85 protein-coding genes, 2 tRNA genes and 2 pseudogenes are annotated in these 106,659 nt (G+C 44.4%); 20 read left to right on the forward strand and 69 right to left on the reverse strand.

All coding sequences use genetic code 11. The annotated features are described in order from the left end of the window. Positions 1–87: 87 nt before the first annotated feature. Both DWX28_RS06465 and DWX28_RS06470 read right to left on the reverse strand, forming a co-directional pair. Positions 88–1,254, reverse strand: coding sequence for a glycoside hydrolase family 5 protein (locus DWX28_RS06465; RefSeq protein WP_118252208.1), 1,167 nt, complete (start codon positions 1,252–1,254; stop codon positions 88–90). A 42-nt stretch (positions 1,255–1,296) separates the two neighbouring features. Next, entirely contained in the window at positions 1,297–2,661 is a 1,365-nt protein-coding gene (locus DWX28_RS06470; protein WP_118252209.1) for an MFS transporter, read from the reverse strand. A gap of 229 nt (positions 2,662–2,890) precedes the next feature. Between DWX28_RS06470 and DWX28_RS06475 the strand changes: the two genes are divergently transcribed. Further along, on the forward strand, positions 2,891–3,742 hold the full coding sequence (locus DWX28_RS06475; protein WP_118252210.1) for a helix-turn-helix domain-containing protein: 852 nt from the start codon (positions 2,891–2,893) through the stop codon (positions 3,740–3,742). A 43-nt stretch (positions 3,743–3,785) separates the two neighbouring features. After that, positions 3,786–4,271 (forward strand): hypothetical protein, encoded by a 486-nt coding sequence (locus tag DWX28_RS06480; RefSeq protein WP_118252211.1) that lies wholly within the window; start codon positions 3,786–3,788, stop codon positions 4,269–4,271. 201 nt (positions 4,272–4,472) lie between these two features. Here the strand turns inward: DWX28_RS06480 and DWX28_RS06485 are convergent, their stop codons facing one another. Continuing rightward, a complete protein-coding gene (locus tag DWX28_RS06485; protein ID WP_118252212.1) occupies positions 4,473–5,033 on the reverse strand; it encodes a hypothetical protein in 561 nt (186 codons plus the stop codon). A 146-nt stretch (positions 5,034–5,179) separates the two neighbouring features. Here DWX28_RS06485 and DWX28_RS06490 point away from each other — a divergent pair, with 146 nt between their 5' ends. Beyond that, positions 5,180–5,398, forward strand: coding sequence for a hypothetical protein (locus tag DWX28_RS06490; protein ID WP_118252213.1), 219 nt, complete (start codon positions 5,180–5,182; stop codon positions 5,396–5,398). 110 nt (positions 5,399–5,508) lie between these two features. Here the strand turns inward: DWX28_RS06490 and DWX28_RS06495 are convergent, their stop codons facing one another. Continuing rightward, positions 5,509–5,973, reverse strand: coding sequence for a hypothetical protein (locus DWX28_RS06495; RefSeq protein ID WP_158565288.1), 465 nt, complete (start codon positions 5,971–5,973; stop codon positions 5,509–5,511). Positions 5,974–6,210: 237 nt separating this feature from the next. Here DWX28_RS06495 and DWX28_RS20740 point away from each other — a divergent pair. Continuing rightward, positions 6,211–6,330, forward strand: a pseudogene (locus DWX28_RS20740) (hypothetical protein); the annotation flags it as partial. Between the two features lie 101 nt (positions 6,331–6,431). Next, positions 6,432–7,031, forward strand: coding sequence for an MATE family efflux transporter (locus DWX28_RS19840; protein ID WP_243002363.1), 600 nt, complete (start codon positions 6,432–6,434; stop codon positions 7,029–7,031). Positions 7,032–7,035: 4 nt separating this feature from the next. Here DWX28_RS19840 and DWX28_RS06505 read toward each other — a convergent pair. Next, positions 7,036–7,611: pseudogene (locus tag DWX28_RS06505) on the reverse strand (ABC transporter substrate-binding protein); the annotation flags it as partial. Beyond that, positions 7,586–9,535: a recombinase family protein gene (locus DWX28_RS06510; protein WP_118252215.1), complete on the reverse strand. Its 1,950-nt coding sequence runs from the start codon at positions 9,533–9,535 to the stop codon at positions 7,586–7,588. The gene DWX28_RS06510 and the pseudogene DWX28_RS06505, both read right to left, overlap by 26 nt. Before the next feature lie 190 nt (positions 9,536–9,725). On the opposite strand from DWX28_RS06510, the gene DWX28_RS06515 reads away from it, so the two are divergent. The 3 genes from DWX28_RS06515 to DWX28_RS06525 all read left to right on the forward strand — a co-directional run bounded on the left by DWX28_RS06515 (position 9,726) and on the right by DWX28_RS06525 (position 12,042). Then, entirely contained in the window at positions 9,726–10,046 is a 321-nt protein-coding gene (locus DWX28_RS06515; protein ID WP_118252216.1) for a TfoX/Sxy family protein, read from the forward strand. A 109-nt stretch (positions 10,047–10,155) separates the two neighbouring features. Further along, positions 10,156–10,635, forward strand: a complete 480-nt coding sequence (locus tag DWX28_RS06520) for an MGMT family protein (protein ID WP_117998174.1) — start codon at positions 10,156–10,158, stop codon at positions 10,633–10,635. A gap of 225 nt (positions 10,636–10,860) precedes the next feature. Beyond that, on the forward strand, positions 10,861–12,042 hold the full coding sequence (locus DWX28_RS06525; RefSeq protein WP_243002366.1) for an IS256 family transposase: 1,182 nt from the start codon (positions 10,861–10,863) through the stop codon (positions 12,040–12,042). 195 nt (positions 12,043–12,237) lie between these two features. Here the strand turns inward: DWX28_RS06525 and DWX28_RS06530 are convergent, their stop codons facing one another. The 4 genes from DWX28_RS06530 to DWX28_RS06545 form a co-directional block, all read right to left on the reverse strand. Further along, entirely contained in the window at positions 12,238–12,429 is a 192-nt protein-coding gene (locus DWX28_RS06530; protein WP_044924790.1) for a hypothetical protein, read from the reverse strand. A gap of 76 nt (positions 12,430–12,505) precedes the next feature. After that, positions 12,506–13,480, reverse strand: a complete 975-nt coding sequence (gene mobV / locus DWX28_RS06535) for a MobV family relaxase (RefSeq protein ID WP_118252218.1) — start codon at positions 13,478–13,480, stop codon at positions 12,506–12,508. A gap of 113 nt (positions 13,481–13,593) precedes the next feature. Further along, positions 13,594–14,967 carry a DNA primase family protein gene (locus DWX28_RS06540; protein WP_303321400.1) on the reverse strand — a complete coding sequence of 458 codons (1,374 nt, stop codon included), beginning with the start codon at positions 14,965–14,967 and terminating at the stop codon, positions 13,594–13,596. Continuing rightward, positions 14,942–15,562: a CHC2 zinc finger domain-containing protein gene (locus DWX28_RS06545; protein ID WP_005422095.1), complete on the reverse strand. Its 621-nt coding sequence runs from the start codon at positions 15,560–15,562 to the stop codon at positions 14,942–14,944. The genes DWX28_RS06540 and DWX28_RS06545 overlap by 26 nt, the downstream gene beginning before the upstream one ends. A 325-nt stretch (positions 15,563–15,887) precedes the next feature. Here DWX28_RS06545 and DWX28_RS06550 point away from each other — a divergent pair, with 325 nt between their 5' ends. The 3 genes from DWX28_RS06550 to DWX28_RS06560 all read left to right on the forward strand — a co-directional run bounded on the left by DWX28_RS06550 (position 15,888) and on the right by DWX28_RS06560 (position 18,935). Then, the gene (locus tag DWX28_RS06550) at positions 15,888–16,727 is read left to right on the forward strand and encodes a helix-turn-helix domain-containing protein (protein WP_005422097.1); all 840 of its coding nucleotides are present in this window, start codon (positions 15,888–15,890) and stop codon (positions 16,725–16,727) included. A gap of 328 nt (positions 16,728–17,055) precedes the next feature. After that, positions 17,056–17,805: a hypothetical protein gene (locus DWX28_RS06555; protein WP_005422101.1), complete on the forward strand. Its 750-nt coding sequence runs from the start codon at positions 17,056–17,058 to the stop codon at positions 17,803–17,805. A 191-nt stretch (positions 17,806–17,996) separates the two neighbouring features. Then, the gene (locus DWX28_RS06560; RefSeq protein ID WP_005422103.1) at positions 17,997–18,935 is read left to right on the forward strand and encodes an Abi family protein; all 939 of its coding nucleotides are present in this window, start codon (positions 17,997–17,999) and stop codon (positions 18,933–18,935) included. A gap of 33 nt (positions 18,936–18,968) precedes the next feature. Here DWX28_RS06560 and DWX28_RS20745 read toward each other — a convergent pair whose 3' ends face one another. The 8 genes from DWX28_RS20745 to DWX28_RS06595 form a co-directional block, all read right to left on the reverse strand. Next, the gene (locus tag DWX28_RS20745; RefSeq protein ID WP_442857730.1) at positions 18,969–19,607 is read right to left on the reverse strand and encodes a ParA family protein; all 639 of its coding nucleotides are present in this window, start codon (positions 19,605–19,607) and stop codon (positions 18,969–18,971) included. Positions 19,608–19,673: 66 nt separating this feature from the next. Next, complete coding sequence (locus DWX28_RS20750) at positions 19,674–19,982, reverse strand: ParA family protein (RefSeq protein WP_442857731.1); 309 nt, start codon at positions 19,980–19,982, stop codon at positions 19,674–19,676. Between the two features lie 136 nt (positions 19,983–20,118). Continuing rightward, the gene (locus tag DWX28_RS06570) at positions 20,119–20,589 is read right to left on the reverse strand and encodes an ABC transporter substrate-binding protein (protein WP_118252250.1); all 471 of its coding nucleotides are present in this window, start codon (positions 20,587–20,589) and stop codon (positions 20,119–20,121) included. A gap of 104 nt (positions 20,590–20,693) precedes the next feature. Next, a complete protein-coding gene (locus DWX28_RS06575) occupies positions 20,694–23,027 on the reverse strand; it encodes a transglutaminase-like domain-containing protein (protein ID WP_022213193.1) in 2,334 nt (777 codons plus the stop codon). A 15-nt stretch (positions 23,028–23,042) separates the two neighbouring features. Then, a complete protein-coding gene (locus DWX28_RS06580) occupies positions 23,043–24,212 on the reverse strand; it encodes a DUF58 domain-containing protein (protein ID WP_022213192.1) in 1,170 nt (389 codons plus the stop codon). Positions 24,213–24,218: 6 nt separating this feature from the next. Continuing rightward, entirely contained in the window at positions 24,219–25,160 is a 942-nt protein-coding gene (locus DWX28_RS06585) for an AAA family ATPase (RefSeq protein ID WP_022213191.1), read from the reverse strand. Beyond that, a complete protein-coding gene (locus tag DWX28_RS06590; protein ID WP_022213190.1) occupies positions 25,157–29,638 on the reverse strand; it encodes a leucine-rich repeat protein in 4,482 nt (1,493 codons plus the stop codon). Before DWX28_RS06590 ends, DWX28_RS06585 begins: the two co-directional genes overlap by 4 nt. Continuing rightward, complete coding sequence (locus DWX28_RS06595) at positions 29,635–31,350, reverse strand: ATP-binding protein (protein ID WP_158565289.1); 1,716 nt, start codon at positions 31,348–31,350, stop codon at positions 29,635–29,637. Before DWX28_RS06595 ends, DWX28_RS06590 begins: the two co-directional genes overlap by 4 nt. A 244-nt stretch (positions 31,351–31,594) precedes the next feature. On the opposite strand from DWX28_RS06595, the gene DWX28_RS06600 reads away from it, so the two are divergent. The 3 genes from DWX28_RS06600 (at position 31,595) to DWX28_RS06610 (ending at position 34,874) form a co-directional block, all read left to right on the forward strand. Then, positions 31,595–32,467, forward strand: coding sequence for a damage-control phosphatase ARMT1 family protein (locus DWX28_RS06600; RefSeq protein ID WP_022213188.1), 873 nt, complete (start codon positions 31,595–31,597; stop codon positions 32,465–32,467). A gap of 158 nt (positions 32,468–32,625) precedes the next feature. Then, complete coding sequence (locus DWX28_RS06605) at positions 32,626–33,717, forward strand: ABC transporter ATP-binding protein (protein ID WP_118252220.1); 1,092 nt, start codon at positions 32,626–32,628, stop codon at positions 33,715–33,717. A 68-nt stretch (positions 33,718–33,785) separates the two neighbouring features. Further along, the gene (locus tag DWX28_RS06610; protein WP_330417635.1) at positions 33,786–34,874 is read left to right on the forward strand and encodes a PucR family transcriptional regulator; all 1,089 of its coding nucleotides are present in this window, start codon (positions 33,786–33,788) and stop codon (positions 34,872–34,874) included. A 556-nt stretch (positions 34,875–35,430) separates the two neighbouring features. Here the strand turns inward: DWX28_RS06610 and DWX28_RS06615 are convergent. From DWX28_RS06615 to modA, 3 genes are all read right to left on the reverse strand, one after another. After that, entirely contained in the window at positions 35,431–36,483 is a 1,053-nt protein-coding gene (locus tag DWX28_RS06615; protein WP_022214269.1) for a sulfate/molybdate ABC transporter ATP-binding protein, read from the reverse strand. Beyond that, positions 36,483–37,178, reverse strand: coding sequence for a molybdate ABC transporter permease subunit (gene modB, locus DWX28_RS06620; RefSeq protein ID WP_022214270.1), 696 nt, complete (start codon positions 37,176–37,178; stop codon positions 36,483–36,485). Before modB ends, DWX28_RS06615 begins: the two co-directional genes overlap by 1 nt. 75 nt (positions 37,179–37,253) lie before the next feature. Beyond that, entirely contained in the window at positions 37,254–38,108 is an 855-nt protein-coding gene (gene modA, locus DWX28_RS06625) for a molybdate ABC transporter substrate-binding protein (protein ID WP_118252221.1), read from the reverse strand. A 159-nt stretch (positions 38,109–38,267) separates the two neighbouring features. On the opposite strand from modA, the gene DWX28_RS06630 reads away from it, so the two are divergent. After that, positions 38,268–38,480, forward strand: coding sequence for a TOBE domain-containing protein (locus tag DWX28_RS06630; RefSeq protein WP_022214272.1), 213 nt, complete (start codon positions 38,268–38,270; stop codon positions 38,478–38,480). Continuing rightward, positions 38,473–39,396, forward strand: coding sequence for a helix-turn-helix transcriptional regulator (locus tag DWX28_RS06635; protein ID WP_118252222.1), 924 nt, complete (start codon positions 38,473–38,475; stop codon positions 39,394–39,396). The genes DWX28_RS06630 and DWX28_RS06635 overlap by 8 nt, the downstream gene beginning before the upstream one ends. 67 nt (positions 39,397–39,463) lie before the next feature. Here DWX28_RS06635 and DWX28_RS06640 read toward each other — a convergent pair whose 3' ends face one another. The 4 genes from DWX28_RS06640 to DWX28_RS06655 form a co-directional block, all read right to left on the reverse strand. Continuing rightward, positions 39,464–40,372 (reverse strand): hypothetical protein, encoded by a 909-nt coding sequence (locus tag DWX28_RS06640; RefSeq protein ID WP_118252252.1) that lies wholly within the window; start codon positions 40,370–40,372, stop codon positions 39,464–39,466. Between the two features lie 102 nt (positions 40,373–40,474). After that, positions 40,475–41,377, reverse strand: coding sequence for an undecaprenyl-diphosphate phosphatase (locus tag DWX28_RS06645; RefSeq protein ID WP_118252223.1), 903 nt, complete (start codon positions 41,375–41,377; stop codon positions 40,475–40,477). A gap of 200 nt (positions 41,378–41,577) precedes the next feature. Next, complete coding sequence (gene carB / locus DWX28_RS06650; RefSeq protein ID WP_118252224.1) at positions 41,578–44,793, reverse strand: carbamoyl-phosphate synthase large subunit; 3,216 nt, start codon at positions 44,791–44,793, stop codon at positions 41,578–41,580. After that, positions 44,780–45,868 (reverse strand): carbamoyl phosphate synthase small subunit, encoded by a 1,089-nt coding sequence (locus DWX28_RS06655; protein ID WP_022214277.1) that lies wholly within the window; start codon positions 45,866–45,868, stop codon positions 44,780–44,782. The genes carB and DWX28_RS06655 overlap by 14 nt, the downstream gene beginning before the upstream one ends. Positions 45,869–46,110: 242 nt before the next feature. On the opposite strand from DWX28_RS06655, the gene DWX28_RS06660 reads away from it, so the two are divergent. Beyond that, positions 46,111–46,194 (forward strand) — tRNA-Leu (locus tag DWX28_RS06660). A gap of 33 nt (positions 46,195–46,227) precedes the next feature. Continuing rightward, positions 46,228–46,311: transfer RNA gene (locus DWX28_RS06665), tRNA-Leu, on the forward strand. A 108-nt stretch (positions 46,312–46,419) separates the two neighbouring features. On the opposite strand, the gene DWX28_RS06670 is transcribed toward DWX28_RS06665, so the two are convergent. The 10 genes from DWX28_RS06670 to DWX28_RS06715 form a co-directional block, all read right to left on the reverse strand. Further along, on the reverse strand, positions 46,420–48,084 hold the full coding sequence (locus DWX28_RS06670; RefSeq protein WP_022214278.1) for a hypothetical protein: 1,665 nt from the start codon (positions 48,082–48,084) through the stop codon (positions 46,420–46,422). A gap of 20 nt (positions 48,085–48,104) precedes the next feature. After that, positions 48,105–49,436: a serine hydrolase gene (locus DWX28_RS06675; protein WP_022214279.1), complete on the reverse strand. Its 1,332-nt coding sequence runs from the start codon at positions 49,434–49,436 to the stop codon at positions 48,105–48,107. 27 nt (positions 49,437–49,463) lie between these two features. Beyond that, complete coding sequence (locus tag DWX28_RS06680; protein WP_022214280.1) at positions 49,464–50,054, reverse strand: zinc ribbon domain-containing protein; 591 nt, start codon at positions 50,052–50,054, stop codon at positions 49,464–49,466. Positions 50,055–50,083: 29 nt separating this feature from the next. After that, a complete protein-coding gene (gene clpX / locus DWX28_RS06685) occupies positions 50,084–51,508 on the reverse strand; it encodes an ATP-dependent Clp protease ATP-binding subunit ClpX (protein ID WP_022214281.1) in 1,425 nt (474 codons plus the stop codon). Positions 51,509–51,658: 150 nt separating this feature from the next. After that, positions 51,659–53,125 (reverse strand): S1C family serine protease, encoded by a 1,467-nt coding sequence (locus tag DWX28_RS06690; protein ID WP_022214282.1) that lies wholly within the window; start codon positions 53,123–53,125, stop codon positions 51,659–51,661. A gap of 124 nt (positions 53,126–53,249) precedes the next feature. Further along, entirely contained in the window at positions 53,250–54,173 is a 924-nt protein-coding gene (locus DWX28_RS06695) for a glycosyltransferase family 2 protein (protein ID WP_022214283.1), read from the reverse strand. 82 nt (positions 54,174–54,255) lie between these two features. Beyond that, positions 54,256–55,791 (reverse strand): LCP family protein, encoded by a 1,536-nt coding sequence (locus DWX28_RS06700; protein WP_118252225.1) that lies wholly within the window; start codon positions 55,789–55,791, stop codon positions 54,256–54,258. 16 nt (positions 55,792–55,807) lie between these two features. Next, the gene (locus DWX28_RS06705; RefSeq protein WP_022214285.1) at positions 55,808–57,211 is read right to left on the reverse strand and encodes an undecaprenyl-phosphate glucose phosphotransferase; all 1,404 of its coding nucleotides are present in this window, start codon (positions 57,209–57,211) and stop codon (positions 55,808–55,810) included. Between the two features lie 118 nt (positions 57,212–57,329). Then, entirely contained in the window at positions 57,330–58,283 is a 954-nt protein-coding gene (locus DWX28_RS06710) for a glycosyltransferase family 2 protein (protein WP_022214286.1), read from the reverse strand. Between the two features lies 1 nt (position 58,284). Then, positions 58,285–60,150, reverse strand: coding sequence for a glycosyltransferase family 2 protein (locus tag DWX28_RS06715; RefSeq protein ID WP_118252226.1), 1,866 nt, complete (start codon positions 60,148–60,150; stop codon positions 58,285–58,287). A gap of 222 nt (positions 60,151–60,372) precedes the next feature. On the opposite strand from DWX28_RS06715, the gene DWX28_RS06720 reads away from it, so the two are divergent. Further along, positions 60,373–61,638 (forward strand): D-alanyl-D-alanine carboxypeptidase family protein, encoded by a 1,266-nt coding sequence (locus DWX28_RS06720; RefSeq protein WP_118252227.1) that lies wholly within the window; start codon positions 60,373–60,375, stop codon positions 61,636–61,638. A 43-nt stretch (positions 61,639–61,681) separates the two neighbouring features. Here the strand turns inward: DWX28_RS06720 and DWX28_RS06725 are convergent, their stop codons facing one another. From DWX28_RS06725 to DWX28_RS06885, 33 genes are all read right to left on the reverse strand, one after another. Continuing rightward, on the reverse strand, positions 61,682–64,219 hold the full coding sequence (locus tag DWX28_RS06725; RefSeq protein ID WP_118252228.1) for a YfhO family protein: 2,538 nt from the start codon (positions 64,217–64,219) through the stop codon (positions 61,682–61,684). Between the two features lie 4 nt (positions 64,220–64,223). Further along, positions 64,224–65,072 (reverse strand): dTDP-4-dehydrorhamnose reductase, encoded by an 849-nt coding sequence (gene rfbD / locus DWX28_RS06730; protein WP_118252229.1) that lies wholly within the window; start codon positions 65,070–65,072, stop codon positions 64,224–64,226. 12 nt (positions 65,073–65,084) lie between these two features. Continuing rightward, the gene (locus DWX28_RS06735) at positions 65,085–67,529 is read right to left on the reverse strand and encodes a glycosyltransferase family 2 protein (protein WP_118252230.1); all 2,445 of its coding nucleotides are present in this window, start codon (positions 67,527–67,529) and stop codon (positions 65,085–65,087) included. A gap of 22 nt (positions 67,530–67,551) precedes the next feature. Continuing rightward, positions 67,552–69,969 carry a glycosyltransferase family 2 protein gene (locus DWX28_RS06740; RefSeq protein ID WP_118252231.1) on the reverse strand — a complete coding sequence of 806 codons (2,418 nt, stop codon included), beginning with the start codon at positions 69,967–69,969 and terminating at the stop codon, positions 67,552–67,554. 161 nt (positions 69,970–70,130) lie between these two features. Next, positions 70,131–72,311 (reverse strand): methyltransferase, encoded by a 2,181-nt coding sequence (locus tag DWX28_RS06745; protein WP_118252232.1) that lies wholly within the window; start codon positions 72,309–72,311, stop codon positions 70,131–70,133. Continuing rightward, positions 72,308–73,564, reverse strand: a complete 1,257-nt coding sequence (locus DWX28_RS06750; RefSeq protein WP_022214294.1) for an ABC transporter ATP-binding protein — start codon at positions 73,562–73,564, stop codon at positions 72,308–72,310. Before DWX28_RS06750 ends, DWX28_RS06745 begins: the two co-directional genes overlap by 4 nt. A gap of 13 nt (positions 73,565–73,577) precedes the next feature. Beyond that, the gene (locus tag DWX28_RS06755; protein ID WP_118252233.1) at positions 73,578–74,384 is read right to left on the reverse strand and encodes an ABC transporter permease; all 807 of its coding nucleotides are present in this window, start codon (positions 74,382–74,384) and stop codon (positions 73,578–73,580) included. Beyond that, entirely contained in the window at positions 74,381–74,950 is a 570-nt protein-coding gene (gene rfbC / locus DWX28_RS06760) for a dTDP-4-dehydrorhamnose 3,5-epimerase (protein ID WP_118252234.1), read from the reverse strand. The genes DWX28_RS06755 and rfbC overlap by 4 nt, the downstream gene beginning before the upstream one ends. Position 74,951: 1 nt before the next feature. Beyond that, positions 74,952–75,830 (reverse strand): glucose-1-phosphate thymidylyltransferase RfbA, encoded by an 879-nt coding sequence (rfbA, locus tag DWX28_RS06765; RefSeq protein WP_118252235.1) that lies wholly within the window; start codon positions 75,828–75,830, stop codon positions 74,952–74,954. Between the two features lie 32 nt (positions 75,831–75,862). Then, a complete protein-coding gene (locus DWX28_RS06770; RefSeq protein WP_118252236.1) occupies positions 75,863–77,131 on the reverse strand; it encodes a D-alanyl-D-alanine carboxypeptidase family protein in 1,269 nt (422 codons plus the stop codon). A gap of 14 nt (positions 77,132–77,145) precedes the next feature. Then, on the reverse strand, positions 77,146–78,273 hold the full coding sequence (gene rffA, locus DWX28_RS06775; RefSeq protein ID WP_022214299.1) for a dTDP-4-amino-4,6-dideoxygalactose transaminase: 1,128 nt from the start codon (positions 78,271–78,273) through the stop codon (positions 77,146–77,148). Between the two features lie 3 nt (positions 78,274–78,276). Beyond that, on the reverse strand, positions 78,277–79,218 hold the full coding sequence (locus DWX28_RS06780; RefSeq protein ID WP_022214300.1) for a glycosyltransferase family 2 protein: 942 nt from the start codon (positions 79,216–79,218) through the stop codon (positions 78,277–78,279). A 20-nt stretch (positions 79,219–79,238) separates the two neighbouring features. Further along, positions 79,239–79,583: a DMT family transporter gene (locus DWX28_RS06785; protein WP_022214301.1), complete on the reverse strand. Its 345-nt coding sequence runs from the start codon at positions 79,581–79,583 to the stop codon at positions 79,239–79,241. Next, the gene (locus DWX28_RS06790; RefSeq protein ID WP_022214302.1) at positions 79,580–79,963 is read right to left on the reverse strand and encodes an EamA family transporter; all 384 of its coding nucleotides are present in this window, start codon (positions 79,961–79,963) and stop codon (positions 79,580–79,582) included. The genes DWX28_RS06785 and DWX28_RS06790 overlap by 4 nt, the downstream gene beginning before the upstream one ends. A 15-nt stretch (positions 79,964–79,978) precedes the next feature. After that, positions 79,979–81,166 (reverse strand): ATP-grasp domain-containing protein, encoded by a 1,188-nt coding sequence (locus DWX28_RS06795; RefSeq protein ID WP_118252237.1) that lies wholly within the window; start codon positions 81,164–81,166, stop codon positions 79,979–79,981. Positions 81,167–81,168: 2 nt separating this feature from the next. Then, positions 81,169–83,289: a pyridoxal-phosphate dependent enzyme gene (locus tag DWX28_RS06800; protein ID WP_118252238.1), complete on the reverse strand. Its 2,121-nt coding sequence runs from the start codon at positions 83,287–83,289 to the stop codon at positions 81,169–81,171. Between the two features lie 95 nt (positions 83,290–83,384). Continuing rightward, the gene (gene rfbB / locus DWX28_RS06805) at positions 83,385–84,467 is read right to left on the reverse strand and encodes a dTDP-glucose 4,6-dehydratase (protein ID WP_022214306.1); all 1,083 of its coding nucleotides are present in this window, start codon (positions 84,465–84,467) and stop codon (positions 83,385–83,387) included. A 60-nt stretch (positions 84,468–84,527) separates the two neighbouring features. Beyond that, entirely contained in the window at positions 84,528–87,152 is a 2,625-nt protein-coding gene (locus tag DWX28_RS06810; protein WP_118252239.1) for a L,D-transpeptidase family protein, read from the reverse strand. 29 nt (positions 87,153–87,181) lie between these two features. Beyond that, a complete protein-coding gene (locus DWX28_RS06815) occupies positions 87,182–87,445 on the reverse strand; it encodes an HPr family phosphocarrier protein (protein ID WP_022214308.1) in 264 nt (87 codons plus the stop codon). An 18-nt stretch (positions 87,446–87,463) separates the two neighbouring features. After that, entirely contained in the window at positions 87,464–88,744 is a 1,281-nt protein-coding gene (locus tag DWX28_RS06820; protein WP_022214309.1) for a CdaR family protein, read from the reverse strand. After that, entirely contained in the window at positions 88,722–89,609 is an 888-nt protein-coding gene (gene cdaA, locus DWX28_RS06825) for a diadenylate cyclase CdaA (protein ID WP_118252240.1), read from the reverse strand. Before cdaA ends, DWX28_RS06820 begins: the two co-directional genes overlap by 23 nt. Positions 89,610–89,676: 67 nt before the next feature. Beyond that, positions 89,677–90,789, reverse strand: coding sequence for a hypothetical protein (locus DWX28_RS06830; RefSeq protein WP_118252241.1), 1,113 nt, complete (start codon positions 90,787–90,789; stop codon positions 89,677–89,679). Continuing rightward, positions 90,786–91,220, reverse strand: a complete 435-nt coding sequence (locus tag DWX28_RS06835) for a hypothetical protein (RefSeq protein WP_022214312.1) — start codon at positions 91,218–91,220, stop codon at positions 90,786–90,788. Before DWX28_RS06835 ends, DWX28_RS06830 begins: the two co-directional genes overlap by 4 nt. 119 nt (positions 91,221–91,339) lie before the next feature. Beyond that, a complete protein-coding gene (locus DWX28_RS06840) occupies positions 91,340–92,035 on the reverse strand; it encodes a ComF family protein (protein ID WP_173905551.1) in 696 nt (231 codons plus the stop codon). A gap of 29 nt (positions 92,036–92,064) precedes the next feature. Further along, on the reverse strand, positions 92,065–94,299 hold the full coding sequence (recD2, locus tag DWX28_RS06845; protein WP_118252242.1) for an SF1B family DNA helicase RecD2: 2,235 nt from the start codon (positions 94,297–94,299) through the stop codon (positions 92,065–92,067). Between the two features lie 100 nt (positions 94,300–94,399). Continuing rightward, a complete protein-coding gene (locus DWX28_RS06850; protein WP_118252243.1) occupies positions 94,400–95,389 on the reverse strand; it encodes a rod shape-determining protein in 990 nt (329 codons plus the stop codon). Between the two features lie 23 nt (positions 95,390–95,412). After that, positions 95,413–98,256: an excinuclease ABC subunit UvrA gene (gene uvrA / locus DWX28_RS06855; protein WP_118252244.1), complete on the reverse strand. Its 2,844-nt coding sequence runs from the start codon at positions 98,254–98,256 to the stop codon at positions 95,413–95,415. 132 nt (positions 98,257–98,388) lie between these two features. Then, the gene (hemW, locus tag DWX28_RS06860) at positions 98,389–99,552 is read right to left on the reverse strand and encodes a radical SAM family heme chaperone HemW (protein ID WP_118252245.1); all 1,164 of its coding nucleotides are present in this window, start codon (positions 99,550–99,552) and stop codon (positions 98,389–98,391) included. After that, a complete protein-coding gene (locus DWX28_RS06865) occupies positions 99,515–100,000 on the reverse strand; it encodes a hypothetical protein (RefSeq protein ID WP_022214319.1) in 486 nt (161 codons plus the stop codon). The genes hemW and DWX28_RS06865 overlap by 38 nt, the downstream gene beginning before the upstream one ends. A 24-nt stretch (positions 100,001–100,024) precedes the next feature. Continuing rightward, positions 100,025–101,833 carry a translation elongation factor 4 gene (gene lepA, locus DWX28_RS06870; protein ID WP_022214320.1) on the reverse strand — a complete coding sequence of 603 codons (1,809 nt, stop codon included), beginning with the start codon at positions 101,831–101,833 and terminating at the stop codon, positions 100,025–100,027. A gap of 365 nt (positions 101,834–102,198) precedes the next feature. Further along, on the reverse strand, positions 102,199–102,933 hold the full coding sequence (locus DWX28_RS06875) for a hypothetical protein (protein WP_118252246.1): 735 nt from the start codon (positions 102,931–102,933) through the stop codon (positions 102,199–102,201). A gap of 117 nt (positions 102,934–103,050) precedes the next feature. Further along, entirely contained in the window at positions 103,051–104,109 is a 1,059-nt protein-coding gene (locus DWX28_RS06880) for a hypothetical protein (protein WP_022214322.1), read from the reverse strand. A gap of 41 nt (positions 104,110–104,150) precedes the next feature. Next, positions 104,151–104,393, reverse strand: a complete 243-nt coding sequence (locus DWX28_RS06885; RefSeq protein ID WP_022214323.1) for a helix-turn-helix domain-containing protein — start codon at positions 104,391–104,393, stop codon at positions 104,151–104,153. A gap of 242 nt (positions 104,394–104,635) precedes the next feature. On the opposite strand from DWX28_RS06885, the gene DWX28_RS06890 reads away from it, so the two are divergent. Beyond that, positions 104,636–105,976: an IS30 family transposase gene (locus DWX28_RS06890; RefSeq protein WP_118252247.1), complete on the forward strand. Its 1,341-nt coding sequence runs from the start codon at positions 104,636–104,638 to the stop codon at positions 105,974–105,976. A gap of 267 nt (positions 105,977–106,243) precedes the next feature. Here the strand turns inward: DWX28_RS06890 and DWX28_RS06895 are convergent. After that, on the reverse strand, positions 106,244–106,659 hold a 416-nt coding region (locus DWX28_RS06895; protein WP_207661138.1), incomplete at its 5' end, for a peptidoglycan-binding domain-containing protein.

Genomic DNA, 106,659 nt, shown 5'->3' on the forward strand with positions numbered 1-106,659 from the left:
TTTTCTCAACCTTCTTTCTCGGAATTCCCTATATTTGAATTATACAAGAAGCTCCTCTTAAGATATTAGGATATATCAGATTTTATATTATTCCATTGTGATCCAGCCAAAATCAACACTGCGTCCCAGATCCCAGCTGTCCCAGCCAATCCAGCCCGGGGTATTGACGGTGTCTGTCAGAAGTTTATAGCTCCAGTAGTAATAGCCGCTGCCTTTGTTCCATGCGTCAAGCTGGGCTTTTGCCACGGCATTGTAGATTTTTTTCTTCTGCTCGGCGCTGACGGTCTCCTCAGCACTGCCTTCCACACCGTTCAGAACGCTCTGTCCGCCTTTTGTGTCACAGCCACAGGCAAGAGAATTAAACAGACACCACTCTCCGCAGATCACCGGGAAATATTTTTCCATCTCTTCGATCTTTGGCTCTAACTCTTCTTTTACATATTTTACATAGGCTTCTACGGTCTGCTCACAGCCGTTTGCTTCTGCGACCATCAGATACTGGTGTGTATCCAGAATAACATTGGAATATTTTTCTTTCTGCATGAAATCTTTCCACGCCATCAGTTCGAAACCGTCGTGAATGACCACATATTTGTCTTTCGGCATATATTTACTGATGCGGTCATAGGCATCAAGATAATATTTCCGGAGAAAATCCATCGTGATCGGTGCAGAACCCTGTGCAAGAACCGGGTCTGCCGGTGGATAACGATGTTCGATATCCATAGTTTTCCACATATTTTCTGTGATCGGCTCGTTAAGCGGCTGGATTCCCAGAAGACCTTTCCTTGTTCCATAGCGCTGCGCGAGGCGTTCCAGTACGCTGAGTGTAAACTCAACTTCATCCGGATCCTGTGCCCATTTGCAGACTCCGCTGATTCCACCGTTATCAAAACCATTCTGGCTCATTGGAACGGTATGAAGATCGATCAGGATCGTCAGACCATATTTTTCTGCCCAGTTAAAAGCTTTATCCAGTTCTTCGATGCATCCGATAAATGGTTCTCTGTCGCCAAAGATAAAATACGGTACCGGGACTCTCACGGACTCAAGTCCCATTCTTTTGATCGTTACAAAATCACGCTCTGTGATGTATTCGGAACGATGGATCTTGATTCTTGCTTCATATACTTCCGGCGAGAGCTGGCGCGGAAGATAATACTCATCTTCCGCTGTTGTGCCTTCAAATAATGCCGGATTCATCCATTTCTCCAGAACCAGCCAGTTTCCAAGATTGACTCCTTTGATCTTCATATTGTCCAAACCTCCGTTACTTTCCAATGGTCATGTGCAAAATTATTTACGTGCTTTCAGATCGGCCAGAATGCCGTCAAATTCTTTGTCCAGATGATAAAATTTCATGATGATAAGTCCGCATACATAGACTGCGATCGGGATCCATACAAAGCAGATCTTGATAGATGTCAGGGCGGAAGCAGTCTGTGCTGCTGCATTTCCTACATATCCGCCAACTTCCAGGATCACACCGAGAAGTGCGGAACCAATACCGTTACCGATCTTGTAACCGAAGCTGCAGGCGCTGTTTACAAGTCCTTCTGTACGGTATCCTGTTTTCCATTCGCCATAGTCGATCGTGTCAGATACCATTGCCCACATAGTTGCACCGCCACAGGCATTTCCAATTCCACGGATCACACTGGATACTACGATGATCGGCATGGAGCCGCCTGAGAAGTTCAGTACGAGCATTCCGATGATGTCCAGGATAAGTCCCAGTGAAAACACATTTCTTTTACCAAATTTTTTGACCAGCATGGCGATGAAGAACATGCCAAGGATCTGTACGATATTGAAGATACCATTGATGGTGCTTACCAGATTTTTGTCTCCGAGGATGTCTTTTGCATAGTATACAGTTGCACCGCCATTTACAGAGTACATCAGGAAGAAAAGTGCCAGCATACCAGTCATCATGATCCAGTATTTGTTCTGGAAAAGTGCCTTGATCCCTGTTACAAACGGAACGTTTTCTTCTACTTTCTGCTCGCCTGTCTCATTTGCTCTTACACGCTCTTTTGTGCCGAAGAAGGTGCAGAGGAAAGCTGCGATGGAAACGAAGCCAAATACAACGAAAGTTTTTGTCCATGCGCTTGCGTTATTTCCGAAGTATTCTACCAATGGCAGTGTAAAGGTATTGATGGTAAGTGTTCCTGCTGTTGCAAGAAGGTTTCTGAAAATACTTAATACAGATCTTTCATATGGATCCTGTGTCATCAGTGCGTTCAGTGCGGAATATGGGACATTAATCGCGGTGTAGATGACTGTGGATACCAGGTTATAGGTGATAAAGACGTATACCAGTTTCGGTGTGGATGACCAGGAAGCCGGAACGGAAAACATCAGGACTCCTGATATTGCAAACGGGATGCACATACGCAAAATCCACGGTCTTGCTTTTCCGAATCTTGAATGGGTACGGTCAACGATGACTCCCATGATAATATCACTGATTCCGTCAAAAACTCTTGAGATCATCATGATGGTTCCAACTGCCATTGCGCTGACTCCTGCGTAGTCTGTGTAGTAAAACAGCAGGAATGCTGACATTGCAGTATAGATGATGTTACAGCCGAAATCTCCACAGCCGTATGCAAAACGTTCAAAAATCTTTCCAAAGGTCAATTTGCTCTTTTGATTCATTGGTTTCCTCCCTCTCATTGCTCCGTGTTCTTCTTGTTTCTTCTCATTTTTTCTTTGTTTATTGCTTTGCCATGGCTGTTTCTTATGGTATTATAATAGCATATCATGATGGAACATATTAGGTATAAAAAGAGCTAATATATAAGTCGATATTCTCTTTTTTTATTTAATTTTGATAAAACAATAACAAAATGGCCGCTACTAAAAAAAGTAAGGGGAATGGGTATTTATGAAAAATAAAGAAATCTCATATGAGATCATAGACTTTTCCGGTGAGACCAATGTACAGTTCCGTACCTCCGTGGATCCCGGAAGTTATATCCCGACACACTGGCATCGTGCCATAGAGATCATTTATATGCAGGAGGGTTCTCTGGATGTTACTGTGGAATCTGAAAGTTTCACGATCCATGAAGGCGACTGTATCCTGGTCAATGGAAACGTTCTGCACTCCACCAAGTGTACTGCGCCAAATACTGCGATCCTTCTGCAGATACCGTTGGATTTTATGGCAAAATATATTCCTGATCTCGGACAACTTATTTTTCTGTGGGACTATCGGACAGAAGATCCTGTCAAAAAGACGAAACTTATGATGTTAAAAACCACTCTGGAACAGCTCCAGGTCATCAATGATATCCGCCCGGACGGCTACCTTCTGCGCTTTAACAGTCTGATCTTTGAGCTTCTGTTTCAGCTGTATCATAATTTCAGCGTGAAAGTTTTTCATCAGAATATCAATCAGCGCCAGAAAGAAATGGACCGGCTTGATCCTGTTCTGAATTATATCGCAGAACATTACAAAGAACCGATCTCTCTGGACGAAATCGCAGACATCGCCTGCCTCCAGACAGGGTATTTCTGCCGCTTCTTTAAGAAAAAAATGGGAGTTACCTTTCTGGAATATCAGAATGAATACCGGCTCTCCTTCATCTACAAAGATCTGATCACAACCAAAGATCCTGTTCATGTGATCCTGGAACGGCACGGATTTACGAATTATAAATTGTTTCGAAGGATGTTTCTGGAACAGTTCGGAGATACACCGACGAAGATACGGAAGCAGAGGGAAAGTTTGTAAAAATTTAAAGAAAAATTTGGGTCAGCAAATGGAGGAACCGAAAATGAAAAGATTTATAAAAAAACTGTCGGCATTGATGATAGCAGCCATGCTTGTTATAATGTCTGTTTCTGTTCCGGTACAGGCTAAGACAATTACACAGCCCAACAGAATCATTACTTTGTATTCAGGCAATGCCCGAACTTATACCAGTCCATTAGGAAGCAGTGTATCAGCCAATATCAATATTATTGGAAGTACCAGTAAATATTCGAAAGTAACCAATATCACAACCAGCAACAAATCCGTAGTTACTGTTTCCTCTAAAACAGGCACAAAATCTGCGGGTGCCAATAATCGCAGATTTATTTATGTAATAGCAAAAAAAGCAGTAACATCACATCCAGGTTCCAGAAATCCAGTGTATACACTCTTTCTTATGCGAAATACGCAAAGAAAAACACAAAACTTTCCTTTAAGGGAAAAAGCGGCTGGACTGTTACTGCCGATTATCTGGACAAAGCTGGTAAATTTCAGTCACAAATGTTAAAAAACAATAAAACATTTAAAGTAACAAAGAAGAATTCCATGCTGCTTCTGAATGCTGTAAACAATAAAACAGGACAGAGTGAAACAGCGATAGTTATTTTTAAATAAATCTTATAAAGCCCAATTTGCCATCTGAGCAAATTGGGCTTTCTCTTAAACTAATTCAATTCACTATTTTTTTCTTTTTCATTTTCGCGCCGTATCACATTCCGCTGGACCATACTACTCCGGCTTTTTGCATGTATTTTTTGACACTTCTGCTGTAGGTAGAACCACTTACTCTCTTGCCATTAACCTTATATCCTTTCTGGAATCTGCCGTTAAAGCGTTCTGCCTTTACGATTCTTGTTGCCTTGGTTCCTCTGACTCTGTAAATACAGTACTCAGTTCCACCTGTGCTGGCATTGCAGAGCATTACAGTGTGACAGGTTCTGGAGTATTTGATCGGAAAATTGTAGCCCTTGCCATATCCTACAGATGCTGCACGTACATTTTTTCTTGTTTTCGGATTGTAAGTACGGATTTCGTTGATTCCTGCAGAACTGTTATGCATAAGCAGTTCCGGAATTCCATTTCCATCAATGTCTACGATTTTGTAACTGCCACGTTTGCCTTTCACATACTTCTTGTAGCTTGATACCGCTGCATTATAATATCTGGATGATGCAGCCATAGCGGGAACTGTCATCCCCATGCAGAGAATTACTGCCAGCAAAATGCAGCACAGCTGTTTCACTTTCTTTTTTATTGTAATCTGTTTCATATTCTCTGTCCCTCCTTGAATTTATACTTACATTTTATCATACCTGATTACGAATTTGTGTTTTCTTTCAGATATTTTTCATATTTTATAAAATATTTTTTGTTTTTCTGCTTATACTAATAACTATTAGCACGAGGAGGTTACTTATGAAAAAAAATATTTCACACAAATCTGTAACATCTAATCAGGAAATTATTGATTCCTGTGATTTTCTCTCAAATGCTGCATCAACCCAGGACTGCACCGGGCTGATCCCCTCAGGACCGATGAATGAGGATGAACTGGAATCGTACGAGGCTGTATATCATTACCAGCCACCCAGACTTTCCCACAAAAGTACAGAAAATATGCATGACAGCAAATGAACATCTATCCCCAAAAGAAAGAAGCACAATTCGCCAGCTACCAGCAAATTGTGCTTCCGTTCAAACTAATTCACTTCTAAATGCACTCCACTTCAGGGGATGTCAAATTCTTACATCAGTTGTTCTCTGAATTCTTCATCCTGAGTTATTTTCTTCAAATCATCCAACCGATTTTCTTCCGGCAACTTCGCTGTAAGCATTGACATACGTTCTGTCGCAGCTTTTTTACCTTCTTCCCTTCCACGTACAACACCATCATCAAAGATCATCTGACCAATTCTCGTCATCGCAACCGCCTCCTTTACTTCTTCCAAATCTTTTCCTTTCAGAAATTTATCTGCCAGTGTGTAAAGCATTGCCCTTGTTTTTTCTGCTGTGATATTTTTTTCTGTCTTACTCAGCTTTAATGACTCCAAAATAACATCTTTTCGTTCTTTGTTACTGTTGTTCATTAGTGGAGCAATTGCAAGCTGTGCAAAATCTTCTTCTGTAAACAGTTCACCCTTTTGTTTCTTTTCCTGCAGACGTTTCAGCACGGTATCTGCATCTTTGTCCGACAGATATACTGGTATCACTCGATAATGAGGCGTGCAATAAAAAGCACGCAAACTACTATAAGGAGGTTTTCTTATGTCCAGACCAAAATCAAACGAAATGGATCTCACCGTCGGAAATCCGTTCTGTTAAAATTTGCTGTTCCGGTCATTCTCGGAAATCTGTTCCAGCTTTTTTATACACTCGCTGACTCTGTGATCGTCGGCAAGACTCTTGGTGCTGACTCTGATCTGCTGGCTCACCAGATTCTCAGATGGATGCAGATCCCGGATGACATCTCCGGAGAAGCTTATGATTATATGTTCGTGGTCTTTCTCGGAACGGGCGCTACTGTTTTTTACAATATGATCTCAAACATGCTCCGTGCACTTGGTGACAGCAAAACTCCACTTTATTTCCTGGTGTTTTCTTCTGTTTTGAATATTTTTCTGGATATCCTGTTTATTGTACCGTTCCATATGGGTGTTGCGGGAGCTGCATGGGCTACGATCCTTTCACAGTTTCTCTCTGCCCTGTTCAGTCTGATCGTCGGGCTGAAAAACTTTCCGGTACTGCTGCAGTCGCCGGATATACGGCTGCTTCCAAGGCAGATCAGGTTTCAGTTCTTGTGAATAATGCCATGATGACTGCTATTTCCAACTATGTTGCCCAGAATTTCGGCGCGGGCAAAAGTGACCGTATACGTCAGGGTGTGCGGGCTTGTCTGATCCAGACAGAAACGCTCAATCTTATTATGTGCGTCGGCATTCTGCTCCTGCGTCATCCGATCGTGCAGATGTTCCTGTCCGATCCTACGAAGGAAATTTATCATTATTCCGATATGTATCTGACTGTTGTTGCACCGTTTTATTTTATCCTAGGGCTTCTTGCTGTTTACCGGACTTCCATCCAGAGTATGCAGAATGGGCAGGCTCCTTTTGCTGCCTGTATGATCGAACTGGTCATGCGTATCGCCGCTACCGTTGGTCTCTCCGGCATGATCGGATACACTTCTGTCTGCATCGCCAGTCCTCTCGCATGGATCGGAGCCTGCTCCCTGCTGATTCCGGTTTACTACAAGATGATGCGCAGAGCTTAACTGTTTATTTTTCTGCCGCCTTCTCGGCGTATTCTGTTGTTACGAGATCTTCATATGCTACTCGTTCATTCAGTTCACCGGCATCTTCGAGGATATCTTCCAGGAGTTCAAAACTCTCTTTTTCGAAGATAAGATTGGATTTCCAGGTATCCTGATCATAGTAACGTTTTACGATAGTCTTAACTGTGTCGAGGTCAGTTTCTGCAAACTGTGGTGCAATGACTTTCGCGATTTCTTCCGGGGTGTGAGTCTGGACATATTCCATGCCTTTCTGGAGAGCATTTGTGAATTTCTGGATGACTTCTGGATTTTTTTGCATGTAACTGGTCTTTGCACTGTAGGAAGTGTATGGAACATAGCCGGAATCTACTCCGAGCGAAGCAACAACATATCCTGCGCCTTCTTTTTCCAGTGCAGTCGCAGACGGCTCAAATTCTACGGTAAAATCTGCTGAAGCATCACCTGTAAAAGCCGCCGCCGTGGAACCGAAATCAATGCTCTGGTTGATGGTCAGGTCTTTCTGCGGATCCAGTCCGTTTTTACGGAGAATGTATTCAAAGACCATTTCCGGCATGCCGCCTGTCGTCACTAATACCATGTAAATAATCATCTGCTAGATGTTTCGCAGTGGTTTCTGCTGATACATCCGGCAGATAGTCTTTGGTAAGCTGCGTGATTTCTTCTTTTGACTTTACAATATTGTATGGCTTCAATGGATTATCTGTGACTTCAAGAATTCCAAGTTCCTTCATCAGCTCAATATATGGAAGGATACTCTGTTTTGTTTTCTTGAATCCCAGATCAGTAATATGCTCTGACAAATATTTTGCAGAAGAAAATCCACGTTCATCCTCAGCAATCAGTTTCATCACAATCGCAATCATGGTATTTTCTCTTCGGTTCATTTCATCAGCAGGACTGTAACTAATCAGATTAGACAAGCCGTATTTCAGTGTAATTTCCGGCATCCCGTCTTCGTCCACTACGATTTTTTCAATCAGAAGTTCAATATCTCTTCGGTCAAGGCTGCCTCCTGCAATGATTTTATCTACCACCTCAAGAGCATTTTTTAGTTTATCCTTTACATCAGGCGTTTCTATGGCAGTTTCATTCAGTTCTTTTATCTGCATTTCCAGACCATGAATTTGAGCAAATAAGTCTTTCTGCATAGAATCATACGTTTCATTGATTAAATCTTCATTTCCTGCAGCGACAGCCAGATCTTTTACTTTTTGGGTAAGCAGAACTTTCAGTTGACTTTTTCGCTCATTGATAGCTGTGTGCAGTTCCTGCCGTTTTTCCGCTATTGTTTTTTTCTCTGCTTCAAAATCCTTTAAATCATAGGTAGAAATAACTTCACAGAGAGCATTTCGACACATCTTGATATAAGTCAGAACATCTTCCATCAGATCATCTTCTTCAATTAAATGTGCTTTGGAGCAATAACGTCTGCCTTTGGTGTTATAAGTGGTACAGATGTAATATTTCCGTTCCTTGCTGGAAGTTTTGCGTTTAATTGGTGTAAGGCGGCTGCCACAGTCTTTACAGAACAGGCAACTGCCAAAAGGATTCGGAATCTCTGAGCCAAGCCACTGCCCCCGGCTTCCCCGATAATTGGTACGGTTACGTTTTCCCTTTAATTCCTGTATCAACGCAAAGGTAGCCTTATCAATAATTGCTGGGTGATGATTCTCAAAAATACATTGTTCTTCCTTTGGCACACGTTTATCTTTTCCATGAACCGTATTTCTTGCACGTTTTTTCAAACGAAAAGTACCAATGTAAAAATCATTATCCAGTATTTCTTTTATCATAGCATCAGACCATTTAGAAGCTACCTGTCTTTTGGACAATCTACCTTCTTCTATTTCACGTTCACGCTGTATCATAGATGGAGTCGGTGCCCCCTGCTCAGTCAAATATGTGGCAATTTTACGATATCCCGAACCAGATAAATATAAGTCGTAAATCTTTTTAATATATTCCGCTTCTTTCGGTACAATTTCCAGAACAGTTTTATCTTTTTCATTACGGCAATACCCAAACGGTGGTCTGGTAATCAGTGTTCCTTCTTTTTGTCTGGCTCCAATGGCACGTTTGATTTTCTTACTGGTGTCTTTTACATATCGCTCATTAAACCATGTTTTAATGCCAATCGTATCGTCACTGGAATCCATAGAATCATAATTATCGTCAATCACCACTAGATGCTTTCCACGTTCCTGAAATTCGTCCAGAAGCAAAAGAACCTTTGCATTGTGTCTGCCAAGACGTGAAAAGTCTTTAACATATACGGTATCAATATCTTTATCCAGATCAGCCATCATCTGCTGAAATCCCGGTCTGTCAAAGATATAGCCGGAAATGCCATCATCTTCATACCAGCGGTCAATAACCACACCATGATCTGTTGCATACTGGTTGATAATCAGCTTCTGATTTTCTATGGAAACATAATTCCTTTTATCATCGTCTCTGGAAAGACGGACATATCCTGCATTCATAGATGTTCCTTTCTTTAAATGTAAATATAATTATTATGCTCTATGTAATTATATTATATATTTAAAACTGGAAGATGTATATAGAAAAATCTTAAGATTATTAAAAACAGATAGTATTAGACATTTTTGTTGATTGCGGAAACAGGCAGAATTTGATACAATTTTAGAAATAACAATTTGAGGAGGAAATATGGCATCAAGCAAGGAATACTTAGAGTTTATTTTAGGGCAGCTATCTGAGTTAGAAGAAATTACTTATCGAGCTATGATGGGAGAATTTATTATTTATTATCGTGGCAAGATTGTAGGCGGTATCTATGATGATAGATTACTTGTTAAACCAGTAAAATCAGCAATTAATTATATGCCGACAGCTCCGTATGAATTACCCTATGGGGGAGCAAAAGAGATGTTGTTGGTAGATGAAGTTGATAATAAGGAATTTTTGACAGGCTTGTTTCATGCAATGTATGATGAACTGCCAGCCCTAAAACCGAAAAAGAAGAAATAGACAACTTCCTGTTTTGGTAACTGATAAATCGGGAGTTGTCAAGTTTTTCAAACAGCCTCATTGCATAGGAATGCCAAACAGATTATCCTTAAAGTAGGAGGTGGCAGAAATGGCAAACGAAGATAAAAAAGATTTTAATGCTATGTTGCACGATAATAAGGATATGCCCAAATTTCAAATTATTACAGACCAGAAAAGCATTGAAAAATATGGTGGCAGTAAAATGTATTTTGCACCGCCAATCGACTATGACAAAGTAATGAAAAAAATTCCGTATGGTAAAGTGATTACCGTCGGAAAAATACGAGAATACTTTGCAGAGTTAAGTGGTGCAGATTTTACAGAACCCATTACGGCAGGAATTTTTGTTTCTATTGTGGCATGGGCGAGTTATCAGCGTTCAGAAGATGAAACACCTTATTGGAGAACATTAAAAGCGAACGGAGAACTAAATGCTAAATACCCAAATGGTATTGAAGCACAAAAAGAAAAATTAGAAGCAGAAGGACACACCATTATTCAAAAAGGGCGTAAAAATGTACGATATTATGTAAAGGGCTATGAAAATTCCCTCTTTGATTTGAAGTAGGCTTTGGAACAATAGATGGTTACGCTTATAAGGATTATTGGACAATTGATAGATAACTTCAGGTTTGTATAATTAGAGCCTGTGAAAAAAACTCTGTAAATTCAACACAACAAAGGTCTTCTATGATAAAATATTAAAATCATAGGAGGCCTTTTATTATGGCAAACAGAAAGAAAGAAAGAAGTTTACAAACCAAAACCAATGACGGAAGGAAAGAGAAATCTTATTCAAGGATTACTCCAGGAGTATGATATCCAATCTGCGGAGGATATTCAGGATGCATTAAAAGATCTTCTTTCCGGAACAATTCAAGATATGCTTGAAACAGAAATGGATAATCATCTTGGCTATGATCGTTACGAAAGATCCGATGAGCCTAATTACCGTAATGGTAAAAAGTCTAAGACTGTTCGGAGTAAATATGGTGAATTTGAAGTGGATGTTCCGCAGGATCGTCAAAGCTCCTTTGAACCGCAGGTACTTCCTAAGCGTCAGAAAGACATTTCTTCGATTGATGACAAGATCATTGCCATGTATGCAAAGGGAATGACTACCAGGCAGATTTCAGAGACTATAGAGGATATCTATGGATTTGAAGTCAGTGAGGGTATGATATCTGATATCACAGATAAGCTTCTGCCGCGAATTGAGGAATGGCAAAATCGTCCATTATCACCTGTGTATCCAATTGTTTTTATTGATGCTGTGCACTTTTCTGTGCGGGATGACGGTGTGATCAGAAAGCTTGCCGCATATGTTGTCCTTGGGATTAATGAAGATGGAAAGAAAGAAGTTCTAAGCATTGTTGTTGGAGAAAATGAAAGCAGTAAATATTGGCTGTCTGTGCTGAATAGTTTAAAGAATCGTGGAGTTCAGGATATCCTCATTCTCTGTTCTGATGGATTGACTGGGATTAAAGATGCGATCTCTACTGCATTTCCTAAAACAGAACAGCAGAGATGCATTGTGCATATGGTAAGAAATACCCTTAAATATGTCGCAAACAAGGATATGAAAACTTTTGCGAAAGATCTGAAAACAATTTATACCGCAGCGAGCGAAGAAACTGCCAGAAAGCAGCTGGAAACTGTAACAAAGAAATGGTCCGGACAATACCCAAGTGCCATGAACCGCTGGCATGATAACTGGGATGCAGTCTCCCCCATCTTCAAATTTTCCAAGGATGTCCGTACTGCCTTTTATACTACGAATGCCATTGAATCACTGAATTCATGCTATCGTAGACTAAACAAGCAGAGAAGCGTATTCCCGAGTTCCCAGTCACTGATGAAAGCATTATATCTGGGCACTTTTGAGATTGCAAAAAAATGGACAATGCCGATCCGCAATTGGGGGAGAGTACGTGGTGAGCTGGAAATCATGTACCCTGACCGGATGGTGATATAACAATCCAAAGTGGAATGCCGGGAATAAATATACACCCAGATTTTTCTGGGTGCTCTTGACATGCCAGATTATTTTTGCTATTAAATAGACAACGGCTTAACCGCAGAAACCGCTGTTAAGCCGCCATAATTATCATAGAAGATCTAAATTTACAGAAAAAATTTCACACCGTCTATAATTAAAGCACTGGTTAAATCACACATTATCCCAGTGATTTTTGACCAGTGCTTTAATACCATCATGAATATTAGTGTTTGAATCTCCATCCAGAAATGTGACAACCCGAAAGCCGATGTCAGCATATTTCTTGCGTTCCGCTTCAAATTCTTCCTGTGACGGAAAATCGTTACGCCAGAGATAATACGTTGGCTTACGCAAGGCTATCACATCCTTTCTGTTAACTTTTCTATGATTATCATATAAAAAATGGACAGTTTTCGTGTCTGTCCACTTTAAAATCAATTTACCGTTCACGATCTGAATGGGTTAATTGTCCTCTTTTTGCCAGTTCCAGTATTTCTGGTGGAATACGTCCCATCAGCTTCTGGAGATTTTCATAATCGGCTCTGAGTCTGGCATCATCCATTTTCTTTCGTATACTGCTGGACGTTGCTTCTTTTACCTGTCTGCTTAAATCCTGTGTCTGCCTTTTTAATGATACATTATCTGACTTTAAGGAACTAATCGTCTTATCATATTTCCGAACCTGCGTCTGAAAGTTCTCTATTGCAGGAAAAAATTTCTGCAATAGTTCCACAGCTTTATCTGTATTTTTACCAGCATTAAAAATATTTGTACTTTCCAACAGATCAGTGATTTGCTTAGCCTGCCGGGTAAGATGCGCTGCTTCTTTAAAAAGTCGTGGTGGAATATGTTCACGTCCGGTCATGCTGGCGGCTTCTCCACGTTCCAGATCTGGATATTTTTCTACCATGTGTTTCCAGAACTCGTCCTGCCACCAGGTCAGCTTTTTCTTATTTCCAAGAATCTCTTTTGCACAAAGTCTTCCATCCTGAGTTATCGGGACAAAAGAAAGGTGCATATGTGGAGTTTTCTCGTCCATATGCACCACAGCCGAAAGGATTGTCTCTGAATCCTGATATTTCTTTATAAATTCCAAAGCTGTTTGGAAATACGCTCTGATTTCACTCTTTTTCTTACCTTTGAAAAATTCTGGTGTAGCGGTAATTAGAACTTCAACAACACGTACACTGTCTTTGCGTGTCCGGCATCCGTATTCTTCAATCAGTCGATTCGACTCTGCCCGGTACTTTCCGACTGGTTCAATCAAATGATAATTCAAATTTCCTCGACTGTTGTCTATATCCGGATTACTGGCATATTTTTCTTTTTTCCGTTCATTGTGAGCTTCAATATTGCTGATTTCAGGTCCTTTGTATTTTGCAAATCTTAAAATACCGTATTGTGCTTTTTGCATTTGTACTTCCTCCTTTCCCCAAAACAGGCTAACTGTCATATTATTTTGACAGCCAACCTGAAAAATATATAATGTGTAACTTACATTGAATTACTACGTACATACGTACCAGATTAATTTGTCCATTCTTTCGGTACGTACGTACACTGGGAATCGTCCATAAAACCATCTGTATAGAACGGCTTTGTAATAACCTTTACTCCCGTAAATCCCCATACTCGTCTCCCAGCAGAATTTTTTATTGTATTGCAATGTTCCAGATTATATTTTGCTTGAACAGCAATCATAGCATCTGAGAAACTACGATTTTTTAATGCAGTCATGGAATTTTCTTCACACCAGAGCCGATAGCTCTCATACAGTTCTTTGGAACTTGCACTTGCCTCTGCCTGAAAGCGAATATATCCTTCTGATTCTAAAAACTCCAGTACATTGTTGTTGTCCCGTTTCACATTTTCACGATTCGCCTTAATACGGGGACTTTCTGTAAATTTAAAATTCTGACGGACTAACCGTTGTAGTCCTTTAAACGCCCAGAGAAAAATACTTTCGGCTTCCTTCTTCATTTTTTCTGCCAGATAAGGATCATCTACACGATCAGCAGGTTTCTCCTTTGCTGTCAGTACTAATTGCCTTCGGTAAAATCCATCACTACGGTCATACAATGCCTGTAAATCTCCATTGCTGAATGCAAGCAGTCTGGAAAAAAGCCACCCCTGATAACTTTGCTTTCCTTTACGCTCTAAGTCCATTTTCCCCTGAGCAGTAACAATGGATTTCACATAACTGGTCTGTTTTAGGGCTTCCATTCGCATATCATCATCTACACACAATAAAATATGCTCAAGGTCAGCTCTAGCAAAGCGGTTTTCAGAAATTTTACCGATACTTCCGTCTTTCATATTTGAGCCTAACAGGCTGTTCAGAACAGCACCAATCTGTGATTTACCCTCTCCGCCATTTCCTTTTATAATCATCATCCGTTGTCCCTTGTTGCTTGGAATCAGGCAATACCCTATGAATTCCTGTAAAGTTGGAATATCTTCCGGGTAGAGCAGTTGATCTAAAAATGACAGCCATGTAGAAGCTTCTGGTGTATCTGGATTATAATTGACTGGAAGACGCATTCGTACAATATCTGGTTTTTCAGGGATAAATGTGCCATCTATATATATCGTTCCATTTGCAAGATGGATTTTATTGGCTTCTGGTGGAAAATCCTCTATATAAGCTGCCAGTTTCATAACTTCTAAAATATTTGTCACTTTGCGTGGAACATTGTTAATGGCATAATGTTTCAGACTTTCAAATATTTCCCCACGAAGGGGCAGATCATCAGTGACCCGCCCCTCTGGAGTAAAAAATGCATTGTTGGCAAAGAGTATTTTATGCGTATGGAGAAATTCTTCACAAAAGGCTGCTTCATTGATATTGGTTCCGTCAAACCAAACTGGATAATTACTAAGCTGCTTTTGCTTCTTCTGCATATACATCCTCCTCATCACGAGACCCTGAAAGATATTTCAAATCTTCCAGATAGCCTGTTTCTTTCATGGATTTTACAACTTCAAAGCCTTCTTCTTCATCTGCAAAGGTCAGATAATCTGCCAGATATTCGATATAACTCAGATTTTCACATGCTTCTTCAAATCGTTCGTCCATAGGTAAATCCGGTCGTTCTGGTGCATACAGTGCTTTCCATTTTTCCAGACGATGAAGATATTCGCATACCATTTTCTGGCATTCATGTAATTCTTTCTGTCTGCTTTTTGTTTCCATGTACTCGGGCTTTTTCAGAGCTGCTATTACTGGCGGATTATCTGGTGTAATACCAAAATCTACAGCAATTTTCTTGGCGGCTTCATAGTTACTCAGTCCAAATAGATTTGCAACAAACTGGATCACATCTCCGGTAGCACCACAGCCAAAGCAGTAGTAATAAGTTGTGTTTAGTTTCATACTTGGGTAATGGTCATTATGAAATGGGCAACAGATCATGTTGTTTCTTCCAATTTTCATGCCATAATATTCGGCAGCCTGTCCGACTGTTACAGTTTCTTTTATTGTTTCAAATAATCTCATTCTATTTTCCTCCTGATTTAAGTTTGAATTTAAAGCTGTGCCGTTTTATCCAGTTCCTTTCCTGACAGGCAACCCTTCTCGGCGCTGTGTCGTCTCTTTGTGAGCGCTCTTTTCTGATCAGAAAATCGTGGCGGTTTATAAAGTTCCGGAACGGTCATTTAGTTTTCAAGGTTCTGTCTGATCGATCATGTTGACAGTTTAGCATGAAAAAATCGCACCCCTGATTTATTCACGTACAATGAAAATCACGAATACGATTTGATAAAAAATTGCAAATTTGCACAGGCACAGATATAATGGAAGTAGTTTAGGAGGTGACGAAACAATGGGAAAATCTGATTTAATAGAAGATGAAACAAGTCTTGCATACCGATTGAGTAATTTGCGGAAAGACCATGATTTAAGCCAAAAACAGTTGGCTGATCAGCTTCATGTGACTCATTCACAAATCAGTCGTATAGAGAGCGGTGAAACAAAAAATCCTAATATAAGCATTGTAATAGATGCCGCCAGGTTTTTTCATGTTTCTACTGATTATCTGCTTGGAATCACTCAGATTACTTCACCCAAAAGTTATGATATATCGGAACTTAGACTGTCGGAAGAAGCGGTAACGAGACTGATTACCAGAAGAATAGATGTAGATATTTTAAACCGATTATTGGAACATGAACATTTTCCAAAATTATGTATTATGATTCGGAATTATTTTGATGATACCATTGCTGAGGGTATAATGGCACGAAATAAGGTCATTGATTTGGCTGTTGATCAACTGACTGATTTGATGACTGTAGAACCCTCAAAAAGAAAAGAGATTATAAAAGATAAGCAGTTTTTAAGCTCACAGAAATTAGGAGCAAATGAAGCAGACATTGAAAAAATCAAGATTCAGTTTATGGCAATATTACGTGATATTAAATCTAGTATGCAGAAAAAAGAACCAACAAAAGCGGTTGCTACAGCCGAAGCCGTACAGATGATTCGGGACGCATTGCCTGATAAGCCGGTTTCTGATATCACAAGTACTGACTTAGCAAATGCAGTAGCTTTTTATATGGGACAGACAACCGATCTGAATGACGAAGGACTTGCAATGGTACAGAATTTGGCAAAATATATTTGTGATAATAGCGTGCAAGAAAAGAATTCAGAGAATAGCTGACGTAAGCATGGATATACCTTTCTTCAAATGTGGCATCGTCTGAATAACAGCATCGTCATGCTAATATTCAGACTCAGTTCTGTACTTTCAGGTAACTCCTTTACGGAGTACCTTTCAGCACAGAATGCCGGAAATTGGAGATAATCGCAAGGATATAGAATTTCTTTCCGGCAGCCACAATTTCATAAAGGTATAACACACTAGACTTTCCTGACGGAAAATCGTGTGCCAACAGGGATGCTACTCGCCCCTATTGGATGACCCAGAGTAACTAATATGAATATCAACAGTTTCTCATTATAATAAAAAATACAAGCTTGGAGAATATATGGAACTTGACAAAAATAAATTACTAATAAAACAATTACCGCCAACAATTTATATAAAAAATTTTATAGATGGGCATCCAGCTAATTATGAAGATTTTTTAACGACATTTATCAATTCTTCAAAACTTGTCACTTGTAAGGGCAATCAAGCATTTATTTTAAGAAAACATGAAGAGCAAAATCATGGAGAAGCAGACATTTTTAATTCTTTTTATGATTTAGATTTTAAAATTATGGTCGATACTAAATATATGGAAGCCAGACGCATGTTAAGCCCTACTATAACTGAATTTTGTCCTGGGGTAGTAGGAAAAGGTCCTTCACGATTAAAAGGAGAACGAAAAGTTTATGATATAATCAAGTGCTTTCGTTCTATGAATATAGACGATTTAATTAAAATAGAAAAAGGGCTCATTAAGCTTCCAGAAGGAAAAACAATAATACAGGTATTAAAAAAAGTCTCAGTAAATAAGAATATGTTATTGTTTTTACCATATGATTATTGTTTTGAAAATACTTCTACAAACGCAGAAGTTGCTAAGTTTATAATCGATTGTATTTCAGAAGATTTACAATGTTTGCTCGAATATAGACATTTAAAAGTATGTAAAGATACTTATCTTTCGTTTATATCAAAGGAATGCTTTGTTATTGCACAAGAAAAAGATAATGTGTTGCATTATTATGATATGATAAAGACAAGCCAAAGCAATTTATATACTTATCTATATGAAACCGGAAAAGCTTAATAATAGTACATAAAAATAATCAGATTGAATACAATCTAAATAAAGATAATTTCTGATTGACTTTCTTAGTTATATCAGTTATATTATCTTTAGTGATCAGATTGCAGAAACTTGAGAAGCCTGCGATCGGGGGAGGGTGCCGAGGCCCCTCTCCTTTTTCTTTATCTGGAACATTTTGCAGCGAGGTACATATGAGCAAACCGTTTATTACATATACCGCACAGGTTGAAAAACTGAAAAATGAAAAAAATCTAGTTATTACAGATGATGATTTTGCGGTAGAATCCCTGCAGAATATCAGTTACTATGCATTAATTGGCGGATACAAACATCCTTTTATTGATATTCATACTCGCAAATACATTAATGAAGCATGTTTTGAAAATATAGTTGCTCTTTATGAATTTGATGAAGAGTTACGTGGAATATTCTTTAAATATTTATGTCGCGTAGAAAGAAAAATGCGTTCGTCCATTTCTTATCACTTCTGTAGAAAACATGGTGAACGTCAAGAAGAATATCTTAAATCCAATAATTACGGCAATATTCCAAAAAATAAATATGGAATTACTAAATTAATCAAAATGCTAGATATGATGGCTAATAAAAACAAGGATCATGAATATCTTGTTTATCAGCGTAACAAATATCATAATATTCCGTTATGGGTGATTATGAATACCCTTACTTTTGGTCAGATATCCAAAATGTTTGAATTCTTACCTCAAAATATGCAAGGAGCAATTTGCCAGGATTTTGGAAATGTCAAGAAAAATGAAATGATAAAATATTTGAAGGTATTAACACTGTACCGAAATGTATGTGCTCATAACGAAAGGTTGTTTTCCTATCACACATATATTGACATTCCAGATACATTGTTACATAAAAAATTAGGCATTTCTAAAAATGGTTCAAAATATATATATGGAAAAAATGACTTGTTTAGCGTAGTCATTACTTTTCGTTATCTACTTCCAAAGACCGATTTTTTACTGTTTAAAAAGCAATTATTGCATATTTTTGACCGATATGAAAAGCAGAATTCAAATTTGAAATTAAATGATCTTTTTGAATATATGGGGTTTCCGATTAACTGGAAAGAGATAACAAAATTCCGCAAAATATAAGTGGAGATACATCAATGGTATCTCCACACTTGTTTAATTTGTTAAAGCGATAATTGTTTTTGCTAATGTTTCAAAGGTAACACTAAAATCATCTCTATTACGTTTCATATTTTCCCAGACACTCCCCGTCTTTTCAACTTGTTCTTGCGTCAACTCAAAAACAGGTGTATTGTTCATTTGTGATTGAGCAATTAGACTATTAAAATCTGCAATATTTATTAAATTGTAATTAGTTCTTTTTTGAATAAGCATTCCATTTTCATCCAATACAGGAACTAATTTTTCTGCAACAATTTTATTAATATCGTCAATCCATTCTGAAAATGCTTTTACCGGCGAGCCATTTCGCGGGCGGTATCGCTGTTGTATAGTACCTAGAAATTTAGGTACAGTATCATTCATCTTGTAAATTGCGTTTTTAAAAACTTCTGCTTTTCGCAAATTATCATAAGTAGAACACCATTTAGGAAACACTTTAATAAGTGATTCTATGGCCATATAGCAAAAATAATCTGGGGCACATGGAATAATAAAAAAATCACTTCCCATCAAAATGTTGGCATTTGTGGCAGATATGCTTGGACTCATGTCAAGTAAAACAAAATCCAAATGATATTTTTCACTAGTCATAGTGATTAATTGTCTTAATGCGCCAGGAACATTTTGTAACACAACTAAAGATCCTGTCATATTTTCAGCAATATTGTATGTTGCGTCATATTCAGAAAACTCTATATGTCAAGGAAGTAAAAATAGATTTTCGTTGTGCTCAAATTCATAACAAGTTGTCGCTTCAAGCGGCCTCATTTCATTATTGAGAACCGGTGATAGTGCTGATTTTATATTATAATTATTTGCTTCATAAAACTGTGTTAACTTATTTTCCTTATCGGCATTTAAGCATAATCCTGTAAGGTTACATTGGGGATCAGTATCTATCATCAATGTTTTGTATCCCAATTCGGCTAATTTCCAGCCCAAATGAAACGTAGTAGTGGTTTTACTGACCCCACCTTTGTTATTAAATAATGCAATTATTTTTGCCATAAAATGGTTTCCTCCTAAGTGTAAAGATATATTCATTATAAATCAATATCCTCATAATCAAAAGAGATATTTTATTTAAGAGATGTACTATTCAACCCATCCACCCAATTACACAAAATCACAATCGTCTCATAATTTACATTGATGTATGTACGCCACCCTTGCGACCGCCGAGAACTTTCTTTCCTTTCAGATCTTCCCATTTGAAGTCAGGCATTTCTTCCCTTGCCACAAGGAAGTTTCCGGCGCGCTGAGTAAGCTGCGCAAAGTTCACTGCCGGGTCAGTCGCACCTTCCTGGTATGCATAAATGGATGCTTCTGCTCCCATAAATCCGATATCTGCTTCACCGGAGATCAGAGCAGTCAGAACTTTATCTGCACCAAAGCCCGTCACCAGTGTCAGATCCAGACCTTCCTCTGCAAAATATCCCTCTTCGATTGCCACATACTGCGGCGCATAGAAAATCGAATGCGCTACTTCATTCAGTGTAACCTTCGTAAGCTTCTCCTCTTCTCCATCTTTCTTCGCAGCAAATACTCCCATCGGCAGTGCCGTCACCGCCAGAACCACTGCTGCTGCCAGTGAGATCCATTTTTTATTTTTCATGCAGATACTCCTTTTGAAACTTCTGCTGTTAGAGTATGCACAAAGCAAAAAAATGTTCTCGGTACAATATTTTATTGCAAAATAATAATATTCTCTTTCCTGTTCTACTTCCTGTTCATCCATACATAGGTGTATCTTCGTCTCAGCCAGGCTCTCCTGTCCATGAATTTCTGACTGGTCAGAAGTTTATTCAGGAAACTGGTCACGGTTCGTTCTTCATGAGGTTCCAGTTCGATCTCACCATAGATCACTTTTTCGATCAGATTGCAGACACGGGTATACTCTCCCGATTCGATCTCTTCAAAAAAGTCTGCAATAAGCCTGTCTGTTTCCTCTGTATTCCATCCCAGCCGTGCCCTGATACCCACAAGTGCCAGATAACTGTAGATCTTTTTCTCTGTTCTCAGTATTTTTTCTCTCGGTGAAGCTCCCCTGTCTGCTTTTCTGTCAGTCCACAGGCAGACATTTCTTATCACTTCGCACACTATGATCACCACTACAAAAAGGATCAGCAGTACTGCCACGATCCCAAGGCAGATCGCACCAACATCACGTGCGGCCCTGGTAAGTCTCTCACGGGCACTTTTGCCGCCTGCTCCATCCAGACCGGTTACCTCCTGTGAGCCAAAAGAATTATCTTTAAGCACAGCATTCTTCTGTGCGACATCCGGCGTACTTACCATCTTCTGAAGAGTAACTGCATCATAATAGTATCCCGGTGTCACATCCAGCGGAAGCCATCCGATTCCATCAAAATATGCTTCTGCCCACGCATGCGTATTTTCCCCGGTAAGGATGATCTCCTCACTCTGGCTGTTCTTGAGATCTGATTCCGAAATATAGTATCCTTCCACATATCTTGCAGGGATTCCATGGACTCTCAGTGCATCTACAGCTGCGGAAGCATACAGCATTGCATTTCCTCTCTGCGATCCTGTAAGGAAATATCTCACAAGGTCTTCTCCATCCGGAACTTCCTCTATATTCTCCGTATACTCAACGTTTTCTTTCAGGACATCTCTGATGCGGCAGATGGAACTGTAAATCCCATCACTGTCTGACTCGTAATCATCCCAGAACATCTGCTGGACCAGATCGCGTGTTTCGGGATCCACATCACGGTAAGTATCATAAACAAAGGCACGGTAAACAGCTTCCGTCTCACTGTACTGCTTCTGTTCTGCTGATTCCGGTGTACTCACCCAGGGATCTGTCACCATCAGTTCTGCCGGTCTTGTTCCGGAAGTTTCTTCTATCGTATAATTCCGTGCAGCAAAAAAACCTTTGTTACAAAATCTGATGTCTTTATCCTCAGTCAGTTTTCCTTTTTTGATATCTTCCACAGCTGCCGGTGTATATACATAGTAACGTGAAGCTCCGGTCACCCGGATCTGGATCTCATTTTTGTCTGGATTTTTTTCCTCATCACTATGAGCATAGTAATCTGAAATCTGGCAAAGCGGATCAAATGAATTTTCCTCAAGCCAGCCCAGCATTCCAGCATTCTCACCGCCATAGACAGCATCTGCCGGTTCTTCCCAGACTCCATCTTCATAAACAGATCCGACGAAACCTCGGAGATACAGTGTTTTCTGCTGCTCTGTCTTTAACTTAAGCATCTCCCTGGCATCCGCCTTAAGTTCGGATGCCAGATACAGATTTCCTTCTGGCAGTGTATCCTCTCCATATCGGATCTTGTGTATCTCTTCCTGTACAGATTCACGAAACTGACTGACTGCCAGAATTTCCTCCTCTGATACGACTCTTCCGAATATGCAGAAAACGATCAGGACTCCAATTGTCCAGCCCGCCCTGTTTCTTGTAAAAATCATCTCATCATCGGACACACACATTCCACAAAGAGCCGCAAACAAAAATCCACAGGCTGCAGGATTCAGTACCCCGCACAAAAGCTGCAGGATAACCCACAGAATGCAGAAAATATTTGCCAGCAAAAGATGTCTCCCATCTGCCAGAAACCAGGAGATCTCAGCTACTGCCAGGACAAGGATCAATGTAAAAACAAATGCATCATGCATGGACGCCTGCACAGAAAATAATGCCAGACCGCCCGCATTCGCAGTATTCCACTGGCTGATCAGCATATTGATCCATGCCTGTGCGCCTGTCCAGCCTCCACGAAAAACTCCTGTAAAGACCAGAAGCACGATCCATGGCAGTCCTGCAATTGCCGTGGCAAACCGCATTCTCTCTCTCATGATCTCAGCCAGAACACAGCACAAAATCCCTGCGCCTGCCGTCAGGATACATACAGGCAGCGCGGATAACTGTCCCTTCCAGCTTTCTCTTATGACAAGAAAGATTCCGCCCGTCAGAAGAAGTGCCAGAAATGTGATCCATATGATATTTTTGTATCTGTTTTGATTCCGGTCCATATAAAGTCTCTGAACAGGAATCTGTTCTTTTTTATTTCTCATTCTCTCTTCTGATCCTTAACATATGATACGATACGTATCTTTTTTATTGTCTGCCGGAATCTCCACAATCTGACAGGTTCCATTTTTGCTGGCATTCACAGTAGTGCTGTCCTGAACCGCATTCAGGACGGTAATACTGATCTTTCCATCCAGAAGACTTAAATTCTGATCATATTTCCCTGCGGAAAGGATCAAAAGCCTTGTAAAATATTTCTCCATATGTCCTGTCGCAAAATATTTCAATCCGTCTCCACCGTTATCCTGGATCCGGCAGGCAAGCCACTGTGTCAGCATCTTCTGATAGTCACTTTTATTCCTGATCTCCGTCAGATGTAGACCATTTGGACCTGGAAAAGCAATACAGAAAGGAACTCCTTTCATGATAAACTGCTGTCCGACTGCCACTCCAATCCCGACTGCCGCATTCACTTCCCTGGCTGAAACTGTCTCTCCAAGCTGTTTACGTCCAAAATCCGGAAGGATTACAACATTGTAGTGAGAAGGATCGCTGGCTTCCTTAAGAATCAGTGTGTCGGTCTTACTGGAAAGTTTCCAGTGGATCGAGCGTATATCATCTCCTGGCACATATTCACGGATATCAAAGATCTCGCTCAGATCATTTCCCTTGCGGTTCTGGATCATTCCTTCCTCCTGCGGTGCACCCGCCATGTTTTTGTCCAGTTCCACACGGATATCCATCGTTTCCGGATAAACGACTGTCCGAATTGCCCTGGGCTTTTTCCCTCCGGCCCTGAACAGTTTGAACAGGTCAAAAATCCAGATATTCTGACATTCTATACAGGTTTCTCCACAGAAATCTGTTTCTGCCGGAATCTCAAAATGATTTCTGCGGCCACTGAGACTCATCAGAAACTTCCTGTGTTCTACTGTATCAAACATTTCATTCCTGATCTCCAGTTCTGCCATTACATAACCCGCCGCATGAAAAAAATGTTCAGAACTGATATCCACAGACAGAAAAACTTCCTGTCCTTCCTTAACTGCCGGCGCAATTGTCAACACTGTCTCGATACTCCGGATATCCCTTCGAAGGAACAGATACATTGCCACAGCAAGCGTCATAAGCAGAACGACCGAATAAAGCATAAAAGGTCTGCTGTAAGCAAACAGCAGTATCATACATCCTGAAAAAGCAAGGATATAACCTAACCGATTTTTCCACATATCTGCTTACCTTTCTTCTGCTGATGCAGGTCTGACTTTGGTAAGGATATCTTCCAGAAGCGCCCTTGCTGTGACTCCCTCCACCTGTGCCTGTGGACGCATGACCAGTCTGTGGGCACAGACATCTGCAAATACATTCTGCACATCCTCCGGGATCACATAATTTCTTTCGTTCAGGACAGCACTTGCCTTTGCCATCTTCACCAGAGCAGAAACACCTCGCGGTGAGATACCCAGTTCTACCAGCGGATGTTCTCTCGTCTCTTCGCAGAGAAGAATTGCATATTTCAGCACGCTGTCTGTCATACGGACAGAAGTAAGATAATTCTGGACTTCCAGGATATTCTGTGCACTTGTCACAGTCCTGAGATCCAGAAGCGGATTACTGTAGCGCTGCGCGTTGATGATCTTCATCTGGTTCTCGAGTGTCGGATATCCAATGGAAAGGCACACCATAAAGCGGTCAAGCTGTGATTCCGGAAGCGGCTGTGTTCCGGCAAAACCAAGCGGGTTCTCCGTCGCAATACATACAAATGGAACCGGAAGTTCATGCGTCACACCATCAAGGCTGATCGTATGCTCTTCCATAACCTCAAGAAGTGCCGCCTGAGTCTTTGGAGAAGTTCGGTTAATCTCATCAGCAAGAAGAAGCTGGCAGTTTGCAGCTCCTTCTCTGTATTCAAACTGATTCTTTTCTCTGTTGTACATATTAAAGCCTGTGATATCTGACGGCAGCGTATCTGTGGTAAACTGAATACGCTTATTACTCAGTCCCAGAACCTTGGCAAACGCCAGGGCCAGGGTTGTTTTGCCTACACCGGGACAGTCTTCCAGAAGGACATGTCCACCCGCGTAGATCGTCATCAGCACTTTTTCGATGATATTATTCTTGCCAATGAACGCTTTGTTTACTTCTTCTATGATTTCTCTGGATTGTTCAACGATCATTCCTGTATTTCCTCCTCATTTTCCACAGATCCTTCTACGTCAGTCTCTGCTTCTGGTTCTTCATCTTCTGATGTATCTTCTGTATCTTCTATGTCTTCTGGTCCGTCATCTTCTGAATTATCCTGCTCCGGATCTGATACAATCTCATCTTCTGCTGGAATTTCGAAGGATATACTGTCGTCTGTTTCCTCTGTTTCCTGTGTTTCTTCTGCTTCTTCCTCAACGTTCGGGATTTCATTACCGGACAGTTCTTCACCCAAAGTATCAGTCTCTTTCTTCTCTTCTTTCGGATCAAGTCCCATCATCACGCGAATCCTGTTTTCTGCCGGAAGGAGACGCCTGGATATTTCTTTGTCGATTTCTTCATCTGTCGGAGCTGTTCCATCCTCGCCTGTCAGATCATTTATGACAGCCTGTTTTACCGCATCCAGATCCGCATAACCAGCCAGCGCATAACGCCATTCCTCAATATAGTTTGCCTCACAGCCTTCCGGTACATGGATTTCAAGCTTACTGTCATCCACACCAAAACTGTATTCTGTATCATCTGAACTTCTCTGAAGCTTAAGCGGTGTCTCACTCTGGAAATTAAGAACCAGTTTCTCTGAATTCACACCAGAGAAAGTATTTTCGCTGATTCCGATGACAGTAGACGGAATCGTTACAGAACTCAGGTTGCTGCATTTTGAAAACGCTCCTGACGCAATGTAATTTACGGAAGTTGCCAGTGGAAGTTCCATTTTCTCTTTTTCGGCTGCAATGTCCAGATTCTGTATATAGGACGGCGCACCGATCAGTGTCACCTCATAATCACCGGAATTGTAACGATACGGGTAAAAATCTGTTGGCTCTGTCACCTGTTCTGCTCCGAGCATGGTACGGATATTATTCTCGGATTCGAGAAGTCTCTGCTCCAGAATACTGTCAATCTGTTCATCCGGCAGGAACTCCCATGTATCCCAGTCAATAAATTCCCACTGAAGGTCGGACCACATACGAAGATAAGCGGTGTCGCTGCCCAGCTCATAATATCCGCAGAACAGATAACGCCACTTTTTGGCAAAAGCAGCCTCATTGCCCGCCATCACATGAAGCTTAATGTGTTCCACTTCTTCCTCTCTGGTCCAGTAACTGTTAAACTGGAACGGCTGTGTTCCATAAATGGAAAGTTCCGGTTCTCCTCCGGTAAATGTGATATCTGTCAGAGAAGAACATCCATCAAAAACATTCGCATACAGATAACTGTTTAATCCAAACTCTCCTAATGTCACAGAGGTAAGAGAACTGCATCCTGCAAAAATGCCTTCCGCAAACTGAATACTGTATCCCGGTACCACTGCTGATGTAATGTTCTTACAGCCGGCAAATACGTCAGAACTGACAAACGGATTATCCTGGAGAATAACATCTCCTCCAAGCTGTGAATTCGCAAATGCCCCCGGGTCAAATGCCCAGAGTCCCCAAAGTTCCTCCCAGTTCAGTGTAAAACTTCCACTCTCGGAACATGTCTTTTCCATGGCATAGGAAAAAATCTCCTGTGTCGTCCATGGCAGTTCTACCTGATCTGCCATCGTGAGTCCGCTTCGAATAGCAAGCCACGGACTTCCGTATTCATTCAGGCCATACAGCATTCTGCCTTCGCCGCCAATATCCACGATATCGTATCCATAAACACCGGAATCTTCCGTAAAGTTTACGCATCTTGCAGAATATCCATCAGCATTCGTCGGTACATATACCATGCTGTTCCCGGCAGAATCATGAAGTTCCGGTACTGAGTCATCTTCCAGATAACCCGTCATTGCATTGGATGCAAGAAATCTGAGCGAATCACAGTTTTCAAATGCCATATTCCCAATCGTAATTGTATCCTTGTTATTGATCAGCGCGCCCTGAAGTGATGTACATCCTTTAAATGCCTGATATCCGATATTGTCGACACTTTCCGGAAGGATCGCCCAGATAAGCTCTGTACAGTTTTCAAATGCATTATCATCAATCGCATTAATTGTCAGTACCGTTCCGTCCGCAGCAGTCACTGTACCGTCAAAATATGTAATATCCTTTGGTGCCTCGATCAGAACTGTCTCTTCTTTATCATTCCGGATCGTGCTGCTGTAGATATAGCCTTCTGTAGAAGTTCCAAGCAGTTCTACAGAAATTTCCGGTGACGCGCCGGCTTTCTGAAGCTGTTCCTGCACAGAATCATACTGTTCCTGAGAGTAACAGCGGATTATCTCTATCCGACTGTCGGACAGACATTCTGCCTCCAGCTCCACTGTACTGCCGTTTCCTGGCATAATAAGGGTCGAAGTCCCTTCCACACCCTCAAATGCTCCATTCTGAATGACTTTTACACTGTTTGGCAGAACATAAGACGTTCTTCCTGTATTAAGGATCTTGCGGAGTTTTCTCTCATTACTTACAATTCCCTCATTCTGTACCGTATAAGTAATTTCAGGATTTTCTTCTGCTGCCACTGTATTATCATTTCCCTCTGCTGCCTTGTAATTCTGTTCAAGAAAAGCATTCAGAAGATTATCATCTATGATCGTCTTGCATCCATGAAGATTCTGATAGCTGATCTCCGGCATCAGATCCAGTGTCCTTGCCTCAAGATACAGTTCACTCAGATTGTTGTCAGCAGTCAGGCTTACCTTTGTTACGGTTTCCGGCACAGTCAGTTTTTCCATTTTATGTGGAATTGCCAGGTAGCTGGTCTGATCTTTATTGGTCAGAACCCCTTCTTTTGTAGCAGAATAATTACGGTTTCCGGAGCTTACCAGATATCCCTGGTCTACATCCAGTCCGCCTTCTGTGTCCTCAATGTACAGAACCGTATCCGGAATTTCAAGGTAATCTGTATTCAGCCCGGCACCTGCATCAATAATAACTGCCTGTATGTATTCCGGAACACTCACCTTGCGGTACTGACGTTTATCAGTTCCAATATAATACGCTTCCTGTGCCTTGTCCGTAAATCCTGTGAGAGTCTGAAGATAACAGAGGTTCATGTACTGGTCGCCCACCTCATAGTTATCCGACATCCACTCATAGACAAGTTTGGCAGTATATCTGGAATCCAATGGAATTTTGTCTGCCGGTTCCAGAATGTGACGACCTTTTGTGACTTTATAAAGCCACGGCACCAGTTCCCCGTCTTCTTCCCATCCCGGAAACAGGCTGGTGAGCTGATTACCGGATATAATATTGTCCTGATAACGGAAAAGGTTGAAAATTTCTCCCAGTTCCGGATGCTGTTCTGTATTCAGAATATCATCTTCAAGAATCACCTGTTCTTCTTCATCAACCCGATTAGCGAGAACAAAGATACGGTTTCCCTTTGGAATGTAAGAAACCAGTTTCTTTTTCCAGTTGGAATCTTTGGCTGACATTCGGTATGATACACGGATGAGCATCTTTCCTTCTTCGAGGCCTTCCGGAATCGTTAACGGGAAATCTGTCTTCCAGCTCTGGCCGCCGTCAAACGAAACTGCTTCAATACGGATATACTTATCCAGTGCATCTGCTCCCCACAGATAACCGTTGCCGTCCTTGCCATATACCAGCGTATCCAGTGAATTATAGACATCCCTTTTTGTCACTTTCTGGTCTTCATAAAGGACACTTCCGCTGTTATAGCTGGACTGTTCAATTACAATACTTGTATTACTTCCGTCTTCTTTATCATCAGATGCCGGTGTCACCCCTTCTACATAAGGTTTGAATGTGATCAGACCGGTACCTCCTCCAATTGTCGGATTTGATTTCGTGGATTCCGGATCCTTGATTGAACTGGATGGTCTTGAAGGTGTAGTTGTTGGTGCTGGTGCCGTAGTCGGTGCCGGTGCTGAAGTTGGCACCGGAGTCGGCGTTGTCTTTGTTGTATTGTTTCCGGAACTGGAACCAGGAGTTTTGGTCGGTGAAGGGCTGTTGTTGTCTGTTTTGCTGTTATTCTTCTTAGTTTCTGAGGAACTTCCCGACTTATCTGTACCTGAAGAATTACTACTGCTGCTTCCATTTCCTCCATTCTGCGTGGTACCATTTAATTCTGTATCCGCTTTGGAAGGATCTTTGACTATGCTATAGGTTTCTTCCGGTTTCTGCTGTTCTTCCTCCTGCTGATCCTGCTTTGGAATATCACTTCCTGTATTCTCTCCGTCCAGAAGTCCTACTGCCTTTGTACTCACCTGTTCATTCTCAAACAGATAGTCCGCCTGGTCTTTGAGCTCGGTGCTTTCTTTTTCCTGATCGTCCTGTTTATCTTTGAGAAGACTGCTTTCTTTGCTATCGTCTTTCTTCTTACGGTCTACGCCAGATTCGTCACCGTCAAATACGACCTGATTCGTCTGGATCTCCTGGTCATTCTGAAACGGTTTGAAATCTGTTCCTGACTTATAAGCTGATGCTATGGCAACGGTGCCGGCTGCAAGAACCGGTACTATTGTAACAGCAAGTCCGATTTTTTTCTTGTTCATGATAGTCCCTTCTCTTTTTCTCTGAGGAATACTCCTATATTATGCTGCAATGCGGTGAAATCCACCGGTTTTGCATAATGTCCATTCATACCACTCTCGATGGAACGACGTTCGTCCTCCACAAAAGCATCTGCAGAAAGTGCAAAGATCAGTACACTCTTTGCATCCGCCCTGTTCATCTGGCGAATCTGTTTCGCTGCTGTCCGTCCATCCATGACAGGCATCTGCACATCCATAAGGATAAAATCATAATACTCTTCCGGATGTGCAGCAAAACGGTCAACTGCTTCCTGACCATTCTGTGCCAGATCGACTTCTGCACCCATCTGTTCCAGAATCTCCGTTGCGATCATGGCGTTGATATCATTATCCTCCGCAACAAGTATACGGCGTCCGGCAAAAGCATTGGTGTCTTCTTCCGGTTCTGCCTTGTGCTCTGAATTCTGTGTTCCTGTATCGCCCAGAGCTTCTTCTGCTGCCGGAAGATGCAGAAATACAGAGAAATCTGACCCTTTTCCCGGAGTGCTTCTTACCACGATCTCTCCGCCCATCAGTCTGACCAGATTATCGGTGATCGCCATACCAAGACCGGAACCACCGTATTTCCTTGCAGTATCACTACTCTCCTGCTCAAATGGACGGAAAATACGGTTGATAAATTCCGGTTCCATTCCGATACCTGTATCATGGACACAGATCATAAGATCTGCCATTCCATCCTGAAGCATCATCTGGCGGAACGTAACTGTGATTTCTCCCCTGCGGGTAAACTTGATTGCATTGGAAAGGAAGTTAATGATGACCTGGCTGATTCTGAGTTCATCTCCGATCACATGATCTATGGTCATATCCTCAAATTTGATCTCATAGTGAATTCCCTCTGCTTCCAGATTCTTCGCGAACATATCGTAGAGCCGCCTGCCAAGATTTCTGAGGCTGAAACTCTTGTGTTCAAGTTCTACCTTGCCGGCCTCGATCCTGGACATATCCAGAATGTCATTGATCAGTGCCAGCAGATGCCCGGAAAGTTCTTCCGCCTTGGTCAGATAGGTGCGCGAAGGAGCATTGCTCTCAAGACTGCTTTCTGCCAGCGTAAGCATACCCATGATTCCATTCATCGGTGTCCGGATCTCATGGGACATACGATTCAGGAATGTTGTTTTGGACTGACTTTCTTCTTCGGCTTTGCGAAGCAGTTCCTCGTACTGTTCAATCTGGTTATGCTGCTTCGTGGTGTCTGTAAAAGAAAGAAGACTGTATCTGCCGTCAGATGCACTGCTCATGGACATCGTAAGCCAGATATCATTTTTCATAGGAAATTCAAAAATTTCTGTGTGTGTACCATCCCAGTTTCGGTAATGTTCCCAGATGCCATTCCGGTGTTCTCCGGTCTGGAGGTTATGATCCAGGCAGGTCACATCATTCTGAAGTTCCTGTAAACCAACTCCAAGAAGTTTCTCTGTCCCTTCTGTTGCATAAACCGGCATTCTGTCACTTTGCCGTATCACAACACAGGCTTCATTTTCTCTGAAATTTATTTCCTTAAGAAATACGCTCTCTCCACCCCGAAGTGTGGAACTGTTTTTTTGTTTATTCTTGTTTCGCCCTCTTTTTGCAAGCAAAAATACAGCCGCCAGTGCTTCTACGCTTCCAATTGCCACCAGCGGAAAGTGATTTCCAAGTATTGTCAGCAAATCTGCAATCTCATTCACTTTCTCACAATTCCCCCTGTTCCGCATGATCTCCCAGTCTGCGATTTTCTACTTCTATTTATTCTACACAAAATCAACAGGAAAAGAAATAGATATTTGCCCGATTCATGCGGTTTTCGATAAGTAATTGCTAAATATATTCAACAAAAAACACGCCTTCTGCCATATTTCTTGTCTTATTCTGTCCGAAGCCTTATAATAGGAAATATCTGTATCAAAACTTTATGTTCCAAGGAGGAAACTCATGAAACTGAATCCATTCTGTATGTGCTGTGCCATCAACAAGCAGGAAAAAAAGATCCGTGATTTTGATGACGCAGACCGAAAAACCGAATATATGAAAAAAGTCATGGAGCTTATGGCAAATGCCGGCGAGGACGACTGTGCCCCGAGTATTTCCATTGATCTGAAAAAAATGTTCAGCGATTTCTGGGAGCAGCCCATGGAAGATTACTCTTCCATCAAGAAAGAATTCAATCAGCTCATGCTAGATCTGGAACCATCTCTTGAGGAAACGATCCGGAACTCTGACGATCCGCTGAAAACGGCACTTCTCTATGCACGTATCGGCAACTATATTGATTTTGCCGCACTTGCAAATGTGGATTCTGCCACTGTCCTCTCTCTTCTTAATGAAGAAAATAAGGATCCACTTGACGAAAATGAATACCGCCGCTTCCGCGAAGAACTCGCCTCTGCCTCCAGGCTTGTTTACCTGACAGATAACTGTGGTGAAGTTGTACTTGATAAGCTTGTCGTCAAACTGCTGAAAGAATTCTATCCTGAGCTTGCCATCACTGTGATCGTCCGCGGTTTCCCTGCTATCAACGATGCGACAATGGAAGATGCCGAGGAGATCGGGCTTACAGAGATTACCAGAGTCATCGGCAATGGCAATGATGTCGGCGGCACCTGGCTTCCGCATATCAGCGAGGAAGCACGGAAACTGCTTGAAACAGCAGATCTCATCATCGCCAAGGGCCAGGGCAACTATGAAACACTGCATGAATGCGGTCTCAATATTTATTATCTTTTTCTGTGTAAATGTGAATGGTTCCAGCGTCAGTTCCATGCACATCCACTGGAAGGTATGTTCATAAATGAACGCCGGATCTGACGGATTGACGAAGCTTTTCCCCCTTTTCGTCAATCTGTCAAGAAACCACCAAAATCTTTGTAAAAATCTTCACTGGTAAGCGTCTTTTGTTTTCGCTATACTGATAACAGTTCAAAACGAAAGCAAAAACTACTACAATTATTTTGGAGGAATAAGAAATGGCAAGTTTATCTTTACAGCATATCAACAAGACATATCCGAACGGTTTCGAAGCCGTTAAAGATTTCAACCTTGAAATCGAAGATAAAGAATTTATCATCTTTGTAGGACCATCTGGATGTGGTAAATCTACTACACTTCGTATGGTAGCCGGACTGGAAGAGATCTCCAGCGGTACCTTAAAGATCGGTGACAAAGTTATGAACGATGTAGAGCCGAAGGACCGTGATATCGCAATGGTATTCCAGAACTACGCTCTGTATCCTCATATGACAGTATATGATAACATGGCATTTGGACTGAAACTTCGTAAAGTTCCGAAGGACGAGATCGACAAAGCAGTTCGTGAAGCAGCAAGAATCCTTGACCTTGACAAACTCCTTGATCGTAAACCGAAGGCTCTTTCCGGTGGACAGAGACAGCGTGTTGCTATGGGACGTGCTATCGTTCGTAATCCTAAGGTATTCCTTATGGATGAGCCGCTCTCCAACCTGGATGCAAAACTTCGTGTACAGATGCGTATCGAGATCTCCAAGATCCATCAGAGACTGGGTGCTACTATCATCTATGTAACACATGACCAGACAGAGGCTATGACACTTGGTACCAGAATCGTTGTTATGAAAGACGGTGTTGTTCAGCAGGTAGATACACCACAGAACCTGTACCAGAAACCAGGCAACCTGTTCGTAGCTGGATTCATGGGATCCCCGCAGATGAACTTCCTTGATGTTGAGATCAAAGAAAAAGGTTCTGACGTTGTTGCAGTATTAGGCAAAGACGAACTGGTTATCCCGGCTGCTAAAGCAAAAACTCTCAAAGATGGCGGCTATGTAGGAAAAACAGTTGTTATGGGTATCCGTCCGGAAGACGTTGCAGATACACCGAATGGTTCCATGTCTTCTACAGTTAAGGTTTATGAGCTTCTTGGTGCAGAAGTATTCCTGTACTTCGATGTAAACGGAACTCAGATCACAGCTCGTGTTGATCCTGGCACAAAAGCAAAAACAGGCGATCCGGTTAAATTTGACTTCGATATGGAGAAAACTCACTTCTTCGACAAAGATTCCGAGCTTGTTATCACAAACTAAGATTAAAAATTTAAAACCCGGGGGACTTTTCTCCCCGGGTTATTTTTTTATTAAGAAAGGAATTTATTATGTCTATATCTATACAGAGAAATCTGCAGAAATGTATGGAGGACTGGAAACAGATCAGTGGTCTTGATTTCTGTCTTCTTTCAGAGGATAATTCAGTTTTTGTCGCTACCGGTGAAAGAAGGATTCCTTCTGCCGGCAAGCTGGAGGATTTCCGAAATGGAGATGCGCTGTGCACTGCCAATGCCTCCTGCTGTCTTTATAAGGTTATGGACCGTGATGAGCTTCTTTATATTCTGATCGTGTGGGGAAGCGGAGAAAGCACTTCTACGATCGGAGAACTGGCAGTCTGCCAGATTCGAAGCCTGATCGAAGCTTATTCTGAAAAAAATGACAAGAATGCTTTTATGCAGAAGCTGCTGCTTGGATCTTACAGTGAGGTCGAGGCTTTTAACAGGGCGAAGAAACTACATATTTCTTCTTCCTGTCAGCGCGCTGTCTTTCTCGTCGAGACGCGGCAGACCGGGGATGAACATGCGCTGACTATGATCCGGAATATTTTTTCTGCGCGGACACATGATTTTATTACGTCGGTGGATGATAAGGGGATCATTATCGTGAGGGAGCTTGTCTCTACGGAGACATATGAAAATCTGGAGGCTACGGCGCATATGCTGGTGGATATGCTTGGTGCTGAGGCTATGACGCAGGCGTGGGTTGCATATAGTAATGTAGCAAATGGGCTTCGTGATCTCGCGAACGCATATAAGGAAGCGCGGATGGCGCTGGAGATCGGGAAGATTTTTTATTCCGAACGGAATGTGTTCGGGTATCGGAAGCTTGGGATTGGACGGTTGATCTATCAGCTTCCGGAGGAAGTTTGTGAGATGTTTATCGAAGAGATTTTCGATGGGGAATCTTTGGATGCGATTGATGGGGAGACTTTGAATATAATACGGACGTTCTTTGAAAATAACTTGAATTTGTCAGAGACGTCCAGGCAGTTGTATGTGCATAGGAATACACTTGTATATCGTTTTGAAAAGATACAGAAACGGTTTGGATTGGATTTGAGGTCGTTTGAGGATGCTTTGACATTTAAAATTGCGATGCTTGTTTCTGGGTATCTGCGATACCGCTCAAATCCCTGAAAACGGTGTTTTCTGTTCCTTTCTGAAAGGAAACCAAACCGTCAAGGGACTTGCCAGTCCCCTGACAACCCCTGGGCTAAGTGTTGGACGAAAATTTATCTTATGGGGAGCCCTTTGAAAAATTCTCCTGGTGTTTCAGGTCAGAAAATTTCCGTATAAATATAAGCGCAGACTTGCACGGTTGCTCCCTGAGTCTGTGCTTATTTATGTTGTTGGTTTTTCTGTATGGTTCAGATTTGCACCTTAAACTAACTAATCCTACGTATCTATTGTTCTACATGCTTCCGCAGTATCACATACTACGGGCCCGTCGACACCACGCCTTCGGCGTGCTCGCGGGAACTCCAGCTATCACGAACTCAAGTTTCCGCGCTTTTCGCGCCAGCGAAACAGCCTTAGCAGTTGACGTCAACCCGTTCTGTCTTGATGCACCAGGCGTGGCCAAGTAGGGGGAGTATACACGCAATTTATTGCGTGTATGAGCAAGTAGCGTATGCGGATTGCGAATGTCCGCTGCTTGGGAGCTTCGGCCTTCGCAACTTTGAGATGCTCCCCCTCAGGGTTTCAGGAGCATCAGATGCTCGGGTGGGAGGTACAGGTACTTAGGTAAGTTGGCTCTTGGGTCCAACTGAAAATTCGGTTTAGGTCGCATCCACCAGAGAACAGCGTCTGTGTCCGCATTTGGACACTTAACCAAATACTGATGTTCGAAGGTAGTTTCTATGTAATCCTGAACTTCGAAGGGAACAGTATTCTGGCCAGGGGTATCGGCAGGCTGCATCCAGTGCCCTCGGATAGCTACATGCGTAATGTCATCCGGGACTTCCTGGGTGGTGTGGAGTTTGAGACCCCAATCCAGAGCCTCGATCTCGTAAGCCCCCAGCTTACGAGCCCTGGAATTGTTTTTGCAGCCGGTGAGGCGGGCTACTTCGAGGAGGCCTGGCTGCTCGAAGAGGTGCCTGGTGTCTCCGAAGGTCAGGGTTCTGCCGTCTTTGAGGAGCATGAGTTCTTTGCAGAAGCGGAAAGCTTCGTCACGGCTATGTGTTACCATGATCATGTCGCCCTGGTATTGTTTGAGGAAGTCTTCCATGTCTTTCTGGAGGGTGTCCTTGAGGTAGCCGTCGAGGGCGGAGAATGGTTCGTCGAGGAGGATCGCCTCTGGTTCTCCGATCATCATTCTTGCGAGGGCTACTCGCTGCTGCTGACCGCCGGAGAGCTGGGATGGGTAGCGGTTTTCGAGTCCGTCGAGGTGGTATCTCTTAACAAAGTCTGCTACTTTGGCATCCTGAATTCCTTTTTCTCCGCGGAAACCGCATTTGATGTTGTCCTTTACTGTCATGGTCGGGAAAAGGGCATAGTTCTGAAAAAGGTAGCCGATCCTTCTCTCCTGTGGTTTGAGATTGATCTTTTTTTCAGAGTCAAACACAGTTCTTCCGTTGATGATGATCTTTCCCTTGTCCGGTTTCTCGATTCCGGCGATGCAGCGCAGGGTCATGCTCTTGCCGCTTCCGGATGCTCCGAGGATCCCTGTTGCGGAGCTTTTGCTGTCGAATGCTGTTTTCAGCGAAAATCCCTTAAAGCTTTTTTCTATTTCTACATGGATGGCCATTAAATCCACCTCCTGCTCTTCATTCCCCTGCCGGAGACGATATTGATGAGTGCCACGATCGCGAATGAGATCACCACGATCACCACAACCCAGAAACCGGCAACATCATAGTTTCCTGCCGAGGTTTCTGCTGCGATCGCTACGGAAACGGTTCTTGTCTTACCGAGGATGTTTCCTGCAAGCATGGAAGTTGCACCGTACTCTCCGATCGCTCTCGCAAAGGCAAGTACAGTTCCGGAGGCGATTCCCGGACCTGCTGCCGGTACGATGACCTTCCAGAAGATCTTGCGGTCGCTCATTCCCAGGGTCTGTCCTGCATAGATCAGGTTTACGTCCACCTGCTCAAACGCAGCTCTGGCGTTGCGGTACATCAGCGGAAATGCGATCACTGCTGCTGCAATGACGCAGCCTTTCCAGGTCTGTACAACTTTGAAGTCAAAATTTTCGAGAAGGAACTTACCGAATGAGCGTCTGAGGCTGAAGATCAAAAGGAGAAAGAAGCCTGCAACTGTCGGTGGAAGAACCAGCGGCATCGTGAGGATCCCATCCAGAACCGCTCTGGAACCTGGTTTGAGTTTCATGATCTTTCTTGCACAGAAAATTCCCAGAAAAAATGCGATCGTAGTTGCCACTACGCCTGTCTTGAGGGATATCCACAGGGGACTCCAGTTTATATCCTGTAAAAATTCCATCATTGTATTATTTCCCCTTTATCAGCAAAAAGGGGCAGACTATGATCCGCCCCTTTTGCTGACTTTTTATTTTTTATATTAGTTGGCAGCTTCCTCTGTTGCTTCTGCTTCAGCGTCATCTGCTGTTTCTTCTGCTGTGTATGGAGCGAATCCGTACTCTTCGAATACTTTGAGAGTATCATCTGTCTGAAGGTATGCAAGGAATGCATCTGCTGCCGCTGCTTCGGACTCAGATGCCTCTGCATCCTCTGTCAGTCCTACCGGGTAAAGAACTGGTGTCTCAAGGGATCCAGCTGGTGCTTCTGCGATGATGTCAACTTTATCTGCTACGGAAGCTGCATCTGTTGCGTATACGATACCAATCTCGTTACTTCCTTCGCTGACGGATGCGAGAACGTCTGTTACGTTTTTACCTTCGTTGATCTCCATCTTGTTTACATCATCTTCGATTCCGAGGTTCTTGAAGATCTCACGGGAGTACTGTCCAACCGGTACATCCTCTCCTGCCAGAGCGATGTTAGCTGCGTCTGTGATGTTCTCAAATCCTGTAACCTTGGTTTCTCCGTCCTTTGGTTTGATCAGAACAACTTTGTTCTCAAGGAGATCTACTACGGAATCTTTCTTAGCGAGATCTTCGTCTACCAGAGCGTCCATCTGTTTGGTTGCTGCTGAGAAGAAGATATCACATCTGGAACCTTCTTCGATCTGTGTCTGAAGTGTTCCTGAGCTGTCTGCGTTGAAAAGGATATTTACATCCGGATATTCCTCGTTAAAATCCTTCTGGATAACTTCCATAGCGTTGTTAAGGCTTGCTGCGATAAATACATACAGATCTCCACTTGCGTCATCTGCTGTTGCTGCCTGTACACTTCCTGCGCTCATGCCTGCTGCCAGCACACCTGCAAGCATTACTGTAACTAATTTTTTCTTCATATTTTTTCTCCTTTTGTTTATTGTTGTTCTGTTTTGTTCGGTTTTGCCATGTTTTATTTATTTTATCTCAGGTGGCTATTCTTGTCAAACGATTTGCCCTGTGCTATGATAGAAAATGTTAATAAAACCCAAAAATATTTTTATAGGAGAAAAAATTTTATGAAATTAAGTGCACGCAATCAGTTAAAAGGAAAAGTAATCGACATCAAAACAGGAGCTGTCAACTCTATCGTAACTCTTGACATCGGAGGCGGCAACATCATCGTTTCCACAATTTCCTGCTCTGCAGTAGAAGAACTTGGACTGGAAGTAGGATCTGACGCTTATGCAGTGATCAAGGCTACTAACGTTATGGTTGGTATTGATGAATAAACTCTATACCGCCCAGGAAGTTGCAGACAGACTAAGGGTCAAAAAGACGACGGTATATGAGCTGATCAAACGAGGGGAACTTTCCTCCTCAAAGATCGGCAAGCAGCTTCGGATCAGCGAAGAACAGCTTGCAGAATATCTCAAGGGAACTGTTTCTGATTCCGAACAGCGTCCTGCTTCTCCTGATTTCCGCCCGGAGAGTTCTCTTCTCAAAAGGGATTATCTCCTTAATTCCAGCGGACTTATCATCAGTGGACAGGCTCCTTCTGTGATGGAGCTTCTGATGGGGCAGATGGCTGCACATCCTCTGGGACTGCCGATCCTTCATTCTCATATGAACAGCTACAACGGTCTTTACTCTCTTTATTTCGGGAAAGTACATGCCGCTGCTGCCGGAGTTTTTGCAGAAGATATCACTCCTCTGCTGCCGGGAATCCCACTTGCACTGCTTACACTCTATGAATTTACACTTGGGTTATATATTAAAGAAGGAAATCCCAAGGACATTTCCGGTATCCAGGATCTTACCCGCAAGGACATCATTCTTGCCAACCGTGAAAAAGGCAGTACCAGCCGGATCTATCTGGATAAACAGCTTAAGAAAATGCAGATCCCTGCTTCTTCCATATCCGGATATCAGAAAGAATTCGTTTCTGACTTTTCTGCCGTTGCTGCAGTGATCGACGGACACTGTGATACTGCGATCGGAGAAAAAGCTGTCGTTCTCAACGCCGGAAAGCTGGACTTTATTCCACTTCTCAAAGTTCCGATGTATCTTGTCATGGAGGCCTCTTCTCTGGATTCTCCCGGATTTCAGGCACTCATCGAGATCACCCGTTCCGACGAATTCAAGACTGCACTCCGCGGTCAGAACTGTTATTACACGGCTCATACCGGAGAACTGTCTTATTTATAAAGAATATATATTTTTGTACATAAAAAATCTGCCCCTCCATTTAAGGATGCGGGCAGATTCTTTTTTGTTAATAATCCCAGTCTGAACTGCCGGACTCGTCTGTGTCATAGCCTTCGTCAGCATAACCACCGTCGTCATAGGAACTATCATCATAGCTGCCGTCGTAGCTGCCATCGTAACTGTCATCATAGCTTCCGTCATTATAATCATCACTGCTGTCGCTGGAATCATCATAGGAGCTGTCATAACTGCTGTCGTCGTTGCTGTCATAAGAGTTATCATAGGAATCACTACTGCTGTCGGAACTGCTGTCACTGGAAGAACTGTCGCTGGAACTGCTGTCCTCTGAACTCTCATCACTGCTGTCACTCGTCTCCACTGAATTTCCTCTTGTATCTGTTTCTTTCTTTGTGGAAAGGCTCATATAACGCAGGTATACAGAAGATGTACTGTCGTCAAGCATCAGAGAAGCTTTTTCCATATCTCCAAAGTTTACAGAATAAATCTCATAGCTGTTTCCATCTGCTGTGACAAGCTTCATGTCATAATTTGCAGAAGTACTGTCAGAAGTGCTCTCTGATGAGTCTCCGGACTCTGTTGTGCTGGAAGAAGTCTCTCCACCATAATACATCTGCACCTGTTCAGCAGCCTTGATGGAAGACTCCATAGAGATCAGGTTCTTGCCCCAGTCTCCGTCTTCATTTCCGGAAGTTCTCAGATAGAGTTCACGGATATCACTCTGAAGACTGTTTGACAGATAAATAAACTTCGCCTGCGCTGTCTTGGTACCGATCATCTTCGGTGCCGGTGTGGAAGTCGGAAGTGGTGTTACGGTTGCCGGAACAACGGTAGGTGTCGGTGTCGCCATCGGAGTCGGTGTTACTTCAATGAGTTCTCCACCCTTGCCTCCGCATCCGGCCAGTGTCAATGCCATAGCCGCCGCTGCGACCATAGCGATATATTTAGATTTATGCATGTTTTCAACCATCCTTTCTGAACTGCAACGAATTACAGTCAAAACTCTCTTGTTTTTCGCGTTCATTATCCCACGGATTTACTTAAATGTCAAATCAAGCAATTATCCAAGGAAATTTCTGCCGATAAAATATCCGAGTACAAGGATACCGAGAACGATTCGATACCATCCAAAAGCCTTGAAATCGTGCTTTTTGATGTAACCCATCAGGAACTTGATCGCGATAACAGAAACAAAGAAAGCTACCACAACGCCTGTTACCAGTGTCAGGATCTCAGCCGGTGTAAAGGCAAAGCCGAATTTTACCAGTTTCAGAAGGCTGGCTCCGAACATAACCGGGATCGCTAGGAAGAAGGTAAATTCTGCTGCTACTGTTCTTGAGGTTCCTACAAAGATTCCACCGATGATTGTAGAACCGGAACGGGATGTTCCCGGCACTACAGACAGTACCTGAAAGATACCAATCTTGAACGCTGTAGCAAAACTTAAGTCTTCAAGGGAAGTACAGGTCGGTTTTCTTCTCTTATTGTAGTTTTCAACAAGGATAAAGATCACACCGTAAACGATCAGGGCGATCGCAACGACTACATAGTTGTTGAATTTCTCTTCGATAAAATCATTGAACGGAAGGGCAATCACGATCGTCGGGATGCAGGCTACCAGGATCTTAAACCAGAGGATCCATTTGTCCTTATCACAGAATTTCTCAACAAAAGTCAGCGCGATACGGGCAACCGGATTCTTGCGGGCAAGCTGCGCTTTCTTTTTCTTCGGGATCTGCCTTATGTAGAACGGCCACAATTTTCCCCAGTACAGGACTACGACCGCAAGGATCGCACCCAACTGAATGACAACCAGGAAAAAATCCTTGAACTCTGTGGCCATATCCATCTTGATAAATTCATCTACCAGGATCATATGACCGGTACTGCTGATCGGAAGCCATTCTGTGATTCCCTCTACGATGCCGAGAATCACAACTTTTATAAACTCCAAAACACTCATGTTTCTTTTCCTCTCTGTTTTTATTTTTGATCCAGAACTTTTCTCTGAACTTATACAGTATATTACAGTTTCCGTGGTTCGTAAACCTTTCGATGCATTTTCGTTCAAAGTTTAACTTTTGTTTAGATTTCCTGTAATACACAAGACCGGAGAAACATCGTCTGTCTCTCCGGTCAGTAAATTATTATGTCTTATCTGATTTATCTGCTTGCGATCGTTGCAATGTCGATCAGTGTCAGGTTATGAAGGTCTGTGTTCTCAAGGCTGGTTACAAGTGCTTCTGCTGTATCCAGACTGGTAAGGACATTGACACCTGTCTCGATCGCGTTTCGACGGATCACGAAACCATCCTTCTGGTGTTCTACACCCTGCGGCGGTGTGTCGATGACAACGTCGATCTTATGTCCGAGGATAAGGTCCATAAGGTTCGGTGCAGGCTGTTCCAGTTTGTTGGTACGGATCGCTTTGATTCCGTTTTCTTTGAGGACTTTGGCGGTTCCTCTTGTTGCGTAAATGCGGTATCCAAGAGCCTCGAAACGTCTTGCGATCGGAACAACTTCTTCATGGTCTTCGTCCTTGACGGTGATGATCATGTTCTTGTATTTCGGAAGTTTGATTCCTGCTCCGATAAAGGCTTTGTAGAGGGCTTCATTGAAGTTCTCTGCAATACCAAGGCACTCACCTGTGGATTTCATTTCCGGTCCAAGGCTGATATCTGCGCCGCGGATCTTCTCGAAGGAGAATACCGGCATCTTAATCGCGATATGTTTTGCCTCCGGCTGAAGTCCCGGTTCGTAGCCCATATCTTTGAGTTTGTATCCGAGGATGACCTTGGTTGCCAGCGGCACGATCGGGATTCCTGTCACCTTGCTGATGTAAGGTACGGTACGGCTGGAACGTGGGTTTACTTCGATAACATATACTTCTTCGCCGCAGACGATGAACTGGATGTTGATCATTCCGATTACATGGAGTGCCTGTGCCAGACGGCGTGTGTACTCTGCGATCGTATTCTTTGCATTCTGGCTGATAGTCTGTGCCGGATATACGGAGATACTGTCACCGGAATGGATACCTGCACGTTCGATGTGCTCCATGATTCCAGGGATCAGGATATCCTCGCCATCGCATACCGCATCAACTTCAATCTCCTTACCCATCAGGTACTTATCTACCAGGATCGGGTGTTCCTGTGCGATCTGGTTGATGATTCCGATGTATTCCTCTACATCCTCATCACTGACTGCGATACGCATGCCCTGTCCACCAAGTACATAGGAAGGACGAACAAGTACCGGATAGCCAAGTTCGTTGGCTGCTTTTTTGGCTTCTTCGGCGGTAAATACGGTATGTCCCTTCGGTCTCGGGATCTGGCATTTCTCCAGGATCTCATCGAAGAGCTCACGGTCCTCTGCCGCGTCAACATCCTCTGCTGATGTTCCGAGGATCTTGACTCCCATTTTCATCAGTGCTTCGGTAAGTTTGATCGCGGTCTGTCCACCGAACTGAACAACTGCTCCGTCCGGTTTCTCGATATTTACGATGTTTTCCACATCTTCCGGTGTCAGCGGCTCGAAGTACAGTTTGTCTGCGATATCGAAGTCGGTGCTGACTGTTTCCGGGTTGTTGTTTACGATGATCGTCTCGTAGCCCTCTTTTTTGAATGCCCAGGTACAATGTACGGAGCAGAAATCGAACTCGATACCTTGTCCGATACGGATCGGTCCGGAACCAAGGACGAGGACTTTTTTCTTATCATGGGTAGCTACGGCTTCGTTTTCTGTGTCCGGTCCGCCATATACAGAGTAGTAATATGGTGTTGCGGCTGCAAACTCAGCAGCACAGGTATCTACCATCTTGTATGCGGCTGTGATCTTGTAGCCCTGACGGAGAGCCTTGATGTCTGCCTCTGTTCTTCCGCAGAGGTCTGCGATCACGTAGTCCGGGAATTCCATGCGTTTCGCCTCAAGAAGAAGTTCTTCTGTCAGCGGCTGGGTCCTGAGTGCCTGTTCCATCTCTACCAGGATCGCGATCTTGTCGATGAACCATCTGTCGATCTTGGTGATCCTGTGGATGTATTCCTTGGAAATATCTCTGCGGATCGCTTCTGCGATCTTCCAGATACGGCGGTCATCTACAACTGCCAGCTCGTCGATCAGCTCGTCTTCATCAAGTCCTGTAAAATCGTAGGACATCAGGCTGTCCACGTGCTGCTCCAGAGAACGGATAGCTTTCATGAGTGCACCCTCAAAGTTATGGCAGATACTCATAACCTCACCGGTAGCTTTCATCTGAGTAGTCAGTGTTCTCTTAGCTGTGATGAATTTATCAAATGGAAGTCTCGGGATCTTGACTACACAGTAGTCAAGCATCGGCTCGAAACTTGCGTATGTCTTGCCTGTGATCGCATTCGGGATCTCATCGAGGGTATATCCAAGAGCGATCTTTGCTGCAACTTTGGCGATCGGGTAACCGGTTGCCTTACTTGCCAGTGCGGAAGAACGGCTTACACGAGGGTTTACCTCGATAACACAGTACTCGAAGCTCTCCGGATGAAGGGCGTACTGTACGTTACATCCACCTGTGATACCAAGCTCTGTGATGATGTTCAGAGCGGAAGTACGGAGCATCTGATATTCCTTGTCTCCAAGTGTCTGGGACGGTGCGACTACGATGGAGTCACCGGTATGGACACCAACCGGATCGATGTTTTCCATGTTGCAGACTGTGATGCAGTTTCCTGCACTGTCACGCATTACTTCGTATTCAATTTCTTTCCATCCTGCGATGCAGCGTTCTACCAGAACTTCTCCTACACGGGAAAGTCTGAGTCCGTTCTCGAGGATCTCTCTCAGTTCATATTCGTTGTTGGCAATACCGCCGCCGCTTCCGCCAAGGGTGTAAGCAGGACGGAGAACGACCGGATAACCGATGGTTCTGGTAAATGCGACACCATCTTCTACGGTTGTTACGACCTTGGAAGCTGCGACCGGCTCGCCAATCTTTTCCATGGTGTCCTTGAATTCCTGACGGTCCTCTGCCTTCTTGATGGTCTCTGCAGTGGTACCGATCAGGCGCACATTGTGTTCCTTGAGGAACCCTTTTTCTTCCAGTTCCATTGCAAGGTTCAGACCGGCCTGTCCTCCAAGAGTCGGAAGAACGCTGTCCGGTTTCTCCTTGAGGATGAGCTGTTCTACAACTTCTACAGTAAGCGGCTCGATGTAAACTTTGTCCGCGATATCTTTGTCTGTCATAATGGTTGCAGGGTTGGAGTTCAGAAGAACTACTTCCATGCCTTCTTCCTTGAGAGAGCGGCATGCCTGTGTACCTGCATAGTCGAATTCTGCTGCCTGACCGATGATAATCGGACCGGAGCCAATTACAAGAACTTTGTGGATATCTTTATTTCTCGGCATGATCTGTTCCTCCCATCATTTCCATAAATCTGTCAAACAGGTAGCTGGAATCCTGCGGTCCAGGGCAGGCTTCCGGATGAAACTGTACGGTAAAGATGTTTTTGCCGATGTAAGCCATACCTTCGTTGGTACCGTCGTTTACATTGACAAAAGCAGGTTTCGCGATTCCCTTCTGCTCCAGGATATCTGAGTCAACAACATATCCATGGTTCTGTGAGGAAATGTAAACACGTCCTGTCGCAAGATCCTTGACCGGATGATTGCCGCCTCTGTGTCCATATTTCATCTTGTGTGTATCTCCGCCTGTTGCAAGTGCCATCAGCTGATGTCCGAGGCAGATCGCAAAGATCGGCACATCAGATTCATACAGCTTACGGATTTCTTCTATTATAGTAGTACACTCCTTCGGGTCTCCAGGACCATTGCTGAGCATGATTCCGTCCGGGTTGTCCGCAAGGATCTCTTCTGCCGGTGTAAGTGCCGGATAGATGGTTACCTGGCAGCCTCTCTCATTCAGGGAACGGGCGATATTGCGCTTCGCGCCGAAGTCCATGAGAGCTACTTTGGGTCCATTGCCCTTGAGAACGTCCTTCTCACGGCAGGTAACTTTCTCGACTACTTTTCCAGTTGTATATGCTTTTAAGCGGGGGATTATTTCATCTAAGTTGTAGTTTTCGTTGACTGTGATCATACCATTCATGGTACCTTTTTCACGAAGAATTTTGGTAAGAGCACGGGTGTCAATACCTGCGATACCCGGTATATCATGTTTTTCAAGAAAATGCTGGATCGTATCCACGCTTCTGAAGTTGCTTGGGATACGGGATAATTCACGAACAATAAAACCATCGATCCAGGGCTTCCTGGACTCCTGGTCCTCATAACAGATACCATAATTGCCAATCAGAGGATAAGTCATGCAGACCGCCTGTCCTGCATACGATGGGTCAGTCATTACTTCGAGATATCCTGTCATGGAAGTATTAAAAACAATCTCACTGATGACTTCTCTTGTTGAACCGATACTGGTTCCTTTAAACACATGGCCGTCTTCTAATATCAGAAATGCTTTCATATAATCTCCCTTTCTGCTTTTTATCTAAATCTTCAAGATTGTATCATAAGAGTTTTGTTTTTTCAACAGATTCCGACACTAAAAATAATTCAGTTGTACTCAAAAACTTTTCTTTGGTAAATTGTTGCAGTTGAAAAGACAAACCAAAAAATTAAAACTATTTTTGATTTTACTCTTGACATTTCATCCCTCATAGGTTATTATAATCAGGCAGTCGGCGAGTTCGACTGATTATATCAAATGCAGAAGTGGCGGAATTGGCAGACGCGCAGGCTTCAGGTGCCTGTGGTCGCAAGATCGTGTGGGTTCAAGTCCCATCTTCTGCATTTAATCAGACAATGTCTGATTCATATTGAAATGCAGGAGTGGCGGAATTGGCAGACGCGCAGGCTTCAGGTGCCTGTGGTCGCAAGATCGTGTGGGTTCAAGTCCCATCTCCTGCATTCTTTTTTTGTCTTAATATGGTAAATAATATCCCGCAGCATCTCATCTCAAAGATTCTGCGGGATTTTTATTACATTGCAGTCAGAGAAGTATCGGTGACTCTCTTATTATTTACTTCTGATCTGATAAACATCCACATTTCCGATTGTCTTTATAAACACTGCCTGTGCACTGCTGTCATAATACTGACGGATATACTTCAGTGTCAGGTCAATATTATCATCCACCAGATAAATGCTGTCATTGTTGATCACATCTCTGTAAGGATTTGTGATCCCATGCGCCTCCATCTTCTGCGTATATCCAGGTGTCCGGCATTCCCATCCGCCAAACCAGTACACATTGTCCATAAGATTCTCCGGCATCCGGTCAAACGGACCATAACATACGATCTCAGAAAGCATTCCACTCTTTGCCAGATACGTATGCTCCTTATCTGTTCCGAGCGTTTCCAGAACTGCCCTCTGGCTCACTCTTGCCTCCGGGATAGTCGAAGTCATGATCCTCCAGTCTCTGTACATCAAAAACTGCCCTGCTGCCACACATACTATGCACAATACCACAGATATCTTCGCATCCATATGCCTGAGTTTTCCTGCTGAAATGATCCACAGCATCACGAGACATGCGCTGAACCACAGACCGACATCGACACGGTTCACCATATACCGCCCCTGATAATACAGGTAAAAATATACCGCCATGAGCATCATCCACTCTGCCAGCACAGAAAGTACGGAAAAGATATCTTTCCGTCCCCAGATCAGCCAGACCAGCACAAAAACAGCAAAAACATAAAACATCGGCATTTTGAGAAGATCAGAAGGATACCGCTTCAGAAATGCCGTCACAGTCTTTCCTGTCAGCGGACGCTTCTGTTTCAGATCCACCAGTTTCTTCATGACATCTGTATTAAATTTCTCTGTGTCATTGAAATTCCAGCTTCGGTACAGTTCATAGGCATCCCTGCTGATCCCGAGTTCTTCATAAATTTCCTGATTGCTATCATAATCCGGAAATCCATAGTCCAGAAGCCTGGAACGAAACTGGTTGAACTCCTGGTATTCTTTCCACTCCGCACTCTGGTAATTTGAAGCATCCCATCTGTCCACGCCAAACACACACGCCAGAAGGACTCCAAATGTCAAAACACACAGTCCCAGTCTGCGAAGTTTCCTGCCCTTATATTTCCTGAGATCAAATAAGAAAAGAAGTCCTGCTCCTGCCATCAGACCGCAGCTTGCCCAGAACTGGTCCTCCCGGTACATATAAGCCATAATTCCGAGGCAGATACCAAAGACAGCCTCAGCCCAGGACCATCTCTCCTTCTCCAGCACATAAAGCAGTAAAAAAACGGATGCCGCCGCTGCAATTCCTGCTGTCTTGGTAAACTGCAGATGAATGTATCCTTCATAACCAAATCCACATACAAGGATCAGAGAAAGACACAGGCCGGAAATTCCTTCCAGCCTGTTTATTAATACATAAGTCACTGCAGTAAATGCCACCAGAAGAATCACATACTGAAAAATCGTGTACCACGGCAGTCTGCCTGTCACTGCGTACAGAAACCGGTAGATCACACCCAGCCCGTAATTCTGAAATACCAGGTGTGCATCCTTCACTCCTCTCAGTCCGCTTCCAAGTTCTGCAAAAACAATATCATCATTTGTCTCAAACGATGGGCGCATTACCAGCACCATCACAAACAGCACCAGAAGATTTGCAGCCAGTGCCATGGATATTTCTTTGCATTTCTGTTTTAAATTCATTCTGTCATTTCCTGTCAACTTTATTTGTTCAGATAATTGTATACTGTTCCCGAAATACTTTTGATGCGCGGGATCGCATAGCCTTCACTTCCGGTTCTTGAAAATACACAGATCACATAATCTGTCTTTTTTCCAAAAACAATTGCCATGTCATGGTCAACACTTGAAGTTTCTCCTGTCTTGTTTGCAACTTTGACTCCCGATGGAAGCCCTGACGGGATCTTCCATCTTCTTGTCTGTCTCAGAAGAAGGTTCAGCATTGCTCTGGAATAGCTGGATGACACACAGGTTCCATTATAAATACGCTCCAGAAGAACTCCGCAGTCCTTTGCAGAAGATACATTGCTGCTGCCATCACCGACATAAGAAGAAGCGGCCGGATGAAGGCTGTGATGACAGCCTGTCTCAGTGTAGCCTTTGGCACTCAGATAGCGGTTAATCGTCCTTGCACCATCGAGGAAACTTCTGGATTTGCTGTTGTATCGGATCAGCTGATTGCATGCCTCATTATCACTTACTGTGATCATATCTGTCAGAAGGCTTTTTACAGTTGCATTATAGCTTAAATTTCCCCGCTTGATCTGGTCGAACGTCGATGCCATGACAAATGCCTTGATCGTACTCGCCGGATACATTTGCTGGTCATTCAGATTGATCACGCCGCCATTCTTAAGGTCTTTGACATAAACGGACCAGGAACCGCCGTAGCTGTTCAGCATCTGACTCAGTTTCTTCTTGAGACTGTTCAGTTTCATATCCTCTCTGGAGCATTTATGCCCCTCAAAGTCCACGTAACTTCCGTGCGGTACTTTCTTACTTCTGGCAATAGTTCCGTCTGACTGAAGATAATAGCCGTATCTCCAGCAGTTCTCATAACGCTTGCCATAAGGTGTGAGTAGATACTTCTTCCCTCCGACAGTGATCCAGCCTTTCTTCCGGTAGAGACTTCCGTTCTGTCCGCCAAAATAATAGGTTCCCTTAAACTGCTTTCTGCCAAGTGTCGTGTTTACCTTGTGGAAATGTTTGCCTGTACAGAGACGTCCTCTGTTGTCAAACATATAGTATCCACTCTTTAATCGGTTCCCTGCTGGTACTTTGACGTAGTTGAAACCGCCGACACTTCTGCCATTCTTGTCCCTGAGCCACCAGTTATAGCCTGTATCAAGGATATATCTCCCACTGGAACCCACCAGTTTGATCTTTACCGTCTTTTTTGTCGTTGATGCGGCCTGTGTTTCTGATGTCGGGACTGCCACAAGACCCGCAGACAAAATCATAAACAATACTGTAAGCAGCAGACACCTTGCCAGCCTGCCGCCTGATCCTGCCGTCCGTTTTTCTTTCTCTTTCATAACCGCCACTCCTGTTATCTGATTTCGTTATTCAGTTTTTTCTTCCTGTACACTGTCTTCTTTCTCTGGAACTTCGTTCGCCTCTGACTCTGATACTTCTCCCTGTACAGTCTCTTCTTTGGAGAGGCTGACTTTACTCCCTGTCTCCTCTGTGCCGTCTGTCACATCAACTTCTTCGGAAGTTTCCTCGGTCTCATAAATCTCCTCGGCTGTTCCGTCCACAGTATCACCGGCTTCTTCCTCCGGTTCCGGAATCGGGCAGGCTGCCCCGCATCTGGAACAGAACGCATCATTTCTGCCAATCGGATTACCGCAGGATGGACAGAATCTGTTTCCTTTGACACCGTCCATCTCTTCTTTGTATTTGTCTACCTGGGCCATTCTGTCATCGATCTGTTCACAGATTGCCTTCTCCTCTTCGTCTACCGGAACGCCATCTCTGTAGCGTTTGTAGATGATCTTGCCGAGATCTGCCATCGCCTTGTTGATCTGTCTTTCTTCACCGGAGATCTTGTTTCTGAGGCGCTGTGTCTCATAGACTTCCTCTGCACGGCCGCTCAGTTCTCGTGCTGTCTTTGTGAGTGTTTCTCCTAAGGTGCCAAAAAAATCCTTTGCCATAATAAAATTCCTCTCTTTCTTATGAAATCCTAGTTATTCTCTGTAAGAAGTGGAACTTCCTGCCCGCGGAGCAGGATCTGTGGTCCTCCGGTTCCTTCAATATATTCCTTCGTAATGATAACTTCACCAATGCTGTCATCCTTCGGGATCTCATACATGATGTCCAGCATATATTCCTCCAGAATTGCACGAAGTGCTCTGGCTCCTGTATCCTTCTCCATGGCTTTGGCTGCGATCGCATGAAGTGCACCGTCGTCAAATTCCAGTTTCACCTCATCCAGTGCCAGAAGCTTCTGATACTGCTTGAGAATTGCGTTACGTGGCTCAGAAAGGATCTTGACCATCATATCCTCATCCAGTCCGTTCAGCGTAAAGATGATCGGCAGACGGCCAAGGAATTCCGGAATCATTCCGAAGTTTCGAAGATCCTCTACGGTCACTTTCTCCAGAAGATGTGGATCATTGTCGTATTTGTCCTTCAGGTCCGCATAAAATCCAATGGATGCCTGCTTGTTCAGTCTCTCCTTAATGATGTCTTCAATATCCGGGAATGCACCGCCACAGATAAACAGGATATTTCTGGTATTTACTGTAGTCAGCGGAACCATTGCATTCTTGCTGTTTGCTCCGATCGGAACCTCTACATCAGCTCCCTCCAGAAGTTTCAGCATTCCCTGCTGTACAGCTTCTCCACTTACATCTCTCTGATTGGTGTTTTTCTTCTTGGCGATCTTATCGATCTCATCGATAAAGATAATACCGTGTTCCGCCTTCTCCACATCGTTGTCTGCTGCTGCCAGAAGCTTGGAAACAACGCTCTCAATGTCATCCCCAATATAGCCTGCCTCAGTCAGAGAAGTCGCATCCGCGATCGCGAGCGGCACATCCAGAAGCTTCGCCAGTGTCTTGACAAGATAGGTCTTGCCACATCCTGTCGGTCCGATCATAAGCATGTTGGATTTCTCGATAGCGATATCGTCCATCGTATCTGTTGCAACTCTCTTGTAGTGATTGTAGACCGCCACAGACATAACCTTCTTGGCATGCTCCTGTCCGATCACGTACTCATCCAGTGTTGCTTTGATCTTGTGCGGTGCAGGGATCTTCTTAAGATCCAGAACCGGCTCAGCTTTCTTTTCTTTTTTCTTAGGTTTGACCTTCTGATGCTGTGTCGGGTTCTGTAAACTGCTTAAATCAATCATGCTGATATTCGGCATGTTAAAAAAATCATTATAATTAAAATTGCTGCTGCTCATCTGCTGGTTCATGCTGTCAAAACTCTTCTGCATGCAGTCCGAACAGATATGTATGTTATTTGGAAGATCGATCATCTTACCCGCCTGCTTCTCTGATCTGCGGCAGAGGGTACAGAATTTCTCCGATTCATACTTGTTGTCGTCATCCTCATTTTGAATCTCTTCCTCTATGATATCATCGTTGTATTTATCTGACATAATTTGCTCCTTTCGGTTTTGGTTCTGTAAAATACAGAACGCACAGGCCCCCGAACCTGATCCTGGTCCAGAGCCTATGCGTTCATTATATCATAACCATCCAAACTGTAAACTAAAGTTTTTATAAAATACTTATCCTATAACCACGCTTCAGTCTCCATATCCTGACTTCGGGCGTTTCCCCAGAGTTACCTGCACAGTCTGTTCCTCGTACTGTCCATCCTCTGCCCTTGAAATCGTCACATCAACCGTCTCACCGGCTGCATAATAGACCATCTTGCTCTCAAGATCATCCCTGCCAGTAACTGCCTGTCCGTCAAATCCCGTGATGATGTCACCCTTCTGGATCCCTGCGTTCGCAGCAGCTTCACCTTCGCTTACTTCGCTTACAAAAACACCTACAGGCATGTCAAACATCTCCATTGTCTCAGAAGAAAGATCTACTGGTGTAATTCCCAGATAAGACGCTTCCGAGCTGTCTACCTTGTCTCTTGTCTGACGGCTCATCAGTTCCTCCAGGATCGGCTGTGCTTTGGAAATCGGAATAGCATATCCCATTCCTTCTACTGCATTACTTGCAAACTTGGCTGAATTGATTCCGATAACCTCACCCTTCATGTTGAGAAGCGCACCACCACTGTTACCCGGGTTGATTGCCGCATCTGTCTGAATAAGTCCGGATCCGGTCGTATCATCTGTAGAAATGGTTCTGTTCAATGCGCTGATCCAGCCGGAAGTTACAGACTGTCCGTAACCAAGCGCATTACCAATTGCAACTACCTGCTCTCCAACATCCAGATCATCTGAAGTGTCAAGCTGTGCGATCTTAATACTGGAAAGTGTATCTGCCGGAATATCCGACTTCGCAACTGCGATCACCGCCAGATCGTTTGTCTCATCTGTTCCCTTGATCTTGGCACTGACAGCATCCTCTACATTGACATCTCCGGTGCTGTCAGAAGCAGTCTCTGCTGCTTCCTGCTCTGCGCTGACCACATCATCGCCCATAAAGCAGACACTTAAGGTCGTCGCTCCGGATACTACATGATTATTGGTCGCGATCAGGAGTTCGTCGTCATTTTCCCCAACGATAATGCCTGATCCACTGCCCTCACTGGAATACTGCTGTGTGCTTCTGGAAGAAAATCCAAATCCGAAATAATACGGAATTTCCTGAATGCTTACTGATGTGATCGCCACGACCGTCGGCATCGCTGCCCTGGCCACACTTGCTACACTTCCTGCTGTTCCCGTGGCAGCTGTGTCTTCCTGCCCTGTTCCTGAATCAGCAGATGCTTCTGTCACAAGCTGTGCTGTATCTATCTGTTCCTGCACGGTATCTGTCTGTGTCGTATCTGTTATAAAACCTGCTGCCAGATTCACACCCTGAAAAACAATGCCTGCTACCAGACCAAATACAACTGCAAGTCCAATCGTGGTGCCCAGTCTGTTCTGTGGTTTCTGTTTTCCTGGAGTCACTCTTTTATCTGATGTTCCTGAATTCTGCGTCGTTGTTCCCTGATGCATATGATAGTGTGCGTAGGAAGGCGGCACATTCGAATCTTCTACTGTCTTCTCATACTGCGGAGCCGAATTCCATCTTCTTTCATCGTCCATCTTTCTGCTCCTTTCTCTTATCCTTTTCTTGTATGAAAACAGTGTATCAGTCAATTGTGTTCAAAGTGTGATAACTCCTTTAAAAAAGCGTGTGTTGCTGTTTGTTTCCCTTCTCTCAGTCTGGTCAGAATGCCTTCCAGTAATAGGGACTCATTGTACACCACATAACGACTCTGCGAGGAAGTTTTTGATATTTTTTACCTGCCAGATATCCCGCATATTTGCATCCTGACTGCATGACAAAACCCGGGATCAGCCAGATCTTTCCTCTGGAAAGGAGATAGCGGAATGTCTGCTTCACCAGGCGGATGCCCTCACCTTCTGATTTCACCGATGCAAAAATTTCCGGATGCTCTGCCTGTGAAACACCCAGGTCAAAGTTTCTGTGAAACTGCTGCATGCAGGAATAATTGTGAGAATGGATCACCTTTGCATCTGCGGCATAGGCGATCCCGTATCCTGCCTGGATCAGATTTCCGGCATAGATCATATCCTCATTAAAGATTGTCCGCTCTACAAAGCCTCCAAGCTTCTCAAAAATATCTTTCTTATAAGCAGCACATACATTGGAGCAGAAATATGTCTTGATACCATACCTGGGAAGATCAGCCTTCGTCTTAACGCAGGAAATTTCCGGATAGTTGAAAGATCTCGTGTAACGCTCCACAAAACTACACTCGGCATTCGGAAGCTGTCTGGCATAGGCAGCCCCGATCTGCTCATCAGAACAAAGTGCTCCTGTCAGATTCTGAATCAGCTCTTTGTCTGCCGGAAGTGCATCCTGTGTCATAAATACCATGATATCTGCCTCAGACAGCGCGGCTGCTTTTTTCCTGGTGCCGCCGTGATCAAATTCTGCTTTCGGGATATGATGAACTTCCAGAAATGGATATTTCTCATCCCATTCTTTATTCCAGAATTTCTCCTCTGTATTCATTATGATGATTCTGTGGATCGGGCAGCTCTGTTTCTGAAGACGCTCGATCAGCCTGCCAAATTCTTTTCCCGGGCGATATGTGGGAATGATCACATCTGTTGTTTTTTCCATTGTATAAATCTCCATTTATAACAGAAGGGAATTCCTGCCTGAGAAATTCCCTTCTGATCATCTTATATCATTGTTTCGTAGCTTAAGCTGCTTCTACGGATTCTGTTGCAATGTCTTCACCGCCGCCGTCTCCGCCATAATCAGGTTCGGAGTAATCACCGCCGTCATCGCCGCCGGAAGTATCTCCTCCGGTTGTATCTCCTCCGCCATAATCATCGCCGCCAGAAGTATCTCCTCCGGTTGTATCTCCTCCGTTATAATCATCACCACCGGAAGTATCTCCTCCGGTTGTATCTCCTCCGGTGTAATCATCACCGCCAGAGGTATCTCCTCCGGTTGTATCTCCTCCGGTCGTATCTCCTCCGGTTGTATCTCCTCCGGTTGTATCTCCTCCGGTGTAATCATTATCAGTGCTTCCACTGTCGTCACTTCCGGCAGTATTTTCCCATGTTGTTCCGTTATTCTCATAAATAACGGTATCATTTGCACTGTTTTCCTCGGTTACTTTCTGTGTATCATCCAGACTTGCCTCACCGCCGACGATTTCAAGGATTCTCTGGCTGTTTGCAAGTACTGTTGCAGAAGGTGTATAGTTCGGATCGTCATACAAGAATTTGTGAAGTTCAATAACGTTTGACTCCAGTGAGGTCGGCACGATAACGCTTCCCTTAACATTGGAGAACTTGAAAGAACTTGGAAAACCGGTTGTATCGTTGACGCTGTATCCGATGAGTGTCGGAAGCATCTGAAGGATCTCTGTCTTGTCCATGGAAGTGGTTACCATCGGGAATACATCATCCATGATCTTGAAGATCGTGCTCAGTCCTGCTGATTTTGCTTTGTCAACGATCATCTGGATAACTTTTCGCTGACGTTCTGTACGTCCCATATCCAGGCTTGCTGTATAACGGATACGGCAGTAAGAAGTTGCCTGTACACCGTTCAGATGGTAAGTATACTGGATTTTTTCGATGTCCTCCGGTTCTTCCGGAAGTTCGATCGGTGTGTAATCTTTTTCTGTTTCTTCTGCGGTTTCCACACAGTAGTTGTTCATATGAACGATCTCTGCATAGGACATATCCATATCCAGACCGCCAAGGTCATCAATAATGGTTGTCAGCGCATTGAAGTTTACGGTCGCGTAATCAGAAATATTCAGGTCAAGGTTTGTATTCAGCATGGTGATTGCCTGCTCTGCTTCTCCATAAGCATATGCGGCATTTGCCTTAGAATAGGTTTCCTTGTCACTGAATCCCATGTTCAGAAGTGTATCACGGTAAACAGATGCAAGTTTAACGTCCTTGGTGTCGTTGTTGACACTTGCAATAATAATTGTATCACTGTTTTCTCCACCAAGAGCAGTGTTCTTGTCACGGTGGTCAATACCAAACAGAGCGTATGTGGTATATCCGGTCAGTGTGGAGGTCTCAGAATCAATGGAATCCTGTACTTCCTGGTTTACCTGGATCTTGCTTTCGTCCAATACCGGCTGCTGGATCTTGTCCAGTTTGGTATTCAGCTGACCGTAAACATAAAGTCCGCCGATAAATACCAGAAGTACAATGATCTCAACCGCAAAAAGTATCTTTTTCTTTTTTGATTTTGGTTTTCTTGCCATCTTTTCTCCTTCTTACTTAATATGCATTTTTGTTAATAAAGCCTTTGAAAATTGTCAGGAACAAAATCTTTATGTCAAATCCGATGCTCCAGTTCTCAATGTAGTACAGGTCACAGTCTATACGCTTCCTGATGGATGTATCTCCGCGGTAACCATTGACCTGTGCCCATCCTGTAAGTCCGGGACGCACCTGATGCTTGACCATGTATCTCGGTATTTCCTCACGGAATTTCTCTACAAAGAAAGGTCTTTCCGGTCTTGGTCCTACCAGGCTCATATCGCCTTTCAGAATATTAAAAAGCTGTGGAAGTTCATCGATACTTGTCCTTCGCATGAACTTGCCGATTCCGGTAACTCTCGGGTCGTTTTTGACCGTCCACGCTTTACGCTCCTCGGCCTCCGGCTGAATCTCCATGGAACGGAATTTGTACATACGGAAAGTCTTGTTGTGAAGTCCCACTCTCTCCTGCTTATAGATCAGCGGTCCTGGTGAGGTCAGCTTGATAAGGATACACATCAGAAGCATGACCGGCGAAGAAACAATAATCGCCATAATAGAACCTACAACATCCATAGTTCTCTTGACCATGGCATTAAATGTATTACTCAGCGGCACATAACGGATATTGATCACCGGAAGTCCCAGTATATCCTCCGTATATGGCTTTGTAGGAATGATCTTATTGTAGTCCGGAATAAACTTCGTGTGTACTCCGGATTTCTCGCACATTGCAACGATCTCCTCCAGACGATAATATTCACTTAATCCCAATGTAATTGCAATCTCATCCAGTCTGTTTGCAGGAAGGATCACGGTCAGATTCGCAATACGTCCGATCACCTTTACTCCATTATAGAGGGTTCCCGCCGGTACATTGTCATCCAGAATTCCACGGACGATATATCCCCACTGAGGATTCTCCTTAATTCTGTCAATGTACTCTTCCGCTGCACGGCTGTAACCTACCAGCAGTATCTGCTTCTGGTTCAGTCCCCTCTTTCGCATATCCTTAAGGATAGAATAGATCAGAAGTCTGACTCCCCATTCCATAAAGATGTTAACTACACAGAAAATATAGACCGTAAGTCTGGAAAAATCAGGCTCTCCGATCATATAAAGACTGAATACTACAAGAAGAAGTCCCAGAACATTTGCCTTGACAATATTGGCAAGCACAAGCCGCCGCCCCTGCAGATGCAAAGGTTCATACAAGGTAAACGCCTGGTATAGCAGCAGATAGCCCGGAATAATAAAGATCAGGGCAAACATATACTGCTCAAACGCCAGTGCCCGGACTGCCGAATACGAAAACGGTCCGATAAAACGGATCATCCACGCAAGGACATAAGCAACCGCAATTACAACGGCATCAATTAACATCTGGAGACGACTGAAATTCTTCTGATTATCCTGAATCAATTTCTGTCACCTCACTGTTTCATTATGTGTGTTTATCTTATAATAGTTGACTGTCAAAATCAATAAAATACCAAATTTTATTTTATAAAATTTAGCTCTGCGATCTGTAAATCCGCCTTTACGCAGTAAATCTGACAAAAATATTCTTCCATAATTCCAGCTGAATCCTGGCATAATTTGGCAGATGTTTCATCGAAAACGGGACTTTTCGACCCTTGTGGCTGATGGAAAATCCATTCTTTATACCTGCCAGATATTCTTTGCCCATGCCCTTGACAGCAAAAAACAAAAACTTGATCAAAAATCCTGCTGCCAGGAACGGAAGATTCAGAATAATCTGAAGCAGCGGCATATTTTTGTAGATCAGATAAACGTTGTTTCTTGAAGAATATCTGGTCTTGAAATAATTATACCTGGATCCGCTCGTGCCGCTTCCCACATGGTAAACGACCGCCTTTGGCGCATACCAGTTCTCGTAACCGTAGATCCTTGCACGGTATCCGATATCCGTATCTTCCAGATATGCAAAATGTTCTTCGTCAAAATATCCAATCTTTTCAAAAAGTTTTCTTCTGTAGATCGCAGCACCGCCGCAGGAGGAAAATATCTGTTCTTCCTTCTCATACGTATGGATATCCCTGCCCTTGCCTCTCGCAAAAGACCAGCCAAGTGCATTGTAGAAATTGCCTGCATCATCCAGGCGGTCTCTGTCATGATACTGCACCATTCTCGCCGCACAGGAAAAAGCTCTCTTGTGCCTGCGGATCGCGGCGACCATCTCTTCCAGAAAATCCTCTTTCACTTCTGTATCATTGTTCAGAAGAAGGACATACGGTGCTCTGGAAGCTTTGATCCCTTCATTAACTGCCTTGCAGAAACCATAATTTTCAGGCAGTTCAATGATATGCACCCACGGATAATTGCCCGCAACGAAAGAACAGCTTCCGTCAGAAGAACCATTATCCACAAAGATCACTTCGAAATTTTTGAGTGTCTGCCCTTCCAGACTTGCAAGTACGCTGTCCAGAAACGCAATTCCATTATAATTCGGTATGACAACCGATACTTCCATATTATTTCTCCTTATTCTCCATTCCCCGGATCGGACGAAGGGAGTAATTCCATTTGGTCAGAGACAGATTCTTGTTATAGTAAGGATCACCTTTCCTGAGGATGTCGATCCACTGACAGCGCATGTATTCAATTTCTTCCTGAAAACGTCTGACCTTCGCCTCGCTGTCCTCTGCACCTCTCGTCTTGGATTCCATATGATATAACTGAACATATGGATCATACACGATCAGACTTCCATTCTTACGAACTTTCAGACACAGATCCACATCGTTAAATGCAACAGACAGTTTCTCTGTAAATCCGCCTGCTTCCTCAAATGCACTGCGCTTCATCATCATGCACGCCGCAGTCACAGCACTCATATCCTGAAGGATCGAAGCCTTGTGGAGATACCCGGTTCTGTTCGCCGGCATGTCAACAAACATATGGCCTGCAATGCCGCCGATACCGATCACACAGCCTGCATGCTGGATCGTATTGTCCGGATAGATCAGCTTCACGCCGACCACCCCGACCTCTCCTCGCTGGCAGACACCGAGCATTTCTTTGATCCAGCCCGGTGTGATCACCGTCACATCATTGTTAAGGAACAGTAAGTAATCGCCCTTTGCATGGCGGACACCATAGTTGTTGATGGCAGAATAGTTGAATTCCTTCTTCCATCTGAGCAGACGGATCTTTGGATCTCTGGAGAGTTCTTTGTAATAATGAAAAATCTCCTCGGAAGTACTGTTATTCTCAATGATCAGGATCTCGTAATTCTGATATTCTGTTTTTTCCCTGATGGATTCTATGCATGCCTGTAAGGATTCCTTCTCATCCTTATTTGGGATGATGATAGAAACCATAGGCTCTCCGTGGACCGGATATTTCACGCGGAAAAATCCAAGATCCGGTGTATGGCTTACTTCACCCTCTACGCCCACGCGCTTGAGGTGTGCTTCGATTGCTCTTTTGCCTGCATCAAACGCATACATCTTGCTGGCAGGATTATCTGCAGTCGATGCCTTGTGTGTACGCCAATGATAAACGATCTCCGGTACATGTCCGACTCTGCCGGAAGCTTCCTCCACACAGCGGAAAATAAAGTCATGATCCTGTGCCCCGTCAAATTCCTGACGGAAACCGCCGACCTTATCCACGATAGTCTTGCGGACTACAAAAAAGTGGCAGATATAGTTGTTGGACCTCAGGAGATCCAGGTTGAAATCCGGTTTCAGATGAGGCTGGAAATGTTCACTTAAGTCTGTTGTGACCTTGTCCTCGTCTGTGTAAACGGCATCCAGTTCTCTGTCCTCATTGAGTTTCTTAACGATCTCATAAAGGGCATTCGGTGCCAGAAGGTCATCGTGATCCAGAAGACCCACAAACTCTCCTGATGCCATCGTAAGTGCCGCATTGGTATTTCCTGCGATTCCCAGATTCTCGCCCAGATCTCTGACGCAGATCCTCCGATCTGCTGACGCATATTCCTTAAGGATGGCTGTCATCTCCGTATCATCCGGACTTCCATTTGCAATACAGAGTTCCCAGTTCGGATAGGTCTGGTCAAGAAGTGACTGGATCATCTGGCGCAGAAAAACCTCCGGTGTACGGAATGCCGGCACAGCAACACTGATCCGCGGTGTGTATGCAAACTTATGTTTCTTCTGCTTCTCAAGTTCCGCCTTATCCGGAATATACGCTTCATACCACGGACCATAGGGAACTTCTTCCGGCTCAAAACGTTCATGGAGACGGATCCAGAATTCCTTCGGTCCATAGTGCTTCAGATAGCGGAAGCCCTTCTGGATCGTGTAGGGATTCAGTTTCTTGAGCATGCGTCCCCACTGGATCCCGCCTCCTGCCTGTTGTTTTTTATTCATATATTGTGTCCTCAGACTTTACTTATTTGTTACTGCTCACAGCAACACATATTTTACAATAATTTTACTCATAATCGGCTTTATTTTATCATTCCAGGCCTATTTTTGCAAGGGGCTATATCATTCTGCTTGAATTGCGTCGAAAAATGGGATATGATATGAATTGATATGTATTTTTTGTTAAAAACGACACACTATTTTATCAGTCACAGGAGATAGATTATGAGATTAAAAAGATTATACAGCGGTCTTCTGGCTCTGGGACTTTCTTGTTCTGTATTGTTCCAGACACCGGTCCTGGCCGCCGAGGAAACAGCCGCAGATACTGCCCAGGCTGCTACTTCTGCTATAACAACAAACAGCATTCCGGGATGGCCTCAGGGACCAGAGATTACTTCCACAGCGGCCGTAATCATGGAGGACAGCACACAGACGATGCTTTATTCCAAAAACATGGATCAGGAACTGTATCCCGGTGCTACAGTCAAAGTCATGACTGTCCTGGTCGCTCTTGAAAATTCGCAGCTTACTGATGAAGTCACCATGACAGAAACCGGTGTTTCCGGTGTTACTGACGGAGGTGCCAATATTTCCGCACAGCTTGGAGAGGTTTTTACAATGGAACAATGCCTCTATGCGATCATGCTCTCCTCAGCAAATGACATCGCACTTCAGGTTGCAGAACACGTTGGCGGTTCTGTTGAAAACTTCGTTCAGATGATGAATGACCGGGCTGCACAGCTTGGCTGCACCAACACAGTATTTACCAAGTCTACCGGACTTCCAGATGAAAATCAGCATACCACCGCACATGACATGGCACTTATTATGAAGGCAGCTATTGATAATGAATCCTTCCTGACCATTTCCAATACAGTTTCTTATACGATCCCAGCGACTAACGTATCCGGTGGTGAACGTGTACTAACCAACAATTTTCCATTGATGTCTTCATCCAATGCAGCCTATTATCAGTACTGTCTTGGTGGAAGGGAAGGTTATACAGAAGCCTCCGGCAGCACACTCGTCTGTGTAGCCGAAAAGGACGATGTCACCTTGATCGCTGTTGTTCTTCAGGGTGCTTCCGGTGTAACTACAACAGAAGCAGTCAGCCTGTTTAACTACGGATTTGATAATTTCCAGATGCTCTCCCTCGGAGACAACGACTTCAACATGGTTTCTGGCGGCAATGTCTACGTACCTGTCGGCGCCACAGCAGACAGTCTCACTACTGAAGATGGCGAAGAACAGGAAAACGGACAGTACAGCCGTCAGTATTTCTTTGGTGGTACTCCTGTCGGAACAGCAACTATGGCAGCCACCCATGAAGACAATTCTTCTTTTTCTACTGAAAGCAACCAGAATATAGAAGCTGCCAGAGAATATTCCGCAGACAGGAACAATCTTCCATACATCCTGTTCGGCGGTGCCGGTCTCATACTCTTCCTTCTACTTCTCTGGAGAATCATCAAAGTAGCAAAATCTTAAATTTTTTTCACTTCTCATAAACCAGAAAATCAGCGGTGTGCCCTCAAGCACCCGCTGATTTTCTGGTTTTATTCTTTCGTATGATCAGGAGCCTGCTCTGTGCAAACAAGATCCAGAACAGCACACTTCCTATCGTGCCTGCCTTTAATCCCGGTGCCTCGAAGGTAAGAAGGATCGTATGATCTCCCTCTGGCACTTCACATGCAAGGAATCCGATATCGCCGCGGAGCAGTTCCGCTTTTTCTCCATCGATCGTGAGACTCCAGCCTTTTTCATATGGGATCATAAACAGGGCATATCCATCTGCTTCTGCATGGACACTTCCTGTCACAACAGAGTCTTTCTGCGGCGCATCCAGCGTCACGGAAGAATTTTGCTCTGCTGTCTCCTGCTCCTCGGGTTTGAGTGTCTGGATCTCAGATGCATCTCCGATCTCCGTTCCATCCTCCAGGGCGATCGCCTCTCCGAGAAGTTCTTCCCTGTTCTCCTCTGTGCAGAGTTCCTTAAGGCTCTCCTCTGAAATATCCTGCGTATAGAAATGCGCTGTCTGTGCATCCAGTACATTCTCATGGATATAAAGACTTCCCACCTGATCCAGCAGCTTATATTTTGTCTCGTCCGGTTCTCCGTTTCCGGAAAGGATGTATTTCACGCCCAGGAAAGCAGCCAGCCAGTTATCGTCCACATTGTTCCAGAACGTATAATGATTGTGATCTGCAAAAAACAGTTCCGGATAACAGGTCTCGACAAATTCTTTGACATTTCCGTTCATGACAGAATTATAAGTCGAAATCCCGCGGTATCCCTGCCCGGAAGAATCCATCGAAACAGTTCCCGAAATATAATCTTTCTCTACACGGTAGAACGTCGGATCCTTTTCTTTGAGATAGTTCAGGCAGTCCGCAAGATCGACACGGTACATCTCCCGGAAAAAATCCTGCGGTTTCTCGATCTCTGCGCGGTATTTTATCTCCTTGTCATCAGAAGTCCGCATCTCCTCATAGCGCTGTGTTTCCTGCACCATCACTTCTGCCGGAACATCTGTCTTTTTCATGGTGACGCGGTTCTGATAATTTGTTCCGCCCTCAGAAACCACGTTCACGACAAGCACAACGCCCATAACTCCTAGGATCACATTTCTTATCTGTATATCCTTCAGGAAACAGAGCAGCGTCAGGCAGACGGCTGTCAGAATTCCTGTGACGGTCAGGATCAGGATATTTGTCCTGTATTCCTGGAAACCCGCCTGCTCATATCCGCACCAGTATGCCCAGCCCATGAGGGCAGTCACCGCAAGAATCAGCACAAGGTTCAGCTTGCCGCCTTTTCGCATGTAATCCCGCATCCACGCCATCAAAAGCAGAAAGACCGTCATCAGCACAAATGTATAACGCTGTGTCGGCAGTGTGAAGTAATTAAAGACCGTTCCTCCGACCGGGAGTGCAGTTCCGACAAGGATCAGGGCAGCCACTCCATAGAGTACTCTTTTTGCCCGCTTCGTCATGTCTGCTTTTCGGAGGACTGCAAGAAACTGCACATTCAGAAAAACAGCCAGCGTTGAGCAGAAAAGGACTGGATCTTCGTAATAGTTCATCACATACTGCTGCGGTCCTTTTGCCAGTCCGTAACCGTTCTGTAAGTTGCTTGAGAACATTCTCTTGAGCATGGACAGATAAAACTTCCTTGAATATGGCGTAAAACACTGACGCAGGAAATCAAGGAGCCCTGTTCCATCGCTTTCCAGTCTGGAAGACACATTCAGGAGAACTTCTGCCATCGGAAGGAACACGACAAGGCTCATTCCCACGCCCATGATCATCTCCGCGCAGCCGAGCAGAAATCTCTGTATCCTCTCTTTCCAGGTAAGTCCGTCCAGCATCAGGATCCGGAAAAGCAGATACAGCCCGGTCGCCGCCAGGCACATGTATGTAAAGTACACGCTGTAGATCCCGCACAGGAATACCATGACCGGAAACAGTGCCTTTCCTTTCTTTTTCTGGATGAACTTCTCACAGAAAAGAAGCATCAGCGGAAAATAGATCACGACCGTTCCAAACTGGTAATGCTGCCCCCACACCAGGAGAAACCCATTCAGCGCATAAGCATAAGACGTGATCATCTTTGACGGCACGCTGAAAGAAAACTGTGACAGAAACCAGTAAAAAGCAAACGCCGCCACCATGATCTTGAGGATCTGAATGACATTGATATACAGAAGCATATGTGCCGGTCCCAGAACAACACCGACTCCATAAAGCAGCATCAGGAACGGATCAAACAGGTTAAAGTTAAACTGGTTGATCCCCAGCCCGTTATTAAAATCCCAGAGGGAAAAGCTGCCGTCCCGCAGATGGTTCACAATGCTGGTATAGTTCATGATGTACTGCTGCCAGGTATCACTTCCGATATCGTTGAAGATCATCAGGTCATTTCCATATAAATAATCCCGGAATATAAAACTACAGCTTGCACTCAGCAGCAGAAATAAAAAACAAAGCGCCCTCACATCAGGGCTTTGACAAAATCCGGACAGCTTCTGCACTGTCCGGATCTTTGAGCTTGATTTCATCTTTTCTTTCATCAGTTTACATAATTTCCTTCAGATAACGTCCAAGAGCATCTTTCCAGTCCGGAAGACGGGTAAATCCATGCTCGTCGAGTTTCTTCTTCTCCATACGGCTGTTGGACGGACGTTTTGCCTTTGCCGGATATTCCGCAGAACTTACCGGGAGGACTTTGACATTCATACCTGCCTGAGCGAAGATCTCTTTTGCAAAATCATACCAGGAAATGTAGCCGCCTTCATTTGTTGCATGGTATTTGCCGTACTCTTCTTTTTCCAGCATATCTACAAGAAGTCTTGCAAGGTCGTAGGTGTAAGTCGGTGTACCGATCTGGTCATTTACAACAGTCAGGGTATCATGTGTTTTGCCAAGATTGATCATGGTCTTGATGAAGTTTTTGCCGTTCAGTCCGAATACCCATGCAATACGCACGATGTAGTGCTTCGGAGCATATTTTTCCACGGCAACTTCACCTTCGTATTTGGACTGTCCATAGACATTCAGCGGCTCTACGACTGGATCATCCGGCTCCCACGGGCGGATTCCCTGTCCGTCAAACACATAGTCTGTGCTGATGTATATCATCGGAATGTCGAGTTTTCCACACATCTTTGCAATATTTGCTGTTCCATCCACATTTACTTTGTGGCAGACCTCCTGGTTATCCTCCGCTGCATCCACAGCAGTCCACGCTGCACAGTGGACAACTTTATCCGGATGAACTTCTGAGATCACTTTTTCTACGGCCGCGCTGTCTGTGATGTCCATCTCGGCAACATCAACGCCGACTCCTTCGTAGCCTCTTTTTGCCAGCTCGTTCATTACATCATAGCCAAGCTGTCCTTTTACGCCTGTTACTAATACTTTCATCAGAAAATCCTCCTATATACGTCTCAGTGAAAAATCCTGACTCTTTAAGGTCAGATTTGGATTGTAATACGGATCGCCGTTTCTCAGGATATCCGGCCAGCGTTTCTCAAATATCTGGATCTCTTTGTTGAAACGTGCCACTTTTTCCGGTGTGTCCTCAAGTCCTCTGGATTTGGATTCGTAGTGATACAGTTCTGCATATGGATTATACACGATCAGGTATCCGGCTGCACGGAGCTTCATACAGAAATCAATATCATTAAAGGCAACGGCAAGTTCTTCTGTCAGACCACCTACCTTATCAAATGCTTCTTTCTTCACCATCATGCAGGCTGCTGTCACCGCACTGTAATCCTGCGCGCAGATGATCCTGTGGCAATAGCCTGTCGTTCCACGAGGCTGGAGCACGAAACAGTGTCCTGCGATTCCACCAAAGCCAATAACTACACCGGCATGCTGGATCGTATCATCCTCATAATACATTCTCGCACCGACTGCACCTACATCACTTCTCATACAGTAGCCAAGAAGTTCTTCCAGACAGTCATCATTGATGATCTCTGTGTCATTGTTCAGAAGCAGGATATACTCGCCCTTCGCAAAGGATGCGCCGTAGTTGTTGATCGCGGAATAGTTGAACTCTCTGTCCCAGTAAACAACATGTGCTTTCGGGTTGGATGCTTCCAGTTCCTTGTAATATGCAAAGGTCTTATCATCTGTACTGTTATTTTCCACAATGATGTATTCGTAGTTCTGATACGTTGATTTCTTATCGATTGAATCCATGCAGCGTTTCAGATCATCAATATGATCCTTATTCGGAATGATGATGGAGATCAGCGGATCATGGTCACGGATAAATCTTGTTCTGTAAAGTCCCAGGAACTCTCCCTGGTATACTTCCGCATGGATGCCTGTTCTCTCATAATGTGCCTCGATCGCACGTTTTCCTGCCTCAAATGCATACGCCTTGCTCTCCGGATTCTCGGCCGTGGAGTCCTCATGACATCTCCAGTGGTACAGGATCTTCGGGATATGATAGATTTCTGAATGATCTACCGCCTCAATACAGCGGAAAATAAAATCATAATCCTGCGCGCCGTCAAATTCACTGCGGAGAGTACCGACTTTATTAATGATCTCTCTGTCAACCACAAACAGATGGCAGATATAGTTTACGGTACAGAGAAGATCCGGGTTGTAATCTGGTTTGAAATGCGGCTGGAAGAACTTATGTCCATCCATCGACATCTTATCTTCATCGGAATACAGAACACGGATCCTGCGGTCTTTATTCAAAGCCTTGACGCACTCAAACAGTGCATGCGGTGTCAGTTCATCGTCATGATCTGCAAAAGCGATGTAATCCCCCGTTGCGATCTCGATTCCTGCATTGGTATTCTCAGAGATCTGAAGCTGCTGGTCATGAGAAACTACTTTGATACGTTCATCCGATGCTGCAAGCTCCTTAAGGAGTCCTGCGATCGGTGAATCTGCACCGCTTCCGTCAGAAAGACAGAGTTCCCAGTTCGGATAAGTCTGTGCCTTGACGGTATCAACCAGCTGTCTTAAGTATTTCTCAGGGGTCTTGTATAACGGGATCACGATAGAGATTTTTGGCTGAAAGTCGAATTTCTCTCTTCTCTGTTTCTCCAGTTCTTTCTGGCTCGGAAGATGCCTGAGGATCCACTTCTGATATGGAATTTCTCTTGTAGAAGCTGTCTTAACCTTGGCTGCGATTTTGCCCACCAGCGCCACGCTTCCCTGGCTTCTCCAGTAACGTAAGCCCTTTTTTGCATATTTCTCGACCTTTTTGCGAAGGACGACAGTCGGCTGAAGGTGTGCGATATGGACAGACTTCGTATTTCCTGCATAAAAAACAATATAGACAAATTTGCCTGTAAGGTTTGTCAGTTCTACAAAGAATCCTGTCTTATCATGGATCTCTGTCTCCTCATAAAGCTGTTCCACGTCGACACGTTCTGTACGGAGGATTTCTGCTGAAATCTTCTCTTTATTTTCATCAAAGATCTGAATTTTGACCGGTTCAGATGCCACAGCCCATCCACGTACTCTCAGGAAGCCCTGCTGCACCTTTTCTTCTTCGATAAAAAACTGCGGTTTGCCTCTGCGTCGTTCCAGTTCTTTGACCGGAACAGAAAACCAGCAGAAGTTTTTGTCCGGCATATCTGCATAAACGGAAAGTTTCTGAAAGCCTTCCAGCGATTCCGGGAGACGGATCTCAGCCGTGATCCTCTCGCCGCGCATCAGATCAGGATCCTTGAAACGCTCCAGTGCACTGACCATCTCCAGTTTCTTGATCTCTGCCTTTACTTCTGATCCGTCCAGGCAGGCACGCATTCTTGCTTCTTTTGGCCAGGTTCCCTGAAGGATGTAACAACATGGATTCTGAAGATGGAACCTGTCCTTGGTCACTTCAAAAATTTCTCTTGCCATAATCTATATCCAACCTCATTTCTCAGTCTTCTCTCAGGGAACAGTCCCCTTCTGTCACAGAAAGATTCGGGCTGTAATACGGGTCCTCCATCTCAAGCTGCTGCGCCCATTTCTCCTGGAATCTCTTTACTTCTTTGTCAAAGCGGAACTGTTTTTCCGGTGTATCTTCCAGTCCTCTTGATTTTGATTCATAGTGATACAGTTCTGCATACGGTGTAAAAATGATCTTCTTTCCTGCCGCACGGAATTTCATGCACAGATCGATATCATTAAATGCCACCTGGAAAGTCTCATCAAGACCGCCCACGGCATCAAAATCGGATTTCTTTACCATCATGCACGCCGCTGTCACCGCACTGATCTCCTGCACGCTGATCATACGTCCAAAATAGCCCGGGTCTTCTTTCGATGCACGGCACATGATATGGCCTGCGATGCCTCCAAGTCCCAGGACAACACCCGCATGCTGGATCGTATCATCCGGGTAATAAAGCTTCGCTCCCACAGCCGCCACGTTTTCCTGCTGGCAGTTCTGGAGCATTTCTTCCATCCAGTCCGGTGTCAGGATCTCCACATCGTTGTTCAGGAAAAGAAGATACTCTCCCTTCGCTTCCTTCGCAGCGAAATTGTTGATCGCGGAATAGTTGAATTCTTTTTCCCAGGTCAGTACCCTCGCCTTCGGATAACGGTCCGGGAGTTTTCTGTAATATTCAAAGGTTTCTTCCTTCTCGCTGTTGTTCTCTACGATCAGGATCTCATAATTGCGATATGTTGATTTCCGTGTCATGGAAAACAGGCACAGCTCCAGATCATCTGTATGATCTTTGTTCGGAATAATGACAGAAATAAGTGGATTTCCCTGAACCTTCACATGGCTTCGATACCAGCCAGGACGTTCTGTCATCTCCACCTTCGCATCGATGCCCAGTCTCTGGTAATGCTCACGGACGGCTTTTCTTCCTGCTTCATATGCGTATGCCTTGCTGGAAGGATCTGCCGCTGTGGAGTCCATGTGGCATCTCCAGTGATACAGCACTTTCGGGATATGCGTGATCTTCTGCGCCTTTTCGCAGCAGCGTAAGATAAAATCAAAATCCTGCGCGCCGTCAAATTCAGACCGGAGAAGTCCCGTTTCGTCTGTCAGGCTTTTTTTCACAACAAAAATATGACATATATAGTTGTTTTCCCTCAGACGGAACAGGTTAAAGTCAGGTTTGAAATTCGGGTCAAAGTAATGCCGGCCGTCCATGCTGACCTTATCCTCATCGGTATAAAGCACATCGGCACCTGTATCGTTGATCGCTTTGACGATCTCATAGAGAGCATCCGGTTCCAGGGTGTCATCGTGATCGCAGAGCATAAGATACTCGCCTGCTGCCAGCGCGACCGCCTCATTTGTGTTGACGGAGATCCCGCCATTCTCTTCCAGCTTGCGGTAAACAATACGTTTCTCTCTGCCGTAATGCTTCTCAATGAATTCTTTTGCCTTGTCATCCGGGCTTCCGTCTGCCAGGCAGAGCTGCCAGTTCTCATAGGACTGTCTGCGGACAGACTCCAGCAGTTCCTTAAGATAAGGAAGCGGTGTGCAGTACAGCGGAATCACAATGCTGATGAGCGGCTTCTGTGCAAAAGCAGCATGTTTCTGCCTGCGAAGGGTTCTCTTATCCACCTTATGGCGCGCAAGCCATGCTTCATATCCACCTTCTGCCACACTCTCTTTGCCAAAAAGCCTGCTTAAGAATCCTTTTGGTTTATTTTGTTTCCGAAGTTCCTCGATGTCAATCGTATATGTTTTGGTGACAGAATCACCACAGAAATGAAGAATGATCTCTCCGCCTTTGATCTCCGGAAGCGCCGCAGAGATCCGGAATCCGATCTCCTGCGTCTTATATTCCTCATCAAGATTCCTTCTCTCGACCACATCCGGTCTGCGTCCTCTGCTGATCCGGCAGTCCAGAAGTGATGCATCCTCCTGATGTACCGTCACTTCCACGCTTCCTCTCTGATCAACGACCCATCCCTGGATCTCCAGCATCGTATCATACAGGATCTCAACACAGTCCAGATGATATTGCACAAGATTTTCTTTGATCAATTCATCCAGTTCGTCTGCACTGATCTCCCAGATACTGACACGTTCTTCACCGTCGCGGAGAAAAAGTTCCAGACTCTGATATTTCTCTGCCAGTTTCAGTATCTCCGGGATCTGAACGGTAAATCCCGGCAGAAAATCCCCGAATTCACATCCAAGAGCCTGTGCGACATCCGGCCGCTCCCGTCTCTGGATCTCTGGCAGTTCTACCGTATCATAGCCATCTCCCAGAAGTTCAAATCCATATATTTTTCTGTCAGGATGTGAATACCATCCGTCCAGACTCAGCACATGACCATGTCTGTCATCGTAACGTTCTTCATCTATGCTGAAACAAAAATCACCCATTCTACATCCTCTTAATTCCGTAACTGTTCAGTACCCTCACAGTTACGAGTCAAAATGCATTCCAAATCACCTTCGGTGATGGCATTTTGCCTTGTATGTCTCGGGATTTTGGCAAAAACATGCCAAAACACCTCGCGGGATACTACCTACTGAATAGTTACTTAACTTTTTTTAATGATTCGGTACAGCTTCCAGACTTTTGTGTTTTCCATCTGCTGTATTTTCTGGTTCAGTCTCTGGATCTCCTGCTCTTTCTGTGAAGATACCTGTGAGAATTTCTGCCAGAATTCTTCCCTTGCTTCCTGCTCTTTCAATACTTCAATCTCGATATCCAGAGTTTTGCCCTGAACATGCTCAATGATAAACTGCGGGTCACCGGCTCCGAAATAATATCTTCCATCGCCCATGTCAAATCCGTTACTGTAAAAAACAGCCTTGCTGCCATCATCAAAGGCAAGTCTGTGAAGGAGAAGTCCTCCTGCTGCCTCACCAGGATCAAGTCTCAGACGTTTTGCATCCTTCGAAATCGGAATCTTCAGAGAAAGTCCGGTCTTCGCCATCGGATAGACGGCTGAATCGCTTTCGTTGAAATCATTTCCTCTGTCATAAAATACCTGCAGTTTCCGCTCTGCACCTGCGATCCGGAGCTGCTCATAATAAGACAGTACATCAACTTTGCCCGGTGAAACATCCTCATACATGTCAAGAAGCGGTACATGGCTGCCCTTGATATAATTCTGGAAATTACGCTCCATTGCAGCATAGATCTCCAGTTCTTTCTCTGTCAGACCTGCCTTCGTATAGAAATCCATATCCTTGAGCGCACGGCGCTTGCCGTCACTTTCCAGATAATAATGGATCATCCTGTAAATGATAAAGTTGCCCGGGATCGGGAAACGGAACGTCCACTCGTAATCGATCACGGAAATCCTGTCATTGTCGATCAGGATATTTGCCGGAACCAGATCGATATTGGAAATTCCACTACAGGAAAGTGTTCCTTCCTGTGAAACATTTCCGAATACTTTGACAAATTCCGGTGTTTTATAAAAAGCTTCTCCACTGTGGATCCGGCGTACCTTCTCAACATAACGGAACAGAAGCTTCTCTGCCTCTTCGTTTCTGCCCTGTTCTACCAGCGCATCGAGATGTTCTTCCAGCGTCTTTCCCTTGAGGAATTCCAGACGGACACCCTGTTTTTCCAGTATGCACTGGTTCAGTTCCAGACCTTCTTTGGCATAGATCCTTGCCATCTCTCTGGAAAGGGATTCCAGATTCCGTACATGTTTCTCTGCTGTAGTTTCTGTCGGAACTTTTCGAACAAAACGATCTTTTTTGCCTTCTTTGCAGATATCGGTACGAAGGGCGAATTCCGATGATCTCTCATTGGAAAATTTGGAATATACCGTTGCGATCTCCGGCTTTTCCCTGCCGATCAGAAGAAGGAACGAATTGGAAAACTCCGGGAACAGATCATTGTCCAGAAGAGAATCATATACTGGTGACTCCTGGAAAAGCTGCAGGCGCAGTCTGTCATAATTCGTCTCCAGCCTGTTCAGTTCGCCCTTGAACGGAAGACGCTCATCAGAATAGATCGTCATTGGAAGTTTGTAGTCCGGAAATGGATAATACCAGGATGCTTTGAGGTCCCCTGCCTCTCGTAAGATGGCATTGAATTCCTTCTTCGTAAAGGTCTTGACACCTTTTGTCGTCGGATATCCTTCCAGTCCTTCAAAAAGCGTTCCGAAATGATCTTCTGTACAGCCCGCCCAGTATTTCAGTCCAAAACGGTTTTCGATCGCAAGGACGATCTTGCCGTCCGGTTTGAGATGTCTGGAAATGATCTTCAGGAAATCTACATAAGGAGTACTGCTCTGAATATAAGCCTCTCCATATTCAAATACACCGATCAGCGTGATGTAATCATACTTTTCGGTAAGATTTTTCTCAATATCCTGAAAGTTGCCCATAAGAATCTTAAGATTATCAAAGTCCTTATGTCTGTTGGCATTGATCAGGCTTCTCTTGCGTGACAGTTCGATGCAGGTCACGCTCTTTGCCTTCTTGCACAGTGCGCCAGTCACTGCGCCGCAGCCGGAACCGATCTCCAGGACATTTTCTTCTCCTGTGAATGGAAGCCAGCTTAAGATATTTTCTCTGATATGTGAAAAATGATACAGGATCGGCCAGCTTTTGCGCTCTGCGATCACCTGATTCCATTTTTCTTCTGGATAAGTCCTGGCGATCTCCAGCATCTCATCTTCGATCGCACCGTCTGTATATAAATCTTTTCCCGGATAATACGTGTCATCCAGCACAACCTGTCCTATTTTTTCACTCATTTTTCTTCTCCGTATTGTATCTCTACCTGTGAATCCATGTCATAAAAACCTACGGTGTTCTGTTCGGAAACAACCGTGATGTTGCATGCATCATAAAGTCTGTGGAATACCGTGAATTCTCCATCCTTGTATCCCGTGCAGCCAAATGCGAGCAGATACTCTCCACCCTGAAGGAACATCTTCTGTGTGAAAGTCACCGTACAGGTGTCACCTTCATCCGAATGCTCGATATGCATCTTTTCGAACATGGTATTGGTTCCGGTGATCTCCGTACCCTTGATATCCTTGAAAGTATATGCCATGATCGGCTCCTGGATCGCCTCGTGGAACACAGCTTTCATGCGGATCTGGAAGGAACTTCCTTTCTCGATGGTATTCGTGGATCTGCCCTTGTCATCGATCACGGCAAAGTCTGTGATCTCCGCAAGCTTACTGCCATATTCCAGCATGTTCGGATTGACCTGGAATTCTTCACTCCAGCTTTCCTTCGGCTTCTCTTCCTGCACCTGCTGCTTCGTCGGGTCCTGCCCGACCAGAAGCTGCTTGTACATATCTACCATCTGCTTCGGTGATCCCTCTTCCAGCTTCACACCCTTGTTCAGAAGAACGACCCTGTCACAGTATCTCGCGATACTGCTCAGATCATGGCTTACAAAAAGGATGGTCCTTCCCATCTTCTTGAATTCTTCGAACTTACGGTAGCATTTTGCCTGGAAGAAAACATCTCCTACAGAAAGTGCCTCATCTACGATCAGGATCTCCGGATCGATATTGATCGCCACTGCAAAAGCAAGGCGGACAAACATACCGCTTGAATATGCCTTGACCGGTTGGTGAACAAAATCTCCGATATCAGCAAAATCCAGAATATCCTGCAGACGGGAATCAATTTCTTCTTTTGAAAATCCCATCATGGTTCCGTTGAGATAAACGTTTTCGATCCCTGTGTATTCCATATTGAATCCGGCTCCCAGCTCAAGAAGTGCTGAGATACGTCCATCTACCGTCACTTCGCCGCCGGTAGGATTCAGTACGCCTGTGATGATCTTAAGGATCGTGGATTTACCGGAACCATTTGTTCCGATGATTCCCACGGTCTCGCCCCTTCGGACCTCAAAGCTCACATCGCGGAGCGCATAATGCTCCCGCACCGGAACCTTGAACCCCAGTGCCTCTTTGAGACGGTCTGAGGGTTTGTTATATAATTTGTACATCTTGTCCAGATGTTTTACCTGAATTGCAAATTCACTCATTTTACTCTCCATGTTACAGTACATCTGCAAAGTGTACCTGAAGTTTTTTGAACAGTCTGGTTCCGAAGATAAATACTGCCAGCGTGAATACCCAGAAATAAAGTGTCAGTACAGGGTGGTCCCAGATCGCCACTTTGTTTATCAGGGAGTCACGATACCCCTGGACAATATAAAACAGCGGATTCAGTTTGAGTATTTTCTGAAGGATCCCGCCAAGCCCGAGATCATTGAAGTCCCACATGATCGGAGTCACCCAGACACCTACTTGCAGGGCAATGTTGATGATCTGGCTTAAGTCGCGGAAAAATACGACTGCCGCACTTGTCATATAAGTCACAGCAAGGATCAGCATAAAAATACAGAAACTGTAGTACACAAGCTGCAGGGCGTACAGGCTCGGCGGGTATCCCATGCAGGTGTAGATCACCAGAACGATCACTACAAAAAAGCAATGGACAAACACCGCTGAAAATACCTTTACTACCGGCAGGATGCGGATATTGAATACCACTTTCTTGACCAGATAATTGTATTCCAGAAGTGCATTCGTTCCACCCGTCAGTCCCTCCTGGAAGAAAAACCACGGGATAAGACCTGCGATCAGCCAGAGTACAAACGGAACGCCCTTGTCAGAACCATTCCGAAGTGCCAGACCAAACACAAACCAGTAGACACAGATCGTAACGATCGGCTGGATAAACGCCCATACTGTTCCGAAATAGGAACCGGCATATTTTGTTTTGAAATCATTTTTTGCCAGAGAAAAGACTAATCTTCTGTTTCTGTAGATTTCTCCAGGCAGCCAGGTATTTTTATTCAATCCTTTTTACCCCTGTTTGCAGTGTATTCCTTGAAGCTTCCCCATTTCTGGTCTTTGTCAGAAAGAATCAGTTCCATATCCTCCGGGATCGGCCACTGTACGCCGATGTCAGGATCATTGTATGCAAGTCCACCCTCATCATTCGGATGATAGAAGTCTGTACATTTGTATGCGAACTCTGCTGTATCAGAAAGTACAACAAATCCGTGTGCAAAATTCTTCGGGATGAAGAACTGTTTCTTATTCTCAGCAGACAGAACAACACCGTACCACTGTCCATAAGTCTCAGAACCTTCTCTCAGATCAACGGCAACATCAAACACTTCTCCGCTTACAACACGTACAAGCTTGTCCTGCGGATAGTTGATCTGGAAATGAAGTCCGCGGAGAACGCCCTTGCGGGAGCTTGACTGGTTATCCTGAACGAATCCCATGTCGATTCCTGCTGCCTTGTAATCATTGTAATTGTATGTTTCCATGAAATAACCGCGTTCATCTCCGAATACAGTTGGTGTGATGACCTTAAGTCCTTCGATATGACAGGTTTCTACTGTGATCTTACCCATTTTATAATCCCTCCGCTACTTCGATCAGATATTTGCCATAGGCAGTCTTGAGAAGCGGCTGTGCCAGTTCGACAAGCTGCTCTTTTGTGATAAATCCACGTTTGTACGCGATCTCCTCGATACAGGAAATATAAAGTCCCTGACGTTTCTGGAATGCCGCAACGAAATCTGCCGCATCAAGAAGAGAATCATGGTTTCCTGTATCCAGCCATGCAAATCCTCTTCCAAGAGTTTCTACTTTAAGAGTTCCTCTTCTCAGGTATTCGTTGTTGATGCTGGTGATCTCGATCTCGCCTCTTGCGGACGGTTTCACGCTCTTTGCGATCTCTACAACATCATTGTCATAGAAATAAAGCCCCGGAACTGCATAGTTTGACTTCGGATGCTCCGGTTTTTCTTCGATGGAAAGGGCTCTGCCGTTTTCATCAAATTCTACAACACCGTATTCTCTCGGGTCTCTTACATAGTAGCCGAAAATAATTGCTCCCTTTTCTTCCTCTGTACGCTTGTAAGCATTCAGAAGTACTCTGGAGAAGCTCTGTCCATAGAAGATATTGTCTCCGAGGACAAGTGCCACTGCATCATTGCCGATAAAGTCAGCACCGATGATGAACGCATCTGCCAGTCCTCTTGGCTGTTCCTGCACTGCATATTCAAATCTCATGCCAAGCTGCTTACCATCTCCGAGCAGTTCACGGAATACCGGAAGGTCACGTGGTGTGGAGATGATCAGGATCTCACGGATCCCTGCAAGCATCAGAGTTGACAGTGGATAATAGATCATCGGTTTGTCGTATACCGGCATGATCTGTTTGGAAATTGCTTTGGTCAGCGGATATAATCTGGTTCCGGAGCCGCCTGCTAAAATAATACCTTTCATTGATTGTCCTCCTTTTATCTTATAAAAGTACTCTAATAATTTTTTCTGTGAAGCAGGATCAGAAGAATGATCAGGAGTACACCCATACCAGCCATAACTCCAAGAAGGATTTTGGATGTCTGGGAAAGTCCCTTTGTTTCCGTCTGGCTGTCCTGTACTGCTGTTTCCGTCTGCTCTGCAGTCTGATCCGTCGAAATGTCTGCTGTCGCTTCCTCCTCATTCTGCGGAGCCTCCGTAGGTGTCGGTGTAGGATCTGCAGCCACCACATACCCTACATACTGCCCATTGTAATAATAACGGTTCATGGTTTTTCCGTTTCTGTCTACGCTTTCTGTAGTCAGATCATTGACTGTAGTTCCCGCCGGAACCGTCATCTTTGTTCCATTTACATCAATTGTATCAAAATTATTAAATGCATAGTCAAATAATGCAGTACTGTCTGTACAGTTGATTCCCAGATCAGCAGCCCTCATGGTCACTGCAATATAAGTCCTGCCGTTTCTCTCCGCCGCAACAACCAGTGTATGCTCTGCTTCATTCGCAAACCCGGTCTTTCCTCCGATACATCCTTCATAATAAAGATCAGATTCCTTTGCCATCAGCGGCATATGTGTGTGCATCGGTCTGGATTCACTTAAGTTTGTTGCCGGAATCGTGTAGCCGACACTCTCGATCACCTTGCGGAATCTCGCATTCTGGAGTCCTGCACGCATGATCTTTGCGAGATCCAGGGCACTGGAATAATGATTTTCATCCGGAAGACCGCTGGCATTTGCGAAATGTGTGTGCGTACAGCCAAGCTCTTTGGCTCTCTGATTCATCATATCGACAAAATTCGCCTCTGAACCGCCGACATGCTCTGCAATCTGTGCACAGACTTCATTCGCAGACTTAATGTAGGCAGCAAACCAGCAGTCTTTCATTGTCATCTGCTCCCCGAGCTGTGCATTGATATTACTGCTGTCCCAGGTCACATCACGGATTCCTGTCTCTGTAAATGTTACAATATCCCTCGGCGAACTGTTTTCGGTTGCCAGAAGGATCGTCATCAATTTCGTCGTACTTGCAGGATAACGGCATTCATTCATTCCCTTGTCATAAAGAACCGCTCCTGTATCGGCATCGATCAGAACCGCTGCTTCCGATGTAGTTTCCGGACCAGCCGGCCAGTTCTGAATATTATTGGTCGCAACTGCCGCAGGCGTACCGTTCGTAGTAACAGCAGCTGCCTGTACGGGTGCAGAAAACGCCAGAAGCAGAGCACTTCCCAACGCAGCCATCTGGCATATTCTTTTTTTCATGGTGTTACCTCCATTTAAAATTCAAATTGCTGTATTTTTTCTACAATGTATTCCATATCTGTCTCTGAGAGATCGTAGAACATCGGAAGACGCACCAGACGCTCACTCTCTCTTGTTGTATATACATCCTCGCCGCTGAATCTGCCGAATTTTTCGCCGGCCGGTGAACTGTGCAGCGGAACATAGTGGAATGCTGTACAGATACCATTTTCTTTGAGGTAAGCGATCAGACGGCTCCTTACGGACAGATCCCTGGTCTTGATATAATACATATGTGCATTATGCACACAGCCTTCCGGCACAAACGGACGCTGGATCTTGCCCTCATCCTCAAGATTCTTAAGATTTGCATGATAATAATCATAGATCTCATGGCGTTTGTGATTGATCTTTTCACATTCCTCAAGCTGTGCATAAAGATATGCCGCATTCATCTCACTCGGAAGATAGGAAGATCCATAATCGATCCAACGGTATTTGTCTACCTGTCCACGGAAAAATTTGCTTCTGTCAGTTCCCTTCTCACGAAGGATCTCTGCTTTTTCCTGGTATTCGTCTTTCTGGAAAACGAGCGCGCCGCCCTCTCCCATCGTATAGTTCTTTGTCTCATGGAAACTGTAGCAGCCAAAATCGCCGATCGTTCCAAGAGCCTTGCCGTGGTAATATGCCTCCACGCCCTGTGCGGCATCCTCAACAACTTTGAGGTTGTATTTCTTCGCAAGTTCCATGATCTTGTTCATCTCACAGCCCACACCTGCATAGTGGACAGGAACAATCGCCCTGGTCTTGTCTGTGATCGCCTGCTCGATCAGGTTCTCATCGATATTCATGGTATCCGGACGGATATCTACAAAAACGATCTTTGCTCCGCGAAGCACGAATGCATCTGCAGTTGAAACAAACGTGTAGGAAGGCATGATCACCTCATCCCCCGGCTGAATGTCACAGAGAAAAGCCGCCATCTCCAGTGCATGTGTACAGGAAGTCGTAAGAAAAACCTGATTTACATCAAAGCGTTTCTTCATCCACTCTGAGCAGAGCTTTGTATACTTGCCGTCTCCACAGAGCATCCCCTGCGCCACAGCATCCTGAATATATTTTAATTCATTTCCGACGATCGCCGGTCTGTTAAAATCTATCATGTATTACCTCTTTTCTTCTTCGGATGTGATATTTGCCTTATCCCGGATCACGTACTGAGGAGTCCTGTTGATATTCAGCATCAGCTTACCGAGATATTCTCCGATGATTCCGAGCATCAGGAATGCAATTCCAAAGAGCACCAGCATCGCGCACATCAGAGAAGACCAGCCAATCGCGATCGTCGGATCCAGAAGCTTACGGACCAGTACAACGATTGCCCCGATAAAGCCAGCCGCTGAAAACAATGTTCCGAAAAATGTCGACACACGGAGCGGGATCACTGTAAAATTCAGGCAGGAAAGAAACAGATTCAGTCCCTTGCGGAAGTTATAGTTAGACGTTCCTACCTCACGTTCAAAGTGCTCGATCTCGATATTGGCAATATTATGTGTTGTGCGGAAAAACAGTACCTGAAGGAAGATATTGTATCCATCATACTTCACGATCTCATCACGCACATAACGGCGGCAGCACCAGAAACTGCTCATCTGGATATCCTTCGGACGGTCCAGCAGATGCCACAGAAGAAATCTGCTGACTGCTCCTGTCAGATTCTTGAATGCAGAAAACTTTCGTTCTTTGAACACGCCGAATACAATGTCATATCCCTCCTGGATCTTGTCCAGAAAAAGTGGAATCTGCGACGGATGGTTCTGCATGTCATCATCCATTCCAATGATCAGATCTCCCTCCGTATGATTCATAGCCGCCATGATCGCATTGTGCTGTCCGAAATTCTTGGCAAGGTTGATTCCCTTGACATTCGGATGTTTCTCTGCCAATGCATGGATTGCATTCCACGTTCCATCCCTGGAATAATCGTTGACCAGCACAAATTCACACTCGTAGTCTTTCAGTTTCTCAAATTCTTCTATAGCCAGTTCTACCACTTTGCCGATGGTATGTTCTGAATTATAGCATGGTATGACAATGGATACCAGCATGTCCTATATCCCTCATTTCTCTATATGTTAAATATAATAACTCCTGCCAGGATCAGTGCAAATCCTGCCAGTTTTCTCTTCGTAAATTTCTCTTTCAGAAAAAAGTATCCCATCACCGACACAAAAATATAACCTGTGGATTCCAGGATCGGTGACATGGAAAGCGGCACATACTTAAGTGCCAGCATCGTCAGGATCACAGAGCAGAAAAACATTCCATACGCTCCTATCACCAGCGGATTCAGATATTCTTTCAGTGGACTCTCGTAGGTTCTGTTGGCTGCTTTTTTCAGTAAGATCTGGGAAACAGATGAAATAAACACAGAAAAAAGCAGAATGCAGACAGATATCTCCAGACGGTTCATGAATTCTCACCGCCTTTCTCTCCATCCTCTCCTGTTACAAGATAAATCCCGGCAAAGATTACGGCTGCACCTGCGATCATATTCCAGGTGACTTTTTCGCCAAAGATCAGTGCTCCCCATATGATTCCCCATATCAGTGTGACCGGACGGTTGGCATAGGCAACAGTCAGCGGCATCCGTTTCAGGATCTGCTGCCAGATGATCGCATATCCAAACATGATCACAAAAACAAGCCCGAACCAGAAAATAAAGCTCACAGAGAATATATGATCTGTATACCGAGATGCCATTTTGGAGCAGACTCCACTCAGTGAACTGAACAGAAGGCTGATATGAAGCATCAGAAAAATACTTTTTTTTGAACTAATGTAATTTCTCATGTTATTCTCTCACAATCATACCGTAAATTCAATGTTTATTTTCGACAAAATCTCCTGCAGACGTTTCTCGCAGGACTCAAGGCTTTCTCCCCGAAGGATCACCTGACCCAGCCGGTCTCTGCCGTTTGTGTAGTGATGTACTTCCTCACCCGGTGCAATATTAAAGGAAAGATCCACAATATCCTCTGCCGGTTCATTCTCATTGTGGATAGCTTTTACAACACCATCTTTCTCTGAAAGCAGCGTTCTGGAAAGATTTGCCACACCGGATGTTTTGCCACGGAACATCTCTTCCACATCCATTCCGAGAGCCAGTCGAACAATCGCCTCGTAATAGTTGATTCCATAATAAATGCTTACCATTTCCGGCAGGCAGGTTCCTCCCGCTCTTCCGGTGATCTCGATCACATAGATCTTTCCGTCTTTTTCGATCAGGTCGCAGTTGACCGGACAGTTATCAAGTCCCACTGCTTTGATGGCAAGTTCTACCTGATGCCGGACCTCTGCCCCAAGTTCTTCCTGTTTCCTGTACGGAACGGAATGACCGATCGGAGTCGGCACATAGCTCTGAAAAGCTTCGATATTGTTCGGCAGACAGTAAAGCAGTTTTCCATCACGGATCATAGCTTCACATCCGAGCACCTGACCCTCGATAAATTCTTCGACCAGACAGTAGTCCTTTCGTGTTGCTTCCATAGTCTTATTATAATAGAAGAAAGTCTCCTCCCTGGTATTGCAGCGAAAGATTCCTCTGCTTCCCATAAGGTCTACAGCCTTGAGGACTACCGGAAATTTCAGTTTCTCAAGTGCTTCTTCCAGTTCTTCCAGACTGTGGATGCAGATATGTCTCGCGCACTGCACGCCTCCTGCCATAAAAGCTTCTTTCATCTTGAATTTATCATTGCTAATATCAGCAGCTCTGGCTGACGGACCGATCAGCCCCATCTTCTCACAGGTGTATCCAAGTGCACGCACGCCTGCATCCAGACAACAGGTTGCAATGCCATCGATTCCCTTTTCCTGTGCTGCTTTAAGGATTGCTTCCGGATTGGTGATGTCTGCATAGACGCTCTCATCTGCCACTGCAAATCCCGGCCAGTCTCCCGGTGTGCTGGCGGCTACGGTTGCTGCACCAAGCTTCCTGGCAGCTTCATAAAGAGGGAGCTGAGAATAACTCGCTCCCAGGATCATTAATTTTTTCATGCTTATTTATCCTCTTGTTCAAGAAAGTCAAAAAACAGAGGTGTTCCTCCTGTATGAAGAAACAGGATCTGTTTTCCCTGGATCTGTTTTCCCTGGATCTGATTCTCTTCCAGATATTTAACCATACCATAAAAAGCCTTTCCTGTATAGGTCATATCAAGAGGGATTCCTTCACTGCCATAGATCTGACGGATCAGATCTGCTGCCGGTTCTGACCATGCACCATATCCGCCCTCCATATAGGAATCTGTAAAATGAATATGGTCTTCCAGATCGTCCGGAAGTGTTCTGTGGAATTTTTCTGCATATTCTCTGAGATTTCCGGTGATGACTTCCCTGCCTCTTGCGGCATTTCGGGAAACGGAGATCCCCACGATCCTGCGGTCATCTCCCTGACGCAGACTTCCCGCAAGAAGTCCGGACTGTGTCGCATTTGTACTGGATGCAAGAAAAATATAGTCAAAATGAACACCGTGTCTGTTTTCGTAACAGCAGATCTCGTCATACACAGCTTCGTAGCTTCTCATCGGAACCCATTCTCTGCCCTGGCCCCTGGAATTCCCGTAAATATAATACGGTTTGTATCCCTTTTCACGCAGTTCTGCCATAGCCTGTTCCACTGCTGCTGCGATTCCCGCCTTGCCGCATGGGATCTCTACAACTCCCATCTGCCGGATGATACGGCTGTTACTCGTCTCTCTGTCTTCTTTGATATCCTCAGTATTATGGACCATATAGCACGGGATCTCCAGCTCATGACAAAGCGTTGCAAGGATACGGCAGAGATTGGAGTGATAATTTCCGTAGATGATCATGCTGTCGCAATGCTCTTCCTGCATATCTTCCACAAACTTCCGCGCAAAACGCACCTTGTTTCCACCAAAAGCAAACGGAAGAAGATCATCTCTCTTCATAAAAAATGTATTTTTGCCATCATTATAGCGGAGTTTCTGAACCGGTGTGTCAAAAACATGGATTGGATTTTCCCACGGTCCATGATGAAGGAGTGTTTCCATCTCTTCATAAGACTCTGCCTGCAGGATAAAAAATCCCGGACGGCTGCTGCTGTCTGTGATGCTGGCGGTTTTTACATCGCCCTCGATCACAACTTTTTTGAGATTAGATGGATGATTCTGTTTGATATCATTCAAAAGACGCAGGTCATTTTCATTCATCAGGAAACGGATCGCAGATATATGCGGCTCATTCGCTTTGATGACAGGCGGATTTCCGGCTGCGGTGTCCACAACCATGCCCACAAAATCCTGTCCGGTCGAAAGAGGTACAAGGTCGGAACCAATGCAGTCGCCGCCCATACGTGACCCGATCTCTATAATGCGGATCTCGCCTTTTTTATTGATCCTGAGTTCACTGTGTCCCGCTCCAAATTCCACTCCCAGTGCATCCAGTGCACGAAATACGGTCTCTTCTACCTGCTTTCTTATATCATCTGTCAGTGGAGCCGGCTGTAAATGACCAACCTCGATATAATGCGGACTTCCAGTCGTAAATTTCCTGGTAATTGCAAGGCAGGTGTGTTTTCCCTGATAGCTGATCGTTTCCACACTGTATTCTGCTCCGGAAATATATTCTTCCACGATCGCTTTCTTCTCAAAAGACTGTGCGATCGCGGCTTCGATCGCTGCCGGAAGTTCAGACGGATCTGTGACCTTGGTGATCGCTCTGCTGCCGGAACGATCTGTCGGTTTGACGATCACCGGGAAATGCTCCGGTTCCACGCTCTCGCCTTCTCCGACGCATGCAAAATACGGAACCGGGATCCCGGCTTTCTGGAAAGCGCTCCGCATGGCATATTTGTTGGTAGACTGCCTGATACATTCACTGCTGTTTCCCGGAAGTCCCAGTTTCTCTGCCAGATACTGTACCGTGATATTCGCAAGATCTGAGCCTATGGTAGCAACTGCATCCGGTTTGATCTTCCGGCATTCTTCCAGGATCGCATCCATCTCCACAATACTGATCTCATAAAAAAAATCCGCATCCTCCGCACCGGTTGCGCCCTCTCTCCAGGCGAATACGTGCGTTTCATATCCCATTTCTTTTGCTTTTTGAATCAGTGGCTTCTGAAAATCATTTGCCCCGATGATTACAATCTTTTTCATGATTATCCTTTCTAACATCAAAAAATGCCGCAAGCCTCAGAGACTCCTCCGATGCCTGCAGCATTTCCAGCCTCCGTCTGAATGATCGGAGCGTTTTATTTGGTTTTGTACATTTCGTTGTAATATTTCTGATAGTCACCACTGGTAACATTCTTCATCCAGTCCTCATGCTCAAAGAACCACTGGATCGTCAGGCGAATTCCATCCTCAAAACATGTCTCCGGATACCAGCCAACTTCTTCTTTGATCTTGTCCGGTGCGATCGCATAACGACGGTCATGACCCTTGCGGTCCTCTACGTAAGTGATCAGGTTTTCGCTTACGAGTTCTTTACGCGGATCTCCCTCCGGAAGCATTTCCTGAAGAGTATCAAGAATGATATGGATGATCTGGATATTCTGTTTCTCATTGTGTCCGCCGATGTTATATGTCTCGAACAGACGTCCCTTCTCCTGTACCATGTCGATTCCCTTGGCATGATCCATAACATAGAGCCAGTCGCGGACATTCTTGCCGTCACCATATACCGGAAGCTTCTTGCCCTGGAGCGCATTGTTGATGATCAGCGGGATCAGTTTCTCCGGGAACTGGTATGGTCCGTAGTTGTTACTGCAGTTTGTGATGTTTGCCGGGAATTTGTAGGTATCCATGTAGGATTTTACCAGCATATCAGAGGATGCCTTGCTTGCAGAGTACGGGCTGTGCGGATCATATGGAGTTGTCTCATAGAAAAAGCCGCCATCTTCCTCGAGGGAGCCGTATACTTCGTCTGTGGATACATGAAGGAATTTCTTGTCCGGTTTAAAGGTTCCATCCGGAAGTTCCCATGCAGATTTGGCTGCATTCAGCATGACCAGAGTACCAAGTACGTTTGTCTTGACAAAGACTTCCGGGTTACGGATGCTTCTGTCTACATGGCTCTCTGCTGCAAAATGAACGACACGGTCAATATCATTCTCATCAAAGATCTTCATGATAGCTTCGCTGTCGCAGATATCAGCCTTAACGAAAGTGTAGTTCTCTCTATTCTCAATGTCCTTGAGGTTCTCAAGGTTTCCTGCATACGTCAGCTTGTCTACATTGATGATACGGATCTCGTTGTCGTATTTCTGAAACATGTAATGAATGTAGTTGGAACCGATGAATCCGGCACCGCCTGTTACCAGGTATGTTCTCATATTTTCTTTTCCTCCTGAAAAACGCCCTCCCCCCAGGGGAGAGCGTTTATTTTGTTCTGATTATCTGTTTGCGTAATTCGGGTCTGTCGGGTCGAAAGTCTTGCTCCCTCTCAGTGGTGTAAGAGGTCTTCTTCCCAGAGGTCCCTTGTAGCATTCATCGGCACTGTATTTACCATCGAATACGCGGAGCTTGGAACCATTGCAGTTCTCATATACCCATTTCGCGTCTGCAACGCAGGCACGGATACATCCATGAGATGCAGGGCTTCCAAGTTTCAGATATTCGCTTGCCGGAAGGTTATTTCCATTCATCAGACCACTTGCTACGGAATGAACAAAGATTCCATTTACTACATGAGTACCATACTGTCCCCAGGATGGTCCCATCAGCGGCTGCCAGCGAAGAGATCTTGTCAGTGTGAAGGTTCCTGCTATAGTCAGTGATGTAGGATTACCTACGGAAACACGGATCGTCTTGATCGGATACTTCTTGCTGCTGTCTGTGTATACAGTCATAACACCGTTTGTACGGTCACATTCCAGATAATATCTGCTGCGCTTGAACTCGCTGGTTCTGTCATAAACACGGTTTCCGTATTTATTGAAACGATAGTTTACACCGTCAATCCATGCTGTGGTATTTGTATACCATTTACCTGTTGCCGGGTTGATATAACGTGCCAGGTTTCTGCTGGAATCGATGGTTACCCATCCTGTTGTAAATCTTCCTCTGCTGTCCAGCCATCCCTTGGTTCCTGCGCGGGTAGCACTTCTGTTTGTCAGTGCTGCACAATTGGAGAAGCAGAAGTAATACATCTTACCGTCACATCTGATTCTTCTCCATCCAGAAACCGGAAGAATACCATTGGATGCTGCATAATAATACTTATTATTATACTTGATCCAGGTTCCTTTATACATCTGACCACGATACTGTGTTGTGCTGGATCTCTGGAAGAAGTAGTATTTGCCATTTACCTTGGTAACACCACTTGCCATACGTCCGTCTTCGAGGAAGTATCTGGAACCACTCCATGCTTTCTGATAGTTGTTACCACCATTTGTAAACAGGAACCATCCGATAAATTTGTTGTTAACAACTACCTTCTGCATTCCCTTCTTTTCTTCTACACGTCCTGCAACGCTTCCGAAGTAGTAATATCTGCCGTACTTGGTAGAACCTGTTCCTGCAAGCTGTACCCAGCGATTTCTCCATGTTGCACGACGGCCGTTGGAAGTAAAGTAGTATCTATAGTTTCCAACCTTAACAAGACGGTTTGCATATGCAATACCTGAGCTGTTGGACATGTAATAATATCCATCAGCGCCTTTGACCTGTTTTCCTTTGATAAGATATCCGTTTGCATCAAGGAGATACAGCCTGGAGCTGTTATTCAGAACCTTGTATGCTCCGACACCTTTCTTTACATAACGTCCGTCACTTCCGAAGTAACGCCATCTGTTGTTGTTGATTCCAATCCAGGTATTTCTTGCCATCTTACCCGGAATATCCTTTGAACCGGATGCACTCTTGAACCAGTAAAGTCCTGATTTGCCATTGTATGTAGTGCTTTTTTCTCCTATGAACGGCACACCGGTGCTCTTGAGATAATAATAGTCACTGTCGATCTTGTAGATTCCCTCTTTTTTGGATTCCAGGACACCTGTCTTGTTAAAGTATGTGAATTTCTTTCCATCCCATACCCATTTATTTGTCTGCATCTGACCAAGTGCGGAGTTGTATGGAGCTACAACTTCACTGTAAGCACTGTTTACATCCGGTTTTGTGATCTCTACTTCATCTGCTGTTGCAAAATAATAGCGGTCATCTCCGTTGGTGCCTACAAGGCTTGTTCCTGTGATCAGATAGCCTTTCTCATCAAAAGCGTATTTTGCGGTGAAAACTGTATTTCCATCTCCATCCAGTGTGGTGATCTTTACCAGACCATCCGTTGCTGTGTAGTAAGATTTTGTTGTACTCACTGCATCTGTATCCGTATCTTCGGTAATTTCAGATACTTCTTCTGCTGCATCTGCTGTTTCCTCGACTGTTCCGGATACCTCCGCTGTTTCTCCATCTGTTTCAGATGTTTCTTCTGCTTCTCCTGCCACATCTGCCTCAACAGCCTCATCTGTTGAAACATCAGCATCTGCTGCATCGTCTGTCTGTACAGCATCTCCTGCTTCCTCTGCGGATGCTGTCTTGGTTCCACTGATTTTTTCAAGTTTCCATCTAAGCTGTCCACCAACAGTGATTGGCTCCCATCTGTGATAAGAAAGAACTGCCTCTGTGCTGCTTACTACATTCTCTCCTGTATAAGAAACTGCATCAGCTGTGCTGTCATCAACAACCTGGTCTGCTGATACTGCATCAGAAGTAAAATCTTCTTCTGGGCTGAAATCTACAACTACTTCATCCTCTGAATCAGCTGCATCTGCCACATCTGCTTCCGGTGTTGTCTCTGCATCATTCTGTTCTTCATCAGATACTTCACCGTCCTCTATTGTTACTGTAGAATCCTCTACATCCTGACTGTCCGCTGCTTCATCTGCAACAGATTCATCATTATCCTCTGCAGCTGTAATTTCCGCAGAAAAATCCGCTGCACTGGCAACTGTCGCTTCTGCTGCAGTAGCCATGCACATAGACAAACTCAGTAAAACTGCCACAACTCGTTTCTTCACAACTTCTCCTCCTTATTCTCATAACACCTTTATTCACCAAGACCATTGCTGATTGCACTGGTCAAAGCTTCCATTGCCGCCTGCTCATCAATGCCATCACAGATAAGTTCAATCTCATCTCCACATTTCACGCAGGCACCCAGAACGCTCAAAACGCTTTTGGCATTTGCGCTTCCTCCGCTAAAGAGAAATTCAATTCTGGATTCATACTTAATTGCTTCATTACACAAATTCCCTGCCGGGCGCAGATGCAGCCCTGACGGATTGCTGACTGTTATCTTCTGACTGATCATCTTCTGTATCTCCTGTAATTAATTACCTGTATCTGCTGTGGAAATTCTGGAAACTTCCACGCCTGTGGTAACTTCATCTACCAGTTCATATCCCTTCGGAACACTGACATTTACCGGAACTTCATAACTGCCCTCTTCCTTGCCATCCAGATCAATAGAAGCTTTGATTTCATCTTCTGTCAGATCATCCAGGCTTTCATCGGATTTCTTTATCCGGACTTCTATATTGGCGGTATCAAATGCCACCTGCATTCCATCCGGCTGGTTCTCAACAGTAATGTTCTTGGTTGGAACCTCACAGACATTGCTGCCTTCCGGCAGAATATTCACTCTGACAAAAACATCCTCACTGGAATCACTGGTCAGCTTCAGTCCTTCCGGCAAATAATCTGAAATATTGATCTTTGCCTCAAAATCACTGTCCCGACCTGAAATATCAACCGCATTTCCTGATACCCAGATTGTATTATTCTGATCCTTCAGGCTGTCCAGTGCCTCCTCACTTCCTGCGATACTGATCACATTCGGAGTCGTACTGACACTCTCCACCTGATATCCACTTGCCGGAGTACCTGTGTATTCCGCACTTATTTTAACATCAGTTTGAACTTTCCACAACCTTGCAGTCACATAAACTTTGGAAATATTAAGATAACCTGCATCTGTGTCGGAGAATTCCTCTCCATTCTTGTCAATGATCTTCACTTCTGTTTCCTGGGTCACATCCTCTGTTGCCCCGTCCACATCAATAGAAGCATTCACTTTATCTATTTTATTAATAAGAGACTTCGGTCCTGTAATCTTGATTTTCTCCGGATTGGAGGTCAGAGAACCTACCTCATATCTCTTGTCTGGTTTCGTATTATTGGTAGTAACATTTACCACAAATTCCTGTGTATCCTTATCTTCCAGATGGAGACTCAAATTATTCGGAGTTACCTCAATATTATTCGGTAAAACCTTCTCACAGGAAACCGTAATCGGCACCATCACAGGATCTGTATCCAGGCTTACTGCCTGCTGCAGATCTGCTGTTGCGCGAAGATCCGCGACTGTGAGCTTATCAAGGATCTTGCGCTGTGCCTTGATCGTCACACGGATCGGTGTCTGTTCACTGTCCTGTATACACATCTTACCGTCTGCATCAATATATGCCTCATTTAGAAGCTGTACATCTGAAACCACGAAAGACTTCGTCCCGATCGGATTGTCAATGTTTACAACCAGGAGCCATACGACTACTGCAATAATAAGAGACAGGATTTTCAGAGAGATATTATTTGCCACTTTTTTCTTCATGCTTCACTCTCCCCTTAAAAAATTGTCTCAGTTTATTGTTATCTACAATTTTCTTGTTCTGTGCCCTCTCAAGCACTTCACGGAGTTCAGTGCTGCTGACATTCCGCATCAGCCTTCCTCCCTCTGCCACGGAAACCTGACCGGTTTCCTCAGAAACAATGATCGTCACAGAATCTGTCACCTCACTGATTCCCACACCTGCACGGTGTCTCGTTCCAAGCTGCTTGCTCAGTTCCATATTATCTGAAAGCGGAAGATAACAGGTAGCCGCCACGATCCGGTTCTTTCTTACGATCACCGCCCCATCATGAAGTGGTGTATTGTGTTCAAAGATATTGATCAGAAGCTGGCTCGTCAGGATCGCATCTACATTAATACCTGTCCGGATATACTCATCCAGGCGGATCTCCTGCTCAATTACAATCAGTGCTCCTGTCTTGACTTCACCCATGTCGAAGCAGGCTTTGATCAGTTCGTTAACTGTTTTGTCTGCAAAACGCTCCTTGACTTCCCTGCCGGAATCAAACGGAATAATAGAAGCCATGATCTTCTTCTGTCCAAGCTGCTCCACAACCTTGCGGAGTTCCGGCTGGAAAATAACCACGATTGCCGTAATCAGCGCCCCCGCCAGCCTGGACACGATCCAGAGGATCGTATTCATCTTGAAGATATAAGCGATCACAAGAAAAGCGCCAATGACCAGAAGTCCTTTGAGCAGGGTATAAGCACGGGTAAATTTGATCCATACCATAAACTGATACACAAAAAATGAGATCAGAATAATTTCTATGATATCAATGATATTCATGGATGGTAAATTGATATCCGAAAGATACCTTCCCATTATACCCGTGATATTCTGCATAAACACGCTTTCCTCCTAGTCTTTTTATTTGTTGTTATATTCTGTCTGTTATAAATTACGGTTCTGATCACAGATCCTTCAGTGATTCTTCCAGTTTCTTTTCGAAATCGATGTCATCGAGATCTGCTTTCTCGATAGCAGCCGTATTTTCTGTCACATCCGGTTCTGCTTTTTCTTTTTCCGGAGGAACCGCTCCCTGGAACAATGGTGCAGAAAAATTCACTACACGCTCATTCTGTTTCCTGTCATCGCGTGCAGGCTCGCCGTTGATCTTCTTGATGCTTCTCTCAGAAGTTGCAACCAGCGCCTTCGGCACAGCCTTGACATAATAGTAATAATCATCATCCTCATATTCCAGACGCTCTGTTCTTGTATAATCGCCTCCGAACACAAAGAATTCAAGAACAATTCCAAGCAGAACTGCAACTACGGTAAAAATAACCTGTGATGCAACAGGAACAGAAAATCCAAAATACATGCTACCTGCAAGCATAAGTACAAGATAGAGCACGCCGCCTGCAATGATTGCAATTCTCCATGCATAATCAAACTGTCTCGTACGGATCAGCTGGACTGCAAGAATCACAACAACAAATGTAAGCAGTGTCAGCCACATCTCACCATTCTTCATAATGCCATCTGAAAGAAGTGTCAGTTTGTCTACTATCTGCATATCAGCACTCATAAGTGCCTGGGACTGTACTCTCACATAGCGAACAAAATAGTAAATGATCACGCCACCGCCTGCCGGAAGTGCAGATACCGGTGAACTCAGAAGGCCGCATCCGATTGGCAGCAATGCCGGAAGATCAAATGCAAATGCCAGTGGCGTAAACACCATTACAATGTTCTTGCCTGCGCTGAATCTCAGAAACAGAATCAGCATGAAAAGAAGAAGCACCAGCAGGAAACCGGCAACTTCTATTCCGAGTGCATAACAGTGTGCCACCATCATCGCACATCCTGCAAAAACAATCATTCCTGTCGGAAGGACACTGCAGACAAGTGCCAGAATCAATACTACAAATATATTATCAAGAGCTTTCACATATCCCATGTTGCTGTTAATCCATATAAAATAAACCAGTGCCAGGATAAATTTCAAAAGAGGCATCACATACACTTCATACTGTGCAAATAAGCCTTTGATTTTCTGTTTAAATTCCAGTAATGCTGTCATTTCCGATAACCTCCCGCTGTTCCTCTGGCGGACATTTTCTTTTCTTCCCGCGCATAGATCTTATTCAGCTCTGTAAGCTGGCTGTAATATTCCCGTACACTCTTCTTTGCCTGATAATATTTCACGGAATACTGAATATACGTCAGAATAGAATACGCTGCAAGAACAATCACATAACCGATAATCAGATAGATTCCAAGTGTGACCAGATTCATTCTGTGAATATTCTCCAGAAGATATTCTCCAAAATATACCGCTACTGCCGCAACAATCAGCACATATCCGATCGTAACCAGGAAAAAATTCTTGATCAGTGCCAGCCCGATATAGTCACTTCTGTAATATCTGCTGACCGGAAGATGTTTCCTGCCCCTGCCCTGCTCATACATGGCGAGCTTTGTCATTATCTTAACTTTTTCTTCGTTGATCATAGTCTGCTCCTTACAAAACCGTATTTCTTTCCACCGGACAGAAATACTCATATAGATTAATTGTAACATATATCCATGACCATGAAAAGCCTTTTTTCACCGCCAATGCCCTGCTGTTATCATATCCAGCCCATGCAGAGAGTCACAAAAAACACTCTGTCTGCACCTGCTCCCTTAAGGACATGAGCCATTGCTTCTATCGTACTTCCTGTTGTGTACACGTCATCCATGACAAGTATACTGAGTCCGTCCATTCTCTCAGTAATCTGAAAGGCCTCTCTCAGATTCTGCTTTCTTTCAGCAGCACTCAGTTTTTTCTGCGACCGGGTATTCTTTGTCTTTCGTATGATCTGATCCGGTACCGGAATCTTCAGATTTCTTCCGACCCTGTCTGCAATGTCTGCCGCCTGGTTAAATCCTCTCTCCCGCTGCTTCCGCGGATACATAGGAACGGGAATGATCACATCCGGGTTCCATGCCCGGATGTCTCTTTCCATATATCTGCATATAGAAGCAGCATAGTATTCACCATATTCCCGGCTCCCATAATATTTGTAGTGAAGCAGCGACTGCCGCATTCTGTTATTATAGAGAAAAACGCCTCTCCCTCTGTCGAACTCTCTGTGCACTTTCCGACACTCCGGACAGAATTCCACCTCCGGCGCCACCGGTCTTCCGCATTTGAGACAATAATCCTTTATGATCGGATGCAGCTGGTTCTCACATGCCCGGCAGACAAGTATTCCCTTTTCAGTAAGGATCTGATGACAGACCGGGCAGCGTCTCGGATACAGGATATTCAAAAATTTCTCCAAGTAAGTCCTTTCTCCCCGATGAAGCACTCTTACTCTTCTGTCTCACAGATTCTCCGATCCAGTGAGCTGTATCTCTGCTGTTGTTTCTCATTCCGGATCATTTCCCGGAATGTCTCCTCACTGCCGACAACGGTTACGCACTTACGCGCCCTGGTGACAGCTGTATAAAGAAGATTTCTGTTCAGAAGCATCCTTGGTCCGGACAGAAGCGGAATTACAACTGCAGGATATTCAGACCCCTGCGATTTATGTATCGTGATCGCATAGGCAAGTTCCAGTTCATCCAGCTGTTTGAAAGAATATTCTGCCCATCTGCCATCCTCAAATTCCACCTCGGCTGTCTCGGCAAAGTCATTGATCGTCCTGAGGATTCCGGTATCTCCATTAAATGCACCAATACCTTTCTCAATTGGAATACCATACAGGCCCCGGATTTCCCATTCCATCTGGTAGTTATTCCGGATCTGCATGACTTTATCGCCCTCGCGGAAAAGTCCGTGTGCATTTTCTCTTTCTTTCTTTGATGCATCCGGCGGATTCAGGTATCTCTGGAGAATCTGATTCAGCCGTTCCACGCCAAGAAGTCCTTTCCTCATAGGAGTCAGGACCTGAATATCAAAAGGCTTCGCCTCTACATATTTCGGAAGTTTTTCCTGAATCAGTGCAATTACCACGCGAATGATAATGTCTGCATCATATCTCTTAAGAAAAAAGAAATCACGGCTCTTATTGTCAAGAACCACCTGTTCTCCCTTGTTGATCTTGTGTGCATTTACGACAATATCACTCTCTGATGCCTGCCGGAAAATCTTCTTAAGCTCTACCACCGGAAATGCCATGCTTCTGATAATGTCGCGAAGTACATTTCCCGGTCCCACGCTTGGAAGCTGATTCTCATCACCTACCAGAATCAGTCTCGTCCCTGCAATGATTGCCTGGAGAAGTGAATGTATCAGCTGAATATCCACCATCGACATCTCATCAATGATAATGACATCTGCTTCCAGAGGATTCTCCGCATTTCTCTCAAAATGAACTGCCTGACCACTCTTATTGTCATCCTCAGGCATTCCGGATAATTCCAGGAGTCTGTGAATTGTCTGTGCCTCGTAGCCGGTCGCCTCTGTCATTCGTTTGGCCGCTCTTCCTGTCGGTGCAGCAAGCCGGATCTCTGCTCCCTCTCCCTCAAAATACTGGATGATCGCATTGATCGTGGTTGTTTTTCCTGTTCCGGGACCTCCTGTCAGAATAAACAGGCCATGACATGCCGCCTCTGTGACAGCTTTTTTCTGCATTTCATCCAGAACAGTGTCTGTTTCCTTTTCAATCTGTGCGATTCTCCTGTTGATCATCTCTGGATCTTCCGGATAGAGAATATCCAGTTCCTTAAGCATTCTTGCTGTGTTAAGTTCCAGATAATAGTACATGGTCGGATAAACCAGGACCACTCCGTTCTCTTCTTTCTGCACCAGCTTGCGGTCTACAGAAAGATCCATCAGATGTTTTTCCATATAGGAAGGATCCACCCCCAGAAGTTCCGAAGCCCTCTGGAACAGTTCTTCCTTTGGAAGATATACATGTCCGTCTCCTGATGCCTGCAAAAGAGTATACATCATCCCGCTTCGGATTCTGTAATCTGAATCTGTATGGATTCCAATCCTGTAAGCGATCTCGTCCGCAATCTTGAAACCAATACCACTGATATCATCTGCAAGCCGGTAAGGATTTTCCTGAAGTACACTGTAGACTGTTTCTCCATATTTCTGATAGATTTTGGCTCCGAGATTCAGAGAAATCCCATATTTCTGCAAAAACATCATTGCTTTTCGCATGTCAGCCTTCTCAGAAACCTGCGCTGCAATTTCTCTCGCCTTTTTTTCACTGATCCCCTTGACCTCTGCCAGCCGTTCCGGCTCTTCCTCCACGATCCGAAGTGTCTCACGCCCAAAACGTCTCACAATCCTTGCCGCCAGTGCCGCACCGATGCCTTTGATCGCGCCTGATCCCAGATAACGTTCCATTGCCATGGCATCTTCCGGCATTTTTTCGGTAAGAGTTGCTGCCTGAAACTGTTTTCCATAGACCGGATGCTGGATATAATTTCCGGTAAGTTCCACGGAAGCCCCCATCGTAATCACCGGAAATGATCCGACACAGGTCAGTTCTTCCTCATCTTCTACGCCCTTTAATATCATTACGGTATATCCGTTTTCTTCGTTTCGAAAAATCACATGATCGATATACCCTGTCACGCTTTCACTCATAGTTCCTCTCTTCTGCTTCTCAGAATTCCGTACAGCAAAACCAGGACATCCAAAGTAAACTTCAGATATTCCTGGTTTCTGTGTTCACGGATCTCTGCGGTCATTCTTCCATTCTCGCCATGATCTCTGCATATTTTCCAGTTCCAACAGCTACTACATTCACTGCATTCTGTACCGTCAGTGTATTTACCCCTGTTCTCTGTTCGATCAGAGTGTCCATTCCACTCAGCATTGCGCCGCCTCCTGCAAGAACAATTCCACGGTCCACGATATCTGCTGCAAGTTCCGGCGGTGTCTTTTCCAAAACGCCATGAACGGTCTCTACGATCTGATTTGTGGCATCTTTAAGTGCCACACGGATTTCTTCCGAAGTCAGCTTGATGGTCTTTGGAAGACCCGTCAGGATATTTCGTCCCTTGACTTCCATCACTCTCGGATTTGCTTCCTCAATCGCGGTACCGATCTTGATCTTGATCGTCTCGGCAGTGTCCTCTCCAATAAAAAGTCCATGTGTCCGGCGTATGTAGCTCATGATCGCCTGATCAAACGTATCTCCTGCTACCTTGATCGTAGAAGAGACGACAACACCGCCCAGGGAAATCACTGCCACATCTGTCGTTCCGCCTCCGATATCCACGATCAGATTTCCAAACGGTTTCGTAACATCCACACCGGCGCCGATTGCTGCTGCGATCGGTTCTTCGACCAGAAAAACTTCCCGTGCGCCAGCCTGGAAGGTTGCTTCCTCCACTGCCCGGCGCTCGATCTCCGTGATCCCGCTTGGCACACAGATGCTGATGCGGGGTTTGCGAAAAGCTCTTCGTCCCATTGCTTTCGGGATAAAATATTTGAGCATTTTTTCCATTACAATGAAATCCGTGATCACGCCCTGGCGGATCGGACGGATCACCTCTATATTGGAAGAGGCATGTCCCGCCATCTGTTTTGCTTCCTCACCAATTGCTTTGATCTTTTCTGTATCCTTGTCATATACTACCACCGTCGGCTCCTTGAGGATCAGACCTTTGCCGGTGGAATAAACCAGACAACTGCTGGTTCCCATATCGATTCCAATATCATTTGCAGGCATAATAGCCTCCTTCCCAATTTTCTCTATTGCTGCAGGTATTTCTTCACATACTGGCCCGTGTAGGATTCCGGGCACTCTGCGATCTGTTCCGGTGTTCCTGTTGCGATCACCGTACCTCCACGGTCACCGCCTTCCGGTCCCATATCTATAATATAATCTGCTGTCTTGATGACGTCCAGGTTATGCTCGATGACTACAACGGTATTTCCACCGTCTGTCAGACGCTTCAGGATCTCAACCAGCTTGTGTACATCCGCGAAATGAAGTCCTGTCGTCGGCTCATCCAGAATGTAGATCGTCCTTCCGGTGCTTCGTTTGCTGAGTTCTGTCGCAAGCTTGATCCTCTGCGCCTCGCCGCCGGAAAGTTCAGTGGACGGCTGACCAAGACGGATATAGGAAAGTCCTACATCGTACAGTGTCTGGATCTTACGACGGATAGATGGAACATTTTCAAAAAATCCCAGTGCTTCCTCGACTGTCATATTCAGGACATCGTAGATACTCTTGTCTTTGTATTTCACTTCCAGCGTTTCTCTGTTATAACGTTTACCCTTGCACACTTCACATGGAACATAGACATCTGCCAGGAAATGCATCTCGATCTTGATGATTCCGTCACCGCTGCACGCCTCACAGCGTCCGCCCTTGACGTTAAAACTGAAACGTCCTTTCTTGTAACCTCTTGCCTTCGCATCTGCAGTCGCGGCAAAAAGATCTCGGATCTGGTCAAAAACGCCTGTATACGTTGCCGGATTGGATCTCGGTGTACGTCCGATCGGCGACTGATCGATATTGATGACCTTATCAAGCTGGTCAAGTCCCTGGATTTCCTTATGTTTGCCCGGGATAGTCCGCGCACGGTTCAGGTCTCTTGCCAGAGTCTTGTACAGTACTTCGTTGATCAGGGAGCTCTTGCCGGAACCGCTGACTCCCGTAACACTCGTCATAACGCCCAGTGGGATATCCACATTGACCTGCTTGAGATTATTCTCCGCTGCTCCGCGGATCTTAAGCCACCCTGTCGGCTGTTTGCGCTCCGTCGGCACCGGAATCTTGATCCTGCCACTTAAATATGCGCCTGTGACAGAATCCGGATTCTGCATCAGTGTCTCTGCTGTTCCGATCTCGACAAGTTTTCCACCGTGTTCGCCTGCCCCCGGTCCGATATCCACAACACAGTCCGCAGCACGCATGGTATCCTCGTCATGTTCCACCACGATCAGGCTGTTCCCCAGATCACGGAGGCGCATCAGTGCCCTCAGCAGTTTGTCATTATCTCTCTGATGAAGTCCAATACTCGGCTCATCCAGGATATAGGCAACTCCGACCAGGCCAGAGCCGATCTGTGTCGCAAGACGGATTCTCTGCGCTTCCCCGCCGGAAAGTGTCGCAGTCGCACGGCTTAAAGAAAGATAATCCAGACCTACTTCTGCAAGGAACCCAACTCTCGCACGGATTTCTTTGAGGATCTGCTTTCCGATCAGCTCCTGCTGGCTGGAAAGCTTCAGGTCTTTCAGGAAATCACACAGCTTCTCTATGGAGAGCGCTGTTATCTCATAAATATTCTTATCTCCGACTGTGACAGCAAGTGATTCTTTCTTCAGTCTCTGTCCCTTACAGGTCTTACATGGGGTGATGCGCATAAAAGATTCATATTCCTGCTTCATTGCGTCAGAACCTGTTTCTTTGTATCGCTGCTCCACGTTCTTGATAAGACCCGGGAACGCAATGTCATAAATTCCCTCTCCGCGCTGTCCCTTGTAGTAAACCTTGACAGAGTGTCCATTAGTTCCGTGGATCAGAATGTTCTTGATTTCTTCCGGATAATCCTGAAATGGAGTATCCAGACTGAAATGGTATTCATTTGCCAGTGCATCCAGGATCGCTCTTGTAAAACTTCCCTTGTCTGTGCAGGACTGCCATCCCATCACAGTAATGGCTCCCTCTGAAATACTTAAGGATTTGTCCGGTATCATCAGGTCGACATCGAACTCCATCTTGTATCCCAGACCGAAACAGTCCGGGCAGGCTCCAAACGGATTATTGAAAGAAAAACTTCTCGGCTCGATCTCGTCAATACTGATCTGGCAGTCCGGGCAGGAAAAACTCTGGCTGAAATTTATGATATTTCCATCCATCGTGTCCACCATCAGAAGTCCGTCTGCAAGATCAAGGACAGTCTCGATGGAATCTGACAGTCGTTTCTCAATACCTGGTTTGACTACCAGACGGTCTACTACGATCTCGATATTATGCTTGATGTTCTTGTCCAGTTTGATCTCTTCGGAAAGTTCATACATGTTTCCGTCGATCAGAACGCGGACATAGCCGCTTCGCTTTGCCTGATCCAGAAGTTTCGCATGGGTTCCCTTGCGTCCTCGGACTACCGGTGCAAGAAGCTGGATCTTGGTCCTCTCCGGCAGTGACATGATGTGGTCTACCATCTGGTCTACGGTCTGTTTCTTGATCTCCTTGCCGCACTTCGGACAATGTGGGATTCCGATCCTTGCATACAGAAGACGGAAATAATCGTAGATCTCAGTTACTGTTCCTACGGTAGATCGCGGGTTTCTGTTTGTGGATTTCTGATCAATGGAGATTGCAGGCGGCAGTCCCTCGATCGACTCCACGTCTGGTTTCTCCATCTGTCCCAGAAACTGTCTCGCATAAGAAGACAGAGACTCCATATAGCGTCTCTGTCCTTCCGCATAAATGGTATCAAAAGCCAGAGAAGACTTGCCGGAACCACTGACTCCTGTCAGTACTACAAATTCATCTCTTGGAATATCTACGCTCAGATTCTTGAGGTTATTTACATTCGCACCCCGAATCCGGATAAATTTCTTCTCAGTTGTATGTCCCGCCATAGTTTCTTATGCTCCTCTGCTTTCTCATTATATCTAATTTGCACTGTTTCTCTGTAGTATTACTGTTCTCAGTAACTCTACTATTGATTCTGTATTACTGTTTGCTCCGGGAGTTCCAGCTCTCCTCCCGTTTCACTCATCCAGCAGAAAATCTGCCAGGACTGGATTGCTCACATGGATTCCTTTCCTTGTAAATCGCCAGAACTCACCTGTATGTTCCAGCAGATCCATCTCTTTATATTTTGCCAGAACAGAGCCATAAATATCCTCTATCCTGCATCCAAAATTTCTCTCAAACTGTCTTTCAGAGATTCCTTCTGTCATACGCAGCCCCAGGAACATGAATTCTTCTATTTCGTTGTTTCTGGAAAGCGCCGTAACATCCTCCCGGATCTTCTCCGGTTCTGTGCTGTCTGCCAGATACGTCTGCATATCTCTGGTATTGCTGAAACGCTTTCCCTGAAATAATGATGCCGCTCCCAGACCGGCTCCCAGATATTCTGTGCGCTGCCAGTAACCCTTGTTATGTCTGCACTCGAAGCCGTCACGGGCGTAATTGGATATCTCATATTGATGGAATCCATATTTTCTCAGGATTTCCGCGGTGTCCTCGTACATCTGGTATTCTTCATCTTCTGTTGGAAGGATCAGTTTCTTCTGTGCGAAAGGCGTTCCCTCCTCGATGATCAGACTGTAAGCCGAAATGTGCTCCGGTGAAAGTTCTGCGATGGTTTCCAGATTGTGCTTCCAGTTCTCGCAGGTCTGCCCCGGTATTGCAAACATCAGGTCTACATTGATGTTGGAAAATCCAGCTTTCCTCGCCCAGTGATAACTCTGGAGAAATTCTTCGTAGGTGTGGATCCTTCCGAGCATGTCAAGTTCCTGCTGCACCGTGGACTGAAGTCCAAAACTTATTCGATTGATACCGGCTTCGTGGCAAAGTTTCAACTGCTCCGGACTGACTGTTCCCGGATTTGCCTCCATTGTGATCTCTGCATCTTCACTCAGAATAAATGCCTGTTTTATCTCATCCATGATCCGGCAAAGCTGCTCTCCACTGAGCACAGATGGAGTTCCGCCGCCGATGAATATAGAAACGACCTCATATACTTCTTTCTGTGAGATGCTTCTTATCTCCCTGCACAACGCATCTACATAGTCGTCCCGTGTCTTCTGGTCTGACGGTCCGGAAAGGAAATCACAGTACTGGCATTTGCGGACGCAGAACGGAATGTGCACATATAACTCCAGCGGAATCTTAGTATTCCTCACTGTAATCTTCCTCACTGTCGTCATATTCTGAATCATCCTGGCTGCTGTCATCTTCTGAATAATCTTGGCTGTCTCCGCTGTCGGAAGAATCGCCCTCTGTATCAGAAGACATATTTGCATCCGCAGATGTGCTGTTGTCTGACAAACTGGAATTATCTGCTGTCGAAGCATTATCTGACGTAGTACTGTCTGACACAACCGCAGCTCCACTTGCTGTATTGGCAGATGTAGATCCGGCATTCTCATCAAGATAGCTGTTTACCATCGTTACGCCACCACTTGAAACAACTGCTGCAGAATTTACCTGCTCCGGTGCAGTCGTAGGCGTTGGCTCCGGTGTGATGCTGATCTTGATAACTTCTTCTGTTTCCGGATCTGCTGCTTTCTTCTTGCCGCATCCGCAGCCCGCCAGAAGTGTACACATCAGAAGGACTGCACCTGTCAGCAATAAACGTGATCTTGTTTTTTTCATTATTATCCTCCGATTCCCGAACGATTATTTATCGTCCAGCTTCAGAACACTCATAAACGCTTTCTGCGGGATTTCTACGTTTCCTACCTGGCGCATACGCTTCTTACCTTCCTTCTGTTTCTCCAGAAGTTTCTTCTTACGGGAAATATCACCACCGTAACATTTGGCAAGTACGTCCTTACGCATGGCACGGACAGTCTCTCTGGCGATAACCTTGCTTCCGATCGCAGCCTGGATCGGGATCTCGAATAACTGTCTCGGAATTTCTTCTTTGAGTTTCTCGCACATCTTACGTCCTCGCTCGTAGGCAGTATCTGCATGTACGATGAAGGAAAGGGCATCGACTTCTTCCTTATTAACAAGGATATCCAGTTTGACCAGATCACTGCGCTCGTAACCGCAGAGCTCGTAATCGAGGGAAGCATATCCTCTGGAACGGGATTTGAGTGCATCGAAGAAATCATAGATGATCTCATTCAGAGGCAGTTTGTATTTCAGAAGTGCTCTCGTCTCTTCCATATATTCCATTCCGATGTACTGGCCACGGCGTTCCTGACAGAGATCCATGATTGCGCCGATAAACTCGGTTGTTACCATGATCTCGGCATTTACCATCGGCTCTTCCATGTATTCGATCTCTGACGGATCCGGGAGATTGGATGGGTTGGTCAGTTCGATCATATCGCCGTTTGTCTTGTAAACCTTGTAGATAACACCCGGTGCTGTCGTTACCAGATCCAGATTGTACTCTCTCTCCAGACGCTCCTGAATGATCTCCAGATGAAGAAGACCAAGGAAACCACAGCGGAAACCAAAGCCCAGTGCCACAGATGTCTCTGGTTCGAAGAACAGGGAAGCATCGTTTAACTGCAGCTTCTCAAGTGCATCTCTCAGATCGCCGTACTTGGCACCATCTGCCGGATAAAGTCCGCAGTAAACCATCGGCTGTACTTTCTTATATCCTGGAAGTGCTTCTGCACACGGTCTCTCATTATCCGTTACTGTATCACCGACTCTGGTATCTCCGAGGTTCTTGATACTTGCTGTAATGTATCCAACCATGCCTGCTGTCAGCTCGTCACATGGAATGAACTGACCTGCGCCAAAATAACCTACCTCTACAACTTCTGTCGTAAATCCTGTCGCCATCATGCGGATCTGTGTTCCTTTCTTTACACGGCCATCCAGCACACGGCAGAATACGATAACGCCCTTGTATGCATCATAAATGGAGTCAAAGATCAACGCTTTGAGCGGTGCATCCACATCACCGTTCGGTGCAGGGATCTTCGTAACGATCTGCTCCAGAACTTCCTCTACATTCAGTCCTGTCTTGGCTGAGATCCTCGGTGCATCGTGTGCCTCGATTCCGATCACGTCCTCGATCTCATTGACAACTCGATCCGGCTCTGCGCTCGGAAGATCGATCTTGTTGATGACCGGAAGGACATCCAGATCATGATCCAGTGCAAGATATACGTTCGCCAGTGTCTGTGCCTCGATTCCCTGTGCCGCATCCACGACAAGAATTGCGCCGTCACAGGCTGCAAGGCTTCGGGAAACCTCATAGTTAAAATCGACATGTCCTGGGGTATCGATCAGGTTGAAGATATATTCCTCCCCGTCACTCGCCTTGTACACGATACGGACTGCCTGGGATTTGATCGTGATACCACGCTCCCTCTCCAGTTCCATATTGTCAAGGACCTGAGACTGCATCTCACGCTCAGTCAGCGTACCAGTCATCTCGATAATTCGGTCAGCAAGCGTAGACTTGCCATGGTCTATATGTGCAATGATACAAAAATTACGGATTTTGCTCTGATCTATCATTCTTGGATGTGCTCCCTTCTATATATATGTGCTTCACGAAAATTCTCTATATCGTGGGTCATTATAGCATAGCCATTCGCGTTTCGTCCAGCCATTTAGCCCCTTATTCCCGCTCTGTTTCTATATTATTTCCATCTCCCCAGCGCCACCTAAGTTCCGACGCGCAAATTGAAATTCCCCTGTAATCTGGAAATTCTTCTTTTGATATGCCATCACAGTCACACCAGAATATTTTGCCGTCCTCCAATATCAGAGTTACTCCAAGGATTTCACAGGTATATTCTTCATCATACGGAAACAATTTCAGATACTCAATGCCCGAGAATTCCAGTTCGACTATATTTTTCCCTCGATTTATGGATTTGCTATTGTATATATCGGACACCACAGATTTCGTACAGAACGTATGTAGACCCTATATTTATTTCTTCTTTTCTACAATACATGACTTTCTTATAGATGTTATTAGTTTTGGTTGTCTTTACAGTATAGTATGTCCTGAAAAAAATCCTGTTTTCCTTTGTTATCTCACAATTTCCCAGTTTATATTGTTTCGGCAGTTTTTCACCGATGTTACACCAACCTATATGATATCGAAAATTTTTCCATGTCAGACGTTTGAGCCTTCTATGCACTGTACGAAACCCAGAAATATATTCCAGACATATAACAGGCACAATGCCATAAAACATTATAAGTGCCGGAGTGCCTTCAATATCTTTACTGAAGATGCATTCAATCCATAACAAAAGCGTCGCCGCCCCCAAACAGCATACCAATATCCAGACATCAATTACATTTGCCCTGCTAACAGGAATTACATTACCTTTATACAGTACTTTGTTACAGATAGATGATGTTCTTAGCTGATCTGGCAAATAATATTCGCCCAGTTGAACATGCTCTCGATGAATTCGCCTCACCCCATACAGTCCGCCAGAAAAGAAAAACAATATAAGACACTGTTCACTCAACACGTAGAGTTTTAACACCCAAAAAGCACCACACAACAGCAGACAAATCGTGGTTACCTTACTGTTCCTGTCAAACAATTCCTTATACAGTTCTTCGTATTTCCTGGCCTTTTCTAACTGTTTCATACATTCTCCTTATCCATTCTTTATTAAGTATACTACACTTCCATTTTTCGAACAAGTGTTTTCTTTGGGCAAATATAGAAAAATCAGAGGCAGCAAAAAGTCGCCTCCGATTTATGCTCATTCTTCTTCCCTTGTAGTACTCAATCCCAGGATAGAACTGACTTCTTCTTTCATTTCATCATATTCTTTCTTACCACGCCACTTTGAATATAACGGTAAAATCTGAACCTGCGGTTCTTCCTGATGCAGGATAACTACTGGAAGTCTGTATCTTCCCTGTTCTCCATCTTTTTGATCAACGTAGCATAGGCTTAATAAATGCCTCCTCAGTTCCCGGTTTGCATTTTCTATGCACAAGATTGCAATAACTTTTACTTTTTGTTTTTCCGCACTCAGTTCCTGTTTCCAGAAATGTGCAAAAAATTCATTTAATATCTGCATGTTTTCTTCGGAATATTTCTGCATCTGCCCCAACTGTAAAATCTCAACAGACTTCTCCGTTTTCTTCCAGTAAATTATAGAGTGCACTTCCTTTTTGCTATATGCTCCTGCAAAAATATATTGCTGCGAAGTACATTCTTGCTCTATTTTGTTCTTAATCTCTTCAAACGGCACACGATAATAATAATACGAACTTGCAAATTGAGGATTTCTGGAATATTCCGCTATATTGCTGAAAGGTTTCCATATATGATCCGGTCCCTCTGTGTAACGAAAAGCCTCATTGTAATACCATTTATAATACAGAGCATAATAACACCAGACCACTTCAACAACCACAAAACAGCCTCCAAATATATAGTCACATATTTTCCAGATATTTGCATTCATATATATTTTGCATATAAACGCTATTGCCCAAATCCCACATAACGCAGTTTCACAGTAAAATTTCCCTTTAAGATTCGATAATATATTCTTATCTGATGCGTTTTTTCTGAAAAATCCAGCCACATAAAGAGGATTTACTTCACTTATACAATCTGCCCATCGATACTTCATTTCTCTGCCAATATGTATTTTGTGTCTTCCAATCGGACACAAACAAAAGAATGAAAAAAGTGCACCTATCAATGAAACCGGGGCATCACAAAACAATATTGCTGATGCCAAAAAATATACATAAAAAAAAGCAATGGCAAATATAATCATTCCTACGCTTACCAGAATTTCCATCTTTTGTGCTCCCAATCAATATCTATTGACCCAAACTGTATTTATACAAAATATTCCTGCTGCCCAATTCCAAGGATGATATTCACCGGTACCTGCAGAACCTCTGACATCTTGATCAGAAGTTCTGCATCAATCTTTGTCATGCCATTCTCTATCCGGGATATTGTGATAACAGATACATCCAGTTTCTCCGCAAATTCTGACTGACTTCCCACTCTTCTCTTCCGCAATGTACGTATGCGATTCCCCATTTCTATACGCTTACTGTCAAACACACACTTCATAAAAAAAGCACCTCCTTCGTCTGATAGCTCTTAATGCAATTATACGAACATTAGTTCTTATTTGCAAGTTTTTTTTCATAACTGGCACTTTTCACAAAAATGAGGGTTAAATGTATTTTTAAATTCTACCTTGCAAGAGTAAATTCTATACCTGTAGAATTTACTTCTGCATGGATTTTTCCTTCTTCTTTTTATAAAATACTACTGCAGATGATCCCCTGCCTGTGCAGAAGGAGGATAAAATGAATACAGGAAGACCAAAAGGTAACCAAAAACATCTTGACTTATCTGCACGTATTATAATCGAACAGCATTTAAATAACGGTGATTCATTTAGAAGTATTGCAATAGAATTAAACAAGGATCCAAGTACCATATCCAAAGAAGTCAGACGTCATTCTATTATCAGGGAAAGAAGTACAGATGCATTTGCCCCTATTCCCTGTGCAAATAATTATGATCGTTCAAAGCCCCGGACAAATATATGTAATGTCATGCATATGTGCGGTGATAATGAATGCCGGCACAAATGTGTCCTCTGCAGAAAATTCAGATGCAGCGATGTCTGTAAATTTTATAAACCAAGAGAATGTGAGAAATTAAATAAACCGCCTTATGTGTGCAATGGATGCAGCAAGAAAACGAATTGCATGATGGACAAAAAGATTTATTCTTCAAAATACGCCCAGGACACCTATGAAGCCCTTAGGACCACAAGCAGAGAAGGAATCAATCAGACACCGGAAAGTATACAGAAACTGGACATCCTGTTGTCACCGTTTCTCAAAAAAGGACAATCTATTGCCCACATCTACGCATCTCATGCTGATGAGATCGCCTGTTCCAGAAGAACCATATATTCTTACATAGACCGTGGCGTTTTTCAAGCCAGAAACATAGATCTGCGCCGTAAAGTGGTATACAAGCAGCGGAAAAGAAAAACTACTGCCAGCCTTAAAGACAGAAGTTTCCGAAAAGATAGGAGCTATAAAGAATTTCTGGAATATATCGCAGCGAACAAATCTGTTTATGTAATCGAGATGGATACCGTTGAAGGAGCAAAAGGTACCAGTCCCTGCTTTCTGACTATGTTCTTTCGAAACTGTAGCCTTATGCTTATGTTTCTTTTAGAAGAACAGACCCAGAAAGAAGTAACCAGGATTTTTGATCATTTAACAGAATTACTTGGAATTGAACTGTTCCAGAAACTTTTCGAAGTGATACTTACGGACAACGGACATGAATTTCAGGACCGGCAAAGTCTGGAATATAGCAAAAATGGAGAAGTACGCACACGTATTTATTATTGTGATCCCAACCGTTCTGATCAAAAAGGTGCTCTTGAAAAGAATCATGAATATATAAGGTATGTCCTTCCAAAAGGAACAAGCTTTGAAAAAATGACAGACAAGACAACGCTGCTGTTATTAAATCATATCAACAGCGAAAAACGGGACAGCCTCAATGGACACAGTCCATATGAAGTATCCCGTCTCCTGCTGGATAACAGACTTCATAAAGCATTAGGACTGGCAGAGATACCAGCCGATGAAGTCACATTGATACCAGCATTAATAAAATAATAATAACAATACAGGCACAGGCAAGTTTCATTGCATAGAATTTAGTCTTTCCAACAGACATGTGGAATTTAGTCCTGCACACTATTTCCAGATGTCCTTTTATCATGCAAAAAACTATGCTGTTTATGCCGTATAAAAGCATTATATACTAAAAAAATTAAGTTGTGTATCTCCGAAAATAGAATTTAATCCCGCATAAAATCAAGGTATGTTAGAATGTAGAATTTACTTTTTCATTCAAGCTCACAAAAATGAGAAAATTTCAGTTCAGTCCGTTTTATTACCCATAATGCCAAACAAAGCCGTCCAGGTCTCTTTTCCAACCTCTCCGTCTGGATCAAGCCCATACTTCATCTGAAATGTTTTTGTTGATTTTTTCATTTCCGTGCCAAACTGTGCATCAATATTTCCCATATACATACCTTCTGCTGCTAGAATTCCCTCTGCTATCGCTGTAAGCGTACCGGAACTTCCGAACGACAGCACTATTGTCCCAGCAATATTCATGCATTCAGAATCAAAGAGTTCTCCATCAAGAGACAATTTTCCACCATATAAACGATTTACTACATCTTTCCACACAGTCAGCGAGGCTTTCCTCGTTCTGCTTCCATACTGCCCGTGTGAACTACTCGGCAACTGAGTTACCAGAGCATCTGAAATCTGGCGGGATACCGCCTTTT

The organism is Blautia sp. AF19-10LB (assembly GCF_003461245.1).
Lineage (GTDB): Bacteria > Bacillota > Clostridia > Lachnospirales > Lachnospiraceae > Blautia_A > Blautia_A intestinihominis.

Coding starts and splice junctions, on each gene's coding strand:
- uvrA (WP_118252244.1), bottom strand. CDS start 98,256: ATGGCGGGACATACAACTGAGAAGAAATTTATCCGGATTCGGGGTGCG.
- DWX28_RS06850 (WP_118252243.1), bottom strand. CDS start 95,389: ATGCCTGCAAATGATATTGGAATCGATATGGGAACCAGCAGTTGTCTG.
- DWX28_RS06800 (WP_118252238.1), bottom strand. CDS start 83,289: ATGAAAAAGATTGTAATCATCGGGGCAAATGATTTTCAGAAGCCACTG.
- DWX28_RS06570 (WP_118252250.1), bottom strand. CDS start 20,589: ATGAAAAATAAAAAATGGATCTCACTGGCAGCAGCAGTGGTTCTGGCG.
- hemW (WP_118252245.1), bottom strand. CDS start 99,552: ATGACGACAGTGAGGAAGATTACAGTGAGGAATACTAAGATTCCGCTG.
- DWX28_RS06555 (WP_005422101.1), top strand. CDS start 17,056: ATGGAACTTGACAAAAATAAATTACTAATAAAACAATTACCGCCAACA.
- DWX28_RS06680 (WP_022214280.1), bottom strand. CDS start 50,054: ATGGCAAAGGATTTTTTTGGCACCTTAGGAGAAACACTCACAAAGACA.
- DWX28_RS06885 (WP_022214323.1), bottom strand. CDS start 104,393: ATGAAGTGTGTGTTTGACAGTAAGCGTATAGAAATGGGGAATCGCATA.
- cdaA (WP_118252240.1), bottom strand. CDS start 89,609: ATGCAGAATATCACGGGTATAATGGGAAGGTATCTTTCGGATATCAAT.
- DWX28_RS06700 (WP_118252225.1), bottom strand. CDS start 55,791: ATGGCAAGAAAACCAAAATCAAAAAAGAAAAAGATACTTTTTGCGGTT.
- DWX28_RS06560 (WP_005422103.1), top strand. CDS start 17,997: ATGAGCAAACCGTTTATTACATATACCGCACAGGTTGAAAAACTGAAA.
- rffA (WP_022214299.1), bottom strand. CDS start 78,273: ATGATAGATTTTAACAGACCGGCGATCGTCGGAAATGAATTAAAATAT.
- rfbC (WP_118252234.1), bottom strand. CDS start 74,950: ATGGGTAAGATCACAGTAGAAACCTGTCATATCGAAGGACTTAAGGTC.
- DWX28_RS06490 (WP_118252213.1), top strand. CDS start 5,180: ATGAAAAAAAATATTTCACACAAATCTGTAACATCTAATCAGGAAATT.
- modA (WP_118252221.1), bottom strand. CDS start 38,108: ATGAAGAAAAAATTAGTTACAGTAATGCTTGCAGGTGTGCTGGCAGCA.
- DWX28_RS06655 (WP_022214277.1), bottom strand. CDS start 45,868: ATGAAAGCATTTCTGATATTAGAAGACGGCCATGTGTTTAAAGGAACC.
- rfbA (WP_118252235.1), bottom strand. CDS start 75,830: ATGAAAGGTATTATTTTAGCAGGCGGCTCCGGAACCAGATTATATCCG.
- DWX28_RS06785 (WP_022214301.1), bottom strand. CDS start 79,583: ATGAACCGTCTGGAGATATCTGTCTGCATTCTGCTTTTTTCTGTGTTT.
- DWX28_RS06875 (WP_118252246.1), bottom strand. CDS start 102,933: ATGAAACAGTTAGAAAAGGCCAGGAAATACGAAGAACTGTATAAGGAA.
- DWX28_RS06725 (WP_118252228.1), bottom strand. CDS start 64,219: ATGAAAGAAAAGATGAAATCAAGCTCAAAGATCCGGACAGTGCAGAAG.
- DWX28_RS06740 (WP_118252231.1), bottom strand. CDS start 69,969: ATGGGTGATTTTTGTTTCAGCATAGATGAAGAACGTTACGATGACAGA.
- DWX28_RS06745 (WP_118252232.1), bottom strand. CDS start 72,311: ATGAGTGAAAAAATAGGACAGGTTGTGCTGGATGACACGTATTATCCG.
- DWX28_RS06635 (WP_118252222.1), top strand. CDS start 38,473: ATGAATAAACTCTATACCGCCCAGGAAGTTGCAGACAGACTAAGGGTC.
- DWX28_RS06770 (WP_118252236.1), bottom strand. CDS start 77,131: ATGAAAAAAAGAATATGCCAGATGGCTGCGTTGGGAAGTGCTCTGCTT.
- DWX28_RS06695 (WP_022214283.1), bottom strand. CDS start 54,173: ATGGAAAAAACAACAGATGTGATCATTCCCACATATCGCCCGGGAAAA.
- DWX28_RS06750 (WP_022214294.1), bottom strand. CDS start 73,564: ATGAGTGAATTTGCAATTCAGGTAAAACATCTGGACAAGATGTACAAA.
- DWX28_RS06835 (WP_022214312.1), bottom strand. CDS start 91,220: ATGATCAACGAAGAAAAAGTTAAGATAATGACAAAGCTCGCCATGTAT.
- DWX28_RS06630 (WP_022214272.1), top strand. CDS start 38,268: ATGAAATTAAGTGCACGCAATCAGTTAAAAGGAAAAGTAATCGACATC.
- DWX28_RS06710 (WP_022214286.1), bottom strand. CDS start 58,283: ATGGAAGTATCGGTTGTCATACCGAATTATAATGGAATTGCGTTTCTG.
- DWX28_RS06670 (WP_022214278.1), bottom strand. CDS start 48,084: ATGAATTTAAAACAGAAATGCAAAGAAATATCCATGGCACTGGCTGCA.
- DWX28_RS06580 (WP_022213192.1), bottom strand. CDS start 24,212: ATGTGGAAAAATCGGTTAGGTTATATCCTTGCTTTTTCAGGATGTATG.
- clpX (WP_022214281.1), bottom strand. CDS start 51,508: ATGTCAGATAAATACAACGATGATATCATAGAGGAAGAGATTCAAAAT.
- DWX28_RS19840 (WP_243002363.1), top strand. CDS start 6,432: ATGGGCTACGATCCTTTCACAGTTTCTCTCTGCCCTGTTCAGTCTGAT.
- DWX28_RS06590 (WP_022213190.1), bottom strand. CDS start 29,638: ATGAACAAGAAAAAAATCGGACTTGCTGTTACAATAGTACCGGTTCTT.
- rfbD (WP_118252229.1), bottom strand. CDS start 65,072: ATGAAAGTATTAGTAACAGGCGTAAAAGGACAGCTTGGCTATGATGTA.
- DWX28_RS06820 (WP_022214309.1), bottom strand. CDS start 88,744: ATGAAGAAAAAAGTGGCAAATAATATCTCTCTGAAAATCCTGTCTCTT.
- DWX28_RS06790 (WP_022214302.1), bottom strand. CDS start 79,963: ATGAGAAATTACATTAGTTCAAAAAAAAGTATTTTTCTGATGCTTCAT.
- DWX28_RS06510 (WP_118252215.1), bottom strand. CDS start 9,535: ATGAATGCAGGATATGTCCGTCTTTCCAGAGACGATGATAAAAGGAAT.
- DWX28_RS06575 (WP_022213193.1), bottom strand. CDS start 23,027: ATGAGAAATAAAAAAGAACAGATTCCTGTTCAGAGACTTTATATGGAC.
- DWX28_RS06690 (WP_022214282.1), bottom strand. CDS start 53,125: ATGGACGATGAAAGAAGATGGAATTCGGCTCCGCAGTATGAGAAGACA.
- DWX28_RS06610 (WP_330417635.1), top strand. CDS start 33,786: ATGTCTATATCTATACAGAGAAATCTGCAGAAATGTATGGAGGACTGG.
- mobV (WP_118252218.1), bottom strand. CDS start 13,480: ATGCAAAAAGCACAATACGGTATTTTAAGATTTGCAAAATACAAAGGA.
- DWX28_RS06830 (WP_118252241.1), bottom strand. CDS start 90,789: ATGACAGCATTACTGGAATTTAAACAGAAAATCAAAGGCTTATTTGCA.
- DWX28_RS06735 (WP_118252230.1), bottom strand. CDS start 67,529: ATGGCAAGAGAAATTTTTGAAGTGACCAAGGACAGGTTCCATCTTCAG.
- DWX28_RS06600 (WP_022213188.1), top strand. CDS start 31,595: ATGAAACTGAATCCATTCTGTATGTGCTGTGCCATCAACAAGCAGGAA.
- rfbB (WP_022214306.1), bottom strand. CDS start 84,467: ATGAGAACATACCTGGTAACAGGCGGTGCCGGATTCATCGGTTCCAAC.
- DWX28_RS06880 (WP_022214322.1), bottom strand. CDS start 104,109: ATGGAAATTCTGGTAAGCGTAGGAATGATTATATTTGCCATTGCTTTT.
- DWX28_RS06550 (WP_005422097.1), top strand. CDS start 15,888: ATGGGAAAATCTGATTTAATAGAAGATGAAACAAGTCTTGCATACCGA.
- carB (WP_118252224.1), bottom strand. CDS start 44,793: ATGCCGAGAAATAAAGATATCCACAAAGTTCTTGTAATTGGCTCCGGT.
- DWX28_RS06795 (WP_118252237.1), bottom strand. CDS start 81,166: ATGAAAAAATTAATGATCCTGGGAGCGAGTTATTCTCAGCTCCCTCTT.
- DWX28_RS06485 (WP_118252212.1), bottom strand. CDS start 5,033: ATGAAACAGATTACAATAAAAAAGAAAGTGAAACAGCTGTGCTGCATT.
- DWX28_RS06890 (WP_118252247.1), top strand. CDS start 104,636: ATGAATACAGGAAGACCAAAAGGTAACCAAAAACATCTTGACTTATCT.
- DWX28_RS06470 (WP_118252209.1), bottom strand. CDS start 2,661: ATGAATCAAAAGAGCAAATTGACCTTTGGAAAGATTTTTGAACGTTTT.
- DWX28_RS06475 (WP_118252210.1), top strand. CDS start 2,891: ATGAAAAATAAAGAAATCTCATATGAGATCATAGACTTTTCCGGTGAG.
- DWX28_RS06585 (WP_022213191.1), bottom strand. CDS start 25,160: ATGATCGTTGAACAATCCAGAGAAATCATAGAAGAAGTAAACAAAGCG.
- DWX28_RS06815 (WP_022214308.1), bottom strand. CDS start 87,445: ATGATCAGTCAGAAGATAACAGTCAGCAATCCGTCAGGGCTGCATCTG.
- DWX28_RS06640 (WP_118252252.1), bottom strand. CDS start 40,372: ATGCATAAATCTAAATATATCGCTATGGTCGCAGCGGCGGCTATGGCA.
- DWX28_RS06605 (WP_118252220.1), top strand. CDS start 32,626: ATGGCAAGTTTATCTTTACAGCATATCAACAAGACATATCCGAACGGT.
- DWX28_RS06780 (WP_022214300.1), bottom strand. CDS start 79,218: ATGCTGGTATCCATTGTCATACCATGCTATAATTCAGAACATACCATC.
- DWX28_RS06515 (WP_118252216.1), top strand. CDS start 9,726: ATGGCATCAAGCAAGGAATACTTAGAGTTTATTTTAGGGCAGCTATCT.
- DWX28_RS06865 (WP_022214319.1), bottom strand. CDS start 100,000: ATGAAAAAAACAAGATCACGTTTATTGCTGACAGGTGCAGTCCTTCTG.
- DWX28_RS20750 (WP_442857731.1), bottom strand. CDS start 19,982: ATGGCAAAAATAATTGCATTATTTAATAACAAAGGTGGGGTCAGTAAA.
- DWX28_RS06480 (WP_118252211.1), top strand. CDS start 3,786: ATGAAAAGATTTATAAAAAAACTGTCGGCATTGATGATAGCAGCCATG.
- modB (WP_022214270.1), bottom strand. CDS start 37,178: ATGATGGAATTTTTACAGGATATAAACTGGAGTCCCCTGTGGATATCC.
- DWX28_RS06540 (WP_303321400.1), bottom strand. CDS start 14,967: ATGCAGAAGAAGCAAAAGCAGCTTAGTAATTATCCAGTTTGGTTTGAC.
- DWX28_RS06715 (WP_118252226.1), bottom strand. CDS start 60,150: ATGAATAAAAAACAACAGGCAGGAGGCGGGATCCAGTGGGGACGCATG.
- lepA (WP_022214320.1), bottom strand. CDS start 101,833: ATGATAGATCAGAGCAAAATCCGTAATTTTTGTATCATTGCACATATA.
- DWX28_RS06675 (WP_022214279.1), bottom strand. CDS start 49,436: ATGAAAGAGAAAGAAAAACGGACGGCAGGATCAGGCGGCAGGCTGGCA.
- DWX28_RS06645 (WP_118252223.1), bottom strand. CDS start 41,377: ATGAGTGTTTTGGAGTTTATAAAAGTTGTGATTCTCGGCATCGTAGAG.
- recD2 (WP_118252242.1), bottom strand. CDS start 94,299: ATGAGTGAAAGCGTGACAGGGTATATCGATCATGTGATTTTTCGAAAC.
- DWX28_RS06520 (WP_117998174.1), top strand. CDS start 10,156: ATGGCAAACGAAGATAAAAAAGATTTTAATGCTATGTTGCACGATAAT.
- DWX28_RS06720 (WP_118252227.1), top strand. CDS start 60,373: ATGAGATTAAAAAGATTATACAGCGGTCTTCTGGCTCTGGGACTTTCT.
- DWX28_RS06465 (WP_118252208.1), bottom strand. CDS start 1,254: ATGAAGATCAAAGGAGTCAATCTTGGAAACTGGCTGGTTCTGGAGAAA.
- DWX28_RS06545 (WP_005422095.1), bottom strand. CDS start 15,562: ATGAGATTATTTGAAACAATAAAAGAAACTGTAACAGTCGGACAGGCT.
- DWX28_RS06615 (WP_022214269.1), bottom strand. CDS start 36,483: ATGGCCATCCATGTAGAAATAGAAAAAAGCTTTAAGGGATTTTCGCTG.